Origin of the sequence: Paenibacillus sp. PL91, assembly GCF_012935325.2 — a bacterium.
In the GTDB taxonomy this organism is placed as follows: domain Bacteria; phylum Bacillota; class Bacilli; order Paenibacillales; family Paenibacillaceae; genus Pristimantibacillus.
Genome location: NZ_JABBYG020000002.1, coordinates 115,344 through 230,686 on the forward strand (window position 1 = coordinate 115,344; position 115,343 = coordinate 230,686).

Below are 115,343 nucleotides of genomic sequence, written 5' to 3' on the forward strand. Positions count from 1 at the left end.
AAAAAGCAGCGCCGCTTCAATCGCTTCATTCATTGCTCCATATGTATCTCCGGTTAACCCGCCAAGCTTTCCGCTCAAGTATGACGCAAGCAAACAGCCGATGCAGAATGTAATCAAGGCTGCAAGCAATAGATAGGCTAACGCTGTGCCCGAATCGATGTCTGCGATCCACAAGATGATTCCCGTGCAGACTGCCGCCATAATCATGGATGCAGCGGCATGCCTACCTTTAACCACGTTAAATAATACGGCTATTCCTTCTCCTTGCCGTGCAAACGTCCAGAAAGCGATTGCGGCGCTCATCCAAGCGCGACTCCAAATCGGGCCGATTACGAGAAGGGGCCAATACAGCTTTAATTGATCTGACTCAAAAAGTTCAACGAATAGGGACACTTTGAGTAACATCAGAAGCACTGCGGCAATGACGCCCATCGCCCCCACCCGGCTATCCTTCATAATTTCGAGCATGCGCTCGCGTGTGCGGTGGCTCAGTACGCCATCCGCCGTATCCATCCAACCGTCCAGATGCAAGCCGCCGCTTAATGCCGTCCATAAGCCGAGCACGATAACAGCGCTTGGCCACGCAGGCACGAATAAAGTGAGCATCCAAGTGAAGGCAGCGAGACAGAGGCCGATAAGAGCTCCTGCAAGCGGAAAATAGACAACACTCCGTGAGAGAACAGCTCCTTGAAACGGAACAGATAACGGTACAGGAAATCGTGTTAAAAATTGTAAGGCAGCAATAAGAGCTTGAGCTTGCAGCTTTAACTCACGACGAACCATACTGCAATCACTCCTATAAACAAAATAAAACTAACGCTATGCAATAAGCGTACCGTACTTACAATATCATCCGGCTGCAATGAACGTGTTGGCCAGCCCATTCTTGCTCGCTCGCTTGTTACGCCAAAATACGTATTGGTACCGCCCAGCTCTATGCCAAGCGCCCCTGCTACCGCAGATTCCGGAATGCCGCTATTTGGGCTGGGATGAAGATGAGCGAACGATCGAATCGCGCGGGCTGCTTCCCTTGCGTTCATTCGCGGCAAAAAAAAGGCCGAAATCGTAAGCATTACGCCTGTTAGCCGCGCGGGAACAAAATTAAGCACATCGTCAGTTCGTGCCGAGCACCAGCCAAAATGGACATACTTCTCACTCCGATATCCAACCATCGAATCCAGTGTGTTTGCAGCACGGTAAAGCATAGCAAGCGGAGCGCCGCCGATTAAGGCGAATAATAGCGGGGATACAAGCGCGTCTACCGTATTTTCCGCAACGGTCTCGACAGCAGCCCGCGAAGCTTCACGCTCGTCCAGCTTTGCGGTGTCCCGTCCAACAATATAGCCAACATACTTGCGCGCTTCATCCAATCTGCCTTCCAATAATGGACGATAGACCAGCATCGCAGCTTCCTTCAAGCCCTTAACAGCCAATGTTGTGGAAATAAACCATGCGCTTACCGCATAGCCAAGCCACGGATGTACAGCATCCGCTGCCCACACAAGCAGCCACATCACTCCGCAGCTTATCATTAGCGTTGTAAGTGTTAGTACAACACCTAATGCCTTGACAGCGGCGGGTCGTCCTGTGAAGCGCTCAGGCGCAAGAAGACGCTCTAACAGCCGAATAAGCCGCCCTATCCATATGACAGGATGGGTCGGCCATTTCGGATCACCAACGATCCAGTCAATCACAATTGCAGTCGCTGCAAGCAGAAGCAGCTCCTTAATGGAGTAAAGAATCATAATTGCTCCCACCTGAAAGCCTGCGATTTCAGCTCAATCGGAATGCCTGCTGTAACAAGAAAGACGCGCTCACACAACGCGGCGACCTTCTGATTCAAGCGCCCAGCCTCGTCTCTAAATCGTCTGCCAAGCGGATAAGCCGGGACGATGCCGTCCCCTACTTCATTAGTCACAATTAGAAGAGGATGGGAATACCGGGCAATCGCTTCAAGCAGCTTCTCGATTTCGAGCTCAAGGCGATTCTCTTCCCATGTTTGCTGCTCCGCTTGCATCATCCAGTTCGTCAACCATAGCGTTAAACAATCAAGCAGCACAATTGGCGGCTCTTGTCCTTTTTTAATCTCAGCTGTAAATTGTTCGTCCCATTGATTAAGCAGATCTGCTGCATTGCAGGCATCCTCGGCAGTCTTCCAGCTAAAGCCGGAGATGTCTCGGTCCGTTCGATGCTTCGTGATCCGCTCTCTCATCTCATCATCATAGGGCTGGCAGGTTGCGAGATATAAGCCGCGTGCCGCAGCACGCATTGCATATTGCTCAGCGAAGCCGCTCTTGCCGCTCCGCGCGCCACCGGTTACCAGTATTGCCATCAACACTCACCTAGCCTTTGGATACGCCTGCGCTCTCGAAGGTTGCCATCTCCTGCATAAGAAGAAGCGCAGCGTCAATAAAATGAAAACATAATACAGCTCCCGTACCTTCTCCAAGGCGCATCTCAAGCTGCATCATCGGCAGCAAGCCGATTGATTCGAGCAATCTCAAATGGCCTTGCTCTTGGGAGAGATGTGAGGCTATCATATAAGGCATTGTCTGCTCGGCAATTCGCGATGCAACGAGCGCCGCAGCAGATGAGATATAGCCGTCAATTACGATCGGACAACCATTTGCCGCTGCTCCGATAATGACGCCAACGAGTCCAGCAATCTCCGCGCCGCCAACCTTGGTGAGCACTTCGATTGGATCTGCATCAGCCGAAGGAAGCTCATTAACGACGATCGCGCGCTTCACGACCTCCACCTTGTTCAACCAGCTCGCATCATTGATACCGGTTCCTCGGCCAACGGATTCCTCGGGCGATAGCCCTGTCAGAACGGTTGTAAGAGCAGCGCTCGCCGTCGTATTGCCGATGCCCATTTCGCCCGTCGCAAACAATCGGCTGCCTTGCCGGAATTGCTCGTTCACCACATCGACGCCAACCATGATCGCTTGAATGGCTTCCTCACGGGTCATTGCCGCCTGCTTCGCCATATTGGCCGTGCCTCTAACAACTTTACGGCTTACGAGCCGTTCATGCTCCAAATCCGCATTTACGCCAATATCGACACATACGACTTCCGCGCCGGCTTGTCTTGCAAGCACGTTAACAGCCGCTCCGCCGTTTAGGAAGTTTAGCACCATTTGCGGCGTAACCGCCTGTGGGAACGCACTGACTCCTTCCTCGCAGACCCCATGGTCGCCAGCCATCACAATGACTGATTTACGCGACAAGTCAGGCCATAATTGTCCCGAAATGCCGGCTAGCTGACTGGCGAGCGCTTCAAGCTTGCCAAGACTGCCTGGCGGCTTCGTTAATGAATCCGAGTGACGCAAAGCGAGAGACGCAGCCTCCTCGTTGAACGGCTTAATTTGTTTAATCGTTTCCAATAACGCAATTTCCAAATTAGTTTCCATCTTTATAGCTCCTTCAAGCCAGATCTTGCCGACTCGTTATTCCAATTCGGTTGAAGCATAATTTGCGGCACACCCGTCACGGGATGTGCGATGACAGCTGCCGTCGTTTCATATACTCGTTCAATTAGTGTGGGAGTTAGCACAGAATGCGGAATGCCAGCTGCAGCAACCTTTCCTTGGTGGAGCACGACAAGCTCATCGCAGTAGAGTGCCGCCAGATTCAAATCATGAAGCACAGCGATCACCGTTAGCTCGCGCTCCTGCTGCCACGCTCTCACCGTATCCAGCAACTGCACCTGAAAGCCAATATCCAAATAGGTTGTCGGCTCATCCAGCAAAATAATGGTTGGCTCCTGCGCCATCAGCTTTGCCAGCGCTACGCGCTGCCTTTCTCCGCCGCTAAGCTGATCCATTTTGCGATGCTCAAGCTCCTCGAGCCCCATCGCAGACAATGCTCTGTCAATTATCGGCTCGAAGTCTTGCTCTTCGCTGCCTAGCCAGTTCTGAAATGGATATCTTCCCATGCTGACGACCTCGCGCACCGAGAATCCAACTGGCGGCAAGCCGCTTTGCTGCAGCACGGCAAGCTTCTTAGCCAGCTGCTTGCGCGGGTATGAAGCGATATTTCGCCCTGCAAGCAGTATCTCTCCTTGCTTAGGCTGATCGACACCGGATAGCAACTGAAGCAGCGTTGATTTGCCGACACCATTGGGACCAATAATACCGTACATGCGCCCTTTTTGAAATGAGCAGGATATCCCGTTCAGTATGGTCCTTCCCTGCACCGCTTGTACGATGTGACGTACCTCGATCATATCGTCCCTCCTTGCTTCAGCTTCTGCCTATGCAGCAAATAAGCGAAGAAAGGCGCACCGATTAGCGCCGTAACGACGCCAAGCGGAATTTCTTTGGGCGTCAATGCCATTCGGGCCAGCGTATCTGCCCACAGGACGAATACGCCGCCCCCGATTGCAGACAATGGCGTAATCAAGCGATAGTCTGGCCCTACGAGCAGACGGATCAGATGCGGCACCACAAGCCCTACGAAGCCAATCACGCCAGAAACGGAAACCGCTGCTGCTGTGAGCAGCGTCGAGCTGATTAAGACGATAAGTTTTGTACGCTCGACACGAATGCCTAGATGCGCCGCATGCCGCTCGCCAAGCACAAATAAATTAAGCGGTTGGCCGTAAGCAAGGAGCAGCGGCATTCCTACGAGCAAAAACGGAATCAGCATGTAGACATTTTCCCAGCTCCGCATGGCAAGCGAGCCCATCAACCAGAATAAGATCTGATTGACGACACCCTCCGACATGGAAACCATGAACGAAACGAATGCGCCAAGAAAGGATTGTATTATGACTCCTGAGAGGATTAGCGTTTCGATATGCATGACGCCCTTGCTGCGCGAGAGCCAAAAGACGCCAAGCAGCGTAACGATTCCCGTACCGAATGCTACAAGCGGGATCGTCCATACGCCAAGCACGGCCTGCAGTCCAAACAAGATCATAAACGCTGCGCCGACCGAGCTTCCAGAAGCGACGCCTAACGTATACGGATCGGCTAGCGGATTGCGAAGCACGCCTTGAAAGCCGGTGCCTGCAAGCGCGAGGCATGCCCCAACAAGCACGGCAAGCAGTACGCGGGAAAGCCTAACTTGTGTCACGATAGCGATTTGCCCGGGCGAATAAGTAGTGGGCTCATCCGCAAGCCACGGCAGTTGATGAAGTAGTATCCCCCACACGTCGCGCAAGGATAAGCCAGCCGAGCCAATCGATAAACTAACAACGATAGAAACAGCAAGAAGGAGCATAGCTGCTCCTCCATACCAAACTAATTTATAGGTCATTTGATTATTTTACGAGATCCGGGTGAATGACTTTTGCAAGCTCAAGCAAGCCATCGGCAAGACGCGGTCCAACGCGTACGAGCGGATCCTCAGTAACCGCATGCATCTGCTTGTTTTTCACCGCATCGATGACATTCCAGCCTGGACGGCCTTCGATGCCAACAACGATTGGATTCGGGTCCTCCTTCAATGCAGGATATATAATAAATGCAGGATTTTCCTTTACAACTTCCTCCGCGCTAACCTCATACCAGCCAGGCGATGCTGCTGCAATGTTGATACCGCCTGCAAGCGTCAGCAGCTCATCGAGGAATGTGCCTGAACCAACTGTCCAGCCTGGTGAAAACTCTAAGTATACTTTCTTCTTCTCAGCGTCCTTCACTGCATCCGTTACCTGCTGCTTAACCGCACGCATATGCTCTGCAACGGCAGCCGCTTCCTTATGTTTATTCATAATATGACCTAAATTTTCAATTTTGGCAATAACGGCATCATAGGTAAGCGGATCTGTCGCATACACGGGAATGTTCAATTCGCGGAGCTTCGTAATCGCTTCCGTGTTCATCGACGTTGAAGCCAGCACAAGATCAGGGTCAAGCGCTGCTACGGCTTCAATGTTAGTCGTCATATCGCCAACTTTCGGCTTAGATGCAGCTTCCTCCGGATAGTTGCTATATTCATCAACCCCTACGACTTGCTCGCCAGAGCCAATGGCATAGATAGCTTCCGTTTCACTAGGTACAAGCGTAACGACCTTGGTCGGCGCTTGCTCAAACGTCATCTCCGTACCTGTATCATCCTTTATCGTTAGCGGATAACCAGATGAGTTGTCCGTTGGCGCCGGCTCATTCGTAGCCGCTTGCTCCGTGCTAGCCGGTGTATTGCCAGCCTGGTTTTCGGTGTCTTTGCTTGCTCCGCATGCTGCTGTAAATACGAGCATCATCGTTAACAGCAAGCCAAACAGAAGCTTCATCATGTTGCGGTTCTTTCCATTCATCTTGTTCTGCACCCCTAAGTTTTTTATTCGTATAAAATAAAAAAAAGCATTTCCGGCAATTGTGCCAGAAATGCTCTCATACGCGCTCTAGTAAATAAGCTAAGCGGCAAGCTTTCCAAAGCACTATCCCCAAGTCCACGTAGGTAAAAGTGTTAAGTACAAACAGGCAGATTTTCTGACTCGGTCATGACTGCGAGCGCTAGCTCTTGCTGTCATCCCTTACAGTGGCGGGTCCGTGCCGGATTCTCACCGGTCTTCCCTATTAAGCTTCAAGCGAACTCCAACAATCAAACGGTTCCTTGTCAGAGATTCTACCATCAGCACCTATTTATACGGTATGAAATGATCAGTTGTTAATATACACCGTCTCTCGGAATTTGTCCAACAATACTCGCGAAGCCAATTGGATCAGCTCCCTCCGTTCTGCTTGCGGCGTTTCCCGCATAGGTAACGTAATATGCCCCTTTCGTCGCGTTTCACGACAACCTCATATATTTGTGAAAAAGGAGGTCAATAGCTGTCATGCAGCCACCGTATAAATCACTGTCGCCACTTTATAAATTCATCATCCTGCTCATTGCCATTGCACTACTAGCAGGTTTAACGCTTACTTGGCTCCGCCATCGCGACAAAGCGCCTCCTCCTATATCGGAGCATACATTCGAGAGCGGCCATGCCATTTGGTCAATCGCGACTTATCCAGCCAAAGCGCTTCGAGAAAACCGCTTTCTGATCGAACTTGCGGATGAATCCGGCGCAGCCCTGCATGGAGCCAGCTTATCCGTTAAGCTGGAGATGCTCGATATGGTGTGCGGGGATTATGAATTTAAAATGACCGAAGCTTCACCGGGCAAATATGAGGGTGAAGGCGTACCGCTAATGGCTGGCACATGGAAGGCGACATTAACGGTTGACACAGGAGCTCAAACCTATACTATCGTCAGATTGCTGAAGGCCATTCATTAGGCTGTTTACCACAGCCACGGATTTATCGAAGGAATTACGCTGTTGACAGCCAGCCCTCGCAAAATCGAAATGATACCTACGGCAATCGCCGTCACCACACTCGCTTTGCGCATGAAGCGCCGCCATTTTTTACTCGCAAAGGATGCAATGGACGCAGCAGCAGCCAGTGCCGGAAAGGTAGAGAGGCCAAACAAGGCCATGACGGCTGCTCCCTCGAGCCCCGAGCCCGTGGAGGCAGCCGTCATTTGCATCGCATAAGTCAAGCCGCAAGGCAAGAAACCGAACGCGATGCCGGTTGCAAGCAAATGCCCTGATTCTTGATTAGCTGTGCGCTTTGCACCTCCTGCCAATCGCTTGTGGAGGAAGGACGACAATCGGTTCATGAAAGGAAGCTGGAACCTGCGCCATAGCCACAGCAGCAAGAAGCAGCCGCCAATAATCGACGCTAGCCCCTGCACGCCGGCAAGCTTCCCTGCCACATCAACAAAGGAGCCAACCGTTCCCATGACGGCCCCCAACAGCGTATAGGAAAAAATGCGTCCCGCATTATAGAGCAGCATCGATTTCTGCGTGGAAGCGGCTGAATTAAGCGACACGGCGGATACGATGCCTCCGCACATCCCGATGCAGTGCGGAGCGCTGAACAGCCCGGTCAAAATAATAAAGCCTACCTGCTGCCAAGTGATCGTCATTTGCTTGCTCCAGCCTTGCGCCGAAGCTGACCGGAGAGCCTTAGCGCGTTAGCGACTACCGATACCGAGCTGAGCGCCATCGCCGTTCCTGCCATCCATGGCTCAAGCAGGCCGAAGGCAGCAAAAGGAATAATGATCACATTGTAAAGAAAGGCGAAGGTTAAGTTCTGCCTAACATTTCGAATCGTTAAGCGGCTTATTCTGATCGCCTCGGGGATAGCTTGCAGCCGTGAGAAAAGCAGCGTCATATGCCCAGCGCTCAGCGCCGCATCCGTCCCTTCCCCCATCGCAAGCCCAACATCTGCAGCTGCCAATGCCGGCGCATCGTTCCAGCCATCGCCAGCCATTGCGACACGCTTGCCACGGCGCTTTAGCTGCTCCACAAGCTCAACCTTGCCCTCTGGGAGCATAGAAGCATGCACGCCAGCAATGCCTGCTGCTTTGGCCACGGCAAGCGCCGGAGCCTCGTGATCACCGGTAGCGAGCAGCGATGCTACACCTAGCGCTTTAAGCTCTTTTATTGTAGCTCTTGCATTTGCTTTAACCGTATCGCTAAACGCCAATACGCCCACGCATTGCCCTTCTAGTGCGGCATAAAGCACCGTTTCGCCAGCCGCCTCACGCTGCTTGGCGAAGGCTAATGCAGCATCGCTTACGCTCCAAGCACGTTCGTCCGCAAATTTGGCATTGCCTATCGCGAACCGTTGATTCTCAACGACCGCTTCAACGCCTCCGCCCGGCGTAAACGCAAACTCGCTCGCTTCAGGGATAACAAGCCCCAGCTTCGTCGCTTCGCGTATAATCGCAATTGCTAGAGGATGAGTTGCCTCCGCTTCGGCGGCGGCTGCCATTCGCACCAGTGAAGCGCGGCTTCCTTGCATCGCTAGCACCGCGCTAACCTGCGGCTTGCCTTCCGTTAATGTTCCTGTCTTGTCAAAAACAATCGTCTGGATTCTCGCCAAGCGCTCAAGCGCCCCCGCTTCCTTCGAAATGATGCCTTGCTTGGCCAGCCTGCCGGACGCGATGACAAGCGAGATCGGCGCAGCTAACCCAAGCGCGCATGGACAAGCTGCCAATAAGACCGCTATGGCGCATACGAATGCTTTGCTCCAATTGCCCGGCTCAAGGAACGCTCCCCACATTACGACCGTAACGAGCGCAAAGACGAGCATAACCGGAACGAACCAGCTTGCAGCCGCGTCGACATTGCGCTGAATCGCCGATTTCGAGCGCTGCGCTTGCCGGACAAGCTCCTGAATGCGATTCAGCATCGTATCATGTCCCGCTGCCTTCGTGCGGATGCGAAGCTGGGCGCTTTCGTTGCGGGTGCCTGCCCACACCGAATCGCCTTCACGCTTGGCGATCGGCAAGCTTTCCCCAGTGAGTAGCGATTCATCCATCGCTGACTGACCCCCGCATACGATACCGTCAACAGGCACGACCTCGCCTGCTTGAACGATGACAATGTCGCCCGCCCGTACGAACTCCGTCTGAATGCGCACGACTTCTCCTGCACGTTCAACTGCAGCTGTCTGGCTTTGAAGCTTGCCATAGCCCTCCGAACCGTGCTGCGCCTTCAGTGAGGCTGAAACCTCAATGTATTTGCCGAGCAGCACAGCTGTAATGACGACAGCCGACGTTTCAAAATATAGCGGAGGCGAATGGGCAGACGACGCTGCAAGCGGACCGAGCAAGCCGTTTTGAAAAACGGCATAATGGCTGTATAAATAAGCGACGGTCGTGCCGATGACGACGAGAACATCCATATTTGCGCTTCGCTCGCGAACGGCATGATAAGCGCCTAAATAAAACGGCAAACCGATTACGAACTGTATAATCGTAGCGAGCGCGAGCTGCAGCCATGGCAGCATAAGCCATGCCGGCAATCGAGTCAGCAGCGGCTCCAGCAGCGGAATATGCTGAGCCATGCCCGTTAGAAGCGGCAGCGTGAGGATCAAAGAGACGACTAGTCTTAGCTTAAGGATTTTATGCTCCCGATGAAGTCCTTCCTTTGCCGTCTCATTCAAGAGCGCCACAAATCCCAATTGCTTTACGCGCTCCGCAATCTGGCCGGGCCCGAGCACACCTGGCTTAAACTGCACCCAAGCCGTTCGCAGCGGAAAGCTGACAGCCGCCATCTGTACGCCATCCATTTTGCCGACTGCCTTCTCAATCCGTGCTGCGCATGCAGAGCAGCTCATGCCCTGCACCGCAAAATCTATCGTAACGTCACGTTCAATTTCTTGATCCTGAATTGCATGCTCCAACCTTTGCACCCGCCTTCCATTCATCGCCGCTCATGCCTGTACCTCTTCCGTTAAACTATATGACGGGCAATCGAATTGCATGAATGGAACATGCGGCTACATGCTGGTTGGCGCGGGCAAACCCAATATTTCAAGCGCATCCTGCATCGTTTGCTTATAACGCTCAGTGAGCCATAAGCGCAGGCTCCTCGCCTGTCCCTCCGACTTTAGAATCGGGCAGGTGGCATAGAAATGATTGAATAAAGCAGAGAGCTCATATACGTAGTTGCACAAAAGATTTGGCGCAAGCTCCTTGACGGAGGCTTGCAGCGTCTCCTGCCAATAGGCTAGATGTCTAAGCAGGCTGCGTTCCTGCAATTCAAGCTCATTGGATGCCAATGAATCGCTAGGGATTGGGCTGCCCGAAATACCGGATTTCTTCAAAATGCTGCTGGAGCGTGCATAGGAATACATTAAATAAACGCCTGTATTGCCGGTTACCTCAGTCGCTTGATCAAGATCAAATACAACCTCCGTTTGCAAGTGGAAACGCAGCAAATAGTAACGGATCGACGCTGCCGCGATCGAGCTGCTCGATAATCCGGCCTTACGTGATCGGTTCGAATCGATGATTTGTTCCATTCTCGCCAAGAATTCCGCGATTTTGACGCCGATTCCTTGCCTGCCTGACATCGCGTATGCTTGCTTCCCGTCCGATGTATCAATGCCTAGACCCTTTGCCGTTTGGGGACTTAACGATACAACGCCATAGCTGACATGTCTGAGCTGCTCCGCTTGCTCCTGGTAGCCTAAGGCAAGCAGCGCTTGCTTGACCATCGCTTGCGGATATTCCTGGCGCTGATCGATGACATTAATGACCATATCTGCGCGGCCTATTTTCTTCTTCACTCCGCATGCGTCGGTGGACCAAAGGCGATCGGAAAATTTTTTGTAGCGAAAATCGTTATCGAGCAACCCAAACTTCCAAAGGTGATAAGCAATGTCCTTTGCTGTATAGGTCAAAATGCCATTCGAGCGAACGAGCACCTTATCCGCATGGAATTCTGACTGTTCCTTCGTGTCGCCCTCTTGCTCCGGCTGTTTAAGCACCCAGCAGCCTGCAAGCTTCCCGCCCTCCTCAAGGCGGAAGATGTCTGTACGCTTCAACAGCTCAAGCGTCCGTTCCCAAAACCCTTCGCGCACGATGCTGCTCTCCCATACGAGCACATCATAAGTGATGCCGAACTGCTTCATTTCCTCCACATGCTCGCGTACGATTCGTTCTGCAATGAGCAGGCCCATCCATGCTACATTTGAGCGGCCCTCCTCCAATTGAGCGAGCACCTTCGTACGCTGCTCGAGCAAAGCTGGCTGCTCCTTGTACGCCTTATTGATCTTGGAATACGTCTCCCAGCAAAAATCTCCGAAGCGCTCATAAGGCTGCTCGGTCGTTGTCTGCAAAACGCCAACCACCGTATCAGCCAGCTGATTGCCTAGGTCATCGATATAGTTATTCACCTCTACTTGATGCCCAGTCCGTTTGAGCATTCTCGCCAATGTATCGCCGATGCAGGAATTGCGCAAATGACCGATATGTGCCGATTTATTCGGATTGATCGACGTATGCTCTATCAATACTTTGTTTCTCACCTCTGTGATCCGTGGTGATGCCTGCTGGGATGACGCTTCAGCCCACCATGACCAATTGACATAGAAGTTGAGGAAGCCTGGCGGAGCAACCACGATACGAGCGATGGAAGAGGACAAGCTCGGCTCGGCAATCAGCTGCTGCTTGAATTCACCCGCTATCTGGGAAGGAGCGCGTTTCAAAAGCTTAGCAAGCTGCATCGCAATATTGCTGCTGTATTCGCCATGCTCCAGATTAACGGGATGCTCGACCGCTATCCTCAGATTTTCAGGCCGCTGCAGCCCAGCCTCCGATAAAATTCGCTGCATAATTACCTCAATCGCCGCTATGATTTGTTCATGAATCATGCCAATTCCTCCATTCGTCTAAAAATGCAAAAAGGCCCCCGTCTCTAAAATAAGAGACGAGAGCCGTAAAGATCCCGTGGTACCACTCTAAGTGCCAAGCCTGTTAGCTGCTTGACCCCTCGTTTTTGTAACGGTCCATGACCGGATTTGCCTACTGCTGCACGCTTCTGTTCGGCAAACCATTTCCTGGGTCCGCTTCGTCTACGACATCCGTACCGGCTTCCACTAACCCGGCTCGCTGCAACTATCCGTCATAGATTACTGTCCCATTCACCAATATTGTGATTTCCAATTGATTGCTTAGATGTATTTATACAGGATCGTCATTGCGATGTCAAGATGAAAAACCTTCGATACTGCTAAAGCTGCCGCATCCCCTTTTCAATGGCATCCGCATTCGAATCGGGTAAAAAAGAGATGAACAAATTACCAGCAATCTTGTTCATTTAGCACAAATCGGTCATTATCGATCGTCAGCTCAGCTCTTCCGGTTAAAGATTCCGTATACCCGCAAGCGATATTTTCTCTCGTAACCCCTCTTGCATCTGTGTATTCTAAGTAAACAGCGCCTTCACCCGTTAATTGCAGCTGCGGTTTAATTCGTACACTGTCGCCAGCTTTAATTGGCTTCGTATACGTGTGCGCCGATGTGCTTGAGACAATCCCCATCTTTACGGAAACGATATCATAGTCAGAATCGTTATTTAACGTGACGGCAAAGGGCATGAACATATTAAAATGATCTGTATTTGTTCTAAGCCAATTAAAGACAAAGATAATTAGCAATAAAGCCATAGCAGCCAATAGTATATAACCATTCCTCGTTTTCACTCTCGCTCCTACTCCCAGTAATGTTATTCATTCTTTAAAAGAAAGAATATAATGGAATATTTCTTCTTCATGAATAAGACGCTATATTTGCAAAAAATGTTACATAGCCGCAAAAAAAGGCTTCCATCGAATGACGGAAGCCTTTTTATGTCATGCTTAAAAAACGTATCGCAAGCAATGCTATTGCTCAGTCAAAATGATGGGACCATAATCCGTGATCGCGAGCGTATGCTCGTATTGAGCCGATAAACTGCCATCAACCGTTCTTGCCGTCCATCCGTCTGCGTCAATTTTACTGTGATATTTACCTATATTCAACATCGGCTCAATCGTCAGCACCATACCCGCCTTTAAGCGCGTACCTCTATGCGGAGGTCCATAATGGGGCACTTGGGGCTCTTCATGCATATCCTGGCCGATGCCATGACCGATAAAATCTCTGACGACCGAGAAACCCTGCGCTTCGGCATAGGCTTGAATAGCATGTGAAATGTCTCCGATTCGGTTTCCAACTACAGCCTGTTCAATGCCTTTATAGAGCGACTCTTTAGTGACTTCTAGCAGCCGCTGCGCTTCTTCCGATACTTTCCCAACGGTATAAGACCAAGCCGAATCCGCGAGCCAGCCATCCAATCTGACAACCATGTCAACCGTTACGATATCACCCTCCACTAATACGGTTTCACTAGGAAAGCCGTGGCAAATGACGTCATTAACCGAAGAGCAGGTCGCGAACGGGTATCCATGAAACCCCTTTTGTTCTGGCGTCGCGCCATGCTTTTCCAAAAAAGCTTCAACAAATTGATCGATCTCTAAGGTGGTAATGCCAGCCCGAATGAAAGAGCGCAGCTCCCGGTGACAGGCTGCCAGCACTTCACCCGCTTTTTTCATTTTCACAATTTCTTCCTGCGTCTTGATAATAATCATTTCCATCACCCAATCCTTCACTTCATATACGCTGCCGCTGCCTGAAGTTTTTCTCTAAAATAGCTAATCCGTTTAAAAATAAGAATTCCTCAGATGCCACCAAAAATAAATTCAAAGAGCTTATTCCAAGTTAGCGCCTGAAGTACGTATGCTGCAGTATATGTTCGAAGGCCCTGTTCGTTAACGGGATCAGATGTATAGAACGGAATCATTAAGACGTTTTCTTGATAAGCTCTTTCTTCCAAAAATCGATAACCGTATGGTCTGCCAATTCCATAGACGCCCATGAGACCTTATATTTAAATCCATGCTTTTCCATCATTGCTATTGTGTTCTGTACCTCTTCGTTGCTCACTCTCAGCTCCATTGACAACGAATTTTTCAAAATCGACATCAACTCGCTGATTTCTTCAGCTGTATGCTCTTGAATCATCATTATCCATCCATCCTTTCTATTTGTGTTTCATTCTATGGCTAGCAAGTTATAAAATAATAGCAAACGGTCTTCCTTTTTGCAGCTGGTTATCGGAATAATCAGATATGATTTTGCCCGTTGAGCCGCCTAACTATTCCACAACCTAGCATACAAACAAAAAAAGTCCTTGGGAGGACTTTTTTTGAAGTAACTGCTTTATCAAAATGGATCCATTATTCGCCTAACGCAACCTCGCCAGGCCATTGCAGCATGCCGCCTGTTACATTGACGACCTTATAGCCTTGAGCATGCAGGAAGTCGCAAGCTTTGCCGCTGCGGCCGCCGCTCCGGCATATCAAAACGATTTCTTGATCGCCCTGCTGAAGCTCATCCAAGCGCTCCTGAAGCTCCGATAAAGGAATGCTGCGTGCTTCTTTAATATGGCCGGCTTCCCATTCATCTGGTTCACGGACATCAACGAGATTTAAGGTTTTGCCTGCCTTCAGCTGGTCATCCAGCTCAGCTGCCGTCATTTCCGGATACATATTATTCATCCCTTCATGCCATGCTTATTATTTATTTGTCTACTAGCATTGTATCGCGAAGGCAAGTTCATGTCCATCTAAGCACCATTTCACAGCTTATGGATTATGGTTAAACAAACCTTTCATTCTGATGATATTTGACGTAAGCAGACTCTATCAACCCGCATCAAACGGCACTTCATATGTTATAATTACGTCCATGCAAGGTCATACGAGAACGGAAGGCGATGATCATTATTTCTCTTTCATTTCACCTTAGCAGGAATTCTCAGCAGCACACCTCGAGCTGGTCAGGCGGAACGACAACGGAGGTTGCCATTTACCCTCAAGCTGCAGACTATTCGAAGCGGGATTTTGGATGGAGAATCAGTACGGCGACAGTTGAAGTCGAGCAATCCACCTTCACCCCCCTTCCAGGCATTTGGCGACTAACGATGGTCACGGAGGGAGAAATGACTCTTCAGCATGAAGGGCATCATCAGGCTGCCTTGAAACCTTATGATCAGGATAGCTACAGCGGAGAATGGACAACAGAGAGCATTGGAAAAGTAAAGGATTTTAATCTGATGCTCACGGAAGGCTTCAAAGGCGAGCTTGAAGCGCTTCACATCGATGAGCTTGCTCAAAGGTTGACACTAGGTCCTTATTTATCTCCAATTGCTATCACGCAAGTGTTCGAAGCGATTTATTGCGTTGACGGCGTCATTACGATCAGCATAGATGCCGGTTTAACTGAAAAGCTTCACACCGGCGATATGCTTCTTATTTCAAATCTCGACCCGGCTCTGCAGATTCAAGCTCATCTCACGAGTGAAGCTGATAAAAAATCCGTAGTCATTCGAGCTACTATATTTGCTTCATCAGCAGCCAGCGTAAAATAAAAAAACCCTTCCGATCCTTTACTTGGGATCGGAAGGGTTTTTGATATTTATACGGTTGACCATTTATCAAATAAGGAATCCACGCGATGTACGATGTTTCGCTCGGGAACGGTCGTAAGCTTCCCGTTATCTACGATCACTTTTCCTCCAACAACAACATAGGAAATAGCTCCCGGCTGCATGGCATAAACCATATTGGCGAATAGCTCGTTCTTTGGCGCAAGCGATAAGTCATCGATGTCCAAGGCAACAAAATCAGCATAAGCGCCTTGCTCCAGCACACCAATTGGCATGCGCAAAATGTCGCCTGCACGCTTCGTTCCCATCTCGTACACTTGTCCCGCGGTAATGCAGGTGCCATCCAGCCTTGTCACCTTTTGCAGCATGGAGCACATCCGCATTTCCTCGAACACGCTGATTCGGTTGTTGCTGCATGCACCGTCAGTTCCCAGCGTTATTTTCACGCCTGATTTCAGCAAATCAGGAATGCGAGTAACGCCATCGGCAAGAAACATATTGCTCGACGGACAGTAAGCGAGTGAACAGCTTCGTTTGCCGAGCAGCTCGATCTCGGAATCATCCAGCCAGACGAGATGGATGGCGATCATTCTCTCATCCAGCACACCGAGCGAATCCAAATAATGAACCGGGCGCAAGCCATAATCTCGCAGCGTTTCTTCAACCTCAAACATTTCTTCCGCTACATGAATATGAAACGGAGTGTCCAGCTCCTGCGCGAGCCTGTGCCCTGCCTTTATCATCTCCGGTGAAGCCGCATGGGGGCTGTGCGGCGCAGGATGAACCGTTACCATCCGATTGCCTTGATATTTGATGGCGAGGTCGCGGGTGCGCTTGACCGCATCATCGACCGTCTCCCGATAAGAAACGGGAGCACCGGACCAATCGTACAGGGTACGGGCAAAGACGAGCCGAATGCCTAGATCGTTTGCCGCTCGAATAACAGCCTCGTCATGTTCCGTTCCTCCGTTGTGGACATAGAAGAAATCACTTACCGTGGTTACGCCATATCGTAGCATTTCCCCGAAGGCAAGCAGCGCACCCGTGTAGATAGCCTCTTCATCCAGCAGCGGCGTATATTTATAGAGCGCCTCGTCTCGCCAATCGAGAAAAGGCCGGTCAATAGCGATACCCCGCAGCAAGCTTTGGAAGGAGTGGTTATGCGAATTGACCGTCCCTGGGACGATGGCTTTGCCGGACCACAAAATCCGTTCAGCAGCCGGATAGCGCGAGCTCAGCCGATCCTCGGGACCGATCTCCGTAATGATGCCATCCTGCACTAGGATGGCTTGCTTCGGCTCAAAAGCATCCTGCGTATATACATAATCTGCAATAAATAATTGCTGCATGTTCATCCCCCTACAACTCTAATCTTTTATCCAAGGACAATATGGTGTGAAGCAGAACGTTAGCGACCTTCTCGATATCCGGCATCAGGCTTTCTTCCTCCGGGCAATGGCTCTTCCCGTCTATGCTCGGCACAAACAGCATCCCAGCTCGGGTCAAAGCGGACATATGCACCGCATCATGTCCTGCCATGCTGCCTAAGTAGAGCGTTTCGAACGCTAGTGCATCGGCCTGCTCCTTGCAAATATCGATCACGGTTTGATTCATCGTTGCTGGCGCTTGATCGAGTACAACCCGCCGTTCGACCTTGCCTCTTCTTCTGCGTGCAATTTCTTCGACAGCCACGTTCCATGAGGAAATAACCTGCTGAATTTCTTCTGTGGATTTCCCTCTTGCCTCCAGTTTAAATATCACTTTCTCGGGAATGATATTCGCCGCATTCGGATAATTGACGATACGTCCAATCGTCCCAACCACTTCATCGGCAGGATGATTGCGGCACACGGCTTCGAAAGCGAGCATCAGCTCCGAGGCCAGCATCAAGGCGTCCTTCCGGTCATTCATTAAGGTTGTTCCGGCATGGTTCGCTTGACCGTGAACGATAACCTCTTCACGATAAATGCCAGTAATCGCCGTTACGATACCGACAGGGATATTTCGCTCAAGAAGACGCTTGCCCTGTTCGATATGCACCTCAAGAAAGGCAGCAAACTCATTTGGCTCCCGCTTCGCAGATTCGAATTGCTCCGCGTCACCACCTGCTTTATTTAACGCTTCAATGATCGAGAGACCCTTATCGTCATAAATGCCATCGAGGTCTATCCGCTTCAATTTTCCTGCAACCGTCCTGCTTCCGAACGTTGACAGCCCAAACGGGTTCGGCTCTTCCGCGCTGAAAGAGATTAGCTCCAGCGGATGACGCGTCTGAACGCCTTCCTCCTCCAATACACGCATAACTTCAAGTGCCATTAAGACGCCAAGCGCCCCATCGTATTTGCCGCCATTCGGTACTGTATCGATATGGGAGCCAAAAGCAATGACCGGCAAATTCGGATCGCTGCCCGGCCGTCTGGCCCATATATTCGCAGCGGCATCAAGCCTCACCTCAAGGCCAAGCTCCTGCAGCTCCCCGATCAGCCAGCTTCGCGCCTTAAGCTCCGCGGGTGTAAACGTCGTTCGATCCAAGCCACCGCGTACGTTTTGTTCGATCTCCCCTAATTCGTGAATTTGCTTCTCCAAACGATCAGGCTGAATTCGTAGATTTATCATAAATTGCCGATCTCCTTCGCGAATGCTAGTCCTGTTGGCCGTAAGTGCGTTCCGCCTGCAACTACTCTGCCGTTTTTAATAACCGTGTCGACTAGATTGACTCCAAAGTTGTATTGAATAAACAGATAGTTCGGCGCGTCAAAAAGAACGAGATCCGCTTTCTTGCCGACTTCGATGCTCCCTATTTCGGCGGCTCGACCAATCGCATGAGCTGCGTTTATGGTGCTTGCCGCCAATACCTCGGCAGGCGTCATTTTCATATTCAAACAAGCGAAATTCATAATAAGAGGCAGCGATTCCGTTGGACATGAGCCGGGATTGCGATCCGTGGACAGCGCAACCGGTACACCCGCTTCTATCATTTTCCGCGCTTCTGCAGGCTCCTCCATCAGGAAAAAAGCGGTGCCTGGCAGAAGGACGGCAATGACGCCCGCTTCCGCCATCCTTGCAATGCCTTCATCCGACGCCTTAAGCAAATGGTCCGCAGAAATCGCGCCGACTTTTGCGGCAAGCTCTGCACCGCCCAAGGTTACAATCTCATCGGCATGGATTTTCGGAATAAGGCCAAGCTTCTTCCCAGCCTCTAATATGCGCTCGGACTGTTCGATCGTAAACACGCCCTGCTCGCAGAAAACATCGCAGAATACCGCTAAGTTTTCCTCTGCCACAGCAGGCAGCATCTCCTCAATAACGATCCTCACATATTCCTCTGGATCGCTCTTATACTCAAGAGGGATTGCATGAGCCCCCATAAACGTAGATACGATATCTATCTCATGCGATTCATTCAGCTTACGCGCTACACGAAGCTGCTTCAGCTCATCGGCAGTCGTTAAACCGTAGCCGCTCTTCGCTTCCAGCGTCGTCACGCCATACTGGAGAAAACGGTCAAGCCTTTTTTTAGACTCTTCAAACAGCTGCTCCTCCGAGGCTTGACGCGTTTGCGTTGTGGAATACAGAATGCCCCCGCCCGCTTCCAAAATTTCAATATATGAGGCACCCTGCAGTCGCATCTCCAGCTCCTTCTCGCGGCTTCCCGCGAAGACGAGATGGGTATGGGCATCAATGAGTCCCGGCGTAACAAGCTTGCCTGATGCATCAATAATGAACGGCTCCTGCGCGAGTGTATCAACATAGGCCTGCGCTTCCTCATCGGAACCAACAAATACAATCCGATCCCTTTCGATTACGATGCCGCCATGCTCAATCAAGCCTAGGTCTTCCATTTCCTTTCCAGTTTTAGGACTTGCGCTCGCTCCGCTGACTGAAACGATTTGATTCGCATTTTTGATATAAACGATTGGATTCATAATCGATCCCGCCTTATGTCAGCATGGGCATTTGCACGCCCTTGTTCTTCGCCGTTGATATCGCCAGCTCATATCCTGCATCCGCATGGCGGACAACGCCCATGCCTGGGTCGCTCGTCAATACGCGTTCGAGCCGCCTTGCAGCATCCTTTGTGCCATCGGCCACAACTACCATGCCTGCGTGAAGGGAATAGCCCATCCCAACACCGCCGCCATGATGAACCGAAACCCAGCTTGCTCCAGCTGCTGTATTCACCAATGCGTTCAAAATCGGCCAATCGGCAACGGCATCGCTGCCATCCATCATCGCTTCCGTTTCCCGGTTCGGTGAAGCGACCGAGCCTGCGTCAAGATGGTCGCGCCCGATTACGATCGGAGCTGACAGCTCACCAGAAGCGACCATATCATTGATTATTTTCCCGAATCTTGCTCTCTCGCCATATCCCAGCCAGCAAATACGGGCAGGAAGGCCTTGGAATTCAATACGGTCTCTAGCCATTTTGATCCATTTGCACAAATGCTCGTTATAAGCAAATTCCTTCAAAATAACTTCATCCGTTTTGTAAATATCCTCCGGATCGCCTGATAAAGCAACCCAGCGGAATGGGCCTTTGCCTTCGCAAAATTGCGGGCGGATATAGGCCGGCACGAACCCGGGAAAATCAAAAGCATTGGCAACACCTTCGTCAAACGCAACCTGACGAATATTATTGCCATAATCAAATACAACAGAGCCCAGCTTCCGCAATGCCAGCATAGCTTCTACATGAAACGCCATGCTTGCTTTGGAGCGCTTTACATATTCCTTCGGATTCTGATCGCGAAGCAGTTCGCCTTCCTGCATCGACATGCCAATCGGCAAATAGCCGTTCAAAGGGTCATGAGCAGACGTTTGATCTGTCAAGACGTCAGGAATGAAACCGCGCCCGATCATTTGCGGCAATAGTTCAGCCGCATTGCCGACAAGGCCAATGGACAACGCTCGCCCTTCGAACTTGGCTTCCTCAGCAAGACTGATCGCTTCGTCCAAGGTTTCGACGAAAGTATCCAAATAACGAGTCTCAATCCGTTTCTCGATTCTCGTTCGATCGACATCAATGCCGATAACGACGCCGTCATTCATCGTGACAGCCAGCGGCTGAGCCCCGCCCATACCGCCCATACCCGCCGTAACGGTAATCGTTCCTTTCAAGCTGCCGCCAAAATGCTGCCTCGCGCATTCAGCAAACGACTCATAAGTCCCTTGAACGATCCCTTGGCTGCCAATATAGATCCAGCTTCCTGCCGTCATTTGGCCGTACATCATCAGCCCTTTTTGATCCAGCTCGTGGAACTTATCCCAATTTGCCCAAGCGGGCACGATATTGGAATTGGCCAGCAGAACCCTTGGCGAATCCTTGTGCGTACGGAACACCGCTACCGGCTTTCCGGACTGCACAAGCAGCGTTTGATCATCCTCAAGCTCCTTCAGCGTAGCGACGATGCTGTCGAAGGCTTCCCAGTTCCGCGCCGCTTTGCCGATTCCGCCGTATACGACAAGCTTTTGCGGATGCTCCGCCACTTCTGGGTCGAGATTGTTCATCAGCATGCGCAGAACAGCTTCCTGCACCCAGCCTTTTGTATTTAATTCAACTCCACGTGGAGCTTTTATAATCGAATGTTGCGATAAGCTCATCTGTAATGCCTCCATTTTGCAAAATGTATAAGTTAAAGAAGACCTATACTCTCTTCTATGATTCGAATAGATTCATCATTCTCAACTAGAGCGAACATCTTTTGCAAATCCGGGTAAAATACGCGGTCCTCCGTCCATTTTGGCACATGATTGCGTATGAGCTCATAGGCGATGCCCGTTCCTGCGCCATATTCGAGCGGTTTATGAAATTCTAACGCTTGCGAGGCGGTCAGAAGCTCGATTGCTAGCACTTTGTAGGCGTTGCGAACGACTTGAACGGCTTTCAGCGCTGCTGGCGTTCCCATGCTGACATGATCCTCCTGAAAGGCGGATGTCGGAATCGAGTCGACGGATATGGGATGCGACAGCACCTTGTTTTCTGCGACTAATGAGGCAGCTACATATTGCGTAATCATGAAACCGCTGTTTAAACCGCCTTTTTCCACCAAAAAAGCTGGAAGCTCACTCGTATGCGGGTTAACCAGCCGGTCAATGCGGCGCTCCGAAATGTTAGCTAGCTCCGCTACCGCGATCGCCGTCATATCCATCGTCAATGCCAATGGCTCTCCATGCGCATTGCATGCCGAGATTGAAACGCCGCCCTCGCCGTCATCGAAGATGAGCGGATTATCAGTAGCCGAATTTAACTCCAGCTCCACGATTTCTACGGCATGCATGATTTTATCGCGGCATGCGCCATGCACCTGAGGGATTGACCTTATGCTGAGCGCATCCTGAATTCTGCGATCCTTGGACTGCTCACTAATTTCGCTGCCAGCAATGAGCCTTCGAAGATTGTCAGCAACCTGCAATTGTCCCTTATAGGGGCGCACGCGGTGAATCCGCTCATCAAACGCATAATAGGTACCCTTTAGCGCTTCAAAGCTCATCGCACCTGCGATATCCGCCCATTTTGCCAGCTGTATGCAGTCAAAAATCGCCAAGGCGCTAATGCCGCTCATGCATACCGTTCCGTTCACGAGACTGAGCCCTTCCTTCTCCTTCAGCTCCAGCGGCTCGATTCCCGCTTCCTTCATCGCTTCCGCTCCGGCAAGGTGCCGACCCTTGTAATAAGCCTCCCCTAGACCGATCGCGACAAGCGAAATATGTGCCATATGGGTGAGATAGCCAACCGAGCCCTGCGAAGGCACCCAAGGCGTCACACCTTCATTTAACATCCGAACAAGCGTCTCAACCGTTTCCAAACGGATGCCCGAGTAGCCTTGCGAGAAATTGATGACGGCCGCTAACAAGATCGCACGCACTTGATCAGCCTTTAACGGCTCGCCTACCCCGCATGCATGACTCATGATGACGTTTTTGGACAGCCTTGCCGCTTCATCCGGCGTAAGGCTAACTTTGCATAATTCACCTAGCCCCGTCGTAATGCCATAAACGGGGCGTTGTTCTTTTACAAATTGTTCTACGTGGCTGCGGCATTTTTTGATTTTCGCTTTAACATCCTCGGCTAACTCGACCTTCATTCCATTTCTTGCGACAGCAGCGACATGATTAATTCGTATGGCACTGCCGTCTATTACGATGCTGCTCAAAACGATTCACCTCCGTAGAACAAGCTATTCCATCCGCTGAATAAGTCTTATACATCTGCTGTCTTTTGATAGACAGGAGACAGCAGATTTTGAATATGAGAAAGGGTTACTTTGCCGATAACACGATTTTCCTGCCCAACATCACCGACGACCTGCACGACATCTGCACCTGTGCGCAGTAAAATATCAAGCACCGATTTGAGATCGCTGGACTCCGAGATCGTTGGAAGGGCAGGATTCACATGCGATGTGACGACCCGCTCCATTGCGGCGCTCACATTAATGAGACTGATTTTTCGGATCATATCGTCCCCACCCATCAAGTGCTGAACAAACTCGTTCTTAGGATGAAGGATCAGTTGGAGAGGAGCGTCAAATTGCACGACCTCTCCGTCTTTCATAATCATAATTTTATCCGCGAGCCGAAGCGCCTCTTCCACATCATGCGTAACGAACATAATCGTCTTGTGCAGCTTTTTTTGAATATGAATCAATTCATCCTGCAGCTTGGTTCTCGTAATAGCGTCAATCGCTCCGAATGGCTCATCCATCAGCATAAACGGCGGGTCTGCCGCAAGCGCCCTGGCAAGCCCGATCCGCTGCTGTTGACCGCCGGATAGCTGACGCGGGTATCTTTTGCGATATACGCTGGGATCAAGATGAACAAGCTCTAGCAGCTCGTCGGTTCTTCCGCTAATTTTAGCCTTGTCCCACCCCAGCATCTCAGGAACGACGGCAATATTCTGTTCCACCGTCATATGGGGAAACAATCCGCTTTGCTGGATTACATAGCCGATCCGCCTTCTTAGATCATTGACGGGCACATCCTTTGTATCGATGCCGTCAACCAAAATATTGCCCTCCGTTTGCTCGTAAAGTCGATTGACCATCTTTAAAAGCGTCGTTTTCCCGCATCCCGAAGTACCGAGCAGTACGATAAACTCACCGCTTTTTACCGTTAAGCTAACATCGTTGACAGCAGGCTTTTCCGTGCCGGGATAATACTTGATCACATGTTGAAACTCAATTCCGCTCATTTTGGTCACCTCCACTGACTTGCAAGCCTGTTATTTAAGAAATCCATTTTCTTTGAGGAATGCTTCTGCAACATCCTCTGGTTCTTTTTTGGTTTCACCGTCCACTTCCCAGTTCAGAGCTGCCATCGCCTCGTCCGTCAGCAAGGCATTAATTTTGTTGAGAATATCGCCGACCTCCGGGTTGTTCTTCAGCACCTCGCTGCGAACCTGCGGGATGGCATGGTATGGAGGCCAAAGCTTCTTGTCATCCTCTAGCGAAACGAGCTTAAACCCGGCAATTTGACCGTCGGTTCCGAATCCGATCGTGACATCAACCTGCTTGTCCGTTAAAGCCTTGTATTTCAAGCCGATATCAAACAATTTGGCTGATTTGAATTCGAAGCCGCCATACGTTTTTTGCAAGCCCGGCAAGCCGTCTTCCCGATCGCCAAATTCAGGAATGAGCGCAAAATTCAGCTCTGGCGCTTTGGCCGACAGATCAGAAAGTGTCTTCAAGCCATATTTATCCGCAATATCTGCGGTAGTTACGATCACGTAGGTGTTATTGAATGGCGTTTGATCCAGCGTCTCAATATCAAATTTTTCTTTGTAGCCCTTCTTAACCGCCTCATAGACAGCCGTTTCATCATTGGGTGCTGACTCCTTCAAAACGTCCTGAAGCGCCGTTCCGGTATACTCCGGGTACAGATCGATTTCACCGCTTTGGAGTGCTGTAAAAGCTACTTGCGTTCCGCCAAGGTTAAGCTTCCGCTCGACATTAAAGCCAGCTGCATCAAGCGCCTGCGCATAAAGCTCGCCGAGGATGTATTGCTCCGTGAAGTTTTTTGATCCGATTTTGATCGTGGGCTTATCCGCTGATCCGCCAGCCTCTTTGCTTGATTGACTACATGCTGCCAAACAAAAAGCCAAACATAATACAGTACCTGACGTCATCAGCTTCTTGAACCTATTTTCCATACCCCTTCACGCTCCTCTGTTTATTGACCCATTTTTGGGCTCGTTAATTTTTCTATCCGACCAAATATAGAATCGCCCGCAATGGCAAGCAGACAAATTGGTACGGCGCCCACCAGCAGCATCGATGGCTTGGCCAGTGCGATTCCATTAATGATGAAATCCCCAAGACCTCCGCCACCTATAAAAGCAGCTAGCGCCGCTCCCGCTATAACCTCAACGGAGGCTGTGCGTATCCCCGTAATAACGACCGGCAAAGCGAGCGGAAACTCGATTTTCCGGATAATTCGAAGCTTATTCATGCCCATCCCCTGCGCCGCTTCAATGATGTTTTTATCCACTTCCTTGAATGCGACCACCGTATTGATCAGAATTGTCGGGAAGGCAAGAATCGTCAACGCAATTAACGAAGGCGTGAAGCCGACTCCCATATAGGGCATCGTAAGCGCCAGTACCGCTAAGCTTGGAATGATCTTCCCGAGGTAGAACACATTCAAAACAACCATGGACAGCTTATTACGTTTAGACAAGTAGATCCCAAGCGGCACGCTGATGAAAATACTTATTGCAAGTGCGATCGCACTAAGCAAAAGATGAATTTTCAAAGCTTCCCAGAAAAGGTCCGGCTTGCTCATCAAATAATCAATAGCTTCTTTGAAAACGTTCACTTCTCAGCGCCTCCATTCACCTTGTGTTGAGACTCACTCTTCTTTCTATGAATCGGAACACCAAGTCTGTCGCAATAACAAGTACGAGCACCGCTACGGTGCCAGCGATGATTTTGCCGGAATGATCCTGATAAATGCCTTCAAATATCAGCTTTCCAAGCCCGCCTGCATTGATGAAAGCGGCAATCGTCGCAATGCCAATCATGGAAACCGCAGCAATGCGGATTCCCGCAACTACAACGGGCAGCGCTAGTGGAACGATGATCTTATAAATCATCCGCCACTTGCCCATCCCCATCCCGCGAGCCGCTTCCACAATAGAGGGCTCTATTCCTTTAATCGCGACAACCATATTTCGCACCAGCGCCATTTGGGAATAGGCGATCAGAGCAATTGCCGCCGGCTTCACTCCCAGACCAAGGAATGGGATCAGCAGCGCGAATAGCGCGATGCTTGGAATCGTATAGATAGTGCCAAGAACCCCCATTACTAGAGACTGTACTTTCGTAAATCGGGAAATCACCGCAGCAACAAGGATAGAAATGACAAGAGAAAGAGATACGAGATAAATATGTTCGATGAGCAGCCCTGTTACTTTATCAAGATGTTCAAACAAATAAGTCATCCTAGCGTCTCCTCTCTTGGTCTGCAAAACATAAGCCATCTGATGTTATGTTTCATGACACAATTTCCCCCATTTCCCGTATAAGAATGACTCGATGTAAGATTACTTCACGTCTATATTATAAAATTGAAACCGCTTACAATCAATGGACAAAGTTGCTCACCACTAGCATGATCTTGCTGTGCGATAATCAGAGGGGCTGCAGCTCATAATTTTTTTAAACGTACGCGTAAAATAGTTGGAATCCTGAAATCCGACCTGACCCGCAATCTGTTTTATGGACATATCCGTCGTTTCCAAGTAATATAGCGCTTTCTCGATGCGGATTTTATTCAAAAAATCGATGACGCCAAGGCCTACCTCCTTCTTAAACAAATGGGCAAGATGGTAGGTGCTTACATAGCAACATTGTGCTATGTCCTCCAGCGTCATTTTGTTCTGATGGTTCTCGATGATTCGCTTCATCGCTTTGCGTATAATCGGGGAAACGTTCATTTTGTTGGCCTTTACAATTTGCTCCGCAAGCAATCTCCAATAATCACATAGCTTGTTTACAAAATTGTTATAGCGGACCGTGCTGTATAAGCTTTGAATCATCTTTGCGTTTTCGGATAAAATAACCGTGATATCTCCACCCGACACGAGAACCATGCTCGATAAAGACATGCTCAGATCAATGGCTGCAGACTTGAACATATCGATGTGGAGCTTATAGGTTTGCGCTATTCTTGCAAGCAAAATTTTCAAATAATTGATAGAGCCTTCGATATCGCCAATTCGGACACGCGCAAGCAGCTCTGTTTTTTCTTCTTGGGAAATCGCCTGCTCCGCCTGCTTGGCGACTTGTTTATCCTTCTCATAGAAATAAATAACGCGATTGCCTTGAAAAAAACGATCAACAAGCGATTCCTTCGCTTCCTCGAAAGACCGATACAGCATATAGGGGCTGTCATAATAGGAGCCGATCCCCGCGGACACCGAAAAGCCTTGCTGATCAACCAAACCTTGAATTTTTTGAACGATCGATAGTAAACTCTTTTTTAAGGAAGGGCTTTGCGGACTATCTGATGGAAGCTCCAGCAGCAATGCTACTATCCCTTCTTCCACCCACACCCAAAGAAAAGGCTCTGCTATCGTTTGATAAATAGCCTTAACCAGCTGCTGCCCAATTTCCATTTTCCACGTTATCGATTTATCTATAGCTAGCTCCGGGTAACGATCCATCGAAATCAAGATCGTCAAATGCGGTGTGACTTGTATGCCGAGTCTTTGTTGAACTTCTTTAAAGCTGCCTTCATGTACAATTGTTCCGGAAATGAGAAGCTGTGAGAACGCTGCCTCCGTCGTTGCCAGCATCATAAAGACTCCCTTTCTTTGTAAAAGTACCGCAATTCTAACCTTAGCCGCCTTATTCGTCAATTGCAGATTATCACCATATCTTTAATAAGCATCAGCCTGTTAGAAACGGGAAACGACATGTAAGTCCGTAACGGGTATTTATGGATACACAAAAACAAAAAGAGGCTTCCCGCAAGCAGATAAGTCGCTTGTGGTGAAGCCTCTTCCCTATCATTTAGGATCGATTTATCCTAGCTTACTTTATAAGTAAGCACTAAATTTGATCAGAATATCCGCCTGCTCCTTGGTCAATTGTTTGCCTGAAAAAACTTGAACCTCTTTCTTAAATACGCTTAACAAATTCATTTTCACTTTATCGTTCCCGCGTTTCTCCGCTTCCTGCGCCAGCAGCAGATTGCTGCATAGCGCTTTGCTTATCCCCGGATTATCAGCTGCAAATTGACGAACAAGCGCGCACATTCCTTCGTAGGTTACGAGAGTTTCATAAGTAATCGAACTTGAGCTGGAGTTGCCGGCCGCATCCTCAGCCGTTACCTCAAGGGAATGGCTTCCTGCCTCCATGTTATAGGCAGGGCCTTCCGCTAACGGCTTAGTGCAAGGATCATCGGCTAATCCAGATAATTCGTCAACGGCTGTACAGCCTATTTGAACCGTTTCTTCAATGGAATACGCCAGCTTTCCCGTAAACTGGAGGACAGGTGCTGTTTTGTCGATCCGAATCTCCAGTGTACGAGGAGCCTCTTGCACACCAGAAGCATTGGCTGCAGCATAGGTTATAGAAGTTAACCCTTCACTCGTAACCTTTATCTCAACCTGATTTCCGCTTACTGTCACTTTCTCGATAGGTTGAGCCCCATCCGCCATATACGATATGGAGGCGGCGGATTCGGATGCAATCGAAATGAGCGCATCCTGCTTGATCCATCCTGAGGCATTTGGCGATGGGCTAACGTTTGCGATCGAGACCGGCGGTTTTGTATCTTTAACGGCGACATAGAAATCATCATAGTAAGCTGACGCGATATTATACCGGCTTGTGACTGCAATTAGTCTGGCATATGCGGCATTGGCAGGCGCTTTTCCTTTCAGCATCACTTTCTGCCACTGCGCCAGCCTAGACTCATCCAAATGGGTCTCCAAGGTGGAGATTGCTGCGTTTTTATCATCAAAGAAGCGGAACATAAAGCCCGGTTGGCCTGACTCGATATACAAGTTAACGCCCGCTTCGTAATCCTCACCCGGGATAACCGGTATTTTATCGCTTTGCAGCGCGACGGATGCCGTTCGCAATTTATCCGTTATGAGCAGGCTTTTACTGCCCGTTAAGCTTTTTGTATCACTAATTTCATAGCCATAATCCACTCCGGTTGCGAATAAAGAGCTCCAGCTTGGGATTGCTCCATTGTTCACGTTCTCTTCCAATCCGGCATTTGCGACAGGCACCGGAACGCCCGGCGGCTCTACTACAACCTCTCCGTCCACCTTCATGCGATACAGGATCGTATTCGTAGCTTGGTCAGTAAAATACAAGTTGCCGTCCATGCCAAGATCGAAACGGGATGTGTCCGCAAGCGTACGGAATTCTAACGTTTCCGGATCAATGACCGTTAATTTATTGTTGAATAAAACATAGAGCAACCCATCCTCTGACCAGCGAAGCGGGTGATGCGCCCATTGGCTGAAATTCAGCTTCGGATAAATCTTTTTGCTTTTGACGACCTCGTACGTATCAGGATCTAAGGCGAAAATATATTCGTAAGATGCACCCCAGATCAGGCCGTCAGGACCAACGGAAAGATCCCCGATAAAAATCGGCTTCTCAAGTCCTGGAATGCGCAGCGGAAACTCCGCAATCTTCTGCTCTGCCACTGCATCCCAGACGAATATTTTCGCTTCTTCTTCCGAAGGCTCAGAGCCAAGTCCTCCTCGAATCGTCGTAGATCCGTATAACTTATTGTTGTGGAAGGTCGTGCTAAGAACGCTCTGATTTTCCACGACATGACGATGAACGTCAATTTCCCCGGTAGCTGGGTCATAAACCGTCAGCGAGCCCCCCAATGTACCGTAACCGGAAATGGTAGAGATGTAAATTTTCCCAAGCCCGCCTGTAATATTCACCAGACGCTCCTGATTGTTCCCCAAAATCGCCAATCGTTTGGGATTCGTTGGTCCCGGCTCGGCAGACAAATCATATTCATATAGACCACCTTCTGGATAAACGCCCATGTACACTTTCGTACCTACCGCATATACGCTATCTGCTTGACCAATACTGAATGGCTTCGTTGTATTATTGCTCAGATTCACCAAGGAGGATCTAGCTTGGGAGCCGGTCGTAATCAGCTGAGTTTCGGATACGCTCTGCAGCCGGTTAACGACTCCAGGCAGCCCCGGTATAATTGGAGGCAGCAAATGCACCTGCTTCGTCTCGATATTCATGATCGTGACGCCTCCATCATATCGTACCGTAACCAATGATTTGCCTGGCAGCTCCGGATGATTAGGAAATTCAGCCCAATCTGCGCCGCGAAAGCCGCTCGCATATTCCATGCCGGTAAGCTCGACTTCATGGCTGGCAAGATCAAAGGATTTCAACTTCTTGTCGGACATAAAATAGAGTTTGCCATTCAACGAATCTGTTGCATGCAAGCCCGTCACATTTTCCAAGACGACATCCAGCCAGGCTTCCGTTTGCGTATCATAGATAAAAGCTTCTCCCGGAATGCCGCTGCCGTCCGTATATCTTGCGAATAAATAACGATCATCAATCGTACTCAAATCGTATACCGTATCCTCTTTGACGCTGAGAGCTGCCGCAATATCCGTCTTCTCGCCTGTTTCCAGATTAACCCGGACGATTTGCTTGTGCGCGGTGCCAGCGTAAATGTTACCGCCCTGATAAGCAATGGACCGCACATATTCCTGATCCAGGAGTCCGATAACACGGCCATAATCTCTTGTTTGGTTAGTTGCTGGATCATATTGATAGACCTTGCCTCCCGGATATGTCCCTACATACACGCGTCCCTTCTCATCCGTCGTGATGCTGTTCGGCACGGACTGCCCATCGAACTGGGCTACCTGCGTCGGAACATGCGTAACAGGCGAATAGCTCCAGAGTCTAGCACCCCCGCCGTCAGCGGCTAAGAACAACGTGCCGTCAGGAGCCACGGTATGCGCCCAAGAGCTTTCCGAAGGGGCAATCGGAATGCTTCGCAGCAGCTTATAATCCTCCAAATCGATGACATTAAGATGGCCAGGCTTCCCTTTGCTCGTCGCATAAAGCACATTCCGCCCTTCTTCTTGGCCAACCGTACCATTAAACACCGCTACTGTATAATTGTTCGGAATGAGCAGCTCTTCCGGGCTTCCATAGGTTTTCTGAGCTAATTTCCCCGCTTCTGCTGCTGCGTGCACGCCGCCCCAGCCCGTGACTGCCAATAGAAAACAACACATAAGGATGAAAGCGCGAAATTTACCGGTTTGCATCACATTGCCTCCTTTGTCTTAAACCCGTTTCAAACATAACAACACATTTTAATTGCGTAGTCCTATGTCATCCCCAAGATGTAAGAAAGTGCCCGTATTGCCCGCAGCCGAAGTTGATCCCTCCTTTCAATAGAGCTATCCAAACGATTTTCATTTATAGATATGTCTCTTAATAGTCTCTAAATCGGTGAATCTCTCCCCCTTTTTTTCTTGAGTGCCGTGCTATGACAAAACTTCTACCCTTCGTATTTCAGAAGCGTCCCCATCACATCCTTGGCGTTTTCGTAATTCGCATAGGCTTCTTGCGCTCTTTCCAAGGGATAGACGTTTGTAATAAGCGGCGAAATCGATAGTCGTTTATCCGAGAGCAGTCGAATATATTCGCCGATGTTCCTTCCTTCCGTCCATCTTACATGGCCGATCGGGTAATCATGATTTTCTTTTTCATAGCTGGCATCATATCTGCCCGGTCCTCCCGCACGGGATATAAGCACCTGAGCCTCTTTCCCGAACATCAGATTGCGAGAAAAGGTTGTAGACAAATCGCCGACGATGACGATTTTTCCTTTATCCCGAATCCATTGCAGCGATTGATTAATAAGCTCTTCTCCCGAACCGCCTGCGCAAAGGAGGACGCAATCAGCACCATGGCCATCCGTCATCTGCTTCAATTGCTCTTCCATAGCCTCTTGCTGATCGAAAGCGTCCTTCACGCCATGCCGCTTAAGCAGCTCGGCACGATTGGCAGCCAAATCGAGCCCAATGACGCGGACAGCTGCCGCCGCAGCGATTTGGCAGACGATTTGACCCAGCAAGCCAAGCCCTACGATTACCGCAGTCTCGCCAAACCGAATATCAGCCGTTCGAAGGGCATGAATAGCGATCGCTCCGAGTCCTGCAAAGGCAGCTTCCTCGGGCTGGACATGACCCGGCACAATTGCCGTCAAATTAGACGGGACCGTTAACCATTCCGCATGCTTTACATAAGGAGCGCCGTAGCAGGCTACTCGCTGTCCGATTTTAATTCCTGTGACATTATCGCCAAGCTCTTCAACGATTCCTACTGCGCTGTATCCGAGTATAACCTGCTGATCGGAAGCGCGCCTCAGGAAAGAAAGCTCGGTTCCTGGGCTGATGGCCGAATATTCGGTGCGAATCCGTAGATGCCCAGGAAGAGGTGATACGCTATCGATGTCCGTGATCGAAATCTTGCCTTTTAATGCTGCAACAGCTTTCATGTCAGATTCCTCCGATTCAATCCGTCTCTTTTTTGCGATACTCGCTTGGTGATATGCCATTATATTTTTTAAAGGTAGTCGTAAAGGTGGAAGAGTTCATATAACCGGTCTTCTCCCCAATTTCCGCGACGCTGAGGTCGGTATTTTTCAGAAATTCCCGCGCGTGGGACAATCTGACCTTATTGAGATATTCCACATAATTAATGCCAAACGTTTTCTTGAAGTAATTTGAAAAGTATTTCGGACTGGTGTCCAGCACCTCCGCCATATGATCCAAGTACAAGTTTTCCATATAATGAAGCTCGATATATTGTGATATAAAAGCAGCATTAAGCTTGCTCTTCTGCTCGCTGCCGCGTTTTTCAGCTATAAAATGCACGGCATCAATGAGCGCTTCATGGATTTCGTCATAGTGGCGCGCCATGTCCACCTTTCCTGAAAAATCTCTTGCCTCCTGCTGAAGGTCCTTGCTGCTAACTGTCGCTTCGCCGATTTGCTTCAGCAAATAAAGAAATATGCTTTTTGCAATATGCGTCATCTGATGAAAATGAATGTTACGATTCACGTTTTCCTGAACGATGTCTTCGACAATTTTTAAGGACTCGTTGGTCTTTCCGCTTAATAGGCAATTGGACAGCTTCTCGATTTTTTCAAAAGGAAAATATACGTCTGAAACATAACGTATCATTTCTGTATCCACAACCGCTCCGGTTTGCTTCACATTCCGGTACTCCATGCCATGCTTAATATCTTGATTGGCTGCATGCATATTGCTTATTTTCGAATCGTAGCCTTTACTCGCAAATGCACTGATCACAAAGGATTGCAGCTCATGCTTGGCCGTATGCCTCACGTACGATTCAATGCCTTCCAATACCTTCTTCCGATTCGTCATCTCCTTCATCCCAACAAGAGCTAGAAACTGCAAATGTCCCGAATGAAATACGACAGCGTGATTAAAGATGTTCTGAAGCTCCATCTGCATCCATTCCGTAATCTCTTCGATCCTCCAATTCGGCGGCTCACCGTCTACTTGACGGTTTAATTGCAGGCCAACCATGACAAAGTAACGTTCTTGGAAGAAATACGGATAATATTTCTGCATTTGCAGCTCATACTCTTGCGAGTGGGAAAGCTCATCCAAAGACTGAAGGAAAATGCCTCTGCGCATCTCCTTATCAACAAAATCCATTTGTTTGGATAAGGATTCGTTCTCCGCCTGCACTTTTACGATCCCGCTGTAAATCTTCCGAAAATCATTGCCTTTGATAGCTCCTCCACCCAGCAATTGAAGAATGCCCTTGACTGGTCTATACAAATAAATGCTAAGCAAGACAGACAATAAAAGGGCGCTGATAATCGCGCTAATCATAATCAATTGGCTTGCGTCCGTAACGGAGCCGATGTTTTGAAATTGGTATGGCACTTTATCGATATAAATAAAATCGTTGTATTCCGACTTGTAAAAATGATAATCGAAATTTTCGCGAGTAAAAGAAGCTTCTGTGGATGTGTTGAAATAGACGTCGTTAAGCACTTCGATCAGATCCCAATCCTTTTCCGTGCTCAAAATAACGTTGCGGCTGGAATCAAGTACAATAAGCGATGCGCCTGGAATTAATCCTTTGAGATTGACCTGCTGCTGAAGCTTCTCGACATCGATAATAATCATGACGTTTTTGTCAGATAGCCTCACCTTATTACCGTCCATTGCCACCATCAGCTGCCGGCTTCTTCTCGATAATCCATCGCTAGAGACGGAATACTCGTCTGCCGGAAACATCGTAAACGTATGCTTGGAACGAGCGAAGGATTTCCAATAATCAGCCGTTTGCAGCGCATGCTTATATTTTTGATTAAACAGGACGTTCAAGTTACTGGTGCCTTTTGAGGTAATCGCTAAATCGGCGTTGTCATAGAAAACGATAACATCGTCTATGAAATCGATGGAAGAAATTAAAGTCGAAAGGCTGTCCTTCAGCATATAAACCTTTACCATATCGATTTCCCCATTTTCGCGTGACACGACGTTTTCATAGGGCAGACCGTGTATAGCAAAAATCAAATTGTTCACCGTCATAAAATGGCTGTCAAACGATTGGATTATATTTTTGACGGCCATCCGGTTGTTTTGCGTCACCTTATCGTAGATGCCGGAGATCGAATTTTGATAGACGATATAATTGGATGCAAACATGATTACGATGACGAGGAGCAGGGAGAAAAAAATTTGCAGCAGCCCTCTGTTAGCAATTAGTCGATTCATTGGCGTCACCTCTCAAGATGTCATCCAACTTATATTCCACATTCGTCCATTTAACCCTTTTCCGAGCCCAGCATAACGCCGTTCGCAAAATATTTCTGTGCAAAAGGATAGATCAGCAGCACCGGAATCATGGACAGCACAATGGTCGCGTTTTTCATCGCTTGCGGCGCCAAGGCGGCACGATCAACAAGACCTGCATCATTCTCGGTGTTGTATATGAGCATATCCCTTAAAACGACCTGCAGTGGATACATATCCTTGTCGCTTAAATAAATCAAAGGAAGGAAGAAGCTGTTCCAATGGCCCATAAAGTAAAACAATCCGATAGATGCCAATGCGGGCTTGGATAACGGAATGACGATGTTAAACAAGATCCGAAATTCAGAAGCGCCATCGATTAATGCCGCTTCGCGAATTTGGCTCGACATGTTCTCGTAGAAGCTCTTTAGAATAATCAGCTCCATCGTCCATATCGCATTCGGCAGCACAAGCGCCCACACCGAATCCAAAAGGCCAAGCTGCTGCACGACCATATAAGTCGGAATAATTCCGGCATTGAAGAACATCGTCATGACGATGGCTAGCATAAAAAATCTTCTTCCGAAAAACGTCCGTTGAGATAGCGGATATGCCGCAATGGCGGTAAACAGCAAATTAATGATTGTTCCAAACGCCGTATAATAGATGGAATTAAAATAAGCTCTCGGTATTTTGTTGTTTTTCAAAACTTCCGCGTAAGCATCGAGATTCAATCCCTTCGGCAATAAAAAAACTTCGCCTCGAATGACAGAAGCCGTATCGCTCAAAGAAATAGCTGTTATATAGATGACTGGATAAAGCGTTGCAATGGCGACGCAGGTCATAATAATCGTATTTAATATGCCGAAAACGGTAAGCCTGCGCTCTCCTACCATAGCCCGTTCCCTCCGATCCGCTTGCTTAAGTAGTTTGCTGCCAGCAGCATGACCATCGCCACCAATGCCTCGAACATACCGACGGCTGCCGCATAGCTGTAGTTGGATTCCAATAAGCCTTTCCTGTATACATAGGTAGAAAAGACGTCCGCTACGTCATAGGTCAGCGGATTGTATAGAAGCAGCACCTTTTCATAGCCGATGCGGATCATGGAGCCGGTTTTGAGAATGAACATGATCAGCAGGGTAGGCAGCAGACCAGGGAGCGTAATATGCCGCATCATCCGAAACCGGCTTGCGCCATCAACTCTTGCCGCCTCATAGAGCGTCGGGCTTATGCCCGCGATCGCGGCCAAATAGATGATCGCCTCATAGCCCATCGTTCCCCAAATCTCGGAAATGACATAGATGGGACGGAACCAATTCGGATCTATTAGAAAATATTTTTTTTCAAAACCTAGCGCTGCTATGATTTGATTTAACAACCCGTTGTTCGGGGACAAAAAATCGATAATCATGCTGCAAATGATGACAACGGACAAAAACGCAGGAAGATAGCTGAACGTTTGCACCGATTTCTTGAACCATTTTATCCTCACCTCATTTAACAAAACGGCCAATATGATCGGGAAAGGAAAGCCGAATATAAGCGAATAAAAGCCGAGCAAAAGCGTGTTTTTAAACAATAGCCAAAAATCATCGCTCGTAAAAAATTTGATGAAATGCTTGAGTCCCACCCAATCGCTTCCCCAAACGCCGGAAAAAACGCTGTAGTCCTTAAAGGCAAGAATTAATCCGTAAAGCGGGCCGTAACGAAACAAGAGATAGAAGACGATGCATGGTATGAATAAAATAAGCAGTTGTTTGTCACGCTTGATATGCTTCCAAGCTGCCTCAAATCGTGAATGCAATGGCTTCTCGCTGCTTGGCGTTTCGAGTTCCAGGTTTGATTGCTGCATGATGTCTCCCTCCCAGCTTGAGTGAGGCATCCGGCGAACGAGCCGAATGCCCTGTCTCACCTTCTAAATGGCATCTTTATTTCTTTTCGTCGAACCGTTTCTGCGCATCGTTGTACACTTTAATGACCTGCTCCGCCCCATTCTTTGCGGCATTGCCCATCCAATCCGACCATTGCTTCTCCCCGTAATTTTTATCGAGAATATATTTGGCGTTAAATTCTTCGGCAGCTTTCTGCAAGGAGGTTTGAAGCTCGGAGAGGACCGAAATTTCGTCGTCGGTAAAATTCAGAATCGGATCGCGGGCTTCCCGCTTATCACCATTCAAAATTTTCTCTTGCGCCTCCTGCTCCTTCTCGGAAAATTTGTAATATACGCTGCGTCTGTCCGGTCTCAAATAAGCGCCCTCCAACCACATGCTGTAACGGTCCTCAAGAACGCCGATGTCGACTAAAGGCAAATCAGCCAGCTCAGGATAAACGGGAAAGCCGTCTGGACCCCACTCGAAGTTTACGCCTTCCACGCCAATCGTCATTAACTCGCTTCCCGATGGGCTGGTCAAGTAATCCAGCAGCTTTAACGAGATTTCCGTATTCTTATTGCTGGCTACCGCAATGCTAAAATCAGAAACTTCAGGCAGGCTTCTTACCTTCCCTGTCGGCCCTACAGGATTACCGTATCTGAGATCGTATTCCGGATTTTGGTCCTTGATTTGGTTGTAGAATAAGTCCAGCCTTCCGATCCAGTCCCATGTGATGAACGACTTGTCGGTCGTCATTTTCGTCGTCCACGAATCCTGTGTATCCGTTAGAAACTCGGGGTCCATGAGACCTTCGTTGTACAGCTTCTTCATAAAATCAAGCATGTCCTTATGAGCAGGCTGCACGCTCGCAAACTTCCACAATCCATCCTTTTCATCGTAATAAACAGGATAATTGTCGGTATTGCCGAGTCCCCATCCAAACGCCCAGTCTCTGAATATGTTGGCCAGCCCTTTGGAAGCGTATGGATAAGAATCCGGATAAGCCTCTTTTAGCTTTTTGAGCGCTTGATAGAATTGTTCCGTATCGGTCCATTCCTTGATCCCTAGCTTGTCAAAGATGTCCTTGCGGTACAAAAATCCGTGATTCACATCTCTGTTCAGGTTGAAAATAGGCCACGTATACAGATTGCCATTCTGATCCCCATACGACTTTATGACCCAAGGATTTTCCTCTACGTACAGTTTTTTGAAATTTGGCAGCATATCTGCGTAATCCGTAATGGCCGCTACGCCCTTCTGTTGCCCAATTTTCTTTAATTCCGCTGACTTCAGCCCAATGAATATATCAGGAAGCTTTCCTGAAGCAACGACCACCTTCAGTTTATCCTGATAGGTTTGGGGAGAATAAGATTGAAATTCAACTTTAATCCCCGTACGCTTCAACAGCTCGTTTACGACCAGTTTATTGTCGTTTAGGTTCGCGGCGTTGCTTGGCAGCATATAAGTAATCGTTGTCTGTTTGTCTACAATGGGCAGCTTCAAGCCTCCAGTATCGCCATATTGCTTGGAATCTGCAGCTGTCGTGCTGCTTGGTGCCTCACTCGGTTTATTCGTCGCTTTGCCCGCATTGTTTTTTTCTTCTCCGTTCCCGCTGCAAGCCGCCAAACTTACGATAATCATAGATGAGATCAGCATGACGTTTAACCATTTTTTTGACATTTACATTCCTCCCTTTCATTTCTCTTCCTTTTTCAAGACGGCCATGATTAGTCCCCTTCATCAAAATAACGAAGGCTGGAAACAGTCATCGGGATGATCTAGAATGCCACAACGTACAATGTCGATAACCGTGTCCTGCATTTCCAGTTTAGAAGCGCTTTCAATCATCGTAAACCAAATGATTTCCTGCGCCATCCTTTTTTTCCGAAATTCAAATAACAATTGCAAAAAACGTTGATAAATCAAGCATTTCAGCCGTGTGGAGAATGATAAAGCGGTAGAAATATATAAAATGCACAGCTTGTTTAAGTTGACATGAATGCCACATGCAGACAAATAAAAAAAGCGAAATAACTCAATCAAATAAGCGCCGCTTATATCGATTGAATCATTATCGCTTTTTTTTATCTGCTTTACATTCCGATTATAGACGTACCGCAGTTCCGCTGACAGCCACCATAAGCATGCCCTCGCGTACTACCTCATAATCAATATCGATTGCGACGATTGCATTTGCTCCCAGTTTTGAAGCTTGGTTTTTCATCTCATCAATCGCTACGTCACGGGCTTCTTTTAGCTTGCTCTCGTATGCGCCAGAGCGTCCTCCTACGATGTCAGTTATCGATGCAAAAAAGTCGCGTACGACATTCGCACCCATTATTGCTTCACCTGTTACGACTCCCACATAATCCTGTATGGGACGTCCTTCAATTGTTGGCGTAGTTGAAATTAGCATGTTTAAGCTCCTCCCGCTTCATCAAGAAGCGTTTCATATCGTTTTGCTTCTAGTACGGAGCAGTGTCATCAGATGTTTCATTTATTTTGAATCAAGCTCCTTCATCGTTAGACTTAATACTTGATCCGTACTCGTTTGGATCGTAATGCTGACCCTAACACCGAATTCCCGTGCATCCTTGCGGAGCCACAGCACAAAGCTTTCCTCTGCTTGCTCCTCTGACAGTTTGGTTCTGCCTACATATTTATAATCAATGATGGATGCGTTAAGATACGTTTTCGACGTCTCCTCCATAGCCATTTTGCCCCACTTGGCATAGGAAGGCTCTGCATGCAAGGCAGACTCATCTGCTGTCATGACCTCTGAGTGTGTGAGGCTCAGCAGCACAAATACAGCCTTCATGACGATATGACGCAGCATTTCTTCGACCACCTGTCTTTTTCATAGTATCCGTACTAGCGTCACCTTCTTCGTTTCGTCCTATTCATTCGAGGTACGCAAAGTACGATGGATCTTATTATTCATAATCCTGAGCACGCCCAATTTGTAGGGATAAGTGCCCTTTTTTCGATTTAGGCATATGGTAAGGTATGATAAAAAGGAGGCACACCATGATACCAAATCAGCCTTATGTGCAACAAACGGCTGGCATGCCGGATTATTACCAGCACATGCAAATGAATCCCAGTCAACCGGAAATAAATAAACCTCTTGAGAGCGAGCAGACTCAGAAGTCCCACTGCCATTGCTGTGTAGATCTAAGCCACATGCACGATTTCCATCACATGCATGACTTCCATCATATGTATGATGCCCACCACATGCACGACTTCTATCCAATGCACGATTTTCATCATATGCATGATTATCACCATATGCATGATTATCATCCGATGCACGATTATCACCATATGCACGATTATCACCATATGCATGATTATCATCCGATGCACGATTATCACCATATGCATGATTATCATCCGATGCATGACTTTCATCCTGCGATGCATGATGCAATGGATCACCATCATCCTCATGGAGGCTGGGAATACACCTCAATCGATTATCACCACGAGTGGGTACATCCATCGGTACATCCGCACCATGCGTGTATTCCCGTCGTTTGTTTCTCAACCGAGAAAGAAAAAGACCAACCAAGATAGGTGCGAAGCACTCTGCTTAATCAATCGAATAGACAAAAAAGACAGTGGGAGTGTCATCGACATGCCCTCTGTCTTTTTCGGTTTATTCTCTAGTGCGCCAAACTCCCTTCAAGCCGCGAACGGCTTCGACAATAACCAACCGGAATTTGAATTAGGCTCGTAAGCCCGGAAAAATCCAGCTTATAAAGATCATTGCTTAATTGGGCATCGAATCCTAGCAGTGGTCGTCCCCCCATTTGGGCAGCCGAAGCTGCAAGCAGCAAGCGATGAACAAGCATTCCTGCCTCCATCTGCAGGATGCGATAGCCTCGATAACCAAGCTGAGCCTGGAGATCGTCCATATTCCCTGCGACATGAAAGCAAAGCGATACTTGATGCAAATTCACATTATCCAATGACATCCCCTGCTGCAGCCATGACCGATGATCGCCGTCGCGAACCGGCTGCAAGGCATGCGCAAAGTCATCATAGCGATATGCGCCATTACTAATGCCTTCAACGCCATAGAAACAGCCATAAAGGGAAACTCGAGCTTCCGGCCTAACCAGCTTCCCGTCCAAATCATTTTGATACCTAAACGAGGACAGAACCTCTTGCAAAAGGGCAGCTAGACTACATGGACCTACAGGCTGCAAAACGAATTCAATTTCCGGCGAATAACGTTCTCGCAATACGGACGCCAGATCATAGTTCAGCCTTTTCACTTGAGGAAGACGATATGCTCCTCCTTTATCTTCACTTTTCCTCTCCCTCCCAATTTGCTGAAACGAACGTGAATATTCCATCATTGAAGCTTCATTCATCTTAATTAACATTGGATAATTCAAAACTTTCGTCGATCGCATATAATGCTCGTGCCTGGTCTCCGCAAGCTCCCTGCATAATTCGTCCGCGGATAGGAGTTCCTCGCCATCTTGCCCAGGAAGGAACCATTCCATTTCCGCCTCTGCTGACAGCGGAATGACCGCATATGCGCTCTCTTCTTGCTCGGATATTCCTAATAGATGGTTGATCGCACGGTCCAGAAACTGGAAATATACACCCGTCTCAAAACCAAACCTTTTTGACACTTCCAGCAATTGTCCGATCACTAGGCCGGCATCTAGACCTTGCAAGCGATAAGAAAAGTTATCGTACTTAAAATAATTTTTCCAAAACATTGTCGTCACGATAGCGACGCCGAAGCAGGCAGGTATGTCACAGCGATTCCCCAGCGCCTTGCTTAAATAGCTGTCATACTGCCCTTCTCGCAGCAGGATCAACCGGTGATGCGCAGCATCATAATGATAAATGCCTTGAGGCAGATCCTCCAGCTTCAAATAAAGATAAAGCTCGCTGGGATACAGCCCGCCGCCTGAAGGAACGAATCGCCTGCACAGCTGCAGCGAGCTTCCCCATTCATCCCCCGCATCCGGTCCATAAACAGATTGGCTCAGCTGCGCAAGACCGAACGTATACCATAGAAAATGGCCGAGCTCACGTAGTGTTGGCTGTGCACAATCCCGCTCTCCCTCAAGCGTAAGCGGAACCTCGGCAGAGAGCGGGTAAGCAGGCAAGCCCCGATAAAGCTTATAGGGGAGCGGCGCGTCTTCCCAATCGGTCTCCCCTTCTTTGGATTTGGCCTTATCCGGGTCGAATTGCAATTGATGCAAAAATGCCTTCAGACTCATTCCTTCTCCTCCTAAAGGCTTTCTTGGGGCATACGATTTGAAAATGTGGCTGCGGCTTACGGAAATGGATGCGGATGCGGATTAAGCTGTTCGGGCTCAAGCGGTTTCTCGGCATACCCCAGCATCGCGGGTATTGTTAGTACCCGTTCCAAGCCCGTCAAGCGAACGAGATGATGCCCGAACGTCATCGGCAGCATGCCCGGAATCAATACCTTTACGCAATGAAGCCCATTTCGGAGCGTTTCCGGCGTTGTCTGATCCACCACGATTACGTCCAGTTTCAGCTTGCGGAATGCTTGAAGGAAATCCTTTAAATCATCAGTCAAATCCGCATGCCACGCTTTTTTCTTAAACGCTTCTTCGAATGTTAGCTGCGGACGGTCATTACGGAGCAAGAAATCAAAACGATCCTCGGTTTCCTTCAAGCTGTACAGCATCGAATGATCATCCATTTGGCGAACGAGCAGCGGATCATCGATCATTTGTTCATATTGCTCCCGGTTCTCCTCCAGCTTCTCGTTCAACGACAGCAGCATGCCCGAAATTTCATGGATCGCTCCTTTTACCGCACGAACCGGATCAGGATGGGCGCCAGCCGCGCAGATCAGGTTGACTCCTTTATCTGCCTTGTTTTTGGCGAGCACCCATACGCTTGGAATGCCATGCTCCAGCGTCGAGTTGAATGCATACACGTCGTAGCCGACAACCTCTCGCAAACGCTCGACCATTAAATCCAATTCGAGATCGCAAGCGGAGAAAAGATCAAGGGGAGCAAGCTGCAGCTGCGCATACCAGGCCATTAAGAACGAATCGCGTTCGACCACTTCCAATATCCCGTAAAATATAGCTTCCTCTAAGCTGCCGCCTAACGCGCATCCATTTGAGGTTTCATAAACAAAGCCATGGCCGCAACCCGAGCTATAATAGGCCAGCAGCTCTGGAACGAGAATCGGCCGCTCCAGCAAAAACGAATAGCCCCATACCCAATCGATAGGCCTGCCGGGATCAAACGGTCGAAATGGAAAGCCCGGGCTATCATATTTATCCTTCTCGTGAATGCCAACTAAAACGGGATCGAGCGCCTGGTCCTTCAAGTTGCGGTAGCTGTCGTGAACGGTTGTTTGTTTCCCGCGCGGAGACACGCCGCAATATCTCTCCAAACCTTCCAAAATAGCAGTCATCTCGCTGTCCGCAAAGGAATGTGTGCGGCCAGCACAGCCTTCATCGCCCGAGAACAATGGCAAATTGATGCTTGAATCGGCAAACGGCGACTGGAGGTCAATCATTTTCCCGTTCAAAAAGCCCGTCCGAGCATCCAGATAGTCATTCGCCAATACCTCTTTCAGCTCCGTCATCGATCGACTACGATAGCTGTTTTCACTTATTTTCGGACTTGGTTGAAGCGAAATCCGTGCTGATAACGCAGAATCCTCTGGGATCTGGCCGCATAACGGACAAAGAGGGTCTGGCAAAAAGAAATGAGCCGAGCTATTCAAGGCTTGCAGGTGGATAAACATTAATCGATTTTCTGTCTGCGCAGGTGCACCTGCAACAAAGCTTCGAGCTTCCGATGCAATCATCTGTGCCATATGAAGCAGACCTATGCGTGAAGACCATACGTCGGGTGAAGTCCCTCCGTGCATAAAATGCTGCTGCTGGATCTCCCACATTTCCTTCCGGTCATTCCCCGCCATGAGGCGCCGAAGATCGGCGCACTGGGAGCATCCCGCCTTTCCCGGCACAACCAGCGGCCCGATCACGCCTTCTCCAAACGATACGAAGCCGCGCAGCCAAGGCATTCCAGAGCGCTGGAACAGCTCCTCCGCGAAAAGATGATCTGAAGGGTTATAGCCATCATGCAGAACAAGCGTTAGCTTAGCCGTTTCCGGCACTTCAGTCGAAAAATCGTTTCGCCTTACAATCTGATGGTCTTGGGATAATTCGGAGCATACAAAATCTGCAAGCAGACCCTGCCCAATAATGGCCAAGATTGCGCTCATATTCCTCCCTCCTCTCGAAGCGACACGCCGAATGCGCCAGCCAGCTCCTCCTTCAAAAATGCCTCGACCGTTAAGTCAAAAACAAGAAGGCGATTGCTGCTCCGATTTAATCGTTCAAGAGCGGATTGCAATACGTCTCGGTGCCTTGTTGAATCGCAGGCTGGTATTGATACATTCTCCATTGCCTCGACTTTCACACTCACTGTAGGCCAGCTGGTCGCATCCGCCGTATCGATAGCCTCTTGGTTTTGGATATCCAGAAGTGCGCGCTGCAATGCTCTGCGCAGCGCCCCAGTGCGGTTGAAGTCAACCGCGCCATACCAGCTGTCTTTTGTTCCGATCCACACAACAGGAAATCCTATTACATCCTCGCCAAAAGCAATCGTAGGCGTACCTTTTAGCGTCGTTAACGCACTTAAATAATAGCGGCTGCGGATATCATCGATTTGACTAATCCGTGCTAAAACGACAGAAGGATCGCGCTCTTTAAGCTTGTTGATAAACGCAGCTGTCAAACATTTTTGCAAGCCTCGGCAAATCCCTTCCGCGGTCGATTCCCCCGCTCCGACGCCCACGTATTCATACGGCCGCTTGATGTCAGAGCTGCTGTTCTCACGTTGCTCGGCTTGAATAAGCAAATCTGTCATTCTTGATAGATAAGACTCAATTCCAGCAAGCCCAGCCTCCCTGCGCGCTTCCTCATGATTAATGCCATTGCAAATTTTGACTGGAAGAAGCTCCGCCGGTCCTGCCGATAGCGGGTCTACCGCCTGAATTAGGCATTGGGAGAGCGGAAGCTGCCGTAATTCCCCTTCTTCCCAACGATGAAAAATGCCCGTTTCACTAGACGTTAACTGGCTGAAGTAAGTAATCAAAGCAGTTGAACTCTTCTCTTCTTGCTCCCTTTCCAGCATTAAATCCAAATTTTCTATTCGTTTGATAGAAGGGCGACTGCCTGCAAGCGGATGTGGGAGAAACGGATGCCATCCACCCTCCAATGTCTCCAAGTCAAGCAGAAACAATTTATTTTTGAGTGCGGACACCGCAACTTCTGTAGCTGTTTTCAGCCATTCAAAAACGATGACATTTGCAAGCATCGCTTCTGCGGTGGATGAGGCTGTGTTATGCTGAGGATCTTTATAAATGGCGCGATGGTGGACCCTGCGCCAAGCGGAATCCCAGTCTCCATCCGAATCCGGATGGATCAGCGGTCCGGCTAGACCAGCCTGCTTCAGCAGCATTGCAGGAAGCAGCACCTTTCTCTCCTCCCTGCAGAACTGTTGAAGCGATCTCAATACCGGCTCCCCATCCTCACCAGACACGAACAATACGGCATCGAACGGCTGCACCACCGACCGCCAATCGATCTCGCCCTCCTTTGGCAAAGCAATCTCGTCCAACTTGACCTCTAGGTCCTCACGGCGTGTATGCTCCGCGAGCTCCAATATTCGCTTTCGATTCGTCGATTCTGGATTCGTAATCAGCATGTGAATATGGGGAATTCCAGATTCTAACAATGACTTCATTAATGAAACAAAAAAAGAGCCAGACCCGACGGCAAGTACGTTTGACTGTCGAAAAAGCTGAAATCGGTAAGCGCCCGAGCCTTCAAAGCTGTCCAAAAATTCGATTTGAGAAGCATATTTCTTAAGTACAGCCTCTTGCAGCGTATGCGGCCGATCCCGGCTTACATCCCGAACATAACCGTTCGCATACAGCACTTCCGCGATTTCGTATACATGCTTTTGGTATTGCTCCGGCAATCCATCAGTCAAATCATTCATCGTGTGCTCACCGTTAAATACCGGCATTAATTTCTCAATCCATTGACTGATCGTATTGCCCTCCATCCGAAACGAGCCAATGTTGTTCCGAAAATAGACGCTTCCGTCAGAGCTCGGGAGAAAAAAAGTATCCCCTCTCACTTTAAGACGCATAGAAGGATCCAAATGCCATTCCTCCTTATCGTGAATAATGCCCATAAAAAAATTTTCAACATTTCCTCTTTAAAGGTATGTATGGCTATTTGTCCGTCATGCCAGTTCTTAAATAGAAAAAAACCCCTGTCAGCTGAATCGCTTACAGAGGCGTCTTGAATATTTCACTTAGTTAAAATGCATTAGCGGCAGCGTGCACAGCCAGCACAACGAGCGCAGCCTCCGCAGCGCGCACAGCCCCCGCACCTGAAACAGTTGCTGCATCCGGCACAGGAACCACAGGAACAAAAACCGATACAAAAGCCAATGCAAAAACCGATGCAAAGCCGTGCATTGTTAGGGTCCACTTGGCCTTGACCGGCATTTGGCGTCATTCCGCTCGATTTGTAAGGGTCAATATTCAAATTTTGCAGATCATTTTTAAACTCATTCATCTCAGTAGCCTCCGTATATGTTCATCATTTTTTCAACGGCTAAGACCAGCATGAACAACTGTAGTTAAAGCAGCTCAAACTGGCCTAATGCCGTTGTTTGTTCATGACATATACGTATGAAATTACCTCCGCTAGTGTTACTGCTGCATTTGCCTAGTTGCAAAATAATAGAAATGCTCATAAACATGCAAAGAGGCTGCCTCCATAGTCATTGACGTTGAAGGCAGCCTCCTATTTATGAAGACTTTGTTAAGCTTATTCTGCAATACCCGTTTTCTTCTTGCGGTTTAAGAACTCATATACGATAGGGACGATAATGAGCGTAAGCAGCGTGGAGCTCGTTAGGCCGCCAATGACTGTTACCGCCATCCCTTTGGAGATCAAACCGCCGGATTCAAAACCGAACGCAAGCGGAAGCAATGCTCCAACCGTCGCAATCGCCGTCATCAAGATCGGACGAAGGCGAGTACCCGCTGCTTCAATCAATGCATCGCGTACGGATAGACCTTCTTTCTCCTTCTGAATGACACGATCTACGAGTACGATCGCATTCGTAACGACAATACCGATCAGCATCAGCGCTCCGATCATAGCCGTCACACTAAGTGTTTCCCCGGCAATGAGCAAGCCTACTAATGCGCCAATAATCGTAAACGGCAAGGAGAACAAAATAGCAAATGGCGTTAAAGCTCCGCCAAACGTAATGACGAGCACCAAATATACAACCGCAATTGCAGCAAGCATCGCTAGACCAAGCTGTGTAAAGGATTCAGTGATTTGCTCCGTTACACCACCCATATCGATATCAATTCCAGCAGGCAATTCAGTATCGTCAATCAACTTCTGGATTTCTGCAGATACTTTACCAACATCAGAAGCTGTTACATCGGCCTTTACTTCTGCATAAATACGGTCATCTCGTCTTGTGATCGTATTTGGCGATTCGCCTTCCTCGATCGTAACGACATCTTTAAGAGCTACTTCTGTACCGAGCTGTGAGGTTAGCTTCACATTCTCAAGATCCGCTTTGCTTGAATAGGTTTTGCTTTCAACCTTCACATAAACATTAAATTGCTCGCCATCCTTCTCAATCGTCGTCAGAACGGGACGTTCACGAACGGGACTAAGCGCCATCGCAATTTGACCTGCAGTAAGGCCATTTTGGCTTAGCTTCTCTTGATTGGCGACGAGACGATATTGCTCATACGTTGCGGACAGGCTGGAATCAATATTTTTAAGATCCTTGTGATCCGCAAGCTTCGTCATTAAATCATCAACAACGGGCTGAAGCGACTTCATATCCGGTCCAAACACGAGCATCGAGATGCCCGAGCCTCCAAGGCCGCCGCCTGTAAAGTCCTGCTGCTTCCACTCGCCTTTTCCGCCAAGCTCCTGCAGAAGAGGTACGATTTTTTCTTTCTCATCTGTAAATTCAGCAAAATCTTCGTCATAGCTCAGGTTGAACAGCGCTTGCTTGGATGCTCCTGGGCTAAATGGATTTTGGCCGCCCACAGCATATTGCACGACGGTGATGCCTTCGCGATCTAGTAATGTTTTCTCCGCCTCAAGCGCCATCTCCTCAACCTGCTCGCGTGTTTCGCCAGGCGCCGGGTTGTAAGATACGACCATCATTTTCTGTTCGTCGCCTGAGATGAAGCTAGTCCCGATAACCGGAACGAGGAACAGGCTGCCAACAAGGAGAAGAACGGCTAATCCAAAAGCGATCAGCTTGTGGTTCAGCGACCAGCGCAGCACACCTTTATACCATTCAGCCAGACGTCCGGGCTTATCATGATGCGCCTTGCCTGGCTTCAGGCCTTTGCGGAACATCATATGCGCCAGCATCGGAACGACAGTAATGGCAACAAGAAGCGATGCTAAAAGTGCAAAAACGATCGTTAATGCGAACGGAAGGAACATTTCGCCAATCATGCCGGATACAAGCCCAAGCGGCAGGAATACGGCGATCGTTACGATTGTTGACGCCAAAATCGGGATGAACATTTCCTTCGTTGCATCGAGAATTAAGTCCTTGCCCTTCAGCTTCTCTGTTGAGAGAGCCATTCGGCGGTAGACGTTCTCGATCACGACGATGGAGTCATCAATAACGCGTCCGATTGCAACGGTCATTGCCCCAAGCGTCATAATGTTCAGTGTGATATCCATTTGGCCCAAAACGAGCAGCGCGATAAGGATAGAAAGCGGAATGGATACGACTGCAATAATCGTTGAACGAATGTCACGCAAGAAAATCATAATGATGATAACAGCTAACAATGCCCCTATAATCGCCTTGCTAAGCATCGTATGAACGGAATCCTCGATCGGCTTACCCTGATCAAGCGTCGTTACAAAGGATAGGCCGGCATTTTTACTTTCCATCTCTTTAATTTCATCTTTAACGTTATTTACGACATCGACTGTATTAGCATCAGCCGATTTCACTACGTTTAATCCGATTGCATCCTTGCCGTTCGTTCTGGAGATCGATTCCGCTTTGCCGACGATGCTAATATCCGCAATATCGCTAAGCTTGACTCCCGGCATGATGATTAAACTTTTCAGATCATCCTCGCTGGAAACATTTCCGTCAACAACGATCGCTTTCTCCGAATCGCCGAATTCATATATGCCAAGCGGCACGGATATCGTCGAGGCTTGAATGATGCCTTTCACCATATCCTCGGTTAATCCGATTTGCTTGAGTTTATCCGCTTTGAAGGCCAGCTCGCCTTCCATTACGTTTTGGCCGGACATTTGAATGCTGGCTACACCATCGATGCCTTGCAAACGAGGCAAAATATTAGTTTGCACTTCCTTCGTAAGCTGCTCCAAATTCATGCTGTCGTTAGATAAGCTAAGCGACAAAACCGGGAAGGCATTCAGACTGATGCGAGATACCGAAGGGTCCTGCGCTCCTTCTGGGAGCGATATCTCCGCAAGCACATTTTTCACTTCGGCTGCCGCTTCATCCATATCCATCTCATACGTATATTCGATTACAACCGATGAAGCATTCTCATAGGATGTGGAGCTAACCACGTTAACGCCCTTCAAATTGCGCGTTCGCTGTTCGATTGGCTTCGTAACTTTCTCCATAATTTCTTCAGGAGCAGCGCCAGGCAGTACCGTCGTTACGCTAACGATAGGCACTGTAATATCCGGCAAAGTCTCCATCTTCATATTCATGCCGGAGTAAAGCCCAGCAAACAACACTAGCAGTGTCAAAATCCATAAAGCAAATTTGTTATTAAGCGAAAATCGGATCATACTTTTCAATGGGTTCCACTCCTCGTCTTCTATCTATAGTTGCTATACTTTAAAGCGGTAGCCCACTCCCCAGATTGTCTCGATATATTGAGGTTTCGATGGGTCATGCTCTATTTTCTCGCGCAGCCTCCGTATATGGACCGTTACCGTAGCTGCGTCACCATTGGAATCAAGCCCCCAAATCCGCTCGAAAAGCTCTTCCTTCTCAAATACCCGATTCGGATGTGAAGCTAGCAGCAGCAGAAGCTCATACTCCTTAGACGTCAGCATCGCTTCCTGTTCATGAATCATGACTCTGCGGGACGGCTTATCTATCAATAATCCGCGAATGCGAATATGGTCGCCTCGCTCGCCTTTGTCCCCGGTAAGCCTCTCATATCGAGCCAAATGCGCTTTCACGCGAGCTACCAGCTCACTGGGACTAAATGGTTTCGTCATATAATCATCAGCGCCTAAGCCAAGACCTCTAATTTTATCGATGTCTTCCTTCTTGGCTGTCACCATTAGTACAGGAATGTTGACCGATTGTCTAATTTGCCGGCAAATTTCGAAGCCGTCTATTTTGGGCAGCATCACATCCAATATAATGAGGTCAAACTTTCCTTCCAATGCTTTTTGCAGGCCAATATCGCCTCTCCCCTCGATGTGTACGGAGAAACCATAGCTTTCCAAATAATCACGTTCCAGCTCGGCAATGGCCTTCTCGTCTTCAATGATTAGTATGTTCTTCATGCTCTTCCACCGTTTTGACGATTGTCGACTTCGGCAGCTTAAGACAGAACCTAGCTCCGCCATGCTTGACATTCTCTGCCCATACGACACCGCCATGCCCTTCAATAATTTGTTTGACTATCGCAAGGCCGAGGCCGCTTCCTCCTGTTTCCGAGTTGCGCGATTGCTCTGCACGATAGAATCGATCAAAAATATACGGTAAATCCTCCTCTTCAATCCCAGGACCAGTGTCTTCAATTTCCACCAGCGCATATTGCCCTTGCTCCTTCACGCTGACTTTGATCTCCTTGTTTGCTTGCTCGGACTGCTGGCCCATATATTTGACACAATTATTCAAAACATTAGTGAGCACCCGGCTTAGCTTATCAGGATCTGCGGCGATTAAGATCGAATTCGCATCATCCTTCGGATAAAGCAGCTTAACGCCAGACTTGTCCAGATCAAAGCGCTGCTCTTCCAAAAAATGCTCCAAATATCGACGAATATCGATGACTTTGAAATCGTATGCGACCGTTTGAAGATCGAGCTTGGAGAACAGGAACAGCTCATCGATTAATTGATCCATGTCAGCTGCCTTCCTGTAGATCGTTTCCATATAACGTTTGCGCTTCTCATCCGTATTTGCAATTCCATCCATAATGCCTTCAACGTAACCTTTAATCGCGGATATTGGCGTTTTCAAGTCATGGGAAATATGGGATAGCAGCATCTTTCGATTTTCTTCATATTGCAAGCTTTGTTCGATGGAATGCTGCAGTCTCACTCGCATTTCCTCGAACGCGATGCTCAGCTGTCCAATTTCCCCTTTAGTCGTCGCTACGACCTTGTGTGACAAGTCACCATCCTTAATCTGCAGCGCCGCTGCTTCCAGCTTCTTAATGGGTCGGATGATGCTTCTGGAAACAAAGTAGGTAAGCAGCAGGCTCGTTAACCCAATCAATGCCAAGGTGAATACGTTGCTTGCGGGTCTCCAGTGAATAGGAACGATGTCTTTGCGCCTAAAAAGCACCACCTTGCCTTCGCTTCCATCCGGATAAACAAAATGGAGCACATTTGTTTCGAACCGGAACGAATGAAAGGTCACCGACTCAGGCGGAAGGTCCAGCAGTTTCTGCCAATTTTCTGTCGGCTCGAGCTGATCGAGGAAAGGAGCAATCGATATGATCTGTCCATTCTTGGAAATGAGAAGTCCTGCCCACAGCTCTCCGAGCCTTTTTTGGATATCCAACAAATACTTCTCATTCTCTAACTGTCCCGCGTCATTTTTCAGCACATAAGACAATTCGCCGTACACGATTGCTTGCTGATAAGGCTCCCTACGCTCTTGTTCAAAATATTGGCGGACATCCTCTTCCCCGCGTGCGTAAAAAACGAATACCACAAAAACAAACATAATAATGAGCGGTACAAAAACCATTGCTAAGTAAGACATGTACAGCTTCACTCGGATCGACAATTCCGTTCACGCCTCGCTTAAACTTTATTGTTGAGTCTATGGTTAATCATAAAGGCTATTTCTAAACGAACTTGTAACCAATTCTTACGAAATTATTACGTTTAGTTGTATAGGCTTCGATTCTATTAATGTCATTATTATTTAATGCAATAAAATATTTATAAGATTAAATTGTACAGTTTAGTTTTTTTGAGATGAGAAACGTGCTAAGCATCAGGACTGCTGCAAGTATCCAGTGGTATATAACCCAAACGGTTAATGAAAATTCCTGCTGGTCATACAAAAGCTTATAGCAAAAAATAATGCCGATCAGTAAGGAAGAAAAGAAGATTCCTCGTGCAGCCCGACGATTCCGAACCGCTAATTGCAGTGCTGAAGTTACAAATAGCCCTACTAATGCGGATGTTATCGGCGCTACAACCCAAATGCTAACGGAGAAGAAGCGATCTGCAAACAAGAGTTTTCCTAATAGCAAAGCAAATGTAAGAAAAACAAGAAGCCCCCATTGCAAATAGGCGCTTCGCTGCTTAACATAGCTTTTATTCCTTGCCCGTTTCTTATACCAATTTATATATCGATACAAAAAATACAATCCGGGAACCATCGCGCCAAGAACAGACAACGACAGCTGGAGGATATGATAGACATAATCCCCCATGATCATGCTCTGTAGAAAAGGCACTCTCCTTACAAAAAAACCGCCGCTATGCGTGAAATGATCCAAAAACACATGCGAATAAAAACCAATTAACAATGATAAACAAAAGAATAGCCACTCAGAGGCTGTCGCCAAGCGCCATGGGCGATTCAAGGATGCGGCAAAAGCGCTGATTCCTCCAATGCCTGGCAGCAGCTCAGGCATTGCAGGCTTTATGATGCGGTGAAAAGCAAATGCAAACGCTATGCAAATAGGAAGCACAAGCAACAAGAAGCCGGACAAGGAATGGCCGATGGAACGAAATGGCTGCATCGCGATAAAGTATTCAATATCCGGCGCCATACTCCCGAGAATCAAACCGGTTAGGCTTAAGAAAGGAATCGCTTTCTTAAGCGGAGCCGCAAATAGCGGATGGGATAAAGTGAATGGCATCTTTTAGCCACAGCTCCTTCTAATCATTTAGCATGCCGAACTTTGGAAATGGCCATATGCGGAATATCGCTTTTCCTTCAATACTTGACCTTGCGATCGGACCGAGCTCTCTGCTGTCCATGCTGTGCTCGCGGTTATCGCCCATCACGAAGAGCTGATCCTCTTCTACCTTAAATGGTATGGCTACACGGCCCGGAAACGTTTGGCCTTTGACATACTGCTCATTGATTTTCTCTCCGTTTATGTAAACCTCTCCGTTTTGGATATCAATCACATCGCCTGGCAAGCCCACAACGCGTTTAATCAGGCGGAGCTCGCTCTCAGGCCCGTTAATAATGACAATATCCCCGTGCTTTGGCTCGTGGAAGCGATAGGACCACTTGTCTTCAATTAATCGCTGTCCCGCTACAAGCGTATTTTGCATGGACACATTTTGGACCTCCGATTGCGCATACACATACGTCTGGAATAGTAAGGCTACGACAATCGCAATCGTTAACGATACGGTCCATTCCCTAAGCTCTTTAACCCATTTTTTAGGTTGGCGTTTTTCTGTTTTCATTTCTATTCACCTCTTCAATTAATGGCTGCTGCAAGCTGTAACCTAAAACGTTCCTTGCTTAATACGCCATTGGCTGGTGAAAGTTCCCATATGAAGTCCTATGAATGACAAAGGACAGTCCAGAAAGCGAAAAAATTCTGGACTGCCACATTGAGTTGTCACACGATTAAATTAGAAACTAATTTAATTTCTTTATTAGAATAGATGCGTTTACGTTTGTTTGTGTTCCGCCGGCCGAGGTCTGAAGAATTACCGCTGCAGCAGAAAGGTTATTTCGCAGCGTAATTGTATCTCCAGCTGCTAGCCTAAGGATAACCTGCCCTTCGTTTTGCTGAGTGCCCGCACCCGAGCCATAAACGGTTCCAGGAACGGGAAACAGCGCGCCATTTACAAACAATCCGAATTGGCTCGACTCAAAACCCGATACTGAAAAAGTAACCTCATAGTCACCCGCTTCTACAACCCCAATACCTGCTGTTCCAAGAACATGCGTAATTCCAGGTGTTAAGATACCATTCGAATCAAAAAGAACGTCAGCATTTACTGCAACCACTTGAGGTCCTACATTATAAACATATCCATACTGGGATAGTCCGCCGCCAGTCGCTCCTGTTGCACCGGTAGCTCCGACTGCTCCCACACTACCGGCTGTCCCTACGGCGCCTGCTGCGCCGACGCTTCCAGCCGAGCCAACTGCACCTGCCGAGCCAACACTGCCGGCTGGTCCTACCGAACCTGCAGAACCAACACTACCGGCTGATCCTACTTCTCCTGCTGAGCCTACAGAGCCTGCTGATCCTGCTGAGCCAACACTGCCTGCCGAACCTACACTTTCGACACTTCCTACATTACGAGGTCTAATTACACGTATTATTTTTTTTCTAATGATAATTTTTTTACAGCATTTTTTTCTTTTCGAGCGTTTCTTTTTCTTCGTAGGGCAGATTACTATTTTCCAGTCATCTTTACGTTTTCGTACAGGACAACCCAATACAAACACCTCCATTAATATTTGTTGTATACTACTCAATTTATCTATTAATGGCATGGACATTTGTCTTCTGACTCATAGACTGCTATCTATCTTTTGCAAAAATAGGTATGAATATAAGGTAGATTCATCTGCCGGTGTTCATTATCGCTCGTAATTTCTGTCACCGTTGTTTGAGAGAGCTCATATAATAGAGGGGACAACCCAATAATAGTTTCACAATTTGACCCCTGCAATGATCTTTGTTGGGGTCCTTTTTATCGTACAACCTTTTTTTGTCACTTATATTCCTGATCGCTTGCGGTTCGTGATTTCGCAATGCACGAAAATTAGGAAGTGACAAAGGAAGCTGCCATACGATAAAGTGAAGCAGAAAGGGGATGTTCTACTGCTATGAAGCAAATAACGGCTGCGCAAAGATTGCTTTTTACGACTATAACGATTCTTTACTGGACTTCTATGTACGTTTATGTGCCAACCTTATCGCCTTACCTTAGCGATCGCGGATTATCCTTGCCTTTTATCGGCATCGTGCTTGGAAGCTATGGCTTCGTTCAAATGTTTGTCCGCTTTCCCCTCGGTATCTTGTCGGATCGCTTCGGAAAACGCAAACCGTTTATCCTGCTTGGCATGCTAACCGCAGCTATAAGCTGCTTGCTGTTTCTCATTCCTGGCCTTTGGCTATGGCCGCTTGCGGGCAGGCTGATGGCTGGCGTTTGTGCGTCCACCTGGGTAGCCTTTACCGTACTTTACGCCAGCTACTTTGGTGCAGGCCAGACTGGCCGTGCAATGGGCAATATTAGCGTCATGACCGTATCCGGTCAAATGATCGGTATGCTGCTTAGCGGCTGGCTCAATGATGCCTTTAATTCGAACGCCCCTTTTACGGTTGGAGCTGCCATTGCCGTGATCGGACTGCTGCTTGCATTCGTGCTGAAAGAGCCTCGGTCTGAGCAGCGCGATCAGCCTGGCATGTCTTTTGCGATGATCCAAAAAGTCGTACGCACTAAAACGCTGCTTCAGGTATCCTTGCTCTCCATTCTCGCCCATGGCGTCCTGTTCATTACCATGTTTGGCTTTACGCCGCTCAAAGCGGAAGAAATGGGTGCCGACGGACTTAAGCTAACGGTGCTTGTGTTTGCTTTTATGCTCCCTCACGCTTTCGCCTCACTCGTAACTGCGAGATGGTTTACACCTAAATTCGGTTACTGGGGCACGATTGGAACCGGCTTTATTTTGAGCGCGATATGTACGGCGGCGATGGTATTTGCGGATTCATTCGGTGTACTCGTCGCGACGCAGGCGATAAACGGTTTTGCACAGGGACTGCATATGCCTCTGCTGCTTGGTCTTGCCATTCGCGATGTTGAGCTTCCCGGACGGGCGACCGCTATGGGCTTGTATCAAGCTTTATATGCCGTTGGGATGTTCTCTGGCCCTTTTCTAGCCGGTTGGCTGAATGAAAGCTGGGGCCTCAACGGAGGCTTCGTGTTTGGCTCATTGCTTGGAGCGATGGCATTCGTTCTAGTCGTGATGTGGGCGATGACAGAGCGCAAGTCGTCTCGGCTGAGCATTGCGGGCAAACGTTCGGAGGAGATAAACGGATGACAAAGCCACAGCTCGTGCTCGATATTGGCGGTGTGCTAGCGACAAACTTGTCGCCTCTCTTCTGGGAGCTGCTTGCAGCTGAAGCCAACGTGTCTGAAGAAGTCATTTATGCTGTGTATAAGAAGCAAATCAGTGAACGACTATGGATCGGGGATTTAACTGAGGAGCAGTTCTGGCTGTGGGTCAAGGATTACACGCCCTTGCTTGAAACTAAGCGAGCTAGAGCGTTTATCGACAACAGCTTGCAGCCACTGCCTGCACTAGCAAAAGTAGCTGAATGGAGCGAGATCGCCGATGTGCATTTGCTGAGCAATCATCTTCCCGGATGGGTTGAACCGATCGTTAAGCCGATCAAGCCTTATTTGAAGAGCATTACGATTTCAAGCTTGGCGGCGGTAAGAAAGCCTCATCCGGATATTTACGCGAGGACAGCCGCCTATTTCCCCACTGGAAGCACGGCGTTGTTCGTTGATGATAAATCCAAAAATATAAAACAAGCAGCGTCGCTTGGCTGGCGAACGCTGCTTGCCGATGAGGATGGAAAATGGATTCCGCAAGTACTCCCGCTCTTAGAGCAAGTAAGAAAGCAGGAATAGCATTAGACCGCATGTCGCGGCAATACTTAGCAGCCAAGCATCAGCTCGGCCGAGCTGGAGGCGGAAGCCGTAGGTAGGCTTTTGCTTCGAATAGCCGAAGCCACGCGCCTCCAGCGCATCCGACATTTGCTCAGCGAGTCGAAGAATAGAACGCATATAAGGAATAAGCACCGAAAGAATCATTTTAAACGGCACCTTCTTCAGCGGCGCGGCCGCCTTCCCCCTCGCATGAGCGAGCTTCGCAAACCTCTCCCACTCACCTGAAAGCAGCGGAATAAACCGAAAAATAAGCGTGACGACAAGCGCAAACGAATGAATCGGTACCCGAAGCCTGCTGAGCCAGCCGAGCGACTGTTCGATGGCGCGCTGCAGCCTGTAAGGCGACATTAGCTTAAGCAGCGGCATCCCCAGCAGCATAATCAGAAGCAGCTTGCCAAACCTTAAAGCAATAGGCCATACCTTACTCCAGTCGAAGTCGAGCGGGCCAAAGCCTATTCCCCCTATTACGCAAAAGATGACAATCATAATGACATAAGCCCGTATTACCCGATTCCACGGCTTGATCAGCGCTCGAAAAGGCGTTAATAGCGACAAGGTTACAATTGTTGCTAACGACAGCTCCAAAAACGATTTTTGAGCAAGCACGCTTGCTGCAAGAAATAAATAGACGAGTACGAGAGCACGAGGATCAAAACGATCGGAACGAAGGAGCGTAGCGCTTTCCTTTGCGGAATCCATATGAGCTGTTTTAAGCGGATGCTCAGTAACTCCATTGCGCTCATCAGCCTCTAAATTAAGGTTATCAACTACTACTACTTGTACTGTTGTGCTCGCGGATTCGGTTGGTGCGATTCCTGCTGTGCCGACGGATGTGTCGGCTGCGGCTCCGCCCGCTCGCCGCTCCAGCTCCGCTGCCAGCGCTGCCGCAACCTCGCGGGGCGCAGGCCACGGCGCCCCGTCACCCGGCGCCTCCGGCGGCAAAGCCGCCGCCGCGCGCAGCTCCGCCAGCGCCCGAAGCGCCTGCGGCGCCGCTGCGGCATGCGCGATCGCCGCCGCAGGAGCCGCTGCGCGGACCGTGCCGCCGCTAACCACGGCGACCGCGTCCGCCAGCGGCAGCAGCGCGTCGAGGTCGTGCGTGGCAACGACCGCTCCACGCCCCGCCACCCTGTGCGCCTCAAGCACCGCGCACAAGCGGCGTATACCGACAGCGTCAAGCCCCGCTGTCGGCTCGTCCAGCAGCAGCCATTCCGGCTCACATGCCAGCAAGCAGGCAAGTGACAGCCGTCGCTGCTGCCCGCCGCTGAGCGTCCATGGATCGCGCGTCAGCAGCTCCTGTGCAAGACCCGCATCAGCAAGCGCCTGCTGCATTCTCCGCTCAGCATCAACATGAGCTGCCTTATACGGCTTAAGAGAATAGAGCATTTCCTCCCTTACAGTCGCAGCAAACCACTGTGACTCAGAGCTTTGCATCGCAATGCCAAGCTTAAGCGCCACGTTTGGATTAAGCCGTTTTCGACGGCTTTCCTTCAGCCATAAAGAATCGCCGCCTAGCTCGATATCGCCCTCCTGAATCGCGCGAATTCCAGCTATAGTTTCGAGCAGAGTCGATTTTCCGGCACCGTTCCGTCCAATTAGCAGAGTAATCCTGCCTGCCTCAAAGGTCAGATTGACATCGGTAAGCAGTTGTTTGTTTAATTCCCCATCCGCTGCGACGCTTACCCCGCTTAGCTTCCAATCAGCGCTCATATCGACTCACCGCCTTTGCCAGCATTGCAGCCGTAAACGGAAATGGGCGGAGCATATAACCCTGCTCCTCTAGCTCCCAAGCAACCTGCGCTGCATATGGGGCTTCAAAGCCGAGCTGTTCACAAATGCTGTCTTTCGCGCTCGCACTGGTTCTTGCAAACCAAGCACCAGCCTGACCATCAAATACGATGCCACCATCATTCATCGCAATGATTCGGTCACCTTCACACAGCTCCTCCAGCTTCTGTGTAATCCATATGATCGTTACGCCGTTCCGGTGCAGTTCCCTTACCTGCTCGAGTACGGCACTCGACGCCTCAGGGTCCAGCATTGCCGTCACCTCGTCAAGTACGAGCAGAGGAGATTGCATCGCCAAGCAGCCAGCAATCGCCACAAGCTGCTTCTGCCCGCCGGATAATGTCCCGATTGGCTGATGCATTCGCTCGCCCAGCCCCACCCTTTGCAGCGCTCGTTCGGCTTCATAGGGAATCGTGTGAGCCGGCAGCTCATTTTGCTCCAGCAAGAGAAGGACATCTTCCCAAGGCGTTGCCCCAATCATCGCTGCTTCGGGCTGCTGCATCACGATCGGAATCGGCTTGCCTTGCGCCGCTGTTTGTATGCTTCTGATGACTTGTCCAGCTGCGCCGGCGATACGAAAGCCAGCTGCTGCTTTCGCAAGCGTGCTCTTCCCGCTTCCATTTTGCCCCAGAAGCGAAATCCATTCCCCTTTACATATCGTTAAGGAAATATCTCTAATGATGGGCGCCTGCTGCTGTCCTTCCAGCATAACAGGAGGCGTGACTGTAACCTGCTTCATTTCGATTTGTGACTGATTCATATGCTTCAAAAAAAATTCACCCAACCTCTTCCCCAAAACGATTGGCTATGCTACAATTCGATTTGTTAACCTTATATAAATATATATGGTTAACATTAAAATCTCAAGCAAATAAAGGAGTCGTTCACCAACATGCAGTCCAATAACATCCGATCCCTTGTATTCATCGCCTTATTCGCAGCATTGTTTATCGTCATGAGCTCACTGACGATTAAGCTCGGAGGCTCATTTGTCCCCTTTACGCTGCAGACATTAGGCGTATTGCTAGCAGGCCTATTCCTGACGCCGCGCAACGCTTTTCTTAGCATTTTCATCGTTATTTTGCTTGCTGCAATTGGTCTGCCCTTATTCAGCGGCCAAGGCGGAATTTCAACGCTGACCGGTCCAACTGCCGGATTTATATTCGCATTCCCGTTCTGTGCGCTATTAGTCAGCCTTGCAGTAGGCGCTCTCCTAAAAAACAGCTTCAAGCCGAATAAAGCCATTGCATTTATCGCTTTTTTCATTATTTTCGAGCTATTCAGCTCACTCAGCGCATATATTCCAGGCATTCCTTGGCTCATGCATTCCCTTGATTTTACTTTCCAAAAGGCCATGTCGATCGGATTCTATCCATTCATCATCGGCGATGCGCTTAAATCGCTCGTTGGTGCCATTTTAGCCGTTTCCCTAACACCTTACATCGTCTACATTCGCTCGTCAACCGGAAAAAACAAAGCGAGCGAAGCTTCATTTCGAGGATAAAAATATCAACAAATCAAAACGGCTTATCCCTTTATTGATCCTCATCAATAAGAGATAAGCCGTTTTCTTGCTTTTCTCGTAAAGTGATGGTTGCGTTACTCTAAAAAAAAGCCGTATCCCATGCTTCGCTTTAATAAGCGACATGAAATACGGCTTGTTTCAGTTCATTCTTGCTGTTAATCGCTGCATTCCTCTGGAGCCGGCTCCGAAGCATCCTCCACGTTGATCTTCTCAGATACTGTGTCGCGTACGATGGATACGACTAACTGCAGCAAATAGTTGATGTCGGTTTGGCTTTGTTGAAATTCAGAGACGATCGGAATGCCATCAAGCTCATCCTGCAACGTTTCCATTTCGCCTTCGATTTTTTTAACCATATCGGCGTTTTTGAAAGTCGTTTCGAAAGCGACAACTTCCTTTTGCTTCTTTTTGATTTTGGTAATCAGCTGCTGTACACGCTCATTGCCGTTAATTTGCTGCTCTGCGCGGCGATAGTGCTGAACCTCCTCCGATGTAAAAATCAGATCGGCAAGCTCCTTCGCTTTTTTCGTAATATCTTCGCGAACGATAAGATCGCGCGTATGGAAGCTCGGAATTCCGCAGCCCTCTCCGTGCTCATGATCATGATCACATTGTGCTGCTTGATTTTCTGCTGTATGCTGCTCTGCCATTTGTCATCTCTCCTATTTTTCCGTTAGCTAACGGCTTCTTGTGTGCATTGTTCAATCGGTTCGGCTTTGATATACCAGGTTTGCGCCTCGGTTACCTTCGCCATAATGAACTGGCCGATCCATTCCTTTGGACCTTCCAGATGAACGAGCTTATTCGTGCGCGTCCGTCCGGAGAGGACGTTCGCGTTATTTTTGCTCTCGCCTTCAATCAGCACTTCCACGATCTCTCCGCGAAGCTGCTCATTCTTCTCTCTCGCATTAGCAGCCAGCTGTGCATTCAAGCGCTGTAGACGCGCCTTCTTCACCTCTAGCGGCACATTGTCCTCCATGCCTGCGGCAGGAGTCCCCTCGCGCGGAGAGTAGAGGAAGGTATAGGCGGAATCAAAGCCTACTTCCTTCACCAGCGTCATCGTATCCTCGAACTGCTCATCCGTCTCGCCAGGGAAACCGACGATAATATCTGAAGTAAGCATCGCGTTTGGAATGGCAGCCTTAATTTTTTGAACCAGCTCCAAATACGTCTCACGCGAGTACTTACGGCTCATTCGTTTCAATATTTCCGTGCTTCCAGACTGCACAGGCAAATGAATATGCTCAACCAAGTTGCCGCCCGTTCCTAGCACCTCAATCAAATGGTCATCAAAATCACGCGGATGGCTCGTCATAAAGCGAATGCGCGGGATATCGATCTTGGACATGTCCTGCATCAGATCGCCAAAGCGATAGCTGATATCCTCGAAGTCCTTCCCGTAGGCATTAACATTCTGGCCAAGCAGCGTAACCTCCTTGAATCCTTTTCTGGCTAGCTCGCGAACCTCGGCAATAACGTCCTCAGGTCGCCTGCTGCGCTCCTTGCCTCTCGTATAAGGGACGATGCAATAGGTGCAGAACTTATCGCAGCCATACATGATATTGACCCAAGCACGCATTCCCTCGCGCTTCTTAGGCATATTCTCAATAATATCGCCTTCCTTGGACCATACCTCGACAACCAGCTCTTTGCTGAAGTAAGCATTTCGAAGCAAATAGGGAAGTCTATGAATGTTGTGCGTTCCAAAGATCATATCTACAAAAGAATGCTTTTGCAAAATCCGTCCAACGACTGACTCCTCTTGCGACATGCAGCCGCAAACGCCGAGAAGCAAATCCGGCTTCTCCGTCTTCAGCGTCTTTAGATGTCCTAGCTCGCCGAACACCTTGTCCTCCGCATTTTCGCGAATCGCGCATGTGTTGAGCAAAATCACGTCCGCAAGCTTCCGATCCTCCGTAGACGTATAGCCCATCTCTTCGAACATGCCCTTCATGACCTCGGTATCATGCTCGTTCATTTGGCAGCCGTACGTTTGGATCAAATAAAACTTGCCCACGCCGATCGTTCGCAGCTCATCCGGGATTGCAAAATCGTAATGCACCTCGATATCCTCTTTGCCGCGTTTCTTCTCATCCTTGTGATTCGGAGTCGAGTTAATTTGAATGTTGCGCCCCTTGATGCGCAAAGTCGTTTTCCCGTCCTCTTCACTCAGCACCTTCGCATCTGAGAAATCAAAATATTTGGAGTAGTCCTTCTCACCCTTGACGGATTTTAAGTCCGTTGAGTTCGCTTTCGTCATTGTGTTCTCACATCCTTTTATTTTCAATGCCGCTAAAACATTATTTTTATTCTATTTAAACATCAATATGAAATTATACCACAACGCCCCCGCCTTATCCATCATATCCCTATGCAAAAAACCTATCGCCACATACACTTGCCCTATCGTTTTTTCCATGTTAAAGTTAATAGATAGGTTATGATTTAGGTTACTTAATTCAAATAACAGGGGAGGTATAGGTATGCCCAGCAAAAAAATTAAAATCGCTGTACCCGAGCATGAGGGGCAAGTATCGATCATGTTTTCCCGAGGCGGGCCTCGCGCAGGCGCCGGAAGGAAAGGAATTGGCGAGACGAAGAAAATATCTTTAACCCTCACCAAAGAAGTTTGGGATGAGCTGGAAAACAGATGCAACGAATCTGGCCTCTCCAGATCCGAAGTCATTCGAGGCATCCTTGAATTTTCATTGAACGAGAACAACCAAATCACGTAAAGGCAGGTGATGCTGGTGTTGGTTGAAACAAGACAGCAATCGTTACATATCGGACTGCAGCATATTGCAGCCGCAATCTCCGTTAAAGCAGTATCGCCCATTCTTACAGGTGTCAAGGTTCACGCTGGAAGCGGCGCGCTAACATTAACAGCAAGCAATGCTTCCCTATCCTTGCAGTATGTGGTACCCTGCCATCCCGATCATCTGAGAATTCATCAAGAAGGAAGCACAGTCATTCCTGCACGTTTCTTCATCGATATCATTCGCAGCTTTTCAACCGATAGCATAGTCACACTCAAACAAATCGAAAATCAATTTATTCGCATCGAATCAGACAATTCCGTTTACAGGCTCGCTGCAATGGATGCTTCCCAATTTCCGGACATGCATCATGTTGCCAGCTCAGCAGGGTTTAGCATAGAGAGCGTCGATTTCAAAAAGATGGTCAAGCAAGTCACCTTCGCTGCATCGACAAATGACTCAAAGCTGATATTGACAGGGATATCCTGCCAAGCCGATCTGGGGAAGCTGAAGCTAGTCGCCACCGATGGCATCCGGCTTGCAGTCCGCGCTGCGGATCTAGGCTCTGATCGTTCAAGCCTCGCGCCAGCAGTGATTGTCCCAGCCAAGCATTTGTCCGATTATTCCAAAATGCTATCAGACCGTTCAAGCGCAACACAAATTACGGTGGCAGATCACATCATTTGCTTTAGCTCACAGAACTTCACCATGCAGTCCCTGCTCATACAAGGGTCGTTTCCCTCGATTGAAAGACTCGTTCCCAAACCATGTTCTACCGAACTTACGCTGGATGCCGCTGCATTTCTTCATGCCGTTCAGCGTGTCACTCTGATCGCTCAGCATACGCCTGTTATCGGGCTGCAAATTTCATCGGCTGAGATCGAGCTGTTTGCTAATGCTGCTGAAGTTGGCGATGTCTCGGCAAAGCTTGAAGTCCAAGCGTTTAGCGGAGAGCCGTTGACCGTGTTCTTTAATGGCAAATTTATGCGAGACATTTTGCAGGCCATTGACAGCGAGCAGGTGTACTTGCAATTAACAGGCAAGCATAAGCCTATCATCATTAAGCCGACGAACAGCCAAGACGCGCTTTACATCATTACACCGGTTAGGACTGCGCATCAGCCTTGATCCGAAATGAAAACCAATCAAAAAAGAAGACAGCGAAATCGCTGTCTTCTTTTTCATAGCACGCTTTTGCTAACGAAACAAAGGATCAATAAAGGTGTTACAAAAACGATCCTGGATCTCCTCGCATGTATACCCCATTACACAACGCAGCTGTTTGTAGGTGTGCGGCGATTGGATGGATATAAAGGAATGGGCCGAGTAGGCGGGATCAATAGGCTGCATTTGTTCTTTCTCGACAGCTTCTTTGATCAAGCTGCTAAGCACATGATGCAAATATAAATAAGGCCGCGATTGAAAAAAATCGCCTTTATGATCTTCGATTTTATGAAAGGAATGCACGACGCCAAGCCATTTAAACTCCTTGTCGATGAATGCAATCATTTTGCGCATAACCCCGCTCAATCTCTCGTGTACGGGCAGCTGCGCACCCTCTGTCAAATATTCGTCGATCTCGCTGATGAAAATCTCGAAGTTTTCTTTCATCATATCCATACACAAATCGCCCTTATTTGAGTACCGCCGGTAAAGGGTGCCTTGACCAATGCCAACCGATTTGGCGATTTGGTGCATGCTGACCGATTCTACCCCATGCTCCGTAAACAAGTGATTAGCAGTATGCAAAATCGCTTTGCTGAGTTCTTGTTTCGTTCTGCTGTTTTCTGGTGCAGTCATCGTTCCAATCTCCTTTTTCCGCGTTAACAAATGAAACGATTGACAATTGCCTCATTCGTCTTTATTATTCAGTAGTGCGGACAATTGTCCGCACATAGATGCGGTCATCTTTTTATTGTAGCCTCACATGCTGTACAGGTCAATAATAGGAAGAATAGACCCAAATACGGATAGGAGGAAATGAAATGGCTTCAGCTTCAAAAAAAGCAGCACCCACTGGCGATCCGATGTCGATTCGCAATATTCTCGCACCGCTCATCGCTATCATTGTCGGTATGTTTATGGTTATTTTGGACGGTACTGCAATGAATGTCGCTATGCCTGGCTTGATGGAAGATTTCAAAAGCTCGATGACTGTCGTTCAATGGACGATAACGGGCTACATGTTAGCACAGGCCGCCGTAATTCCGCTTGCCGGATGGATGTCCGACCGTTTCGGAGCCAAACAAATCTTCTTGTTCTCGATCATCATGTTTACACTAGGCTCGGCTCTATGCGCTTTAGCAACAACAGCGGAGCAGCTTATCGTATTCCGGGTTATCCAAGGTCTGGGGGGCGGTATGGTAGCACCAATCGCTATGGCTTTCACCTTTAGACTCAGCCCTCCCGGCAAGCAAGGCGCAGTTATGGGGATGATCGGTATTCCGATGCTTTTAGCCCCTGCCCTTGGCCCTGTCGTAGCCGGCTGGCTTATTGATTATGTAACCTGGCACTGGATCTTTATCATTAATCTTCCGATTGGTATCATCGCCGTTATCGTAGGTCTTCGCACTTTGCCTAACGTTGAGCGAAAGCGTGTACCTACCCTTGATTTCTTAGGTATGATATTTGCTCCTTTAGCGTTCGCCATGCTTGTTTACGGCGTTAGCTCCGCAGGCGGCGGCGAGGGCGGCGAAGGCAGCGGCTGGACCTCACCTGAGGCATTGACGGGTATGATCGTAGGCGGTATCGCGCTTATCATTTTCATATTTGTTGAGCTTAACCGCAAAGAGCCTTTGCTTGAGCTTCGCGTTTTCAAATCAGGCCATTTTACCCGCGGCATCGTTTTGCAATGGATCGTACAAATCGCATTGTTCGGAACGTTGTTCCTCATACCGATTTTCTTGCAAATCGCCAAAGGTTACTCTGCTTTCGACACGGGCCTTATCTTGCTGCCGCAAGCAATAGCAGCTGGTATCTTTATGCCAATCGGCGGCAAGCTGTTTGACCGTTTTGGCGCGCGTCCCATCGTTATAGCAGGCTTATCCCTTGTCACGATAGCTGGCTTTATTTTAAGCCAAATCTCTGTAGATACGACTCTACTTACGCTTATGATTCCTCTCGCGATGCTAGGAGCTGGCATGGGTTTGTCGATGATGCCGCTTAACACGCATATTATGCAGTCCGCTCCAAGAGAGCTCGTAAGCCGCGTAACCTCTTTAACAGCAGCAGCGCAGCAGGTCATGACCTCCTTCGCAGTTGCTGGCTTGTCGACCATACTCGCTAGCCGGATGGAGCATTACGGTACGACAAACCCAGGTCCAAACGTCGTGTACTCCGCTTATGGCGATACGTTTTTCATTCTAGGATCGATTGCAATCATCGGCGCTATCGCAGCTTTATTGCTTCGCAGACCGAAACAAGAGCTCGGTGCTGACCCTGATGAGAAGCCTGAAGTGTCCATGATGATGGGACATTAATCGGAACTACTTATACGCATATAACAAAGAAGACAGCTCCCTGATCGTCATTAACGATTCGGGAGCTGTCTTCTCTTTTTTAGCTTAATCGATGATTACTGCTTTATCTCCGTTTTTCACGCCCGCCGCATTAGCTTCGTCTGTATCGATATGCATATCAAGCGAAAATTGCTCCGATACGCGTGCGACTACATTTTCAAATACAACCCCGCGCTCGCCTTCAAAACGAACCTTCAGCAGCTGCTTGTCCGCTATTTCAAACCGCTCTGCGTCGCTCGTATGGAAGTGGATATGACGAGCGGCGACGATTACGCCCTCTTCGATCTCAACCTCTCCAGCAGGCCCTTGGAGCTTAATGCCTGCCGAACCCTTTGTATGGCCTGACTCCCTTACCGGAGGATTAATGCCAAGCGCAAATGCGTCTGTGCGGGAAACCTCGAGCTGAGTCTGCTTTCTTGCCGGGCCGAGAATTCTTACTTTAGCAAACGTCCCCTTTGGACCAACAACAGCAACCGTTTCATTGGCAGCATATTGTCCAGGCTGGGACAAAGGCTTCATTTCTGTTAATTGGTATCCTTCTCCGAACAGAAGCTCGACATGCTCTTCTGATAAGTGAATATGTCTTGCAGATACGCCGATTGGAACTTCCTTATGTATCATGTTGTCACTCTCCTGCTATGAAATAATCGACTTTCCAATCTCTCGAATGAAAAAGCATACAGCCGTTAGGCCGTATGCTTATCATACCATTTATTTAAATTCGGCAACAAGCTTCTCGAATTCCTCGGAGGAAATCTTGATATTCTGCTTAGCAAGGCCCTCAGGCTTGAAGCCTGTTACGAGATCCTCGTAGGATTTGCGCGTTTTGTTCTGATAAATAAGACCAGTAAGCATTCCGTTTGTTTCCATGATCTTGTTCATCGCAAGCACACGGTTGGAAGGATCGTAATCCGGGAATTGCTCCAGGTTGACGATATTTTCTTTAAACCAATCGTACGTATTGATTTTGTTGAAGGTTACGCATGGGCTAAATACGTTGATTAAGGAGAAGCCCTCATGGTTGATACCTTCTTCGATCAGCTTCGTTAATTGCTTCAAATCGCTGGAGAACGATTGGGCTACAAATGTAGCACCTGCGGACAGCGCGATCTCGAGCGGCGAAAGCGTCGACTCGATCGAGCCTTCCGGCGTCGATTTTGTTTTGAAGCCCTCAGCGCTGCGCGGCGAGGTTTGACCTTTCGTCAAGCCATAAATTTGGTTGTCCATGACGATATAGGTGACGTTCAGGTTGCGGCGAATAGCGTGTACGGTGTGGCCCATGCCAATTGCAAAGCCATCTCCGTCACCGCCTGAGGCGATTACTGTAAGCTCGCGGTTAGCCAGCTTAACGCCTTGTGCAATTGGAAGCACGCGGCCATGAATGCCATGGAAGCCATAAGCATTGATGTACCCGGAAATTCGACCCGAGCATCCTATGCCGGAAATGACAGCCAAATTTTCAGGCTCAAGACCGACGTTAGCTGCAGCACGTTGAATAGCTGCTTGAATGGAGAAGTCTCCGCAGCCTGGACACCAGTTAGGCTTTACATTATTTCTAAACTCTTTGAACGTTGCCATCTAAACTCAACTCCTTACATGCTTTGTGAACGTCGGAGGGCAGGAACGGATTGCCGTCATATTTAAGCAAGTTTTCGATTTTTTCTGCGAAACCTGCATTCATTTTGATTTGGGAAGCAAGCTGTCCAGTAGCATTGTTCTCGATGACGATCACTTTTTTTGCATTTTGCAAGTAAGGAAGCAGAGGCTTCGTCGGGAAAGGATGAATCTGGCGAATCGTAATATGGTTCGTCGATATGCCTTCTCGAGCAAGCAAGCTTCTAGCTTCATCAATTGTGCCGCCGGTAGAGCCCATTCCGATAATGAGAAGCTCCGGCGTTTCATGAGGTGCGTCTACGCGAATCGCGTCCCGAATGAGCATGTTATCCAGCTTGCTAAGACGCTTATCCATCATGTGCTGGCGGTTCAAGGCATTCTCCGACGGGCGTCCCGTCTCATCATGCTCAACGCCTGTTACGTGGTGCAGGCCGCCCTTCTCGCCTGGCAGTACGCGTGGAGACACGCCGTCTGCCGTAAGCTCATAGCGTTTAAATAAATCATGGCCTTCAAGCGCTGGTACATTCTCGACCAACTTGCCACGTTTGATTTCAATTTTGTTATAATCCAGTTGATCGCAGGATTGCTTACCTAGCGACAGCTGGAGATCCGTCATTAAAATAACCGGAACCTGATATTGCTCTGCAAGGTTAAAGGATTCGATTGTATCGTAGAAACAATCCTCGATCGAAGCCGGAGCGATAACGATCTTTGGAATTTCGCCGTGCGTACCGTATACCATTGCGTTCAAATCCGATTGCTCTTGCTTGGTAGGCAGTCCAGTAGACGGGCCTCCGCGCTGCGTATTCACGATTACGAGCGGCGTTTCCGTCATGCCGGCAAGGCCGATTGCCTCCATCATAAGCGCTAGACCAGGTCCAGCGGATGCGGTCATCGTGCGGACACCCGCATAGTTTGCGCCAATCGCCATCGTTACCGCTGCGATTTCATCCTCGGTTTGTACAACCGTACCGCCGAATTTAGGCAGCTTTTTGATCAAATACTCCATAATCTCGGACGCCGGCGTAATCGGGTAAGCAGCCATCAAGCGGCAGCCTGCCGCGATAGAGCCGAGACCGATCGCTTCATTGCCGATCATGAACAGCTTCTGCTGGCCGTCAGCCGCATCCAGCTTGAACGCATCGAGCGGTCCGCCCGCTTGCTCAAGAACAAACTCGGCGCCGCGCTTAACCGCTTCAATGTTTTTCTCAACGACAGCTGCGCCTTTGCGTCCGAACTCTTCTTCAACCGCTTTATTGAATACTTCAAGCGGCAGTCCAAGAAGCGCCCATGATGCGCCGGAGGCAACCATGTTCTTCATCAAAGAAGTGCCCAGCTCCTCAGCCATAGCTGTAATCGGTACAGCAAACAGCCTTGCATCTATACCCTCTGGAACGCTTGGATTAAACTTTGCATCCGCAACGATAACGCCGCCTGAACGAAGCTCCTTCGCGTTCAAATCTATGCTTTCTTGGTCGAACGCGACTAGAATGTCCAAATCATCAGAAATAGCACGAATCGGCTTCGTGCTTATACGAATTTTGTTATTGGTGTGTCCGCCTTTGATTCTCGAAGAAAAATGCCTGTATCCATATAAATAATAGCCCAAGCGGTTAAGAGCCGTAGAAAAGATTCGGTCTGTACTTTCGACCCCTTCCCCTTGTTGTCCCCCGATCTTCCAAGACAATTGACTGATCAAAATGCCCAACTCCTCTTTTTCTAGAACGTGCAAATCATGAATATTATTAAGCAATTATATAGTATAAGTCATAACAGTCACAACAATTTTAAAGCGCATATGCATAAAAATCAAGATGTAAACGCTTAACGAACGCATAGTTTGTTTCGATTGATTCCATACCGCAAGTAGATCGAATGCCTTTTAGCGTGCGGGAAGCATTTTTCTCAAAAAACGCAAAGCATTTCCCGACATAAATTGCTCGGCTTGGCTTGCTGAATATCGCTTAAGCATCGCTTCTTGAAGTGCAAGCAGCTCGCCGGGATGCGTCAATCCCTTTATATACTTATCGATGCCGTCAAAATCTGAACCAAGCATAATGTGGGACTCGCCGCCGAGCTCACAAATATGCTCAATATGACGAAGCAAATCATCGATGACCACGACTTCTGCATCCGATACGAACCAAGGCACAAAGGTAACGCCAATGAGTCCATCCTTTGCAATTAATTTCGCTATCTGAGCATCCGTTAAATTACGCGGATGATTGCAGATCGCTCTTGCATTAGAATGGGATGCGAGCACCGGCCTTTGCGATAGCTCGGCCACCTCCCAAAAAGCCCGTTCAGACAAATGGGATACATCTAACAGTATATCCAATTTATCACATTCTTCTACAAACAATCTACCTTTTGCCGTCAAGCCTCCGCCGCGCGGCTCCATCGCACCGTCTGCAGCCCAGTTGGCATGATTCCAGGTCAGCCCTGCAGCACGTATGCCTAGTTGATGCATGATCCGGAGCAGCGACATCTGTCCTTGAAGCCCTTCGACTCCTTCAAGCGATAATAGCGCTCCTATTTTCCCATCCTGTATACAAGAGTCCAGCTCTTCAGCCGTTCTCACCCACATCATATCCTTGCAAGACAGCACCAATTGGTGAAAGCGGTCCACGCTCTCCAAAATCGGCTCTAACCGTCCATTTATCGATTGAGGAATATAGATTGCGAATGTTTGCAGAATCGTTCCTGCTGCCTTCAGGCGCTCGTATGTAACATCCAAACTTCCAGCCATACTTCCTTGAAACGTCAAATTCTCGTCAATCAGCAGCTTGCAAAGCACATCGCAATGAAAATCGACCACTTTCATAGTCGCACCTCCCTATACGTTTGAATCGCAGCAAAAAAACCTGTCTACGACGTAAACAGGCGAACCGTTTCATTTTCATCCAATTGGCTTATTCATTTACGCCGCTTGGACTTGCTACCGAGGCTCAACAATCAATTTGATTGCTGTTCGATCCTCCCCGTCGATGACGATGTCCGTAAAAGCTGGAATACAAATTAAATCCACCCCGCTGGGAGCGACAAATCCGCGAGCAATAGCAACAGCCTTGATCGCTTGGTTTAACGCACCAGCTCCAATGGCTTGCAGTTCCGCACCACCACGTTCACGAAGAACGCCAGCTAGCGCACCTGCAACGGAATTTGGATTGGACTTTGCTGAAACTTTTAATACATCCATAAAAAGAACCTCCCCTTGGACTGTTGGATGGATTCCACTTTTAAATAGTATTCGAGGGAGATTAAAAAATTCCTGCTTTTATTCTTGTAATTAACAAACTGTTCTGAATTGTCGGAACTTTTCAAAGATTCAAAGCGTTACATAAGAAGCCATTCATCTTCCGTGAGACGTATTTTTTCGATTTTCCGGGCTTGTCCTGTTGCATCATCAATTTGTACGGATATCGCATGCAAATGCCAACTGCCCTCATCCACTACAAAACGGACCGGCAGCTGAGTAATAAATTTATGCAAAACAGCAGTGCGCTCCATTCCGAGCACGCCTTCCTTAGGTCCAACCATGCCAACATCCGTTATGTAAGCCGTTCCCCCAGGCAAAATCGTATCGTCATTTGTCTGAACATGCGTATGTGTTCCCAGCACGATCGAGGCTCTGCCATCAAGATGCCAGCCCATTGCGATCTTCTCCGACGTAGCTTCCGCGTGAAAATCGACGAGGATGTTGTTCGTCTGCTCCCTAGCTTCTTCAATTAGCTCATCTGCTTTGCGGAAAGGACAATCAATCGGCGGCAAAAACGTACGTCCTTGCAAATTAATGATGGCCAGCTGCTTTCCTCCGGCTTTAATGAAGGCCATGCCTTGTCCAGGTGCGCCTTCCGCGTAGTTCGCCGGGCGAACGAGACGAGGCTCGTCGTCAATCCATTCAAAAATATCTTTATTATCCCACGTATGGTTGCCCATCGTTATGCCATGGATGCCCCATTCGAAAAATTCCTTCGCAATTGTTGCCGTGATCCCGCGGCCAGCAGCCGCATTCTCGCCATTTGCAATGATAATATGAGGATTGTATTTGCTCTTTAGAGCTGGCAGCACGCGCTTCAATGCGTTTCTCCCTACGTTGCCTACGATATCGCCAATAAATAATACATTCATGTGGGTACACTTCCTTTTTTATGCGCCTGCAAACAGAAAAGTGGCTAACTAGCAGCCACTTTTCCGTAAAGCTAATATTTTTTTGTTAATTACTTCGCATATTCAACCGCGCGTGTTTCTCGAATGACCGTAACTTTAATATGTCCCGGATAATCAAGCTCGCTCTCGATTTTTTTCGTAATATCACGTGCGAGGCGGAATGCTTCCGTATCGTCGATTTTCTCTGGCTGCACCATGACGCGCACTTCGCGGCCAGCTTGAATCGCATACGATTTCTCAACGCCATCAAACGATTCGGAAATATCTTCTAGCTTCTCCAGTCGTTTAATGTACGTTTCAAGCGTTTCACGGCGAGCTCCCGGACGCGCAGCCGACAATGCATCAGCCGCTCCTACGAGCATCGCGATAACGGAAGTAGCTTCCGTATCACCGTGATGGGAGGCAATACTGTTAATAACGACAGGATGCTCCTTGTATTTCTTAGCAAGCTCAACGCCGATCTCAACGTGTGAGCCTTCCACTTCGTGGTCTAGCGCTTTACCGATATCATGCAGCAATCCTGCACGCTTCGCCAGCGTAATATCTTCGCCAAGCTCTGCTGCCATCAAGCCAGTCAAGTAAGCAACCTCCATGGAGTGCTTTAATACGTTCTGACCATAACTTGTCCGGTACTTCAATCGACCAAGAATCTTGATTAAATCCGGGTGCAAGCCATGAACTCCAACCTCGAAAGTAGCTTGCTCACCGTATTCACGGATACGCTCGTCCACTTCTTTACGAGATTTTTCAACCATTTCTTCAATGCGGGCAGGATGGATACGACCGTCAGCTACAAGCTTTTCCAAAGAAGTACGGGCAATTTCGCGTCTTATCGGGTCGAAACCAGACAAAATGACCGCTTCCGGTGTATCGTCGATTATTAGATCGATACCAGTCAATGTTTCCAAAGCACGGATATTTCGGCCTTCACGCCCAATAATGCGGCCTTTCATTTCTTCATTTGGCAATGTAACAACGGATACCGTCGTTTCAGCCACATGATCTGCCGCACAGCGTTGAATCGCAAGTGATATAATATTACGGGCTTTCTTATCTGCCTCTTCTTTCGCTTGCTGCTCGATCTCTTTGATCATCTGTGCTGTCTCATGTCGTACTTCCTGTTCAACATTGGATAAAATGATCGATTTCGCATCTTCCGTTGTGAGACTCGATATACGTTCCAATTCACTAAGCTGCTGCTTGTAAATGGAATCGATCTCCTCTTGCGTTTCTTCGATCCGTTTTTCTTTGTTGGCTACAGTTTCTTCTTTGCGTTCTAGCGCTTCTAACTTTTTATCCAGCGACTCCTCTTTTTGGAGCAAACGTCTTTCCTGACGTTGAGCCTCGTTGCGTCGTTCACGAATGTCTCTCTCGGCTTCGGAACGAAGTTTGTGGACTTCGTCTTTTGCCTCTAGCACGGTTTCTTTCTTCTGAGCTTCCGCTTCCTTCTTCGCATTTTCTACGATTTGGATTGCAGCTTGCTCAGCGCTTGAAATTTTGGCCTCGGCAATCGACTTTCGAATAAAATAACCAATCCCAAAGAATATTGCGCCAACAAAGAGACAGATCAAGATCCAAACGATCTCAGGCATCTTGTTCACCTCCTTGTTGCATACACCAAGGCACTGCTTGGGATGATATTAGGTTTTCAACCGGCTTCAAACCGTTTCAACAATTACTAATTTGACGAAAATAATCGTTTTGAATCAACTTTTGGAAGGAAAATTGATTCAATAATGAAGGAATACAACCTCATTTTATCTTTTCGTAAAATCAATTGTCAAGCAAAAGCCCATCATCTTCCTCGAATGCTTCGTCTTCCCCATTTTGATCAATCCACTTTATAGCTTCCTTCACGATATCTGATGGAAAGCCTCTACGCATTAAATAGCCTATTAGCTTGCGTTTTCGGTCAATCGGCTCGCCTTTTACGGATCGCCATTTCTTCTCCGCAGCTTTTTTGGCTGATGCTAATTCGACATCGCGGTCTAACGATCCGGTTGCTTCTGCTGCGGCTTCTTTCGACACGCCTCGCTGCTGCAGCTCTTGCTGGATGAAGCGACGCCCCTTCAAGCTGTTTTTGAGCCGGCTTGTCGCAAATTGGCGTGCATATTGTTCATCATCCACAATATGCTCCCTTTCTAAACGGTCGAGGGCATATTGAATGTTATCAGCTTCAAAAAGCTTGCGATTTAAATACTGCTCGATTTGCTTTCTTGTTCTCGGCCTAGCGCCCAAATAAGCGATAGCCAGCACATATGCACGGTAGCGTTCATCTTCCATTCGTATTTCTTCGATTTGAACCTCCGCTAAAATTTGCCCTTTGGTCAGTCGATAACGAATCAATATATCTTCATGTACAGACAAGATCGGTTCCTCTGACTCAGCAAAGAGATGGTATAATCTTCGTTCCTTCTTATCCAGGCGAACAGATAAAATCATCCATTCTTCTTCCTCGCTTATATTGCTATGGGCCACACCGTACATCCTCTCTAAACACAGCTTCGCCGTCCCTATCGGGACGGCGAAGCATCAGCATGTATGATTTCAGGTCGATTTATTCTAGATCTTCGAATTCTTCGTCGTCTTCCTCAGCTTTGAAATTAGCCTGAGTTGCAGCAGCCGACAGATTGCTCGCATCGCGAATCTGTTTCTCGATGACTTCAGCGATATCCTTATGATCCTTTAAGTACTGCTTCGCATTCTCACGGCCTTGACCAAGACGCTCGCCATTGTAAGAGAACCATGCGCCGCTCTTCTGTACGATATCCATCTCTACACCAATGTCAACAAGCGTACCTTCTCTGGAAATGCCTTCGCCGTACATGATGTCGATCTCTGCTTGTTTGAACGGAGGAGCCACTTTGTTCTTAACGACCTTGATACGAGTACGGTTACCGACCATGTCATTGCCTTGTTTCAACGTTTCAATACGACGTACATCAAGACGTACGCTGGAGTAGAATTTCAAAGCGCGACCGCCCGGCGTTGTCTCAGGGTTACCGAACATAACGCCGACCTTCTCACGCAATTGGTTGATGAAGATCGCAATCGTCTTCGATTTGCTGATTGCGCCGGAAAGCTTGCGCAAAGCCTGTGACATCAGACGCGCTTGAAGACCTACGTGGGAATCCCCCATATCGCCTTCAATTTCCGCTTTCGGCACGAGTGCAGCTACGGAGTCAATAACGACGATATCAACAGCGCCGCTGCGTACGAGCGCTTCGGCGATTTCCAATGCTTGCTCGCCTGTATCAGGCTGTGAAAGCAATAGCTCGTCAATGTTTACGCCAAGCTTGCTTGCATAGAGTGGATCAAGGGCATGCTCTGCATCGATAAAGGCAGCTTGTCCGCCAATACGTTGAACCTCTGCAATCGCATGAAGCGCTACTGTCGTTTTACCGGAAGATTCCGGTCCGTATATTTCAATAACACGTCCACGCGGCAAGCCGCCTATTCCTAATGCAATATCAAGAGCAAGCGAACCGCTAGGAACGGTCTCTACCTGCATGTGTGTGGATTCTCCTAATTTCATGATGGAGCCTTTACCAAATTGTTTCTCAATTTGACGCAAAGCCATTTCTAGTGCAGCGCGACGATCCGACAAGAAACTCACATCCTTCTTTATTTATAATGTAATGATACCTTTTTTCCCGCAGGTTGACAAGCATTTTTTCGAACATACATTCGCATTTTTGCTTGACGACTAATTTGGGCATAAAAAAACCGCAGCAAAGTATTCTTCGCCACGGTTCTTCCGATAACTATTCTTCATTATAGCTGTCAATTCGACAATTGACAAACTTTATTTATTTCACTTAAGGGATCGCATGCTGATAGGCACGACAAGCAAGCCCGCTTCCCTTTTAACGTGCCTGCAGTGCCATCCAAAGCCGATATAATGCTGCCTTTACCGCCCGCAGCCTGATCATGCTTCTTCCTCCGCTAAGGTTCAAGGTATGAACGACTGTCGGCTTGCCGCGTTCAGCTATGCCTACATAGACAAGTCCTACTGGCTTGCCCTCGGATTCCGCAGGTCCGGCAACCCCTGTCAGCGACACGCCAAAATCAGCGTCCGACAGCTCTCTGACTCTTTCAGCCATCAACCCCGCTGTCGAATCACTAATCGCGCCCGGCGCTCCTTCTCCTTCAAGCTGCGTCATCGGAATGCTTAGCAGATGATGCTTCATTATATTGGTGTAGGTAACAACCCCTCCTACATACTCTCCACTGCTCCCAGGAACGTTTGTAATTAGCTCTGCGAACAAACCCCCGCTGCAGCTTTCCGCGCTCGCCAGCTTGCGTCTTGAGGCTCTCAGAAGGTGCACAACCTCTTCCTCGATCGGAATGTCCTTCTGTGCATACAAATACTCGCCTACTCGTTCCTTAATCTTCTCGACAGTTTCATCTATTTTTAGGTCCGCTTCGATTGACGTGCTTGCTTTCGTGGATACCCGAATAGAAACCTCGCCTTCCTTTGCGTAAGGAGCGATAGTTGGGTCCACCTGTCCATCAATTAGATCAAGCAGCTTCGCTTCGAGATTGGATTCTCCGATCCCTGCGAATTTCAGCAAACGCGAATAAAGCGGATCTGCTGACCCTAGCATGGAACGCAGCCACACCTCTCCCGCACCATCCATCATCGGCTTCATCTCGCGCGGCGGACCTGGCAGAAGCAAATAAAGCGTGCCGTCTACTGACAAGCCATTGCCCACAGCGAGGCCAGTCGTATTCTCCAGAGGCTCTCCGCCCTCGATCATCAGAGCCTGCCTGCGATTGCTCTCCACCATATGAATGCCTCGCGAGCTGAACAACTGCTCAATTTGGGCCATCGAGGGCTCGTGAATGAGCAGCTCGCGGTTTAAATAATCGGCTAACACGTCCTTCGTAAGATCATCCTGCGTCGGGCCGAGTCCGCCAGTAAACACAAGCAGATCGGCTCTGCTTCTTCCGATTTCGATCGCTTGCCTCAGTCGCTGCGCGTTGTCGCCGACAACCGTCTGAAAGTAAACGTCGACGCCTAGCCCAGCAAGCTTTTGCGACAAAAACTGTGCATTCGTATTTACGATTTGTCCGAGCAGCAGCTCGGTGCCGACCGCAATGATTTCTGCTTTCATGGTTCCTGTTCTCCTCTGCGCTCAAATGGTCTAGGTTTGCATTTTTGCATGCATATAAGCAAAAGCATCTCCCCGTCTGACGGGAAGATGCTTTGACCTTATTCTACCGGAATCAAATGCTTGTTTTTCAAGAAATAATCGATTCCCGAATATACCGTAATCGCGGCTGCCACCCAGCTCGCGATGACATCAAACGGAAAATCAATGAAATTGAATGGGAAGTTGTTGATCAATAGCGCGATAATCATCGTAATTTGAATAGCCGTCTTCCATTTGCCCCAAGTGCTGGCAGCCATAACGGAGCCTTCCAGAAGCGCGATCTGGCGAAGACCTGTTACTGCAAACTCCCGGCTGATGATCACGATCGCAATCAATGCGTTCAGTTTGTCCATCTCTACGAGTGAAATCAGTACTGCAGCTACGAGCAGCTTATCTGCCAAAGGATCAAGCAGCTTGCCGAGATTCGTAACGATTTTGTTCTTGCGCGCAATATAGCCGTCTAATCCGTCTGTGCTTGCCGCCACAATAAAAATGAGTGCCGCTGCGATTTGATTGTATGTAATGGAGAAGTCAGAGATGCTGAACGACCCCAAATCCACTTTAATAAGCAGAAAAAACATAATAACCGGCACCAAAAATATTCTGGCTAGTGTAATGCGATTCGCCAGATTCACGCAATTCCCTCCTTAGATCGATCTAACTCATAGGTGTGCGTTACGCGAACCCCTCGTTTGTAAATGAAATCGGCTTTCATTTCCAGCTGCAGACCATTTGATAAGCAGCTTTGAGCAATAGAAATTGTTCTCTCTCTCATCTATGTATTCCCCCAGATCCTTCCGTGAAGCTACCTAACCAAGTATAATACATGCCTTTACACGTGTCAAAAGCGGCTAAAGCCTCAATTTTTATCGGAAGCAGCATCTAAACGAAAAGCCCCGTTTCTCAAAATGCGATGAAACGAAGCTTTTGTTTTATGAGCGATAATTAGTGAATTGAAGCTCTACTGGCAGATCTGCTTCTCTAAGCAGCTTCATCACTGCTTGCAAATCATCGAGGCTTTTGCCTGAAACTCTAATCTGATCGCCTTGGATCAAGCTTTTCACTTTGAGCTTCGAATCGCGAATCAAAATATTGATTTTTTTCGAGACATCCTGCTCAATGCCTTGTCTTAGCTTAATGCGTTGACGGACGGTGTTACCCGATGCGCCTTCGATTTTGCCGTAATCCAAGTTTTTGATCGGAACGCCGCGTTTCACCATTTTGGACAATAGGATGTCAAGCACGTTCTTGAGCTTATAGTCATCCTCGGAAGCGACAACAAGCTCTTCCTTCTCGAGAGCGATGGAGCTCTTGCTGCCTTTAAAATCAAAGCGCGTTTCAATCTCACGCTCAGCTTGCTTAATCGCATTCGCTAGTTCTTGCATATCCACCTTGGATACAATATCAAAAGCATTTTCTGAAGCCATTTCATACCTCTCCTTTGGTACAGTAATCATTTATTCCGTTTTAGGCGTCTCCGTTGGATTTGCTCCATCCGTTGTAGCTGCCTCATCGCCGACTGGCTTTAGCAGCAATTTTTTGGAGCCTGCCCGATCGCCATCAGGCACGGGAACGCCATTTACGGTAATTTCCGTCAAATCAGATCTGCCCACATTGATGTAGATCGGACCTGTAAGATCATAGGTTTCGATAGTGCCATCCTCTGCATTCGCAGAATAAAGCTTCTCTCCCGTATTGCTGCCTGTGCGAACCTCAAGCCAGCTTCGGCCGCCAACCACTTTAACTTCAACCTTATGGGCTACCCCAGCCGGACCAATATCGTATTGATCAGCCTTGCCCACCTTGCTTCCGAACGTAACCGTAGTTGGCGCAACAGTCGGAGTGGGAGAAACGGGTGGTGTACTAGGCTCGTTTTCGCTCCCAGTAGTGTTGTTATTATCCGTATTCTCAGTCGGCGGCTCGGACACTTCTGTAATATTGGTGCTGTTATCTGCTTGTTTCGGATCGCCAGAATCTCTGTTGATCGCATATACCCAAATGACGACAACGATCAAAATAAGAAAGGACCACATCATAACGCTGAAACCGATTTTGCCAAGTCTCTCTGACGATTGAGATTTGACCCTGCGCGGCGCCCTAACGACAAGCGGCTCGGCAATTTGCTCTACCGGCGCAGCAGGCACCTCATGCTGATACAAGCGAAGCACTTCATCCGGATCGAGTCCAACTGCTTCTGCGTAATTTTTCACAAATGCCCGTACATAGAAAGGACCTGGTAAAACCGTATGATCCCCACTCTCAATCGCTTCCAAGTACCGTTTTCTAATTTTTGTCGTTTCTTGAATATCGTCAAGCGTTAAGCCGCGTTGGTCTCTCGCCTTGCGAAGTAGTTCGCCTAAATCAGACATGAGACGGCCTCCTTCCGATTAGAAATCGTCTGTATAGTTAGCTGTGAAAGATTCATAAGAAATTTCCTCATCTGGCGTATTGCGCAATTCTACAATAATGTCAAAATGGCTGTAATCAAAATTGGATTCCTTAATGAATATATCTGGATGTTCAATTACTTTCGTCGATGGCATAGCCATAATCTCTTGCAGCAGGCCGTAGTGCTTTTCATTCGAGCGAATCGTGCTTACGATTCCATCTATTATAAAAATATTGTTAGGCTGCATTTCGTCTTCAGACAGCTGGCTTCTGACCGTTTGCCGAAGCAAAGTAGAGGAAACAAAGGTCCAGCGCTTATTCGAGCATACGCTGCCTGCAATGATGGACTCCGTCTTGCCTACCCGCGGCATCCCTCTTAAACCTATAACCTGATTGCCGTCACGTTTAAACACTTCGCCCAAAAAGTCTACTAAAATACCGAGCTCATCGCGCGTAAAACGGAACGTTTTGCGGTCATCGGAATCACGTTCGATATAGCGTCCATGGCGGACTGCTAAAATATCGACGATGGTAGGCGTTCTCAGCTTGTTTACAGTAATATTATCAACCTTTTGAAGCATTTTGCCAAGCAGCTCGATTTTCTCGTCATCATCGGTCTGAAGAAGCATTCCCCTTGTTCGATCCTCAACGCCGTTGATCGTCATAATATTAACCTCAAGCATACCTAGCAATGAAGCGATATCTCCAAGCAAGCCTGGGCGGTTCTTATGTATTTTGTATTCCATGTACCACTGCTTCGACTCCAAAGCTTTCACCGTCCTAAACCTAATCGTATAGAAGTATGTAAATGATTGAACTGGCCGTCATAAAACATAATTCTACAATTTTCGTCACAATCCTGCAACCCAAAAAGAAACATTGCAGAAAAGCCTCCTAAAGGGAGGCTCTTCTGCTGCTGCTTCTGTTGACGAAATGCCGCCATCGCAAAAAATGGGCTACGATTTTTGGACGAGCTTGACCATCAAGCAGGCTAGCGTCTTGCGTTCAGACTCGTCGCCTGCATCCCAAAGCTCTTTCAATACGCGTTCTTCCTCATTTTTCGGATCAACCTTTTCTTCAAGAAAAGTGCCGATCTCGTAAGCTAAGGAAACAATCGTTTCTTCCGTCATCCCAATTTTTTTCGCTTGTGATACACGGTCTGCCAAAAAATGCTTCCATGTTGCAAAGTTAGAAAGGACAGTCGACATGCTTCTTCGCCTCCTACAGGTATAGAAAAGAATCATCAACAGTCTTATCATGCGTAAAAGCATGTCTAATTATGCAAAGGGGCTTGTCCGCCAAAAAAGGACAGCCGCAAGCTATGTATGCCAGCCGCCATTGGGGCTAATAACTTGTCCAGTTATATACGAAGATTCCGGCAGCGCCAGAAAATATACGAGTGAAGCGATTTCTTCCGTTGAACCAAATCGCCCAACCGGAATTTCCTGCTGCATCGCAGCCTTCTCCTCCGCATTGAAGCTATCCATCATTTCGGTATCCACCGCGCCTGGCGCAACCGCATTTACTGTAACGCCCGTCGGCGCCAGCTCCTTGGCCAGCGCCTTCGTAAAAGCGTTCATTCCGCCTTTTGTTGTGGAATAAAGCACTTCGCAGGATGCTCCCGACATCCCCCAAATGGAGGAAACGTTAATGATGCGGCCATAACGCTGGGCAATCATATTCGGCATGAACAGCTGCGAGCATAAAAACATGCCCTTCAGGTTGACAGCCATCACATCATCCCAATCTTCCTCGGTCACATCCATTAACATGCCGTAATGCGAAATGCCTCCGTTGTTGACTAATATATCCGGAAGCATATTGTGGCTCTCCAGCTTCTCCCGCATCCGCTCAAGCTGCTCCTTGGAGCGCAGGTCGGCAGAGATAGTGAGTACGTTCGCACCAAGCGCCATACAGGTACGTGCCGTCTCGTTTGCCGTCTCATGTGATTGCAAGTAATGAATGACGATGTTGACTCCCTCAGCCGCAAATCGTCTGGCGATTGCTGCTCCGATGCCGCGGCCTCCCCCAGTAATCAGCACCGTCATTTCCTGAAGCGTCTTCATTTTGACGGCTGTTCCACAATAGATACGGATAGCTGATTAAAATCAAAGTGCTCACGAAGACGCTCATTAACCTCGTCAAGCGTGCATTTTTCATAGAAATCAAGCACATCGAACATATCGCTGTCACGGAATCGATATCTCGTAAATTCGCCGGCAATGGCTTCTGGGGAGTTTAACATACGCAAATACCCGCCGATTTTTTTGCGCTTGGCTCTCTCGAACGCAGTTGGTTCAATGCCTTTGGCTAAAATGCCCTCAATAGCTGAACGTATTTGCTTAATCAGCTCATCCGGATTTGGCGTGTCGCCCCCGATAACCGAGAAGGCGTATCCCGTGCTCGAATTGTACTCGTGTCCGAAGGAGTCCGAGATCAGATCATTCTCATAAAGCTGCTGATAGAGCGTAGAGCTCGGTCCGATAAGGGCTTCCAGCATCAGCTTAGTCGTCACCTCTTGGCGAAGCAGCGCTTCACCGGTTAGCCCCGTTTGCTTTTCTTTGAGTCCGAGCATGCATTTTGGCAGTGAAACGGGAAGCTCCGTCACCTTGCGAGCGATCTTGACAGCTTCGGGCTCTTTCTCAAAATATCGCTCGATCGGTCCCTGCGGCTCAAACGATTTGCTATTCTGATTATCGCGCACAAGCTGGAACACTTCTTCCGCCTTCACTCCGCCAACAACAAACAAGATCATATTGGAGGGATGATAAAAGGTTTCGTAGCAGCGATAAAGGGTTTCCTTATCGATTTGCCTGATGGACTCCACCGTTCCGGCGATATCAATATGAACCGGATGCTCATGATAAAGCGCATCAATCAACCCAAAATAAACTCTCCAATCTGGATTGTCACGATACATATTGATTTCTTGCTCGATGATTCCTTTTTCTTTCTCTACATTGGCATCTGTAAAATAAGGATTTTGAACGAAATTGATCAACGTCTCCAAATTGGCGTTGATCTGCTCCGTTGCCGAGAACAAATATACCGTTCTGTCGAAGCTCGTGAAGGCGTTCGCCGAAGCGCCTTGCGATGCAAATACGGCAAATATATCGCCCGTAGGCTCCTCGAACATTTTGTGCTCTAGGAAATGCGCGATGCCGTCAGGCACTTTCACAGGAGGCTGATTGCCAACCGAGAAGCGGTTGTCAACCGAACCATACTTTGTCGAAAATGTCGCATAGGTTTTATTAAAGCCTTCCTTCGGCAGCACGATAACCTCAAGTCCGTTATCAAGCACTTCGCGATACAAGGTTTCCTGTACGTTCGGATAGCTGAGCGTTTGCATTGGTTATGCCTCCTTTCGATCACGCAAAAAGTAAATCGTATCGAGCTGCACGCGCTCCGCAACCTTCACGATATCCTCAGCGGTAACCGCCTGAACCTGCGCAAGCAGCTGCTCTGCACTTCGCTCTTTCCCGGTCAGCACGCTGTTGAAGTCATAGGCGATCATCTCATAAGCGGAATCTTGAAGCTCGCGGAGATGATTCGAAATCATCGCCTTCGTCTGGCTCATCTCAAGTTCCGAAAGCTGGCCTTGCCTCATGCTTTCAAGCTGCTCCTCGATAATGGCGACAGCACGCTCGTAATTTGCGAATTCGATGCCTGATTGAATCGTGCAAAGCCCTTTATGTCCATCTAGCCTTGACGCTGCATAATAGGCCAGACTTTCCTTCTCACGAACGTTCAAGAAAAGCTTCGAATGCGGGTATCCTCCCAAAATGCCGTTGTACATTAAGGCTGCTGGATAAGCGTCGTCGCCATAGCCTACACCGGTGCGAAGTCCCAGGTTCAGCTTGCCTTGGCTTACCTCCATGCGTTCCGTTACTTTCTTCACTTCTTTGACCGCATGCTGGACGTTAGGCACCGTATATGCAGACGGCGTGCCATCCTTCAGCTTGAATGCTTCGGTCACGAGCTGGGTTACTTCCTCAAGCGTCGTATCCCCAACGACATACAGGTCAAGCGCAGCGTTATTCAGCCATTGCTCATAATTCTCAAACAAGGATGCAGGCGTTATCGCATCTATTTCAGATCGTTTGCCTAGGGGATGCAGACGGTAAGGCTCATCTGCGCACATTTCTTCCAAGCAGCGCTCAGCCGCATATCGTATTTTATCGTTCACGATTGCCTCAAGCCGTTTTCTAAGCGTCGTTTTTTCTGCGTCCACATATTTATGATGGAAGCCGTTATCGTCTATGAGCGGATCGGTAAGCACATCTCCCAAGAAATGCAGCGATTCTGCCAGTAGCGAGGTGTTTGATGAGACGAATTCATCGTTGATTACATCCATGCGGAATTGGACGATTTGGGCATCGCCTCTTTTATATACGTCAAAACCGAAGCCTGCGCCATATAAATCGTCAAGCTTCTCACGGAAAGCAATCGTTTCAGGCAAATTAGCAGTGCCTCTTCTGAGCACGAACGGAATGAGCGCAACCGGCGTTACCGTTGCTTCATCAAGCGTAAGTCCCGCAAATAAGGAAATGGCAAACGTTTTAAATCGTTTTGTAGGCAACACATGCAGACGGATGCGCTGCAGCTGCCCTCTTTCGAATTGGGTCACTCGGTTTGCTCCTTTCATCGGTGCGTTATAGAGTAAATCTATTCCAATTGACAAATCACTATACCATTCTAACCTATAGGAAATGGAAGAAGCAACCACTGCTGCGCTAGGCAGTAACGGCTGCTTCCTTTCGTGAAAAACGTATAGTTACATACAGAAAATGTGCTTCCCAATCGTCTTGATCTGCGTCCGAGTCCAAATCCATTTGGAGGTAGCTGTATCCGGATTGAAATAGTAGAGGCAGCCGCCACTTGGGTCCCAGCCATTAATCGCATCCTCAACCGCTTCCCTTGCCTTGGCATTTGGCTTCAGCCAAATTTGACCGTCAGCAACTGCCGTGAAGGCACCGGGCTGGAAAATGACGCCATAGATTGTGTTCGGAAAGCTTTGCGATTTCAGACGGTTAATGATAACAGCCGCAACTGCTACTTGCCCCTCATAAGGCTCGCCGCGCGCTTCGCCGTAAACGGCATTCGCCATAATCTGCAAATCATTATCCGTCAAGCCAAGTCGATTGGACTGCCCGATTGTCGTTTTGTCTCCTGTCGAGCTGGCGGTTTCCTTGCCGCCGCCAGATCCGCCGGAATTAGCTGTAGGCTTCCAGCTTTTTGTAGCTTCCCAAAGCTTTAGCTTTGTTTTTGCTCCGACAACCCCATCCGATTTAAGACCAAACTTCCACTGGAACCATGTTACCGCGTTTTTAGTCGTTGCTCCAAATTTACCGTCTACTGCACCTTTAAAATAACCGAGATGCTTGAGCCGTCCTTGCAATTCATAGACGTCCTGACCAGAGGAGCCTACCGTTAAGGTAGCGTTGCTGAATGTTTCCTTTGTTTCGTTGTGCACACCGCGCATGAACGAAAAGGAGCCGAACAGCAGCAGCACGATAATCGAGGTTACCAAAATTAAACGATTTCTCATGTTGGGATCTGCCTTTCTCTTGCAAGTTAGTTCGCTTAAGGTAGCGTTACCTAACTTTAGTATGAGAAATTCATCCCTCTTCTATGCATTTTATCCTGCTTCGTTCATTCCACGTAAATTATGAGCTGACTCTGCCGGCTTGGAATTCGTCCATCGTAATCAGAACTTCCCTAGGCTTGCTTCCTTCATATGGCCCCACTATAGAGCGTGCCTCCATTTGGTCGATTAGCCTTGCAGCTCTTGTGTAGCCGATCCGCATGCGTCGCTGCAGCAAGGAAACTGAAGCTTGCTTCGCTTCCAAAATAATTTGCACCGCTTGATCGTAAAGCTCATCAACCGCCTCATTGCCCTCTGCCGACTCTTCCTCGACCTCTGGCACAAGATCTTCTTTATATTCCGCTTCCGCTTGGCCGCGCGCGTAATTAACGAGCGTCTCCACTTCCTGATCCGATAGAAAAGCGCCCTGTACCCGAATCGGCTTGGACATCCCTACTGGCAAGAAGAGCATATCCCCGCGGCCAAGCAGCTTCTCTGCCCCTACCATGTCGAGAATCGTGCGTGAATCCACCTGCGAAGAAACGCCAAAAGCAATACGTGAAGGAATATTTGCTTTGATGACGCCTGTAATAACATCAACTGACGGCCGCTGCGTCGCAATGATGAGATGAATGCCCGCAGCACGTGCCATTTGGGCAAGCCGTGCGATGGAATCCTCCACGTCATTTGCGGCTACCATCATAAGATCCGCAAGCTCGTCCACAATAACGACGATATAAGGGAGAACAGCGGCTGGATTGTCAGCCATCAACGTATTGTAGCCTTCAATGTTGCGCGTTGCCGACTTGGAGAACAGCTCATAGCGGCTCTCCATCTCGACGACGATCTTCTTCAAAGCGAGCGAAGCCCGCTTAGGATTCGTCACGACGGGAGCAAGCAAATGAGGAATGCCATTGTACACGTTGAGTTCAACCATCTTCGGGTCAATCATAAGAAACTTTACTTCATCAGGCGCAGCCTTATACAAAATGCTTGTAATAATACCGTTGATACAAACCGATTTACCGGAACCTGTAGCACCAGCTACGAGCAGATGGGGCATTTTCGCTAAATTGCCCACAATCGTCTGACCGGAAATATCACGGCCGAATGCGATAGACAATTTGGAAGCAGCATTTTGGAAGGTAGCTGTCTCCATAACCTCGCGCATCGTAACGACGGATACTTCCATGTTCGGAACTTCTATGCCGATCGCTGATTTCCCCGGAATTGGGGCTTCCATCCGAATATCCTTTGCGGCTAACGCAAGGGCGATATCATCGGTGAGGCTTACGATCCGACTCACTTTTACGCCGGTAGCAGGCTGTACCTCATAGCGCGTCACCGCGGGGCCTCTAACGACATCGAGAACCTTCGCACGAACGCCAAAGCTTTCGAGCGTCGCCTCCAGCTTGCGGCGAGAGTCGTACATATCAGAAGCATCTGCGCTTTTGCCAAGTAAATTAGGCTTCGTAAGCAGCGAAAACGGAGGCAGCAGATATGGCTTCACCGTACTTGGCTCTGCTTCAGCTATCGGAAGCCTTGGTATCGGCTGCGCTGCGCTCTCGTCTATCACTAATGCTTCTGAAGCCTCGGAGGCTTCGCTTGAGAGCGAATCTGGATTAAGAAGCTCTGCCTCGTCCTCAAGCTTGCTCTCATCGGAATCATCAGCCACCTCGGAGGGACCAAGCTCTTGAATTGGCCACGATTCGTTCCATTCTTCCTCATTAGGCGGTGCTGGAAGCTCGGGATCGATGATTAAGCCATTCTCTGAATTTTCCCAAGGAACAGCATGCTCCTGAATAGATTGGGTATGTAGCGGTTCTGAATGTAAGTCTTCGCCAGATTTCTCCCATGGCGGATCGAGATCATTTTGCCAAGCTGGCTTGCTGTTTGTTCGCGCTTCAATGCTATTGGGCTCGAACACCCACTCATCCTGCTCGTCTTCCTTCTTGCCTTGTTCCTCGGTATTGCTTTCTTGTCTCCAAGAGAAAAACAAGGATCTCTTCTTTTTGGGAGGAGACACGACATAGCCTTCATGATCATCATCTATCGTGTCATCATCATCAGCATCGACTTGATCTACATTCACCGCAGATGCCGCAGAAGCACGCCTAGCTGCCTGTTTCGCCCATTTTGCTCCTAGCAATTTAAACATGCGGGTTGCACGCGAGCTTACCAATCTGCCTAATTCCACATACGACTTCCCTGTCATCAGCATAATGGAAATGGCGAACATGACGAACATAATCAGCTTTGCGCCGTAATAGCCAAACAAAGAGAAAAATAACGAGTATTGAATGGCTCCGACGTAACCGCCGCTTATTTCTTTGTCTCTAATGGGCAAATCGTTTGCAGCTGGAACACTAATTAAGGATAGCTGTAAATCGCTGCTAAGCTGCCTAAAAATCGTCGTGCCGGTCAAATCAACCGTGGGGCTTAGCTTCTGCTCGATTTCGGAGATCGAGCTCATCAGCGTAAAAGCAAGCACCAAAATAAACAATCCCGTCCGTCTATTCGTCCAGCCTCTTGGCCAAGCCCGTTTAATCATGACAGTTAGTCCAATAACGATGCCAATTAATGCAAGCACAAAATAAAACTTGCCGAGCACAAGCCCAAATAGCTTGGATAACGAGCGCCCGACAGCCGCTTCACCGGATAATGCAATAATGGAGATTGTAATAAGCAATATGCCGTATACTTCGTATTTTAAGTTTGTGCCAATTGTTTTTTTTCGTCTTCTTTTCTTTGCCAAATCCGTCACCTCTGGTAAAAGATTATACCATAGGTGGGCAAATGTTCCTATGAGACATTCGTACGAACATCCGTTTGCAGTTAATGGTAATGGACAATTGTGCCGGGCATCAAATTCGGATTCAAATAATCGTCAAGACCGCATTCGATAAGACGGACGATTTTCCCCATTCCGGGCGCAACCGGCATGACCTGCATTTTAACCCCGTTTGCCCAGACCTCCTGCACCTTTTCCACTTCATTATGAATTCCTTCCATCACTAATTCGAGCGGCATATTCGTATAAAGTGTCATTGGCTGGTCACCTCTACCCTTCCGAGCTTAGATGCCTCGATGCGCCGGTTTAATTCCTTAAGCGCTTCACCAAGGCCCCCGACCGCATCAATTAATCCATGCTTCACCGCATCAGAGCCAATAACTGTCGTTCCAATATCCCGTGTAAGCTCGCCCGTCTTGAACATCAGCTCCTTGAAGATGTGCTCTGACACGTTGGAGTGCGATGTGACAAACCGGACGACACGCTCCTGCATTTTATCCAAATATTCGAACGTTTGCGGCACCCCGATAACTAATCCGTTTAACCGGATAGGATGAATCGTCATCGTCGCTGTTTCTGCAATAAATGACATATCGCCAGCTACTGCGATCGGAACGCCGATGGAATGCCCTCCCCCCAGTACTAGCGTCACTGTCGGCTTAGATAAGGATGAGATCATTTCGGCTATCGCAAGTCCCGCTTCTACGTCACCGCCAACTGTATTCAGAACGATAAACACGCCTTCAACTTTATGGTTTTGTTCTGCTGCCACTAATTGCGGAATAAGATGCTCGTACTTCGTCGTTTTATTTTGCGGCGGCAGCACAAGATGTCCCTCCACCTGCCCAATGATGGTCATGCAAAAAATGTTCGACTCATTAAGCGCCGGTACTGCAGTCTGGCCAAGCTGTTGAATTGTGTCGACGACTGGGTTAACTTTTCTTTTTTCATCTGCATTTGGTTCCTGCTGTTCAGCCGATAAATCCGTGTGTAGTTGCGAGCTCATGTACAATCCCCCTCTAAATGAAATAATGCTTGTCATAGTATGAGGTCTGGCGCCGAATTTATACAATTACAGTCAAGAATCGCTATAAAGCACAAAAAAAGAGAACCGCCTGCGTCCGCCGCGGCAAGTGCGGAATGGACAAGCGATTCTCTTCATTATTTAATTTAATTATACTTCCATAATGATTGGCAAAATCATTGGGCGACGACGAGTTTGCTCGTACAAAAAGCGGCCAAGCGCATCTTTCACGTTCGTTTTGAGTGAAGCCCACTCATTCACTTTATCGTTCATGAGGCGTGTTAGCGTTGATGTAACGATACGATTTGCTTCATCCAGTAGACCCTCGGATTCGCGAACATAAACGAAACCGCGAGAAATAATGTCCGGGCCTGACAAGATCGCGCCATCCTGCTTGCTAAGTGTAACAACGACGACCAAGATGCCATCTTGCGATAACAGCTTGCGGTCGCGAAGTACGATGTTCCCGACATCGCCAACACCCAAACCATCGATCAATACGTTGCCGGCTTGTACTTTAGAGCCCTTGCGGCCGCTGCCGTTCTGGAACTCTACTGTGTCGCCGTTATCGATTACAAAAATATTTTCTCGTTCGATTCCAATCGCTTCACCAAGCTTCGCGTGCTGGCGAAGCATCCGGTATTCACCGTGAATAGGAATGAAGTATTTTGGCTTAATCAAGTTAAGCATAAGCTTCAATTCTTCTTGGCTGCCGTGGCCGGATACGTGAACGCCCGATACTGAGCCGTTTCCGTAAATAACATTTGCGCCTAAGCGGAATAATTCATCCACGGTACGTCCCACATATCTCTCGTTGCCCGGAATTGGCGTTGCGGCGATGATAACGGTATCGCCAGGCAAAATATCAACCTTGCGGTGTGTGGAGCGCGCCATGCGCGTAAGCGCCGACATCGGTTCGCCTTGACTGCCTGTACACAAAATGACAACGCGATCCGCAGCCAATTTGTTTACTTCCTCCGGTTCGATGATCATGCCTTCCGGAATGTTCAAGTAACCAAGATCGGAAGCGATGCCAACTACGTTCACCATGCTGCGGCCTACAACAGCAATTTTGCGTTTCGTAGCGATTGCAGCATTAATGATTTGTTGGATCCGGTGTACGTTCGATGCGAATGTTGCGACAACAACGCGTTGAGACGACTTCCGGAATATATCTTCAAGATTGTCGCCTACCTGAGCTTCAGACGGCGTATATCCAGGACGTTCTGCATTTGTACTATCCGACAATAACGCCAACACGCCGCGTTTTCCGATTTCGGCGATACGCTGCAAATCAGCGAATTGCTCGTTAACCGGTGTATGGTCGAATTTAAAGTCACCCGTATGAACGACAGTTCCTTCTGGAGTATCCAAGCTGACACCAACAGAATCAGGAATACTGTGGTTCGTTCTAAAGAAGGATGCACGAATGGTGCCGAGCTGAATTTCGCTGTCTGCGTTGATGAGAATACGTTTCGTTTCTCCGAGCAATCCAGCTTCCTTCAGTTTACCTTCAATTAGGCCAAGTGTTAGTTTAGTAGCATATAAAGGTACATTTAAGCTTTTCAGCACATATGGCAAACCGCCGATGTGATCCTCATGTCCATGGGTAATAATAATTCCGCGAACCTTGTCGCGATTTTCCGTTAAGTATGAAATATCCGGAATGACGATATCAATACCGAGCATGTCCTCTTCTGGAAACTTCAAGCCCGAGTCAACAACAACAATGTCATTGTTATACTGGATGACGTACATATTTTTTCCGATTTCGCCTACTCCGCCTAGTGCAAAAATGAGCAGTTTATCCTGGTTGTTCTTCTTAGACAAGTGTATCTTTCCTCCTTAAAATTTTGCGAAGCAAAATGTGCCTCGTAATCATTTTCATAAATTTTTACGAAGCAGAATGGCTTCGTGAACATTTTTGTGAAATTTTGCGAAGCATAAAGGCTTCGTAATATTAAATTATTGCGAAGCAAAAAATGGCTTCGTAAGTATGGTCTGAATATGGAAAAGCAGAATTGCTCCGTACAGTCCCATTTGGTGTTGTAATGCCGAAGCATATTACACCTATGCCCTGTTATCGTCAGATGCCGCTCTGACGTCAAGTTCATTTCCAAATATTTGCCGCACCCAGTCACTTGAAATCATTATACATGAAGAAAAAGCTGGAATACAAGTGAAACCCGATAAAGCTATTATCCAATATGCTTCCCAAAAAAATAAAACCGATGCTGGATGCACCGGCTGCAATCAACGAAAACGTCTATTTATACGAGTAAATTGCGTAAGAATGCGGCTTCTGCCTCGTTCACTGTAACAAGCGGCAGCCTAACTCCGCCTACTGAAAATGCTTTTAATCCGAGCGCAAATTTTACGGCAACGGGATTAGGTACAGGATGAGGACAGAAGAATAACCCTTTGAAAATCGGATGCAAACGTCCATTTAGGCGCGCAGCCTCCTGAACGTTGCCGCTTGTGTACGCTTGGATCAGCTCTTTCATCTCGGCTCCGACAATGTGGCTTGCTACACTAATAGTACCGTACCCGCCAATAGCTAGGGCAGGCAAAGTTGCGCTATCATCTCCGGTATACACTTTGAAATCAGCGGGAGCGCCGCTTATAATTTGAGTCAATTGATCTGTTGATGCGCAGTCCTTCGTAGCGATAATATTATCGATTTGCGCTAAACGAAGCGTCGTTTCAGCGGATAGGTTCACGCCTGTGCGACCTTCAACGTTATACAAAATAATAGGCAGAGCGGTTGCTTCCGCAATTGCTTTGAAATGTTGATAAAGTCCCTCTTGGTTAGGACGGTTGTAATAAGGAGCAACAAGCAATACAGCGTCAACACCCGCAGCTTCTGCCTCTTTTGTCAAATGGATGGAATGGGCCGTGTTGTTGCTCCCTGTACCGGCAATAATCTTGCAACGACCATTCGCATGCTTGACTGCAAATCGGAACAGCTCCAGCTTCTCTTCATCGGACAGCGTCGGCGATTCGCCAGTAGTGCCTGAAACGACAAGACTATCGCTTTGCTGATCCTCAATTAAATAATCAATCAATCGGCCTGTCGTATGCCAATCAATATGACCGTCCGCGTCGAATGGGGTTACCATTGCGGTAATTAATCTGCCAAATTCCATCTGAATTCCTCCCAAAAGTGTTGCTCTCTATCGATGAAGCTCGAACTTCGCGTGGAGAGAACGAAGCGCTTCCGCCATATCCGCTTCACGTACGAGCACCCAAATCGTAGTATTAGAATCGGCCGATTGCATGATGGAGATCCCTTGTTCCGTCAGCGCTTCCACAATGCGCGCCATAACGCCAGGTTCTCCATTCATTCCTCCGCCAATTACGGATACCTTTGCACAGCCGTTAATCGCTGAAGGAGCGAAACCACTCTCCTTCAACACTTCAACTGCACGCATGGCATCATGATCAAATACGGTATAAATAGCGCCGCTAGGCGTGACATTAATAAAATCGACGCTGATGCGATGCTTAGCCATCGATTGAAATACTTGCAGTTGAACATCATTACGGCCTTCAATCGCCTTGACCGAAATTTGTGTAATGCCAGAAACATGGGCAATTCCAGTTACATGTCGATCCTTAACAGACAGAGCTGCTTTCAGCTCGGCCGAATCGGTTACAAGCGTCCCCGTCTCATTAGAAAAGGTGGATCGTACTCGAAGAGGTATGCGAGCTTGCTGCGCAATCTCAACCGCGCGTGGATGTATCACCTTGGCGCCTTGCCTTGCCATATTGCATATCTCAGCATAGCTGACGACAGGAAGCGGCTTTGCTTCCTCCACAATGCGTGGATCAGCCGTCAATATTCCATTCACGTCTGTATAGATATCAACCATTTCGGCACGCAGCGCTGCACCGAGTGCAGTCGCAGAAGTATCGCTTCCGCCGCGACCGAGAGTAGTCGTATCGCCCTGTGCCGTGCTACCTTGAAAGCCTGTTACAATGACGACCGTACCTGCATGCAAGTGACTGAGTACCTTATCTGGACGAATCTCTTTAATTCGGGCTTGACCATATTGTTCGTCAGTAATCATGCCCGCCTGTCCGCCGGTTAAAACGGCGGAAGGAATGCCGCGTGCATTGAGCAAGCTGCATAAAGCGGCTGCGGATATCATTTCTCCGCAGCCTAACAGCATATCCCGTTCACGCGCCGGCAGTCTGTCGCCATTGTCACGAATAAGCTGGAGCAGCGTATCCGTAGCGTAAGGATCACCCTTACGGCCCATAGCCGATACAACAACGACAACAGCGAAGCCATTACTGCGTTCTCTACTAATGTGATGGATAACGTGTTCCCTGGCATGATCGGTTGATAGAGAGGTGCCCCCGAATTTTTGAATCAGGATGCGCATATGTTTATCCTCCGTGATCGATCCCGGGAGGAAGCAGCCGAATACCCTTACTTAATAAATGAACCGTTTGCGATGTGTTCGGCGATTTGAACAGCATTCCATGCTGCTCCTTTAAGCAGGTTGTCTGAGACGATCCACATATTAAGTCCGCGTTCAGAACCAAGATCACGTCTCAAGCGACCGACGAATACATCCGGCTTGCCGGCTGCATCAGTCGCAAGAGGGTACTGCTGATTAGCAGGATCATCTACGAGCGTAATGCCCGGCGCGTCTGCTAACAGCTGCTTAACCTCTTCCAAATCGTAGTCGTTTTTAAGCTCAACATATAGGGATTCCGAGTGACCGTAAACGACAGGAATACGCACGCAAGTAGCTGTAACCTGAATGGATTCGTCACCCATAATTTTTTTCGTTTCGCGAACCATTTTCATTTCCTCGAGCGTATAGCCGTTCTCTTGGAATTTGTCGATTTGCGGAATTGCATTAAATGCGATTTGATGCTTGACTGGCAATGCACCAACCGGAAGAATAGCTGGATTGACAGCCTCGCCATTCAACGCTGCTTGCGTTTGACGCAGCATTTCATCTATTGCACGACTTCCTGCACCAGATACCGCTTGATAAGTGGAAACGATGATGCGGGAAATGCCATAACGGTCTTGAAGCGGCTTAAGCGCTGTAACCATCTGAATAGTCGAACAATTCGGATTAGCGATTATGCCCTTATGCTCGCTAACCTTCTCGATGTTCACTTCTGGAACAACGAGAGGAGTATGCTCATCCATCCGATAAGCGTTCGTATTATCGATACAAATCGCGCCATGCTCAACCGCATGCGGTGCCAGCGCCTTAGTAACGTCGCCGCCTGCACTAAATAGAGCAATTTCAATGCCTTTGAAGCTATCCGGCGTGGCTTCCTCAACCGTCAGCTCTTGGCTTTTGAATGTAATTTTTGTGCCTGCCGAACGAGCAGACGATAATAGCTTAAGCTCATTGATCGGGAAGTTTCTAGAATCAAGTAATTTTAGTATTTGTTCCCCTACTGCGCCTGTTGCACCAACTACTGCAACATTGAACAATTTTTGATTCGACATCTGCTGTCGTCTCCCCTCTATCCGTGTGTCATGAATGACGTTCGACTAGCAGAGGCTGAAGCTGTTTTCCTTGAAGGGCAGCTTCACATGCTTCCAAGACCAAATCCATTCTTGCAACCAGCGAGTTAGGCTTCTGCACAGGGTTATCTTGGCCGAACGGCACGAAATAAATATGTTTAGCCACTAGCAGCTTCGCTATGTTAGCGGCATTTAAACCAAGTCCATCATTGGTAGAAATAGCGAGCACAAGCGGACGACCATTGCGCATTTGCGCCTTGGCAGCCATAAGCACCGCGCTGTCTGTTATCGCATTCGCCAATCGACTCGTTGTGTTGCCTGTGCAAGGCGCTATGACAAGAACATCCAGCAGCTTTGAAGGACCAAGCGGCTCTGCCTGCACAATCGTCGATATAAGCTCATTTCCTGTAATAGCCTTTAGCTGCGCTTGCCAATCCTCGGACTTTCCGAATCGAGTATCCGTGGTCATAAGCGTATTCGAAACGATCGGCACCACGTTGGCACCCGCATCGACGAACCGCTTAATTTCTGGCATAACTTCAGCAAACGTGCAGTGTGAACCTGATAAAGCATAGCCTACTGTAATTCCAGACCAATTCATATCCCATTCCCCCGCTTAATCGTATCGTCCAAAATCAACTGTGTTAAGCAATCCGCCATGATACGTCCAGCTGTTTTGGGTGCGACGATACCGGGTAGTCCGGGTGCGAGCATCGCTTTAATTCCCCGCTTCTCTGCAAAGCGGAAATCAGTGCCGCCAGGCTTCGATGCGAGGTCGATTATTACGGCCCGCGAAGGTAAATTTGCGATAATTTGCGCTGTGACTATCATAGTCGGAATTGTATTAAAAAGCAAGTCAATATTGCTTACATGCTGCAACAAACCACTGATGTAGAAAGGCTCAAACCCCATTTCTGAAGCCCTTGCGAATTGCTCCGAACGCCGTACCCCAACCTTCACTTTCGATCCTAAACCTTGAAGTGTACGCGCCATCGTGAAGCCCGTTCTACCGAATCCGAGCACCATGGAGGACGAACCATGAATCGTAATATCCGTATTCTGAATCGCCATCATCAAAGCGCCTTCCGCTGTCGGTATCGAGTTGTATATAGCGACATCATCACGGTCAAAAAGCTCAACGAGCGATAGGGATTGCTGCTCGCATAGCTGGCGCAAATAGGGTTTGGCCATCCCTGTATACACCGTACAGTGCTTTGGCAGCTTAGACAAATGGCTATCTGTCAGCTGCATTTGTCGATCGCTGAAAACGGCATGGATCATTCCTTGATCATCGGTGCCTACCGCAGGCAGCAGCAGCGCATCGACTCCTTCGAACAGCTGTTCCTCGAACTCCGCTTGCACGGCACCGTCCAATGACGAATGCAATCCGTCAAAACCTGAGACCGTGACGACAGCATCAAGCTCTGTCAGCTTGCGTATGACCTCAAGCTGTCTTGCATCACCGCCAAGCAACAGCACTTGAACGCCTGTTAGCATTAAGCTTCACTCCTTTCTTGCTACTAGCTCATGATTATCTTATGCTTGCGCCCAGAGCGGGGTGAAAAATAAAAAAAAGATCGGGCAAATGACCCGATCTTTTTCTTTAACAACGATATGCAGTTAAGGCCCTACACGCCTGTATGGCCGAACCCGCCTGTGCCTCGTGCCGTGTCCTGCAGTTCTGCTGCTTCAACAATCGTAACTTCAGGCACTAGCTGGAACACCATTTGGGCGATCCGTTCGCCACGCGTAATGGTAAAGGGCTCTTGCCCTAAATTAATTAGAAGCACTTTAACCTCACCGCGGTAATCCGCATCAATTGTTCCAGGAGAATTCAAGCAAGTAATGCCATGCTTGTATGCAAGGCCGCTCCGCGGTCTAATTTGCGCTTCCAGTTCACCGGGCATAGCCATAGCAAATCCGGTCGGTATAAGCTTACGCTCGCCTGGCGCTAATACGATAGGTTCGCCTACAGCTGCCTGCAGATCAAAGCCTGCTGCCCATTCGGACATTTTACGCGGAATCGCAATATCTTCATTTCCTTCCAATCGTTTAAACTGTACTTGGTACAAATTGATTCCTCCCCAATTGCGCTGCTGCCTTGTCGTTTGAGCCAACCATCGCAACGGAGAAAGGAACAGAAAGCATACGCTTCGTCACTTCAACTACATGCGGCATTTCTACAGAATCAATACGCTTTAGTAGCTCATCCAGCGTATAATGGTAGCCTAGCATTAGCTCGTTTTTGCCTAAACGGTTCATCCGGCTGCTTGTGCTCTCTAAGCTTAGGATCAGGCTTCCCTTCAACTGCTCCTTGCCGCGATGCAGCTCATCCTCGCCCAGCCCTTTGACGGATAGCTCGTTAAGCTGCTCCATCGTCAAATCAAGCACTTCTTTGGTTTGCTTCGGTGCCGTACCGGCATAGAGCGTGAATAAGCCTGTATCCGCATAGGATGTATGGTAGGAATAAACGGAATAAGCTAGACCGCGCTTCTCCCTAATTTCTTGGAAAAGTCTTGAGCTCATTCCGCCGCCCAGCGCATTATTCAGTAAAATCATCGCATACAAATGAGAGTCGGTGATGGAACAGCCCGGAAATGAGATGCAGAGATGATTTTGTTCGGTTTTCTTCTTGTAAAACAAATAATCACCGTGGAACGTCGGCGGAGCAACGATTGCGGAAGCAGGCTTGCTGTTCGTAAAGCCGCCAAAATATTTTTCCAACAATTCGAGCAATCCTTGCTCTTCCACATTGCCAGCTACGCTGATGACTGTATTCTCAAGCGTGTAAGTGTCATTCATATACCCGCGAAGCGTATCCGATGTCATCGCTGTCAAGCGATCCTCTAGTCCCAGAATCGAATAAGCTAACGGATGATCTCCAAACGCAGCACGTGATGCTTCATCATGCACCTTGTCATCCGGCGTATCCTCGTACATCGAAATTTCTTCAAGAATGACATTCTTTTCCTTCGCAAGCTCATCCGGATCAAGCTGGGAGTTGAAGAACATATCCGAGAGCGCATCAACCGCAAGCGGCAAATGCTCATCAAGCACCTTGGCGAAATAACAAGTATATTCCTTTGAAGTAAACGCATTGACATTACCGCCAATGCCGTCAAATAAATCTGCGATATCCTTAGACGTGCGTTTCTCTGTCCCTTTGAAGAGCATGTGCTCGATGAAATGCGAAATACCGTTATTTTCCGGCGTCTCGTTGCGCGAGCCCGTTTTGACCCAGATCCCAAACGATACGGATCTTACGGTCGGAATGTATTCCACTACAACTCGTAATCCATTGCTAAGGGTATATTTGTTCACCTGTAGTCCTCCTTATGTTCAGTGCGGCAAAGCAGCCTTTTACACGTTGTTGATACGATTGGCCGAACTAAACTGACTTCGTATGCATGTGTATTTAAACATGAATGTTTTTACTATAGCAGAATCAGTCAGCACCCTCAACAGCGGGGGGCGTGCGTTTGGAAGAAAGCGTCTCGCTAACCGTTCCGATTGCATATCCCTTCGCCTTGGCAGAAGCAATCATGCCTGCAAGCGCATCACGCGAGGATGCGGTAGGATGCATCAATATTAAAGCTCCCGGCTCCAGCTTCAACGATATTTTACGAACAATCGAATCAGCCGGTGGCTTTTGCCAATCAACCGTATCGATTGTCCAAAGCACTGTTTTTAAGCCCTGCTCCTCTGCAATTTGAATGGTAGCTTGATTAAAGGAGCCAGACGGTGGAGCAAACCATTTGTTATTCACTTTTAATGTGGATTTCAGCAGCGCCTCGGTTTTTGAAATTTGATTGTATTGGTCCTGCCTGCTTAACGCTCTCATATCCGGATGCGTATACGCATGATTGGACATCTCATGCCCTTCGGACTGAATTCGATTTGCAATCTCCGCATTTTTCTTAAGCCAGCTGCCATCCAGAAAAAAGGTCGCTTTCACATTTTCACGTTTAAGTGTATTTAATATAGAGTCTATGTATTCATTGCCCCAGGCTACATTAATCATGAAGGAAATCATCATTTTATTCGAATTGCCTCTATAGATCGGATGAGGCCCAAGATCGTTAAGCTTAATCTTTGGCTCTACTTCCTTGAATACATATGGAATCGTATTTGCGGAAGGTGCGAGCAATGCCGCATCCAGCGTTTTCTCAATATCGACTTCCAATCCGTTATATCCAGGGATGGCTTTCCATACACGGTCAATCCGCGCATCGATTGGAGCAATTCTACGCTTATTCGCTTCTTCCGATATCATCGTCAGCAGCCTTTGCCGCTCCTCTGTGGAAGAAACAAGCTCTGCAGATACAGCGTTGGCATCGCCATATTTCAATGAGGCAAGATATTGCGACACATCACTATTTATGCTCACAAAAACGATCAACATGAGCATACTCGCTGCAATCGTGGCAGCTTTTCTCACCGACATATTTCCCACTCCTATAAACAGCATCACATGCCTTCTAAGCTTGACCTTATTGAAGCATGTTAATCCATGTTTATGAAAAGAAGGACAAGATTATGCAGATGGAAAACAATGACGGCCTTATCTGGGCTAAAACGAAAAACAAAAAGAGACAGATCAAATCTGGCTCTTTTCTTCGTTATCTTCTATTTTTGCCTAAGACACATACGCTTATTGCGATGATACTTCCGGCGTCATGAGAACTTTCGCTGACAAGTTAATTCGGCCTTGTTGGTCAATCTCGGTTACTTTAACTTTGATTTGGTCGCCAATGTTCACGACATCCTCGGTTTTGGCAACACGCTCAGTCGACAGCTGCGAAATATGGACAAGTCCATCCTTGTTCGGCAAAATCTCAACGAAAGCACCGAACTTCTCTACGCGTTTAACTGTACCCAAGTAAACTTCACCAACAACAACTTCCTTCACAATGCCTTCGATAATCGATTTTGCCTTCTGGTTCATCTCTTCGTTAGAGGAAGCGATGAATACCATTCCGTCTTGCTCGATATCGATTTTAACGCCTGTTTCCTCGATGATTTTGTTAATAATTTTACCGCCTGCGCCAATAACGTCGCGGATTTTGTCCGGGTTAATGCGAAGCGTCAAAATTTTCGGCGCATATTTGGATAAGCTTGTCCGAGTAGTCGGCAGGCTTTCAAGCATTTTGCCTAGGATGAAAATACGTCCTTGACGCGCTTGTTCAAGAGCTTGCTGCAAAATCGCACGGTTGATGCCGGCAATTTTGATGTCCATTTGAATAGCAGTTACGCCTTCAGCTGTACCAGCAACCTTAAAGTCCATATCGCCAAGATGATCTTCCATGCCTTGAATATCGGATAGAATAGCGAAATGTTCGCCGTCTTTAATGAGACCCATTGCGATACCAGCTACAGGAGCTTTGATCGGTACGCCTGCATCCATCATAGCGAGCGTGCTTGCGCAAATGCTTGCTTGTGACGATGAACCGTTCGATTCCAATACTTCAGAAACAAGGCGGATCGTATATGGAAAATCTGCTTCAGATGGAATCACTTTGGAAAGCGCGCGCTCGCCAAGGGCACCATGACCAATTTCGCGGCGACCTGGAGGACGAAGCGGACGTGCTTCACCAACGCTGAATGGCGGGAAATTGTAATGATGCATGAAGCGTTTTGTTTCCTCAGGCGAAATGCCGTCCAAAATTTGAACGTCACCCATCGCTCCAAGCGTACAAATGCTCAGTGCTTGCGTTTGTCCACGAGTGAACAAGCCTGATCCATGCGTACGCGGCAGAAGCGCTACGTCACAATCAATCGGACGAATTTCTTCAAGCGAACGACCATCTGGACGAACCTTGTCATGAGAAATAAGGCGGCGAACCTCTTCCTTGACGATATCGTACAGCACTTCCTTCACATCGGAAATCAGTCCTGGCGTATCGATATATTGCTCTTCAAAATGAGCAACTGCTGCGCTGTTAACCGCATCGATTGCATCTTGGCGAGCATGCTTCTCTTCTACTTTAATCGCTTCTACGAGACCCGCGGAAGCATAAGCGCGAACATCAGCATTTACTTGTTCATTTACAGTATGTAGCTTAACTTCCATTTTCGGCTTGCCGGCAATTGCTTGCAGCTCCTCGATTTTGGCAACGATGTTTTTGATTTCATCATGTCCGAACATGATTGCCTCAAGCATAACTTCTTCCGTTACCTCATTCGCTTCGGCTTCAACCATCATGATAGCATCCTTCGTGCCGGCTACAACAACAAACAAATCTGTTAGCTGCTCTTGCTCAACTGTCGGATTAATGACGAATTGACCGTTTACACGGCCAACGCTAACGCCGCCGATTGGACCGTCAAATGGAACGTCGGAAATCGATAGGGCTGCAGATGTACCAATCATTGCTGCGATTTCTGGCGGGCAATCTTGGTCCACGCTCATTACGATGTTCATCACTTGTACGTCATTCCGGAAGCCTTCCGGGAACAACGGACGAATAGGCCTGTCCGTAAGCCGGCTGGACAAAATCGCCTTCTCGCTTGGACGGCCTTCACGTTTAATGAATCCGCCTGGAATCTTACCAACGGCATACAAACGCTCTTCATAGTTAACTGTAAGCGGGAAGAAATCCAAGTCTTTTGGACCTGCGGATGCTGTTACCGTACACAATACAACAGTATCGCCATATTGCACGGTTACTGCAGCATTCGCTTGCTTAGCAAGGCGGCCTGTTTCAATGGATAGCGGTCTTCCGCCTACCATCATCTCAATTCGTTGTACCATCTAATCCCTCCTAAAAGTTATTTTATAGTCTATTTCACTGTATTATACAGGTTTTTCCCCAGTGTTTTCCTATTACAAAAAGCAACCCTAATCCGCTCGTCCGGTATTCCCGGACGGCTGGACAACCAGGTTGCTTTTCATTACGCATGTTTTAACGGCGTAGGCCGAGTTTTTCGATCAATGCGCTGTAACGTCTAACATCATTGTTTTTAAGGTATGCAAGCAGCTTACGGCGCTGACCTACCATCTTGAGCAAACCACGACGGGAATGATGATCTTTCTTGTGCTCCCGCAAATGTTGAGTCAAGTTAACGATGTTTTCAGTCAGGATAGCCACTTGAACCTCCGGAGAACCGGTATCAGTTGCATGTGTCTTATGCGTCTCAATCAGTTCGTTTTTACGTACTTGTGTAATTGCCATCCTAATTCACCTCCTTCTTGATAATCGCCATTAGCCTCGCTGCCGTCGGTGAGATCGGACACCCAAGCTAAGGTTAAGTTTCGAGAATGACATACAAGATGTATGTCTACTCACAACGTTGTATAGTATAACATATAAGACAGATGCTTGTCGAGGTGTATCTCCTAGTTGCTGCACAAACGCGCTGCTACAACTCAAACCAAGCATCCGCATTAGTTGTATCCGAGTATTTCCTTGGCCCTTAGCGCATCGGCACCGATTTGGTTGACAAGCTCATCAATGGAATTGAATTTTTTCTCTGAGCGGATAAACGAATGAAATTGCAGACGCATTTCTTCCCCGTAAATATCGCCATTGAAATCAAACAAATGCGCTTCCATTACCGGCTGCGGCTCTTTTTGGTTAAAGGTTGGCTTTAAGCCAAAATTCAAGACGCCAGGGTAAGCTTTCTCTTGGGTCCAAGCCGTTATCGCATAAACGCCTAACCGTGGGGCGATATATGGAGCGGTAATTTGAAGGTTTGCCGTTGGAAAACCGATTGTGCGGCCTCTCTTATCCCCATGAACGATAATGCCCTTAACTTCATAAGGCCGACCTAGCAAAAGCTCAGCCAATTCCGTATTCCCCTGCTCGAGAGCTTCACGGATATAGGTACTGCTAACTTTTATTCCATTCTCGTATAATGGCTCGATGACGTGAACAGCAATGTCGGGTTGACCAAGCTGCTTGAGCGCCTCCGTATTGCCTAAGCCCTTATGGCCGAAATTGAAATCGAAGCCTACAACTACCTGCTTGGCGCGAAGAGTACGCAATACCTCATTCACGAAGCGCTCCGGAGATACAGATGCAAACTCGGGATCAAATCGCATAATGAATACGAGATCAACTCCGAGCTCTGCAAATAATGCGGTCTTATGCTCAAGAGGCGTAAGACAACGATAGTATTGATCTCCTTGTCCGAGTACTTCCTTCGGATGGGGATCGAAGGTCAAAACCGCTGACAGCATTTCGGCTTCTTTCGCCTCAAGCACCGCTTGGCGAATGACGTTTTGGTGTCCGCGATGAACACCATCAAAATGACCGATTGCTATGGAAAGCGGTTTGTCCAGCGATAACGTAGACAAACCGTTTAAAGGAAAACTTAATGGAATAATTTCCAACGCTGAAGCACCTGCATTTCCTGTTAACTTTCTACATCGATAATTTAAGCTGAAAATACTTTGACTGGTCGGAGAACAGATGCTCCCAGATCAATCTGAAAAATGCCAAGAAATGAGCTATTTTCGTTGTATAGACGAATAAGCTGTTCATTATTATAGGTTGCATCATCTCGATGATCGGCATGGGAAAGGCTAATCTTCTGTCCCAGAAGCGCAAGCTTGCCGATTGCTTCCGGAACGACAACGCTCTCCAAATGAGTGATGGCTTCATCAGCGGCAATTAAGTGCTCGCTTAATTCGCCCGCATTTTGCAGCTCCTCAATTTGCTCTAACGTCAAGCAGCTTTCCTTTGTAATGCCGCCTGACATCGTTCTTGTCAGGTGGGCCATCGTCGCTGGAACGCCGAGCGCTTTGCCAATATCCACGCATAAAGTACGAATGTATGTACCTTTAGAACAAACGACAGAAAACGTAATTTTGGGCTGGTCGAGCTCAAGCTGCGCGTCAATAAGATCAATTTGATGAATCGTTACTTTTCTCGATTTACGCTCAACCGTTTTACCTTCTCTAGCCAGCTCATAAAGCCGTTTCCCATCCACTTTTACAGCGGAATACATGGGCGGAACCTGTTCAATTTCGCCTGCAAAACGCCTTAAAGCTTCACGTATGGCTTCTTCTGTAACAGCTACAGTAGATTGCTGCTCAATGACCGTTCCGGTTAAATCTTCCGTGTCCGTTGCAATACCAAGCTGCAATACGGCTTCATAAGACTTAGGTCGCTCTTGAACATATTCAACCACTCTAGTTGCACGCCCTAAACATAAAGGCAATACACCTGTCACCATAGGATCAAGCGTACCTGCATGTCCGATCCGCTTCATCTTTAGAATGCGGCGAACCTTTGCAACCACATCGTGAGAAGTCCAGCCTTCAGGCTTCCAAACTGCCAAAATGCCGTCCATCGTTTAAATCAACGCCTTTCTGACTGCTTCCACTAGCTCGTTAATCGACTCTGAAACTGAACCTTCAAGCCGACAGCCGGCTGCCCTTACATGACCGCCCCCGCCAAAATCTTGTGCGATTGCAGCTACATTGGCTTTGCCCGCAGAACGCAGGCTTGCTTTGACTGACCCGTCTTCAGCTTCCTTAAACAATATGCCGACCTCAACCCCATCAACATTAAGAGCATAATTTACGATACCTTCAAGATCCTCGGGTACCGCACCTGTCATTTGCAAATCGTCTTTTCCAATAAAGACCCACCCGATTTCCAGATTGTCTGAAAAGGTGAGCCGGTTTAACGCGATTTGGAGAAGCTTAAGCTTAGCCATCGTCATTTTCTCAAGCAAATGATCTGCAAGCTCGTTGCCAGCTACCCCTAACGCAAGTAAATGCGAGGCAATTTCCATGACACGCGGACTTGTATTGGAATAACGAAAGCCACCTGTATCGGTCAATAGACCGGTATAGATAGCTGTTGCGCAATTCAGGTCGAACGAAATTTCTGCCCTTTCGATTAGATCGTACAATATCTCGACTGTCGCAGCAGCTTCAGCACGAATGACATTTACAGAACCAAATCCGTTATTGGTCGGATGGTGGTCGATATTGAGCAGCTTTGCTTCTGGTGCAAAGCTGCTCGCAACCTCCCCGATACGTTTGAAATCAGCGCAATCGACCGAAATAATGGCATCGAACTTTTGCTGCGGTGCAGCCAGCTTATAATTTACAATCGAATCAAATTGATGCAAATAGCTTAGTCTCGACGGCAATTCGCTTTCATTGATCAGAATAGCCGATTTACCGAGATTCTGAAGCAGCCAGCCGATGACAACAGTAGAGCTTATTGCATCACCGTCAGGCTGTACATGCGACACGACCAAAAAATGATCGGAGTCCTTCATGAATGCCAGCGCATCATCCAACTGCTTCAAATAGCTATCTTGTGCCATCATTGACTTGCATTCCCGCTGTTGATGTTCTCAAGCAACGATTCAATGCGGCTGCCGTATTCAATACTGCTGTCGAACTTGAACAACAGCACTGGCGTGTGACGAAGTCGCATACGCTTGCCAAGCTCCGTGCGGATAAAGCCCGTTCCGCTTGCAAGAGCCTTAAGCGTAGCTTCCTTCTGTTCTTCACTGCCAAGCACGCTAAGGTATACCTTAGCTTGTGACAGATCGCTCGATGTTTCAACGCCGGTAACGGTAATGAAACCAATTCTAGGATCTTTAAGCTCTGTCTGTATAATTTGGCTGAGCTCTTTTTTTATCTGCTCGCCAACCCGTCCTACGCGGATTTTTGCCATGCTATAATCACCTCTCTACCGATTCCATGACAAACGCTTCGATCGTATCTCCTTCACGAACATCGTTGTAACGGTCAAGTGTAATACCGCACTCGTAGCCTTGTGCTACCTCTTTCGCATCATCCTTGAAGCGCTTGAGGGATTCGATCTTACCTGTAAAGACGACAATGCCGCCACGGATAAGACGAGCTTCCGCGTTACGAGTGATTTTACCGGATGTGATCATACAGCCTGCAATCGCGCCAACCTTCGTAACTTTAAATACGTTGCGAACCTCGGCATGACCGATAACAACCTCTTTGAAGATCGGATCAAGCATGCCCTTCATCGCTTGCTCAATCTCATCGATGACATTGTAGATGACGCGGTGCATACGCACGTCAACCTTCTCTTGTGCAATCGTTGCTTCAGCTTGAGGATCTGGACGAACGTTAAAGCCGATAACGATCGCGTTGGATGCCGATGCCAAAATGATGTCGGATTCCGTAATCGCGCCTACACCGCTATGGATGATTTTTACGCGTACGCCTTCGATGTCGATTTTCCCGAGCGATCCTTTAAGTGCTTCTGACGAGCCTTGAACGTCGGATTTGATAATAACGTTCAGGTCTTTAATTTCACCATCTTTGATATGGTTATACAGATCATCAAGCGTTACGCGTGTATTGGCACCCATATCCGATTGACGCTGTTTAATGGAACGACGGTCAGCGATAGCACGTGCCTTACGCTCATCCTCGAATACCATGAACGGATCGCCGGCTTGCGGAACTTCCGTTAAGCCAGTAATTTCTACAGGCGTAGAAGGACCCGCTTCTTTTAAACGGCGGCCTTTGTCATTAACCATTGCTCTGATACGGCCAAAGCAGTTTCCTGCAACGAAAGCATCGCCGATTTTTAGTGTTCCGTGCTGTACGAGAATACGTGCAACAGGACCTTTGCCTTTATCAAGCTCAGCTTCAATAACAGTCGCGCGAGCGCGTTTGTTAGGGTTGGCTTTGTAGTCATTTACCTCTGCAACGAGCAAGATCATTTCGAGAAGACCTTCAAGACCAATTCTTTGCTTAGCGGAAACTTCAACGAAAATCGTATCGCCGCCCCACTCTTCTGGAACGAGCTCATATTCAGTCATCTCTTGCTTGATTTTGTCAGCATTTGCTTCCGGCTTATCGATTTTGTTAACAGCAACGATAATTGGAACGCCAGCAGCTTTCGCATGGTTAATTGCTTCTACCGTTTGCGGCATAATGCCGTCATCGGCTGCTACGACGATAATGGTAATATCCGTTACCTGTGCACCACGGGCACGCATAAGCGTAAACGCTTCGTGACCTGGCGTATCTAGGAACGTAATTTTTTTATGGTTGATTTCAACTTGGTAAGCACCGATATGCTGAGTAATACCGCCGGCTTCTCCGCCTGTTACGTTCGTTTTGCGAATCGCATCAAGCAAAGTTGTTTTACCGTGGTCAACGTGACCCATGATGGTAACAACCGGTGGACGTGATACCAAATCTTCGTCTTCGTCGGATTCTTCAACCGTTTCGAAGGAATCTTCCTCTACAGGAATTTTCACTTCAACTTCAACACCGTAATCCGTAGCGATCAAATGGATTGCATCCATATCGATTTCTTGGTTGATTGTAGCCATAACGCCTAGGAAGATCAGTTTTTTGATAACTTCTGATGCATCCTTATGGAGCAATTTAGCTAATTCGCCAACCGTCATCGTGCCGCGAACGATAATCTTTTTAGGTGTGTTGTCAATTTTCTCGCGAGGCGGTTGTTGTTGGAATTTGCCGCCGCGGCCTTTTTGACCACGGTTGTTGTTTCCTCTATAGCCGCCGCCAGGCTTGCCGTCTTCAAAACGCTTTTGGCCTGGTCTTGTATTTTTATTGTCATTGCCGCGCGCTTGCCCTTGCGCAGGCTTGGAATCGAAGCGGCTTTGTCCTGATGGTGCCGGACGGCTGCTGCTTGCAGAAGTGCTTGGACGGTTAGTTGAATTTCCTTGGCCGCCTTGAGCTGGACGATTTTGTCCAGAAGATGCCGGACGGTTATTTTGACCGCCTTGCCCTTGACTTGGACGGCTTGAGCCCGCGCCTTGGCTTGGGCGATTTCCTTGTCCGCCTTGTCCTTGGCTCGGACGGCTTGCGTTAGAGCTTCCTTGGGAAGGACGGTTGTTGCTGGATTGTTGCGCAGGACGATTCGTTGATTGTTGCGTCGCTGCTGGTCGTTGTTCGGTTTGGTTGGTTTGTGGTTTCGTATTAATAGAATTCATAGGCCCCTGTCTGTCTTGATTCGTATTTTTGTTTTCCTGTACTGGTGTAAGCTTTCGTTCTTGCTGCTGCGGCTGCTGCGATTGCGGCCGATTTGCAGATGTTTGAGCGGAGGATACAGACACGCTTGTCGTTTCCTGTGCCCGCTTGGCAGCTGCATTTTGTTTAATGTTGCGGAAAAAGCCTTCGACCTTGTTTACCATCTCATTTTCCATGACACTCATATGGTTATTGACCGGTAAATCAAGTCGTTTAAGAATCGTAATGATTTCTTTGCTGCTCATATTAAGTGACTTGGCATACTCGTAAACGCGCAGCTTATCTTTATTGTCCTTGCTGTCTTGTTTATTGTCCAATATGATCCACCTCCGTATTATGGCTCAGATGACTCGCAATCATTTTTCCGAATTGTGCATCGGTTACCGCTAGTACAACCCGTTCGGGCTTACCAATCGCCTTTCCTAGTTGCTCACGGTCGAATGCTTCGGCGAGTTGTATCCCGTAGGTGTTGCATTTGTCACGAAATTTTTTCTTCGTATTTTCTGAAGCATCTCCTGCAAGGATAACGAGATGCACTTTATTATTTCTCACAGCCTTGAGTACAATCTCATCGCCTGTAATCAGCTTGCCGGCTCGCATAGCCATGCCCAGCTGTGATAAGCTCTTATTCTGCTTCATCGCTTATCAGCTCCTTGCCGGCAATAAACTGCTCCTCAACCGCTACAAAATCCTTCTCGAGCTGATCATAAATATGATCTCCCACATGCTGCTTCAACGCTCGATCGAGTGCCTTGGATTTCTTTGCTAATTTAAAGCAGCTCACTTTACCGCACAAATACGCGCCGCGGCCCGCTTTTTTGCCTGTCAGGTCAATTTGCACCTCTTCGGCCGGTGTCCGCACAATCCGAATGAGTTCCTTCTTCGGCATCATCTCCTGACAAGCGACGCATTTGCGAAGCGGTACTTTTCTCGGTCTCATTGTACACCCCTCCTCTGCCAGCTGAATTGACGCTTAACGAATTAATCGATGGAAACCGAGTCCTGGTGCATGATCGTCGTCAAAGATTTCGGACGGCCATACTCCTGCTCCGCTTGAGTCTCGCTCTTGATGTCGATCTTCCAGCCAGTAAGCTTAGCAGCAAGCCTAGCATTCTGGCCTTTAATGCCGATCGCTAGCGACAACTGGTAGTCTGGAACGATAACTCTTGCCATCTTCTCTTGTTCGAATACGATAACCTCAAGCACCTTGGACGGGCTGAGCGCATTCGCAACATATTCATCCACGCTTTCAGACCAACGAACGATATCAATTTTCTCGCCTTTAAGCTCGTTTACGATCGTCTGAACGCGCAGTCCCTTTTGTCCAACACAGGATCCGACTGGATCAACCTCAGAGTTGCGGGAATGTACAGCAATTTTCGAGCGGAAGCCTGCTTCGCGAGCAACCGAACGAATTTCCACGACTCCGTCATAGATTTCAGGCACTTCAAGCTCGAACAGTCGTTTCAATAGACCAGGATGGGTACGGGACAAAATAATTTGCGGTCCCTTGGTCGTATTTTCGACTTTCGTAATATAAGACTTCACGCGGTCGCCATGCTTAAACTTATCGGTAGGCATCAGCTCAGTAAGCGGCAAAACAGCCTCTACCTTGCCAAGGTCAACGAATAGGTTGCGAACATCTTGACGCTGAACGATACCGTTCACGATATCTTCCTCTTTATCGATAAAAGCGTTATAGATCAGTCCGCGCTCAGCTTCGCGTATGCGCTGCGTCACAACCTGCTTCGCTGTTTGCGCAGCGATGCGGCCGAAGTCACGCGGCGTTACTTCAATATCCGCAATATCATCCAGTTGATAATGAGGGTTGATTTCTCTAGAAGCCTCTACTGTAATTTCCAGACGTGGGTCCAGCACCTCATCAACAACGGTCTTGCGGGCATATACTTTAATAACGCCAGTGTGGCGATTGATATCGACACGCACATTTTGCGCGGTATTGAAATTTCTTTTGTAGCTGGAGATAAGCGCCGCTTCAATAGCCTCCAATAGGACATCCTTGGTAATTCCCTTATCTCTTTCTATTTCCTGTAACGCTTCAATAAAATCCATGCTCATTGGACTGGATTTCCCCCTTTCAATATAGAAAACGAATATTAGAACACGATAGCGAGTCTAGCGCCGGCTACCTTGGCATAAGGAATGGTGTATTCCTTCTTGCCTGTACGGACAACCGCATTTTCCCCGTCAAATGAAAGTAGCAGCCCTTCAAATTCTTTAGCGCCGCTAATCGGTTCATATGTCGTTATGTAAACGTGTTTACCGATTGCTTTACGTACATCCTCTTCCTTCTTGAGCGGTCTTTCTGCTCCCGGAGAAGATACCTCTAGAAAATAAGCGTCAGTTACTGGATCGTTCTTATCCAGCTGCTCGCTCATAAATTCGCTGATACGGCCGCAGTCGTCGATATCGATGCCGCCTTCTTTATCCACGAATATGCGAAGGAAATAGTTGCTGCCTTCTTTGACATACTCAATATCAACTAGTTCAAATCCATTACTGCTGAGGTATGGCAGAACCATTTCCTGGACGGCAGCTTTGATTTTGGAAATACTCAAATTCAGTTGACCTCCTGTTTATACGCACTATGCCATTTTGCCATTTACAAAACGTAAAGAGTGGGTTTCCCCACTCTTCTGCATCAAAGTCTTTATCATCATCATTGCCAGAAAAATTATAACATAACCGCACTATAGTGACAAGAAATCTTTTCTAACAGGCCTTCTTCTAAAAGAGCGAAAGCTGGTTGGATTCTGGCAATCCACGGAAGCATCCCATGTTGCCGAGCACCTCTACAATCGTCTTTGTCGCCTTCGATTTCATCTGGAAATCCTCGATTGACAGATACTCGCCATCGTCTCTCGAAGCTGCAATGTTGCGTGCCGCATTATCGCCAATACCAGCAATTGCAGCAAATGGCGGGATAAGCGAATCGCCGTCTACAAGAAACTTCGTCGCGTCGGAACGGTACAGGTCAATTGGCTTAAAGGAGAAGCCTCTGGCCGTCATTTCAAGCGACATTTCCAGCTGGGACACCATGTTTTTCTCTTTCGGCAGCGCATTAAAGCCTTTCGCTTCAATTTCGATCAGCTTCCGCAGGATCGCATCGTACCCTTGGCATAGCAGCTCTAAATCAAAATCGTCCGCGCGGACGGTAAAGTAAGTTGCATAGTACTCAATCGGATAATAAAGCTTGAAGTAGGCCGTACGAACAGCGGAAATGACATAGGCTGCAGCATGTGCTTTCGGGAACATGTACTCGATGCGAAGGCAAGAATCAATATACCACTGAGGCACCTTGCACCGCTTCATCTCATCAATCCACTCCGGCGTGAGCCCTTTGCCTTTACGAACGCTTTCCGTAATTTTGAACGCCAAGCCTGCATCCATACCCGCTTTGTAAATCAGGAATAGCATAATGTCATCCCGGCAGCCGATTACGGTCTTAATATTGCAGGTGCCGTTCTTGATTAGCTCCTGCGCATTTCCGAGCCAAACGCCCGTACCATGCGACAAGCCGGAAATTTGCAGCAAATCCGCAAAGGAGGAAGGCTGCGTTTCCTGAAGCATTTGCCGTACGAACTTGGTTCCCATCTCGGGAACCCCATATGTCGCTACCGAAGAACGTATTTTTTCACCTGGGATGTTGAGCGCATTGGTCGAGTTGAACATGCTCATCACTTTAGGGTCGTTCATCGGAATGCTTGTTGGATCAACGCCAGTCAAATCCTGCAGCATCCGCATCATAGTCGGATCATCATGACCGAGAATATCGAGCTTAAGCAAGTTTTCATCAAAAGCATGATAGTCGAAGTGGGTCGTCATCCATTCGGCATTGACATCATCCGCCGGGTATTGAACAGGCGTAATATCCTCTACTTCAATATAGTCGGGAACGACGACAATACCGCCGGGATGCTGTCCCGTACTCCGCTTCACGCCGGTACAGCCGCTGGCAAGCCTTGCGAGCTCTGCTCCGCGCCATTTTTTGCTATGCTCTTCTTCGAATTTCTTAGCGAAACCATAAGCTGTTTTTTCGGCTACCGTACCGATTGTTCCTGCACGAAACACGCTCTTATCGCCAAACAATACCTTTGTATAGTTATGGGCAATAGGCTGATAATCACCCGAAAAGTTAAGATCGATATCGGGAACTTTATCGCCTTTAAAGCCAAGGAACGTTTCAAACGGGATATCCTGCCCTTCGCCCTTCATCGGCTTCTCGCACTTCGGACATAGCTTGTCCGGCAAATCGAAGCCGCTCGGAATGCTTCCGTCCAAAAACCATTCGCTATGGCGGCATTCCGGGTTTTTGCACAAGTAATGGGCCGGCAGCGGATTAACCTCGGAAATGCCGAGGAACGTAGCTACAACCGAAGATCCAACCGAACCCCTTGAACCGACCAGATAACCATCTGCATTCGATTTTTTAACGAGCTTCTCGGATATGAGATAGTTGGCGGAAAATTTAAATTTAATGATCGGAATAAGTTCTTTCTCCAAACGGTCGATAACGACCTGCGGCAAGTCCTCGCCATACATCGACTTTGCTGTGTCATAGCAGGTGTTGCGGATCTCTTCATCCGCTCCTTCTATATTTGGCGCGAACAGTCCTGTCGGGAACATATCATAAGGCTCAAAACGATCAGCAAGCTCAATCGTATTCGTTACGACAACTTCCTTCGCTCTTGCTTCACCGAGAAAAGCAAATTCCTCCAGCATCTCTTCCGTCGTGCGGAAATGTGCGTCAGGCTTGCGAATACTCTTCAGCGGGCTAAAGCCCGTAATGCCGTGGATCGTAATATCCCGGTACATTTTGTCCCGCGGATTCAAATAATGGACGTTCCCTGTTGCGATTACCGGCTTGCTAAGCTCATCTCCGATTTGACAGATGCGGCGATGCGCCTGCTCAATCTCGGCACGGCTGCCGACTAGCCCCTTCTCAACCAAGTGCATATAAAAATCAATCGGTTGAATTTCAAGGACATCATAAAACCGGGCAACCTCCAACGCTTCTTCGTATGATTTGTTCAATACCGTCTCGAAAAATTCGCCCTTCTCACAGCCGGAAATAACGAGCAATCCTTCTCTGAGCTCGACGAGCTTGCTCTTCGGAATGGTGGCAACACGCTTAAAATGTTTGGTATGAGAGATGGAAATAAGTTTGAATAAATTTTTCTTGCCGACCGCATTTAGTGCGTAAATATTGCTATGGAAAGGACGTGAATTCGATAAGTCAATGCCGACATAGTCATTCAACTGATGCAGATTCGTAATATTTCGCTCAGCCGCATCAGCAATCAAGCCGTAAAGCACGCCGCCAAGTGCAAGTGAGTCATCGACCGCCCGGTGATGGTTCTCTAGGCTGACCTTATATTTATCTGCCAAAGTATTCAAACGATGATTTTTGAGCGTCGGAAAAATAAACCGAGCCAGCTCAAGCGTATCGAGTACCGGATTTTTAACCTCAGGCATGCCAAATGCTTTGCAGTTAGCTTGAATGAAGCCGATATCGAACCGCGCATTATGCGCAACGAGAATATCATCGCCTATGAAATCGATAAATTCACGAAGCATCGGTTCGATCTCGGGCTGCCCTTTTACCATATCATCATTGATGTTGGTCAACTGCTGGATATGATAAGGAATCTTCTCATGAGGGTCAATGAGCGTCGAGAAACGATCAATTTCCTTCCCGTCACGCATTTTCACCCCTGCAAGCTCGATGATTTTGTTGTTGATAACCGATAAACCTGTCGTCTCTATATCGAAAACAATATAGGTTGCAGTCGCAAGAGGCTCTGGCCTGGACTGCAGCACCATCGGAACCGCATCGTTAACGATATTGGCTTCCACGCCGAAAAGCATCTTGATGCCGTGTTTTTTTGCCGCTTTGTTCGCGTCCGGATAACATTGCACATTGCTGTGATCGGTTACCGCAATTGCCTTATGACCCCATTTGGCAGCCGTCTTCACATAAACGTCTACTGGCGTCACCGCATCCATTGCGCTCATTGTCGTGTGTAGATGGAACTCGACGCGCTTCTCCTCAGCCTTATCCATACGATCTGGAGGAGATTTTACTTCATGCAGATCATTAGGCATCATTACGAGCTCAGGTTCCTGCATAAAGCGGTCATATTCGATCCGCCCGCGCGCTTTGACCCATTTGCCGTTGGCAAGCTGGCTCAATATTTTGACGTCGTCCTTTGTTTTGGCGAACATCTTCATCGCGATGGAATCCGAGAAATCAGTCACATTAAATGTAAAGAGCGTGCTGCCGTTGCGGAGCTCCTTCACATCGAGACCAAATACGGCGCCTTGCACCGTAATTTTCTTTTCTTCCTCGATGATATTCATCAAAGGCACAGGCTCTTCGCGAATATCGTAACCAACTGCGAGCCTAATTTCAGCCTCATCCACAAGCTCAGATTCGGATTGCGAGTTAGCCATCAGCTCCTGCACGTACTCACGCTCTTCCTGCACGATCCGAAGGGCGTATTCGTCCAAAATTTCTTGCCTTGACTCACTCATGATCATCTTCACTTTGCATGCGCGCTGAAAATATTGATTATAAAATCGGATGATTTCATCGTCTAAACGTTTCTTGCGAGCAAGCTCCAGCCCCGTATTATCGAGCAACGATAGCGTAAGCACATCGCCTTCTACCGTAATGCTGGCTTTTTGAAGCCAACCGTTAACGGATGCGATCTCGCGCTGAGCCCACTCCATAAATAAACCCCAGTATTGCAAAACAATCGATTCCGTCTCGACCACAGGGTCATAAACGAATATAAATGATACCGCAGCGATATGCTCGAACTTCATTCGAGCCGCTTGGCATAGACCATTATAGGCCTGTAAAGGCACCATGGACGTTTTGCGGATGCAAAACGTCCATTCCCGGTTACTGTTGCTGACGATAACTTGATCAATATAACCATCTTGAAAATAGGTTTGTATAAGTTCCTGCGGCAGCTCCGTCTGCTGTAAAAGCATCTCGAAGCGCTGCCGTTTGTCAGCGGTTTGGCTCATGAAACTCCACTCCTTAAGATCCGAACCGAGCTACTTCAGTTCTTAATAAGCACGTGCAAATACGACTGTATGTTTAGACTCATCGCCGCATACGAGACATGTGCTCTTATGCGTAGATGGTTCGAACGGGATATTGCGGCTTGTTGCCCCTGTTTCTTCCTTAACCTGCTTCTCGCAAGCTGCAGATCCGCACCAGCCTGCCTCTACGAAGCCGCGCTGCTCCTCAAGGAAGCTCTTCATTTCATCAAGGGAATCAACCGAACGCGAGTTATCGATACGGAACTGCTTCGCGCGGTTGTACATTTCCTGATGCGTTTCTTCGAGCATCGCTTCAACCTCGGCAATTAGATTCGCTTGCTGTACTACGCGCTTTTCGCCTGTAATACGTGAAACGAGTACCACTTGTCCGTTCTCCATGTCACGCGGTCCAAGCTCCAGGCGAAGCGGAACGCCGCGCATCTCATACTCGTTGAACTTCCAGCCCGGGCTGACGTCTGCGCGGTCGTCTACACGAACCCGAACGCCTGCTTTTTTGAGCTCGGCATACAGCTCGTCAACACGGCCGACAACCTGCTCGCGCATTTTCGCCGGACCGATCGGAATCATGATCACTTGGGTAGGTGCCACCTTTGGCGGCAGCGCAAGGCCGCGATCATCGCCATGAACCATAATTAGCGCGCCAATTAGCCTTGTGCTTACGCCCCAAGATGTCGTATGCGCGAATTGCAATGTATTTTCACGATCAAGAAATTTGATATCAAATGCGACTGCAAATTTTGTGCCGAGATAATGAGAGGTTCCGGCTTGAACAGCCTTCCCGTCCTTCATCATCGCTTCAATGGAATAGGTATCTACAGCACCCGCGAAGCGCTCAGATGGCGTTTTCTCGCCTTTAATGACAGGGATAGCGAGAAACTCCTCGACAAACTGAGTATACACATCGAGCATTTGCATCGTCTCTTGACGAGCTTCCTCTTCCGTCTCATGAGCGGTATGGCCTTCCTGCCACAAAAATTCGCTTGTGCGCAGGAAAGGCATCGTCCGTTTCTCCCATCGAACGACGTTTGCCCATTGGTTAATGAGCAAAGGAAGATCACGAT

At 48.2% G+C, this 115,343-nt stretch carries 101 protein-coding genes, 1 riboswitch and 1 other annotated feature (2 of these 103 cut by a window edge); of the genes, 9 read left to right on the forward strand and 92 right to left on the reverse strand.

Annotation, left to right across the window (positions count from 1 at the left end; genetic code table 11):
• The 7 genes in view from cobS to HI950_RS05845 are tightly spaced (at most 40 nt apart) and all read right to left on the reverse strand, a layout consistent with a single transcriptional unit that may run on beyond the window.
• Positions 1–783 carry the 5' portion of an adenosylcobinamide-GDP ribazoletransferase gene (gene cobS / locus HI950_RS05815; protein ID WP_169082958.1) on the reverse strand. Its footprint begins 30 nt before the window's first position, so only the first 783 of its 813 coding nucleotides appear in the window; it begins with the start codon at positions 781–783; its stop codon lies beyond the left edge, outside the window.
• Positions 765–1,745 (reverse strand): adenosylcobinamide-phosphate synthase CbiB, encoded by a 981-nt coding sequence (gene cbiB / locus HI950_RS05820; protein ID WP_169082959.1) that lies wholly within the window; start codon positions 1,743–1,745, stop codon positions 765–767. The genes cobS and cbiB overlap by 19 nt, the downstream gene beginning before the upstream one ends.
• Positions 1,742–2,332, reverse strand: coding sequence for a bifunctional adenosylcobinamide kinase/adenosylcobinamide-phosphate guanylyltransferase (gene cobU / locus HI950_RS05825; protein ID WP_169082960.1), 591 nt, complete (start codon positions 2,330–2,332; stop codon positions 1,742–1,744). The genes cbiB and cobU overlap by 4 nt, the downstream gene beginning before the upstream one ends.
• A 10-nt stretch (positions 2,333–2,342) precedes the next feature.
• Positions 2,343–3,413: a nicotinate-nucleotide--dimethylbenzimidazole phosphoribosyltransferase gene (cobT, locus tag HI950_RS05830; RefSeq protein ID WP_169082961.1), complete on the reverse strand. Its 1,071-nt coding sequence runs from the start codon at positions 3,411–3,413 to the stop codon at positions 2,343–2,345.
• A 2-nt stretch (positions 3,414–3,415) separates the two neighbouring features.
• Positions 3,416–4,228 carry a heme ABC transporter ATP-binding protein gene (locus HI950_RS05835; protein WP_169082962.1) on the reverse strand — a complete coding sequence of 271 codons (813 nt, stop codon included), beginning with the start codon at positions 4,226–4,228 and terminating at the stop codon, positions 3,416–3,418.
• Positions 4,225–5,226, reverse strand: a complete 1,002-nt coding sequence (locus tag HI950_RS05840) for a FecCD family ABC transporter permease (protein ID WP_411268072.1) — start codon at positions 5,224–5,226, stop codon at positions 4,225–4,227. Before HI950_RS05840 ends, HI950_RS05835 begins: the two co-directional genes overlap by 4 nt.
• Before the next feature lie 40 nt (positions 5,227–5,266).
• Positions 5,267–6,259, reverse strand: a complete 993-nt coding sequence (locus HI950_RS05845) for an ABC transporter substrate-binding protein (protein WP_169082964.1) — start codon at positions 6,257–6,259, stop codon at positions 5,267–5,269.
• Between the two features lie 148 nt (positions 6,260–6,407).
• Positions 6,408–6,570: riboswitch (cobalamin riboswitch) on the reverse strand.
• 211 nt (positions 6,571–6,781) lie between these two features.
• Here HI950_RS05845 and HI950_RS05850 point away from each other — a divergent pair.
• The gene (locus tag HI950_RS05850) at positions 6,782–7,225 is read left to right on the forward strand and encodes a FixH family protein (RefSeq protein WP_169082965.1); all 444 of its coding nucleotides are present in this window, start codon (positions 6,782–6,784) and stop codon (positions 7,223–7,225) included.
• A gap of 5 nt (positions 7,226–7,230) precedes the next feature.
• Here HI950_RS05850 and HI950_RS05855 read toward each other — a convergent pair whose 3' ends face one another.
• The 7 genes from HI950_RS05855 to HI950_RS05885 all read right to left on the reverse strand — a co-directional run bounded on the left by HI950_RS05855 (position 7,231) and on the right by HI950_RS05885 (position 14,885).
• Complete coding sequence (locus HI950_RS05855; protein WP_169082966.1) at positions 7,231–7,917, reverse strand: sulfite exporter TauE/SafE family protein; 687 nt, start codon at positions 7,915–7,917, stop codon at positions 7,231–7,233.
• Entirely contained in the window at positions 7,914–10,184 is a 2,271-nt protein-coding gene (locus tag HI950_RS05860) for a heavy metal translocating P-type ATPase (protein ID WP_169082967.1), read from the reverse strand. The genes HI950_RS05855 and HI950_RS05860 overlap by 4 nt, the downstream gene beginning before the upstream one ends.
• 96 nt (positions 10,185–10,280) lie before the next feature.
• Positions 10,281–12,158 carry an arginine--tRNA ligase gene (locus HI950_RS05865; RefSeq protein ID WP_169082968.1) on the reverse strand — a complete coding sequence of 626 codons (1,878 nt, stop codon included), beginning with the start codon at positions 12,156–12,158 and terminating at the stop codon, positions 10,281–10,283.
• Between the two features lie 49 nt (positions 12,159–12,207).
• Positions 12,208–12,441, reverse strand: a binding site (T-box leader).
• A 143-nt stretch (positions 12,442–12,584) separates the two neighbouring features.
• Entirely contained in the window at positions 12,585–12,989 is a 405-nt protein-coding gene (locus HI950_RS05870) for a hypothetical protein (protein WP_169082969.1), read from the reverse strand.
• 180 nt (positions 12,990–13,169) lie between these two features.
• Positions 13,170–13,916 carry a type I methionyl aminopeptidase gene (gene map / locus HI950_RS05875; protein WP_169083473.1) on the reverse strand — a complete coding sequence of 249 codons (747 nt, stop codon included), beginning with the start codon at positions 13,914–13,916 and terminating at the stop codon, positions 13,170–13,172.
• A gap of 211 nt (positions 13,917–14,127) precedes the next feature.
• The gene (locus tag HI950_RS05880) at positions 14,128–14,352 is read right to left on the reverse strand and encodes a hypothetical protein (protein WP_169082970.1); all 225 of its coding nucleotides are present in this window, start codon (positions 14,350–14,352) and stop codon (positions 14,128–14,130) included.
• Positions 14,353–14,564: 212 nt separating this feature from the next.
• The gene (locus HI950_RS05885) at positions 14,565–14,885 is read right to left on the reverse strand and encodes a rhodanese-like domain-containing protein (protein WP_169082971.1); all 321 of its coding nucleotides are present in this window, start codon (positions 14,883–14,885) and stop codon (positions 14,565–14,567) included.
• A gap of 218 nt (positions 14,886–15,103) precedes the next feature.
• Here HI950_RS05885 and HI950_RS05890 point away from each other — a divergent pair, with 218 nt between their 5' ends.
• Complete coding sequence (locus HI950_RS05890) at positions 15,104–15,757, forward strand: HutD/Ves family protein (protein ID WP_169082972.1); 654 nt, start codon at positions 15,104–15,106, stop codon at positions 15,755–15,757.
• A 47-nt stretch (positions 15,758–15,804) separates the two neighbouring features.
• Here the strand turns inward: HI950_RS05890 and HI950_RS05895 are convergent, their stop codons facing one another.
• The 18 genes from HI950_RS05895 to HI950_RS05980 all read right to left on the reverse strand — a co-directional run bounded on the left by HI950_RS05895 (position 15,805) and on the right by HI950_RS05980 (position 39,293).
• Positions 15,805–17,124: an amidohydrolase family protein gene (locus tag HI950_RS05895; protein ID WP_169082973.1), complete on the reverse strand. Its 1,320-nt coding sequence runs from the start codon at positions 17,122–17,124 to the stop codon at positions 15,805–15,807.
• 10 nt (positions 17,125–17,134) lie between these two features.
• Positions 17,135–18,391: a Zn-dependent hydrolase gene (locus HI950_RS05900; RefSeq protein WP_169082974.1), complete on the reverse strand. Its 1,257-nt coding sequence runs from the start codon at positions 18,389–18,391 to the stop codon at positions 17,135–17,137.
• Positions 18,388–19,701: an imidazolonepropionase gene (gene hutI / locus HI950_RS05905; RefSeq protein ID WP_169082975.1), complete on the reverse strand. Its 1,314-nt coding sequence runs from the start codon at positions 19,699–19,701 to the stop codon at positions 18,388–18,390. The genes HI950_RS05900 and hutI overlap by 4 nt, the downstream gene beginning before the upstream one ends.
• A gap of 13 nt (positions 19,702–19,714) precedes the next feature.
• A complete protein-coding gene (hutU, locus tag HI950_RS05910) occupies positions 19,715–21,376 on the reverse strand; it encodes a urocanate hydratase (protein ID WP_169082976.1) in 1,662 nt (553 codons plus the stop codon).
• A gap of 32 nt (positions 21,377–21,408) precedes the next feature.
• Positions 21,409–22,929 carry a histidine ammonia-lyase gene (gene hutH / locus HI950_RS05915; protein WP_169082977.1) on the reverse strand — a complete coding sequence of 507 codons (1,521 nt, stop codon included), beginning with the start codon at positions 22,927–22,929 and terminating at the stop codon, positions 21,409–21,411.
• Between the two features lie 47 nt (positions 22,930–22,976).
• Positions 22,977–23,966 carry an ABC transporter ATP-binding protein gene (locus HI950_RS05920; protein ID WP_169082978.1) on the reverse strand — a complete coding sequence of 330 codons (990 nt, stop codon included), beginning with the start codon at positions 23,964–23,966 and terminating at the stop codon, positions 22,977–22,979.
• A gap of 30 nt (positions 23,967–23,996) precedes the next feature.
• Entirely contained in the window at positions 23,997–24,923 is a 927-nt protein-coding gene (locus HI950_RS05925; protein WP_169082979.1) for an ABC transporter substrate-binding protein, read from the reverse strand.
• A gap of 20 nt (positions 24,924–24,943) precedes the next feature.
• Entirely contained in the window at positions 24,944–25,588 is a 645-nt protein-coding gene (locus tag HI950_RS05930; RefSeq protein WP_169082980.1) for an ABC transporter permease, read from the reverse strand.
• A 16-nt stretch (positions 25,589–25,604) separates the two neighbouring features.
• Positions 25,605–26,213, reverse strand: a complete 609-nt coding sequence (locus tag HI950_RS05935; protein ID WP_169082981.1) for an ABC transporter permease — start codon at positions 26,211–26,213, stop codon at positions 25,605–25,607.
• A 165-nt stretch (positions 26,214–26,378) separates the two neighbouring features.
• Positions 26,379–27,572 carry a response regulator transcription factor gene (locus tag HI950_RS05940; RefSeq protein ID WP_169082982.1) on the reverse strand — a complete coding sequence of 398 codons (1,194 nt, stop codon included), beginning with the start codon at positions 27,570–27,572 and terminating at the stop codon, positions 26,379–26,381.
• A 240-nt stretch (positions 27,573–27,812) separates the two neighbouring features.
• Positions 27,813–31,061 carry a PQQ-binding-like beta-propeller repeat protein gene (locus HI950_RS05945; protein ID WP_169082983.1) on the reverse strand — a complete coding sequence of 1,083 codons (3,249 nt, stop codon included), beginning with the start codon at positions 31,059–31,061 and terminating at the stop codon, positions 27,813–27,815.
• Positions 31,062–31,297: 236 nt separating this feature from the next.
• The gene (locus tag HI950_RS05950; protein WP_169082984.1) at positions 31,298–32,299 is read right to left on the reverse strand and encodes a zinc-dependent alcohol dehydrogenase; all 1,002 of its coding nucleotides are present in this window, start codon (positions 32,297–32,299) and stop codon (positions 31,298–31,300) included.
• Between the two features lie 16 nt (positions 32,300–32,315).
• On the reverse strand, positions 32,316–34,565 hold the full coding sequence (locus tag HI950_RS05955) for a helix-turn-helix transcriptional regulator (RefSeq protein WP_169082985.1): 2,250 nt from the start codon (positions 34,563–34,565) through the stop codon (positions 32,316–32,318).
• Positions 34,566–34,615: 50 nt separating this feature from the next.
• Positions 34,616–35,479, reverse strand: coding sequence for a carbohydrate ABC transporter permease (locus HI950_RS05960; RefSeq protein ID WP_169082986.1), 864 nt, complete (start codon positions 35,477–35,479; stop codon positions 34,616–34,618).
• Positions 35,473–36,438, reverse strand: coding sequence for an ABC transporter permease (locus HI950_RS05965; protein ID WP_169082987.1), 966 nt, complete (start codon positions 36,436–36,438; stop codon positions 35,473–35,475). Before HI950_RS05965 ends, HI950_RS05960 begins: the two co-directional genes overlap by 7 nt.
• A 76-nt stretch (positions 36,439–36,514) precedes the next feature.
• A complete protein-coding gene (locus HI950_RS05970; RefSeq protein ID WP_169082988.1) occupies positions 36,515–38,137 on the reverse strand; it encodes an extracellular solute-binding protein in 1,623 nt (540 codons plus the stop codon).
• A 424-nt stretch (positions 38,138–38,561) separates the two neighbouring features.
• A complete protein-coding gene (locus HI950_RS05975; protein WP_169082989.1) occupies positions 38,562–38,873 on the reverse strand; it encodes a YbjQ family protein in 312 nt (103 codons plus the stop codon).
• Positions 38,874–38,954: 81 nt separating this feature from the next.
• Positions 38,955–39,293, reverse strand: a complete 339-nt coding sequence (locus HI950_RS05980) for a DUF3889 domain-containing protein (RefSeq protein WP_169082990.1) — start codon at positions 39,291–39,293, stop codon at positions 38,955–38,957.
• A gap of 191 nt (positions 39,294–39,484) precedes the next feature.
• Between HI950_RS05980 and HI950_RS05985 the strand changes: the two genes are divergently transcribed.
• Positions 39,485–40,036 carry a hypothetical protein gene (locus tag HI950_RS05985; protein ID WP_169082991.1) on the forward strand — a complete coding sequence of 184 codons (552 nt, stop codon included), beginning with the start codon at positions 39,485–39,487 and terminating at the stop codon, positions 40,034–40,036.
• Between the two features lie 89 nt (positions 40,037–40,125).
• On the opposite strand, the gene HI950_RS05990 is transcribed toward HI950_RS05985, so the two are convergent.
• The 10 genes from HI950_RS05990 to HI950_RS06035 all read right to left on the reverse strand — a co-directional run bounded on the left by HI950_RS05990 (position 40,126) and on the right by HI950_RS06035 (position 54,178).
• Positions 40,126–41,706 (reverse strand): SagB family peptide dehydrogenase, encoded by a 1,581-nt coding sequence (locus tag HI950_RS05990; protein WP_169082992.1) that lies wholly within the window; start codon positions 41,704–41,706, stop codon positions 40,126–40,128.
• Between the two features lie 56 nt (positions 41,707–41,762).
• Positions 41,763–43,706: a TOMM precursor leader peptide-binding protein gene (locus tag HI950_RS05995; RefSeq protein ID WP_169082993.1), complete on the reverse strand. Its 1,944-nt coding sequence runs from the start codon at positions 43,704–43,706 to the stop codon at positions 41,763–41,765.
• Entirely contained in the window at positions 43,703–45,688 is a 1,986-nt protein-coding gene (locus HI950_RS06000; protein ID WP_169082994.1) for a putative thiazole-containing bacteriocin maturation protein, read from the reverse strand. Before HI950_RS06000 ends, HI950_RS05995 begins: the two co-directional genes overlap by 4 nt.
• A 137-nt stretch (positions 45,689–45,825) precedes the next feature.
• Positions 45,826–46,077 carry a heterocycloanthracin/sonorensin family bacteriocin gene (locus HI950_RS06005; protein WP_169082995.1) on the reverse strand — a complete coding sequence of 84 codons (252 nt, stop codon included), beginning with the start codon at positions 46,075–46,077 and terminating at the stop codon, positions 45,826–45,828.
• A gap of 255 nt (positions 46,078–46,332) precedes the next feature.
• Complete coding sequence (locus tag HI950_RS06010; RefSeq protein ID WP_169082996.1) at positions 46,333–49,356, reverse strand: efflux RND transporter permease subunit; 3,024 nt, start codon at positions 49,354–49,356, stop codon at positions 46,333–46,335.
• Positions 49,357–49,389: 33 nt separating this feature from the next.
• Positions 49,390–50,079: a response regulator transcription factor gene (locus HI950_RS06015; protein WP_169082997.1), complete on the reverse strand. Its 690-nt coding sequence runs from the start codon at positions 50,077–50,079 to the stop codon at positions 49,390–49,392.
• Complete coding sequence (locus tag HI950_RS06020; protein WP_169082998.1) at positions 50,057–51,535, reverse strand: sensor histidine kinase; 1,479 nt, start codon at positions 51,533–51,535, stop codon at positions 50,057–50,059. Before HI950_RS06020 ends, HI950_RS06015 begins: the two co-directional genes overlap by 23 nt.
• Positions 51,536–51,701: 166 nt before the next feature.
• Positions 51,702–52,625 (reverse strand): DUF4184 family protein, encoded by a 924-nt coding sequence (locus HI950_RS06025; RefSeq protein WP_169082999.1) that lies wholly within the window; start codon positions 52,623–52,625, stop codon positions 51,702–51,704.
• Between the two features lie 19 nt (positions 52,626–52,644).
• Complete coding sequence (gene lepB, locus HI950_RS06030) at positions 52,645–53,187, reverse strand: signal peptidase I (RefSeq protein ID WP_169083000.1); 543 nt, start codon at positions 53,185–53,187, stop codon at positions 52,645–52,647.
• Positions 53,188–53,365: 178 nt separating this feature from the next.
• The gene (locus HI950_RS06035) at positions 53,366–54,178 is read right to left on the reverse strand and encodes a BclA C-terminal domain-containing protein (RefSeq protein WP_223285152.1); all 813 of its coding nucleotides are present in this window, start codon (positions 54,176–54,178) and stop codon (positions 53,366–53,368) included.
• A 393-nt stretch (positions 54,179–54,571) separates the two neighbouring features.
• Here HI950_RS06035 and HI950_RS06040 point away from each other — a divergent pair, with 393 nt between their 5' ends.
• Entirely contained in the window at positions 54,572–55,786 is a 1,215-nt protein-coding gene (locus tag HI950_RS06040; RefSeq protein WP_169083002.1) for an MFS transporter, read from the forward strand.
• Entirely contained in the window at positions 55,783–56,382 is a 600-nt protein-coding gene (locus HI950_RS06045; RefSeq protein ID WP_169083003.1) for an HAD-IA family hydrolase, read from the forward strand. The genes HI950_RS06040 and HI950_RS06045 overlap by 4 nt, the downstream gene beginning before the upstream one ends.
• Here the strand turns inward: HI950_RS06045 and HI950_RS06050 are convergent.
• Both HI950_RS06050 and HI950_RS06055 read right to left on the reverse strand, forming a co-directional pair.
• Positions 56,356–58,128 carry an ATP-binding cassette domain-containing protein gene (locus HI950_RS06050; protein ID WP_169083004.1) on the reverse strand — a complete coding sequence of 591 codons (1,773 nt, stop codon included), beginning with the start codon at positions 58,126–58,128 and terminating at the stop codon, positions 56,356–56,358. The two genes, HI950_RS06045 and HI950_RS06050, sit on opposite strands and share 27 nt — an antisense overlap.
• Positions 58,118–58,966: an ABC transporter ATP-binding protein gene (locus HI950_RS06055; RefSeq protein ID WP_223285173.1), complete on the reverse strand. Its 849-nt coding sequence runs from the start codon at positions 58,964–58,966 to the stop codon at positions 58,118–58,120. Before HI950_RS06055 ends, HI950_RS06050 begins: the two co-directional genes overlap by 11 nt.
• 132 nt (positions 58,967–59,098) lie before the next feature.
• Here HI950_RS06055 and HI950_RS06060 point away from each other — a divergent pair, with 132 nt between their 5' ends.
• Positions 59,099–59,710 (forward strand): biotin transporter BioY, encoded by a 612-nt coding sequence (locus HI950_RS06060; RefSeq protein ID WP_169083006.1) that lies wholly within the window; start codon positions 59,099–59,101, stop codon positions 59,708–59,710.
• A 176-nt stretch (positions 59,711–59,886) separates the two neighbouring features.
• Here the strand turns inward: HI950_RS06060 and HI950_RS06065 are convergent, their stop codons facing one another.
• Together HI950_RS06065 and miaB are read right to left on the reverse strand one after the other, a co-directional pair.
• Positions 59,887–60,381, reverse strand: a complete 495-nt coding sequence (locus HI950_RS06065) for a YlbF/YmcA family competence regulator (RefSeq protein ID WP_169083007.1) — start codon at positions 60,379–60,381, stop codon at positions 59,887–59,889.
• A 23-nt stretch (positions 60,382–60,404) separates the two neighbouring features.
• Positions 60,405–61,991, reverse strand: coding sequence for a tRNA (N6-isopentenyl adenosine(37)-C2)-methylthiotransferase MiaB (gene miaB, locus HI950_RS06070; protein WP_169083008.1), 1,587 nt, complete (start codon positions 61,989–61,991; stop codon positions 60,405–60,407).
• Positions 61,992–62,214: 223 nt separating this feature from the next.
• Between miaB and HI950_RS06075 the strand changes: the two genes are divergently transcribed.
• Positions 62,215–62,466: a ribbon-helix-helix domain-containing protein gene (locus HI950_RS06075; protein ID WP_169083009.1), complete on the forward strand. Its 252-nt coding sequence runs from the start codon at positions 62,215–62,217 to the stop codon at positions 62,464–62,466.
• A gap of 18 nt (positions 62,467–62,484) precedes the next feature.
• Positions 62,485–63,615, forward strand: a complete 1,131-nt coding sequence (gene dnaN / locus HI950_RS06080) for a DNA polymerase III subunit beta (protein WP_169083010.1) — start codon at positions 62,485–62,487, stop codon at positions 63,613–63,615.
• 69 nt (positions 63,616–63,684) lie between these two features.
• Here dnaN and HI950_RS06085 read toward each other — a convergent pair whose 3' ends face one another.
• Positions 63,685–64,287 carry a TetR/AcrR family transcriptional regulator gene (locus HI950_RS06085; protein WP_169083011.1) on the reverse strand — a complete coding sequence of 201 codons (603 nt, stop codon included), beginning with the start codon at positions 64,285–64,287 and terminating at the stop codon, positions 63,685–63,687.
• A 185-nt stretch (positions 64,288–64,472) separates the two neighbouring features.
• Between HI950_RS06085 and HI950_RS06090 the strand changes: the two genes are divergently transcribed.
• Positions 64,473–65,966 carry a DHA2 family efflux MFS transporter permease subunit gene (locus tag HI950_RS06090; protein ID WP_169083012.1) on the forward strand — a complete coding sequence of 498 codons (1,494 nt, stop codon included), beginning with the start codon at positions 64,473–64,475 and terminating at the stop codon, positions 65,964–65,966.
• 84 nt (positions 65,967–66,050) lie between these two features.
• Here the strand turns inward: HI950_RS06090 and pduL are convergent, their stop codons facing one another.
• The 45 genes from pduL to proS form a co-directional block, all read right to left on the reverse strand.
• A complete protein-coding gene (gene pduL / locus HI950_RS06095) occupies positions 66,051–66,623 on the reverse strand; it encodes a phosphate propanoyltransferase (RefSeq protein WP_169083474.1) in 573 nt (190 codons plus the stop codon).
• A 93-nt stretch (positions 66,624–66,716) separates the two neighbouring features.
• Positions 66,717–67,583, reverse strand: coding sequence for a 2-oxoacid:ferredoxin oxidoreductase subunit beta (locus HI950_RS06100; RefSeq protein WP_169083013.1), 867 nt, complete (start codon positions 67,581–67,583; stop codon positions 66,717–66,719).
• Positions 67,561–69,318: a 2-oxoacid:acceptor oxidoreductase subunit alpha gene (locus HI950_RS06105; protein ID WP_169083014.1), complete on the reverse strand. Its 1,758-nt coding sequence runs from the start codon at positions 69,316–69,318 to the stop codon at positions 67,561–67,563. The genes HI950_RS06100 and HI950_RS06105 overlap by 23 nt, the downstream gene beginning before the upstream one ends.
• A gap of 183 nt (positions 69,319–69,501) precedes the next feature.
• A complete protein-coding gene (locus tag HI950_RS06110) occupies positions 69,502–70,443 on the reverse strand; it encodes a dipeptidase (RefSeq protein WP_169083015.1) in 942 nt (313 codons plus the stop codon).
• A 114-nt stretch (positions 70,444–70,557) separates the two neighbouring features.
• Positions 70,558–70,818: a stage V sporulation protein S gene (locus HI950_RS06115; protein ID WP_006036664.1), complete on the reverse strand. Its 261-nt coding sequence runs from the start codon at positions 70,816–70,818 to the stop codon at positions 70,558–70,560.
• Positions 70,819–70,955: 137 nt separating this feature from the next.
• Complete coding sequence (locus HI950_RS06120) at positions 70,956–71,750, reverse strand: TIGR00282 family metallophosphoesterase (RefSeq protein ID WP_169083016.1); 795 nt, start codon at positions 71,748–71,750, stop codon at positions 70,956–70,958.
• Positions 71,751–71,839: 89 nt separating this feature from the next.
• Entirely contained in the window at positions 71,840–73,381 is a 1,542-nt protein-coding gene (gene rny, locus HI950_RS06125) for a ribonuclease Y (RefSeq protein WP_053375789.1), read from the reverse strand.
• A gap of 181 nt (positions 73,382–73,562) precedes the next feature.
• Entirely contained in the window at positions 73,563–74,267 is a 705-nt protein-coding gene (locus HI950_RS06130; protein WP_317618307.1) for a regulatory protein RecX, read from the reverse strand.
• 79 nt (positions 74,268–74,346) lie between these two features.
• Positions 74,347–75,396, reverse strand: a complete 1,050-nt coding sequence (recA, locus tag HI950_RS06135) for a recombinase RecA (RefSeq protein ID WP_169083017.1) — start codon at positions 75,394–75,396, stop codon at positions 74,347–74,349.
• A 259-nt stretch (positions 75,397–75,655) separates the two neighbouring features.
• Entirely contained in the window at positions 75,656–76,906 is a 1,251-nt protein-coding gene (locus tag HI950_RS06140; RefSeq protein WP_169083018.1) for a competence/damage-inducible protein A, read from the reverse strand.
• A gap of 98 nt (positions 76,907–77,004) precedes the next feature.
• Entirely contained in the window at positions 77,005–77,580 is a 576-nt protein-coding gene (gene pgsA, locus HI950_RS06145) for a CDP-diacylglycerol--glycerol-3-phosphate 3-phosphatidyltransferase (protein WP_169083019.1), read from the reverse strand.
• Entirely contained in the window at positions 77,577–77,720 is a 144-nt protein-coding gene (locus HI950_RS06150) for a hypothetical protein (protein WP_169083020.1), read from the reverse strand. The genes pgsA and HI950_RS06150 overlap by 4 nt, the downstream gene beginning before the upstream one ends.
• A gap of 157 nt (positions 77,721–77,877) precedes the next feature.
• Positions 77,878–78,372 carry a YajQ family cyclic di-GMP-binding protein gene (locus HI950_RS06155; protein ID WP_053375785.1) on the reverse strand — a complete coding sequence of 165 codons (495 nt, stop codon included), beginning with the start codon at positions 78,370–78,372 and terminating at the stop codon, positions 77,878–77,880.
• A gap of 30 nt (positions 78,373–78,402) precedes the next feature.
• Positions 78,403–79,314, reverse strand: a complete 912-nt coding sequence (locus tag HI950_RS06160; protein ID WP_169083021.1) for a helix-turn-helix domain-containing protein — start codon at positions 79,312–79,314, stop codon at positions 78,403–78,405.
• An 18-nt stretch (positions 79,315–79,332) separates the two neighbouring features.
• Positions 79,333–80,100, reverse strand: a complete 768-nt coding sequence (locus HI950_RS06165; RefSeq protein WP_138751528.1) for a DUF3388 domain-containing protein — start codon at positions 80,098–80,100, stop codon at positions 79,333–79,335.
• A 189-nt stretch (positions 80,101–80,289) separates the two neighbouring features.
• A complete protein-coding gene (locus tag HI950_RS06170; protein ID WP_169083022.1) occupies positions 80,290–80,541 on the reverse strand; it encodes a DUF3243 domain-containing protein in 252 nt (83 codons plus the stop codon).
• A gap of 111 nt (positions 80,542–80,652) precedes the next feature.
• A complete protein-coding gene (ymfI, locus tag HI950_RS06175) occupies positions 80,653–81,399 on the reverse strand; it encodes an elongation factor P 5-aminopentanone reductase (protein ID WP_169083023.1) in 747 nt (248 codons plus the stop codon).
• Positions 81,396–82,682, reverse strand: coding sequence for an EF-P 5-aminopentanol modification-associated protein YfmH (gene yfmH / locus HI950_RS06180; RefSeq protein WP_169083024.1), 1,287 nt, complete (start codon positions 82,680–82,682; stop codon positions 81,396–81,398). Before yfmH ends, ymfI begins: the two co-directional genes overlap by 4 nt.
• A 3-nt stretch (positions 82,683–82,685) precedes the next feature.
• Positions 82,686–83,978 (reverse strand): EF-P 5-aminopentanol modification-associated protein YfmF, encoded by a 1,293-nt coding sequence (gene yfmF / locus HI950_RS06185; protein ID WP_169083476.1) that lies wholly within the window; start codon positions 83,976–83,978, stop codon positions 82,686–82,688.
• Between the two features lie 129 nt (positions 83,979–84,107).
• Positions 84,108–84,881: a spore cortex-lytic enzyme gene (gene sleB, locus HI950_RS06190; protein ID WP_169083025.1), complete on the reverse strand. Its 774-nt coding sequence runs from the start codon at positions 84,879–84,881 to the stop codon at positions 84,108–84,110.
• Between the two features lie 118 nt (positions 84,882–84,999).
• Complete coding sequence (locus HI950_RS06195) at positions 85,000–87,672, reverse strand: FtsK/SpoIIIE family DNA translocase (protein WP_169083026.1); 2,673 nt, start codon at positions 87,670–87,672, stop codon at positions 85,000–85,002.
• 80 nt (positions 87,673–87,752) lie between these two features.
• Entirely contained in the window at positions 87,753–87,965 is a 213-nt protein-coding gene (locus HI950_RS06200) for a YlzJ-like family protein (RefSeq protein ID WP_169083027.1), read from the reverse strand.
• Positions 87,962–88,714 carry a ClpP family protease gene (locus HI950_RS06205; protein ID WP_169083028.1) on the reverse strand — a complete coding sequence of 251 codons (753 nt, stop codon included), beginning with the start codon at positions 88,712–88,714 and terminating at the stop codon, positions 87,962–87,964. The genes HI950_RS06200 and HI950_RS06205 overlap by 4 nt, the downstream gene beginning before the upstream one ends.
• Positions 88,715–88,882: 168 nt before the next feature.
• Entirely contained in the window at positions 88,883–90,562 is a 1,680-nt protein-coding gene (locus HI950_RS06210; protein WP_053375776.1) for a ribonuclease J, read from the reverse strand.
• Between the two features lie 440 nt (positions 90,563–91,002).
• Positions 91,003–91,878: a 4-hydroxy-tetrahydrodipicolinate synthase gene (gene dapA, locus HI950_RS06215; RefSeq protein ID WP_169083029.1), complete on the reverse strand. Its 876-nt coding sequence runs from the start codon at positions 91,876–91,878 to the stop codon at positions 91,003–91,005.
• A 27-nt stretch (positions 91,879–91,905) separates the two neighbouring features.
• Complete coding sequence (dapG, locus tag HI950_RS06220) at positions 91,906–93,120, reverse strand: aspartate kinase (RefSeq protein WP_169083030.1); 1,215 nt, start codon at positions 93,118–93,120, stop codon at positions 91,906–91,908.
• 47 nt (positions 93,121–93,167) lie between these two features.
• Positions 93,168–94,214 carry an aspartate-semialdehyde dehydrogenase gene (locus HI950_RS06225; RefSeq protein ID WP_169083031.1) on the reverse strand — a complete coding sequence of 349 codons (1,047 nt, stop codon included), beginning with the start codon at positions 94,212–94,214 and terminating at the stop codon, positions 93,168–93,170.
• 28 nt (positions 94,215–94,242) lie between these two features.
• Complete coding sequence (locus tag HI950_RS06230; RefSeq protein ID WP_053375771.1) at positions 94,243–94,833, reverse strand: dipicolinate synthase subunit B; 591 nt, start codon at positions 94,831–94,833, stop codon at positions 94,243–94,245.
• Positions 94,830–95,729, reverse strand: coding sequence for a dipicolinate synthase subunit DpsA (gene dpsA, locus HI950_RS06235; RefSeq protein WP_169083032.1), 900 nt, complete (start codon positions 95,727–95,729; stop codon positions 94,830–94,832). The genes HI950_RS06230 and dpsA overlap by 4 nt, the downstream gene beginning before the upstream one ends.
• Positions 95,730–95,860: 131 nt before the next feature.
• A complete protein-coding gene (dut, locus tag HI950_RS06240) occupies positions 95,861–96,304 on the reverse strand; it encodes a dUTP diphosphatase (RefSeq protein WP_169083033.1) in 444 nt (147 codons plus the stop codon).
• Entirely contained in the window at positions 96,285–97,553 is a 1,269-nt protein-coding gene (locus HI950_RS06245) for a M16 family metallopeptidase (protein ID WP_169083034.1), read from the reverse strand. Before HI950_RS06245 ends, dut begins: the two co-directional genes overlap by 20 nt.
• Before the next feature lie 124 nt (positions 97,554–97,677).
• Positions 97,678–98,676 carry a polysaccharide deacetylase family protein gene (locus tag HI950_RS06250; protein ID WP_169083035.1) on the reverse strand — a complete coding sequence of 333 codons (999 nt, stop codon included), beginning with the start codon at positions 98,674–98,676 and terminating at the stop codon, positions 97,678–97,680.
• A gap of 207 nt (positions 98,677–98,883) precedes the next feature.
• Positions 98,884–100,983, reverse strand: coding sequence for a polyribonucleotide nucleotidyltransferase (pnp, locus tag HI950_RS06255; RefSeq protein WP_169083036.1), 2,100 nt, complete (start codon positions 100,981–100,983; stop codon positions 98,884–98,886).
• A 151-nt stretch (positions 100,984–101,134) separates the two neighbouring features.
• Entirely contained in the window at positions 101,135–101,404 is a 270-nt protein-coding gene (rpsO, locus tag HI950_RS06260) for a 30S ribosomal protein S15 (RefSeq protein WP_053375765.1), read from the reverse strand.
• Positions 101,405–101,616: 212 nt separating this feature from the next.
• Entirely contained in the window at positions 101,617–102,564 is a 948-nt protein-coding gene (locus tag HI950_RS06265) for a bifunctional riboflavin kinase/FAD synthetase (RefSeq protein ID WP_169083037.1), read from the reverse strand.
• 44 nt (positions 102,565–102,608) lie between these two features.
• Complete coding sequence (truB, locus tag HI950_RS06270; RefSeq protein WP_169083038.1) at positions 102,609–103,526, reverse strand: tRNA pseudouridine(55) synthase TruB; 918 nt, start codon at positions 103,524–103,526, stop codon at positions 102,609–102,611.
• A 3-nt stretch (positions 103,527–103,529) separates the two neighbouring features.
• On the reverse strand, positions 103,530–104,519 hold the full coding sequence (locus tag HI950_RS06275) for a DHH family phosphoesterase (RefSeq protein ID WP_411268073.1): 990 nt from the start codon (positions 104,517–104,519) through the stop codon (positions 103,530–103,532).
• Complete coding sequence (gene rbfA / locus HI950_RS06280) at positions 104,516–104,872, reverse strand: 30S ribosome-binding factor RbfA (protein ID WP_053375761.1); 357 nt, start codon at positions 104,870–104,872, stop codon at positions 104,516–104,518. Before rbfA ends, HI950_RS06275 begins: the two co-directional genes overlap by 4 nt.
• A 7-nt stretch (positions 104,873–104,879) precedes the next feature.
• Complete coding sequence (infB, locus tag HI950_RS06285; protein ID WP_411268076.1) at positions 104,880–107,432, reverse strand: translation initiation factor IF-2; 2,553 nt, start codon at positions 107,430–107,432, stop codon at positions 104,880–104,882.
• A gap of 61 nt (positions 107,433–107,493) precedes the next feature.
• Entirely contained in the window at positions 107,494–107,826 is a 333-nt protein-coding gene (locus tag HI950_RS06290) for a L7Ae/L30e/S12e/Gadd45 family ribosomal protein (protein WP_169083040.1), read from the reverse strand.
• Positions 107,813–108,127 carry an RNase P modulator RnpM gene (rnpM, locus tag HI950_RS06295; RefSeq protein ID WP_169083041.1) on the reverse strand — a complete coding sequence of 105 codons (315 nt, stop codon included), beginning with the start codon at positions 108,125–108,127 and terminating at the stop codon, positions 107,813–107,815. Before rnpM ends, HI950_RS06290 begins: the two co-directional genes overlap by 14 nt.
• Before the next feature lie 41 nt (positions 108,128–108,168).
• On the reverse strand, positions 108,169–109,266 hold the full coding sequence (nusA, locus tag HI950_RS06300; RefSeq protein WP_053375757.1) for a transcription termination factor NusA: 1,098 nt from the start codon (positions 109,264–109,266) through the stop codon (positions 108,169–108,171).
• Positions 109,267–109,304: 38 nt separating this feature from the next.
• Positions 109,305–109,766, reverse strand: coding sequence for a ribosome maturation factor RimP (gene rimP, locus HI950_RS06305; RefSeq protein ID WP_169083042.1), 462 nt, complete (start codon positions 109,764–109,766; stop codon positions 109,305–109,307).
• A 169-nt stretch (positions 109,767–109,935) separates the two neighbouring features.
• Positions 109,936–114,243 (reverse strand): PolC-type DNA polymerase III, encoded by a 4,308-nt coding sequence (locus HI950_RS06310; RefSeq protein ID WP_169083043.1) that lies wholly within the window; start codon positions 114,241–114,243, stop codon positions 109,936–109,938.
• 42 nt (positions 114,244–114,285) lie between these two features.
• A protein-coding gene (gene proS / locus HI950_RS06315) for a proline--tRNA ligase (RefSeq protein ID WP_169083044.1) crosses the window boundary here: on the reverse strand, positions 114,286–115,343 show its 3' portion. 391 nt of this gene lie beyond the right edge of the window; 1,058 of the gene's 1,449 nt are visible here — the last part of the coding sequence; its start codon lies off the right edge, out of view; it ends in the stop codon at positions 114,286–114,288.

Coding starts and splice junctions, on each gene's coding strand:
- yfmH (WP_169083024.1), bottom strand. CDS start 82,682: ATGCAAACGCTCAGCTATCCGAACGTACAGGAAACCTTGTATCGCGAA.
- HI950_RS06115 (WP_006036664.1), bottom strand. CDS start 70,818: ATGGATGTATTAAAAGTTTCAGCAAAGTCCAATCCAAATTCCGTTGCA.
- HI950_RS05940 (WP_169082982.1), bottom strand. CDS start 27,572: ATGATGCTGGCAACGACGGAGGCAGCGTTCTCACAGCTTCTCATTTCC.
- HI950_RS05960 (WP_169082986.1), bottom strand. CDS start 35,479: ATGGTAGGAGAGCGCAGGCTTACCGTTTTCGGCATATTAAATACGATT.
- HI950_RS05995 (WP_169082993.1), bottom strand. CDS start 43,706: ATGAGCGCAATCTTGGCCATTATTGGGCAGGGTCTGCTTGCAGATTTT.
- nusA (WP_053375757.1), bottom strand. CDS start 109,266: ATGAGCATGGATTTTATTGAAGCGTTACAGGAAATAGAAAGAGATAAG.
- pnp (WP_169083036.1), bottom strand. CDS start 100,983: ATGGTACAACGAATTGAGATGATGGTAGGCGGAAGACCGCTATCCATT.
- HI950_RS06160 (WP_169083021.1), bottom strand. CDS start 79,314: ATGTCTGATTTAGGCGAACTACTTCGCAAGGCGAGAGACCAACGCGGC.
- rbfA (WP_053375761.1), bottom strand. CDS start 104,872: ATGGCAAAAATCCGCGTAGGACGGGTTGGCGAGCAGATAAAAAAAGAG.
- HI950_RS06085 (WP_169083011.1), bottom strand. CDS start 64,287: ATGACTGCACCAGAAAACAGCAGAACGAAACAAGAACTCAGCAAAGCG.
- HI950_RS05945 (WP_169082983.1), bottom strand. CDS start 31,061: ATGCAAACCGGTAAATTTCGCGCTTTCATCCTTATGTGTTGTTTTCTA.
- HI950_RS06090 (WP_169083012.1), top strand. CDS start 64,473: ATGGCTTCAGCTTCAAAAAAAGCAGCACCCACTGGCGATCCGATGTCG.
- HI950_RS05935 (WP_169082981.1), bottom strand. CDS start 26,213: ATGACTTATTTGTTTGAACATCTTGATAAAGTAACAGGGCTGCTCATC.
- HI950_RS06170 (WP_169083022.1), bottom strand. CDS start 80,541: ATGTCGACTGTCCTTTCTAACTTTGCAACATGGAAGCATTTTTTGGCA.
- sleB (WP_169083025.1), bottom strand. CDS start 84,881: ATGAGAAATCGTTTAATTTTGGTAACCTCGATTATCGTGCTGCTGCTG.
- cbiB (WP_169082959.1), bottom strand. CDS start 1,745: ATGATTCTTTACTCCATTAAGGAGCTGCTTCTGCTTGCAGCGACTGCA.
- HI950_RS06155 (WP_053375785.1), bottom strand. CDS start 78,372: ATGGCTTCAGAAAATGCTTTTGATATTGTATCCAAGGTGGATATGCAA.
- map (WP_169083473.1), bottom strand. CDS start 13,916: ATGATTATTATCAAGACGCAGGAAGAAATTGTGAAAATGAAAAAAGCG.
- HI950_RS05920 (WP_169082978.1), bottom strand. CDS start 23,966: ATGAGCGGAATTGAGTTTCAACATGTGATCAAGTATTATCCCGGCACG.
- lepB (WP_169083000.1), bottom strand. CDS start 53,187: ATGAAAACAGAAAAACGCCAACCTAAAAAATGGGTTAAAGAGCTTAGG.
- HI950_RS05835 (WP_169082962.1), bottom strand. CDS start 4,228: ATGATCGAGGTACGTCACATCGTACAAGCGGTGCAGGGAAGGACCATA.
- HI950_RS06200 (WP_169083027.1), bottom strand. CDS start 87,965: ATGACACTTTATACGAATATGCCGCTCGAATTAGTGATGGAAGGAATT.
- HI950_RS05970 (WP_169082988.1), bottom strand. CDS start 38,137: ATGTCAAAAAAATGGTTAAACGTCATGCTGATCTCATCTATGATTATC.
- rnpM (WP_169083041.1), bottom strand. CDS start 108,127: ATGAGACCGAGAAAAGTACCGCTTCGCAAATGCGTCGCTTGTCAGGAG.
- HI950_RS06055 (WP_223285173.1), bottom strand. CDS start 58,966: ATGAATCAGTCACAAATCGAAATGAAGCAGGTTACAGTCACGCCTCCT.
- rpsO (WP_053375765.1), bottom strand. CDS start 101,404: ATGGCAATTACACAAGTACGTAAAAACGAACTGATTGAGACGCATAAG.
- truB (WP_169083038.1), bottom strand. CDS start 103,526: ATGGACGGCATTTTGGCAGTTTGGAAGCCTGAAGGCTGGACTTCTCAC.
- HI950_RS05980 (WP_169082990.1), bottom strand. CDS start 39,293: ATGCTGCGTCATATCGTCATGAAGGCTGTATTTGTGCTGCTGAGCCTC.
- dapG (WP_169083030.1), bottom strand. CDS start 93,120: ATGCGCATCCTGATTCAAAAATTCGGGGGCACCTCTCTATCAACCGAT.
- hutU (WP_169082976.1), bottom strand. CDS start 21,376: ATGAGCTTATCGCAACATTCGATTATAAAAGCTCCACGTGGAGTTGAA.
- HI950_RS06040 (WP_169083002.1), top strand. CDS start 54,572: ATGAAGCAAATAACGGCTGCGCAAAGATTGCTTTTTACGACTATAACG.
- HI950_RS06060 (WP_169083006.1), top strand. CDS start 59,099: ATGCAGTCCAATAACATCCGATCCCTTGTATTCATCGCCTTATTCGCA.
- HI950_RS05925 (WP_169082979.1), bottom strand. CDS start 24,923: ATGGAAAATAGGTTCAAGAAGCTGATGACGTCAGGTACTGTATTATGT.
- HI950_RS06120 (WP_169083016.1), bottom strand. CDS start 71,750: ATGAATGTATTATTTATTGGCGATATCGTAGGCAACGTAGGGAGAAAC.
- ymfI (WP_169083023.1), bottom strand. CDS start 81,399: ATGAAGACGCTTCAGGAAATGACGGTGCTGATTACTGGGGGAGGCCGC.
- HI950_RS05950 (WP_169082984.1), bottom strand. CDS start 32,299: ATGAAAGCTGTTGCAGCATTAAAAGGCAAGATTTCGATCACGGACATC.
- hutI (WP_169082975.1), bottom strand. CDS start 19,701: ATGAATCCAATCGTTTATATCAAAAATGCGAATCAAATCGTTTCAGTC.
- HI950_RS06205 (WP_169083028.1), bottom strand. CDS start 88,714: ATGAGCTCGCAACTACACACGGATTTATCGGCTGAACAGCAGGAACCA.
- HI950_RS05975 (WP_169082989.1), bottom strand. CDS start 38,873: ATGCTAATTTCAACTACGCCAACAATTGAAGGACGTCCCATACAGGAT.
- HI950_RS05865 (WP_169082968.1), bottom strand. CDS start 12,158: ATGATTCATGAACAAATCATAGCGGCGATTGAGGTAATTATGCAGCGA.
- miaB (WP_169083008.1), bottom strand. CDS start 61,991: ATGACGAAAGCGAACTCAACGGACTTAAAATCCGTCAAGGGTGAGAAG.
- HI950_RS06000 (WP_169082994.1), bottom strand. CDS start 45,688: ATGGGCATTATTCACGATAAGGAGGAATGGCATTTGGATCCTTCTATG.
- yfmF (WP_169083476.1), bottom strand. CDS start 83,978: ATGAAAGGAGCAAACCGAGTGACCCAATTCGAAAGAGGGCAGCTGCAG.
- HI950_RS05895 (WP_169082973.1), bottom strand. CDS start 17,124: ATGCAGCAATTATTTATTGCAGATTATGTATATACGCAGGATGCTTTT.
- cobT (WP_169082961.1), bottom strand. CDS start 3,413: ATGGAAACTAATTTGGAAATTGCGTTATTGGAAACGATTAAACAAATT.
- HI950_RS05890 (WP_169082972.1), top strand. CDS start 15,104: ATGATCATTATTTCTCTTTCATTTCACCTTAGCAGGAATTCTCAGCAG.
- dpsA (WP_169083032.1), bottom strand. CDS start 95,729: ATGCTAACAGGCGTTCAAGTGCTGTTGCTTGGCGGTGATGCAAGACAG.
- HI950_RS06230 (WP_053375771.1), bottom strand. CDS start 94,833: ATGAATTGGTCTGGAATTACAGTAGGCTATGCTTTATCAGGTTCACAC.
- HI950_RS06290 (WP_169083040.1), bottom strand. CDS start 107,826: ATGAAGCAGAATAAGAGCTTATCACAGCTGGGCATGGCTATGCGAGCC.
- HI950_RS06140 (WP_169083018.1), bottom strand. CDS start 76,906: ATGAAAGCAGAAATCATTGCGGTCGGCACCGAGCTGCTGCTCGGACAA.
- HI950_RS05855 (WP_169082966.1), bottom strand. CDS start 7,917: ATGACGATCACTTGGCAGCAGGTAGGCTTTATTATTTTGACCGGGCTG.
- HI950_RS05965 (WP_169082987.1), bottom strand. CDS start 36,438: ATGCAGCAATCAAACCTGGAACTCGAAACGCCAAGCAGCGAGAAGCCA.
- HI950_RS06110 (WP_169083015.1), bottom strand. CDS start 70,443: ATGAAAGTGGTCGATTTTCATTGCGATGTGCTTTGCAAGCTGCTGATT.
- HI950_RS06025 (WP_169082999.1), bottom strand. CDS start 52,625: ATGCCATTCACTTTATCCCATCCGCTATTTGCGGCTCCGCTTAAGAAA.
- HI950_RS06250 (WP_169083035.1), bottom strand. CDS start 98,676: ATGTCGGTGAGAAAAGCTGCCACGATTGCAGCGAGTATGCTCATGTTG.
- HI950_RS06225 (WP_169083031.1), bottom strand. CDS start 94,214: ATGTCGAATCAAAAATTGTTCAATGTTGCAGTAGTTGGTGCAACAGGC.
- HI950_RS06065 (WP_169083007.1), bottom strand. CDS start 60,381: ATGGCAGAGCAGCATACAGCAGAAAATCAAGCAGCACAATGTGATCAT.
- dapA (WP_169083029.1), bottom strand. CDS start 91,878: ATGGAATTTGGCAGATTAATTACCGCAATGGTAACCCCATTCGACGCG.
- HI950_RS05840 (WP_411268072.1), bottom strand. CDS start 5,226: ATGCTCCTTCTTGCTGTTTCTATCGTTGTTAGTTTATCGATTGGCTCG.
- HI950_RS05900 (WP_169082974.1), bottom strand. CDS start 18,391: ATGATAAATCTACGAATTCAGCCTGATCGTTTGGAGAAGCAAATTCAC.
- HI950_RS06310 (WP_169083043.1), bottom strand. CDS start 114,243: ATGAGCCAAACCGCTGACAAACGGCAGCGCTTCGAGATGCTTTTACAG.
- HI950_RS05985 (WP_169082991.1), top strand. CDS start 39,485: ATGATACCAAATCAGCCTTATGTGCAACAAACGGCTGGCATGCCGGAT.
- HI950_RS06005 (WP_169082995.1), bottom strand. CDS start 46,077: ATGAATGAGTTTAAAAATGATCTGCAAAATTTGAATATTGACCCTTAC.
- HI950_RS06050 (WP_169083004.1), bottom strand. CDS start 58,128: ATGAGCGCTGATTGGAAGCTAAGCGGGGTAAGCGTCGCAGCGGATGGG.
- HI950_RS06100 (WP_169083013.1), bottom strand. CDS start 67,583: ATGGCAACGTTCAAAGAGTTTAGAAATAATGTAAAGCCTAACTGGTGT.
- HI950_RS05955 (WP_169082985.1), bottom strand. CDS start 34,565: ATGAATCGACTAATTGCTAACAGAGGGCTGCTGCAAATTTTTTTCTCC.
- HI950_RS05850 (WP_169082965.1), top strand. CDS start 6,782: ATGCAGCCACCGTATAAATCACTGTCGCCACTTTATAAATTCATCATC.
- HI950_RS05990 (WP_169082992.1), bottom strand. CDS start 41,706: ATGAGTCTGAAGGCATTTTTGCATCAATTGCAATTCGACCCGGATAAG.
- HI950_RS06150 (WP_169083020.1), bottom strand. CDS start 77,720: ATGAGAGAGAGAACAATTTCTATTGCTCAAAGCTGCTTATCAAATGGT.
- HI950_RS05845 (WP_169082964.1), bottom strand. CDS start 6,259: ATGAATGGAAAGAACCGCAACATGATGAAGCTTCTGTTTGGCTTGCTG.
- HI950_RS05885 (WP_169082971.1), bottom strand. CDS start 14,885: ATGAATAATATGTATCCGGAAATGACGGCAGCTGAGCTGGATGACCAG.
- cobU (WP_169082960.1), bottom strand. CDS start 2,332: ATGGCAATACTGGTAACCGGTGGCGCGCGGAGCGGCAAGAGCGGCTTC.
- rny (WP_053375789.1), bottom strand. CDS start 73,381: ATGCCTGAGATCGTTTGGATCTTGATCTGTCTCTTTGTTGGCGCAATA.
- HI950_RS05880 (WP_169082970.1), bottom strand. CDS start 14,352: ATGATGATTCAAGAGCATACAGCTGAAGAAATCAGCGAGTTGATGTCG.
- HI950_RS06045 (WP_169083003.1), top strand. CDS start 55,783: ATGACAAAGCCACAGCTCGTGCTCGATATTGGCGGTGTGCTAGCGACA.
- HI950_RS06075 (WP_169083009.1), top strand. CDS start 62,215: ATGCCCAGCAAAAAAATTAAAATCGCTGTACCCGAGCATGAGGGGCAA.
- infB (WP_411268076.1), bottom strand. CDS start 107,432: ATGAGCAGCAAAGAAATCATTACGATTCTTAAACGACTTGATTTACCG.
- HI950_RS06015 (WP_169082997.1), bottom strand. CDS start 50,079: ATGAAGAACATACTAATCATTGAAGACGAGAAGGCCATTGCCGAGCTG.
- HI950_RS06275 (WP_411268073.1), bottom strand. CDS start 104,519: ATGATGGCACAAGATAGCTATTTGAAGCAGTTGGATGATGCGCTGGCA.